Source organism: Methylobacter sp. (assembly GCF_030680395.1).
Classification (GTDB): Bacteria; Pseudomonadota; Gammaproteobacteria; order Methylococcales; family Methylomonadaceae; genus Methylobacter_A.
The window spans coordinates 1-87,677 of record NZ_JAUXVR010000036.1; the positions used below are offsets into that span (position 1 = coordinate 1).

Below are 87,677 nucleotides of genomic sequence, written 5' to 3' on the forward strand. Positions count from 1 at the left end.
TTGCGGTGACCCTGAACCAGGAAATCAGCGCCGCCGACATCGCCGCCAATAAACTGCGCTTCGTGCCGGATGCCAACGAGAACGGCAGCCCTTACGCAACCATCGGCTTCAAAGTCAGCGACGGCACCGACTACAGCGCCAGCGATTATACCTTGACCGTCAACGTGACGGCGGTCAACGATGCACCGACCAGCAGCGACGACAGCGTCACCACTAACGAAGGCACCGCCAAACTGCTGGCCTTGACCGATTTCGGCAGTTACAGCGATACCGAAAACATCGCTATTGCGTCGGTCAAAATCACCACGCTGGAAAGCGACGGCAGCCTGGAATATTACAACGGCACCGACTGGGTTGCGGTGACCCTGAACCAGGAAATCAGCGCCGCCGACATCGCCGCCAATAAACTGCGCTTCGTGCCGGATGCCAACGAGAACGGCAGCCCTTACGCAACCATCGGCTTCAAAGTCAGCGACGGCACGGAATACAGTTCCGGCGCTTATACGCTGACCGTCAACGTAACAGCGGTCAACGATGTCCCGCTGGTCAAAGCGAACACTTACACGACGACCGAAGATACGCTGCTGACCGGCAGGAACATCATCACCGATACCGATGCAACGGCCGGGACTGACAGCGATGTCGAAGCCGGCTCGCTGAGTATCGCCAAAATCAACGGCACCGCCTGGGCCGTCCTGACCGGCGGCACCGACGCGAGCCATCCGGCGGCCGACGGCTGGAAGCAAGTCAGCCTGACCAACGGCACACTGTTCATCAAGCAGGACGGCAGTATCGAGTATCAGCCTGCGCTCAACAGCAACGCCGGCGATAGCTTCACCTACACGGTAAGCGACGGCATCGACGAGTCCGCCGGCGCCGCCACGGTGACGTTGAATGTGACGGCAGTCAGCGATGCGGCGGTGATCGGCGGTGTCGATACCGGGTCGGTTACCGAGGATATGAACGCGGTCCGCGGCATGCTGAGCAATACCGGCAGATTGACGATCAGCGATCCCGATACCGGCGAAGCCATGTTCCGGACCGGCGGCATTACTGCCGGCGCCGGGGCTTTGGGCAGCTTGAGTATTACCAACGACGGAGTCTGGACTTATACGGTAGCCAATGCCGACGTGCAATACTTGAAAGCCGGCCAGACTAAAACCGAGACCTTTACGGTTAAATCCGCCGACGGCACAAGCCATGAGGTGGTGATAACGATCATCGGCATCAACGACGCGGCGGTAATTGACGGCGACGATACCGGCGCGGTCACCGAAGACCTGAACGTGACCAGCGGCAACCTAAGCAGCACCGGCACCTTGTCGATCAGCGATAGCGACGCCGGAGAAGCGGTGTTTCAGACTAACAGGGTTACCGCCGGCGTCGGCACTTTAGGCAGCTTGAGTATTACCAGCGCCGGGGCATGGATCTATACGGTGTCTAATGATGCGGTGCAATATCTCACCACTGGCGAAACCAAGACCGAGACTTTTACCGTCATGGCCGGCGACGGCGCCCTTCATGAGGTGGTGATAACTATCAACGGGGTCTCCGATGCACCGTCAGGTTCAATCGTTCAGCTGGCTAATCTTCCTCCTTTACTTACACCTACCGATACAACGCAAGTCAGTAATGAGGCTCCATCGGCTTACGTGTCTACCGACAGTTCCGATTCAAATAATTCAGGGGTCATCTCCGCGGCTAACGGGGGAACCACCTCTGATTCATCGGCAAAAATGTTCGGCTCTCAAAGCGATTCCCTGCATTATGAATTGACTTTAACCGGCACTATAAAAAACCAATTAATACTGGAAAATAAGGAATTTTCATTTAGGATTCCAGCCGGAGTGTTCAGGCACACCAATTCATCGGAAGTTTTGGATTTTAAAGCAACTTCCCCATCGGGCGGACCTCTGCCCTCGTGGGTTCATTTCGACCCTAACGCCAAGACGTTTTCCGGCGTACCACCGGTAGGCGCAAAGGCCGTGACCGTTCTAGTGATTGTAAGGGATACCAACGGCAGGGAAGTCCGCACCAGCTTTACTATTGGGGTTAATAAGGAAGACGTTACTCAAGGCGTCTCAGCCGAGAAAACCGTTAATCAACCTAATAAAGCGCAATCGTTAGCCGGAATGGCTAAACGTTTTAATAGCATCCCCGGTAAACCGGGTTTGACCGAGCAGGTACACGCCGCCGGCAAGCTGAGCAGATTACAGGAAAGCCGCGCACTGCTCGACAGCTTAAAGCAATTATAAACCTTCTATTTTAGAACTTTCTTAATCATGCATTATTACCAAACTTTCGGCACTGCCCTGTTGGCAGTCGCCGCACTGACAAGCTGTTCCATCGTTCCTGAACCCATTAATGCTCAAGATCGCTTGGCATCCATGTTGGGCGACCGGGACGAAATGTATAACCATCAGGAACCTATTAACCAACCGCTGACTTTCTACGATGCCTTGGCGCGAGCACTAAAATACAACTACGATCATCGCCTGACCCTGATGGAGGCGGTGTTGCAAGATAGCCAACTTGAAGTCGCTACTGTCAATATGCTGCCGCGTCTGGCTATCAGCGCCGGCTACCAGGGTCGGCAAGAAGAGCTGGCATCTTCCAGCCAATCGATCACGACTCGAAAACAATCGCTGGAAGCATCAACCTCCCAAGATACTTCACGCGGCGTTGCCGATTTGGCTTTTACCTGGAACCTGCTTGATTTCGGCGTGAGTTATTTTCAAGCCAAGCAGCAGGCCGACCGGGTGTTAATTGCACAAGAACGCCGTCGCAAGGTCATCAACAATCTAATTAAAGAAGTTCTGTCCGCCTATTGGAGCGCCAATATTGCCGACCGCGTGCTCCCCAAACTGACGCCAGTGCTAGCCGAAGCCGAAGAAGCCTTAAAACTGAGTAAAGCCATTGGCGAAGACCGGCTGCAACCGGTTGTCGGTGTACTTGAATACCAGCGCAGTCTGTTGCGTACTATTGCCCAATTGAAAAAGCTAAAAGCCGATCTTTCCATGGCCAAGCCTAAACTTGCCGGCCTGATCAATGCGCCGATGCACTCGGACTTTGTGCTGGCGAAACCGGACAAAACCCCGGAGCCGCCGGTGCTTAAAGCGACACCGGCCGAATTGGAAAATCTGGGACTATTTTTTAGGCCGGAATTACGTGAAGAAGTTTATCAGGAACGAATCAGCCGTAATGAAGCCTGGAAAGAAATGTTGAAAGTAATGCCGGGCGTCACCCTGCCATTATCGGCAAACTGGGACAGCAATTCCTTTCTGGTGCATTCGATGTGGCTGGAGGCCGGCGCCCGCACGACATTTAATCTGGTTAACCTGCTTGCGGCGCCGAAGGTATGGAAAACCGCCGAGACGCAGATCGAAGTTTCCCGAACCCGCCGCAAAGCGCTCAGCGTCGCGGCGCTGGTGCAAATCAATATCGGTTATCAGCAATATCTTAAAGCTCTGGACGGTTATCAAAGCGCCAATGACTTGAGCAAGATCGACGAAAGCCTGTTTAAAGCCGTCACCGATAATACCGAGGTTGATGCAGGCTCCGAGCTTGATCGCATCCATGCCGCGACAGCCGCGCTTGCCTCGCAATTGGAGAAAGAGCAAAGCATGTCCGAAGTTTACACGGCGCTGGGTAATATCTATTCATCAATCGGCCTGGATCCGGCCACCGGCATGATCGAGCATGTTACTGTGCGCGCTTTGTCCGTCCAGCTGGAAAAAACCTTAACCAGCTGGTATGCAGGTAATTTGCCTAAATTGCCTGAAGCGCAGGCGGCCCCTCAAGCCGAGCTGAGCCGGCAATGATACGTTTAACCGCGCTATTGGCACTGGCATTGGCTCAGATTCCCGCTCTGGCTGAAGCGCCGGCAAGCCCAACCGACCTGCATCTTCGCGCCCAACTTAAGGCGCGCCAAAGCACGATGATTGCCAGCGAAATCAGCGCCCGGATCAGCCAGCTTAAGCTGCATGACGGTGAACGCTTTAGCGCTGGGCAAGTGCTGGTCGGCTTTCACTGCACGCTTGAAGAAGCGCAATTAAGCAAGGCCCAAGCAACGCTGGGGAAAAAGGTTAAAATCTTCGAGGTGAATCAACAGCTGGAAACGCGGCGCTCGATCGGCGCGTTGGAGCTTGCCGTCTCCAAAGCCGAAGCGGAAGAAGCCAGGGCCGACCTGCGCATTGCCCAAGCGATGGTCGATCGTTGCGTGATACATGCGCCATTCTCCGGTAAAGTGTCGGAAGCTATCGCCCGTCCTTATCAATCGGTGCGCCCAGGCGATCCACTGCTGGAAATCCTCGACGACAAGGACCTGGAAGTCGAGTTCATGGCATCCTCACGGGCAATGCCCAACCTGGCCCCCGGCAAGCATTTCCAGGTTACGCTGGATGAAGTCGCAAAAACTTACCAAGCCGAAATAACCCGCGTCGGCGGCAAAGTCGATCCGGTCAGCCAAACCATTAAAGTTTACGGCCGCATTATCGGCAAGGCCGACGAGCTATTGCCCGGCATGAGCGGCGCCATCGAGTTCCCGGCAAACCCGTGAACGAATATCCCGGCCAACATTTACTCCGGCTATCACTATTACTGCAACTGGAATCCCGTGCCCGGCTGGCACCGACGGAAGAGCTGCCTTATGTGATAACCAACGAGACCAGCGAGCTGTTCCCTTTCCGGCAAGCGTTGCTTTGGCGCAAGGATTCGTCTCGGCTGGTTGCGGCATCCGGTATCGTGAGCCTGGAAAAAAACAGTCCTTACGCACTCTGGTCAACAGCGATATTGCAGCATTTCTCCATGGATGCTCGCGCTGGGTTGATCGCTGCTTTTGGCGCTGAAGACCTGTCGCCGGAGCTTGCTCATGATTGGCCCGATTGGGCTCCTGAATTCGGGCTATGGGTGCCTTTACCTGCACCTTCGGGCGGCACTCATGTGTTGGCGCTTTTCAGAGAAACGCCGTGGAACGATGGGGAGATGCATTTACTCACTTACCTGAGTGAAACCTACGGTTACGCGCTGGCTTTATCCGAAACCGCCAAACCGGCCAAACCTTGGCAGGAACGCGTTCAGGGACACAAACGGCAATTTATTATCGGCGGCCTGATACTGGCTGCGGCTTTTTTCCCTATTCGCCAATCGGTGCTGGCCGAGGCGGAAGTCATTCCGCATCACCCCAATATGGTACGTGCGCCGCTCGAAGGCGTAGTCGAAACCTTTTATGTCCAACCGAATGAAGAAGTCAATGCCGGACAAAAGCTGTTCTCGCTGGATACGACTCAATTGCAAAGCCGTCTTAAAGTGGCCGAGGAAACCCGCAACATCGCTCAAACCGAATACCTGCAAATGACTCAGCAAGCGTTACTGGACCCTACCGTAAAAGCCAAGCTGGCCGGCCTGAAAAGCAAATGGGACCAGCAGGCGGCGGAAGTCGATTATGTGCGTACTCTGCTGGAGCGTTGTGTGGTCACGGCCAGTCAGGCCGGGGTAACGGTGTTCGACGATCCGAACGATTGGCTGGGCCGTCCGGTTACGCAGGGCGAAAAAATTCTTGCGGTCGCTAATCCGCAATCCGTCGAGCTGGAGATTCGCCTGCCGATGGATGATTTAATCGCTTTGGAAGCGGGCGATGAAGTGTTGTTTTTTTCCAATGTCACACCGCACCGGCCGTTGCAGGCCAGCCTCACTTATTTCAGCTACCGCGCCAGCCCAACTCCGACTGAGGTCATGGCCTACCGGCTTAAGGCCGATTTTACGGACACCGCTAATTTGCCGCGCCTGGGATATCACGGCACCGCGAAGCTCTACGGCGCACGGCGGCCTTTCCTGTTATGGTTGCTGCGTAAACCGCTACGTACCGCGCGCTTATGGTTACCGTGGTAGAGGAAAAAAAAATCTGGCCGGAGTTGCGTGAAGATTTGGGGATTTATCCCGGCCCCAGATCGTCAGACGGTGCACCGACCTGGACCTTGCACGATCCGGCCGCGCATCGCTATTATCGACTCGGCTGGCTGGAATTCGAATGCCTGCAATATTGGTCGCTGGCCGATGCCCAACAAATTGCCGAGACGATTGAACAGAATACGCCGATCAACGCTGAAGCCGCTGAGGTCGAGGAGTTTGTTCGCTTCCTGGGCAGCCATCAGTTAGCCAAGCCGCGCGGTGCGAATGCAAGCCGCCGCCTGGCGGAAATTAAGAATGCTTCGCATACCGGCTTCTGGCGCTGGCTGCTGCACAATTACCTGTTTATGCGCGTTCCGTTGCTGCGCCCCGACGCTTATTTAAAGAAAGCTCTGCCTTCGGTAAACGGTTTGTTCCAGCGGAAAGCCATGCTGTTGCTATCGGCCATCGCCTGCCTTGCCGGTTACTTGGTTGCCCAGCAGTGGAGTTCGTTCAGCCATAGCTTTCTCTATGTTTTAACGCCGGAAGGCATGCTCGCGACGGCAGCCATGCTATCTCTATCCAAACTGGTTCACGAGCTGGGACACGCCTTCGCCGCCAGCCATTTCGGCTGCCGGGTGCCGAGCATGGGCATTGCGCTGATGATGGGGTTTCCGGTGCTATGGACTGATGTTACCGATGCATGGCGTTTGCCGCGCCGACAAGACCGGTTGATTATTGACGCCGCCGGCATGCTTGCAGAACTGGCGCTGGCGGCACTGGCCACGCTGCTGTGGACAATGCTGCCGGATGGGGCATTGCGTAGCGGCGTTTATGTGCTGGCCAGCACGACTTGGTTGGTGACGCTGGCGATCAATCTGAATCCGTTTATGCGCTTTGACGGCTATTATTTATTTGCCGATTATCTTGATGTCGCCAACCTGCAAGACCGCTCCTTCGCTTTAGCGCGCTGGCATCTGCGTGAAAGCCTGTTTCGCTTCGGCTTTCTGCCGCCGGAAGTTTGGCCGAGAAACCGTCATCGTTTGCTGATTGCTTACGCCTACGCTACCTGGATCTATCGCTTGCTGCTGTTTACCGGTATCGCCTGGGCGGTTTACCATTTTTTCTTCAAAGCGCTGGGCTTGGGGCTATTCGCGGTAGAAATCGCCTGGTTTGTTTTAAAACCAATAATCAAGGAAGTGGCTGTCTGGCGCGAGCTATTCGCCATCCACCCTACAGCCTTGCGTCCGTGCCTTGCTTTGCTGTTACCCGTCATCATGTTGGCTTTTCTGTTTATTCCCTGGCAAGCACATTTGCTGGTTCCAGGACTTCTGCGTACCGAAGCCGAGTTCACGTTGTACAGCCCGCAACCGGCGCAGGTTAAACATGTGCTGATACACGAGGGCCAGTCCGTCGAGGCAGGGCAAACCCTGGTGGAACTGACTTCCCCGGATATTGATTTTCGCATCGCCAGCGCCGAGCGGCATTGGGCCGAATTAAGCCACCAACTGGCATCGCAAAGCCTGGACCCGGCTTTGGCCCGGCACAACCCGATGGATCTGGAAGCCTTGCAATCGACACTGGCTGAACTGCAAGGCCTGCGCGCCGCGTACGAGCAATTGACTTTACGCGCCACGTTCAACGGTCGTGTCCGGGACTTGTCGGACGCATTGCGGCCCGGCGAATGGCTGGCCAAGGACGAACCGCTAGGTGCTGTTGTAAGTAGAAACAGCGTGGTCGTGGCTTATGCGGAAGAAGCCGATCTGGGACGCTTGCAGCCCGGTGCAAAAGGCTATTTTTATCCGGATGGCGGCGATGTTCCGGTACTTTCGGTGCAGGTACAGAGCATTGATAGAACCGGTGCCCGCCAATTAACTCTGGCCGAACTTGCTTCGCGTTACGGCGGAGCCCTTGCGGTGCGCGAAGACGAACAGCACCGCCTGATCCCTGAACAAGGCGTCTACCGCATTCAGCTACAAGCCGAAAATACCTCATACCCCTTGCCCATTACCGTGCGCGGCAGACTGGCGCTAGACACGCCACCGGAAAGCCTGGCTGGACGCTTAGTGCGTTCGGCGGTAGCGATATTGATCAGGGAAAGCAGCTGGTAGGGTCTGACTGACCGCCTACAAAGTTGGCGTAAAGAAGTTCTGCTGTTCTTTCGGAATTTCACAGGCGGCTTAGAACTTATCCATACATAACTTTCTTCATAAAAAGTAGTTCATTGCGTAACAATTAGTGCAGCTCCGCCTTGGCTTTGCCGTGTACCGATTTTGGCAATTCATTGCGCGCATCCGGCGTTTTGTGCAGCCGCCAGCAGCGTTGGCAAGCCTCAGCTAAAGCGGCCAAAACGCCCAAAGTATCATCGTCTATAGCTCACATAAGGGGTATTTTTAAACTCCGAGTTTCTAATTCTTGCAAGGTATTGGCGCCAGGAAGCTTTGGATTCAGGATATCCGTCGACAGGGCTAATAAGCGTTTTTCGCCTTGCTCATTCACGCCGATGTTGCACCATAAACAGAAGCGGTTTATCTCTTTGCGTTGAATAGCCGCGCGCTATGCAAATAAAGCGAATATCTGGAACAGGCTAAACTGAACGGCTCACCTATAAAAATGTTAAGCGCCCAATAGACATAAGTTTTAACTGATAAAAAATCGTTTGTTTACGTAACATGCTTTTTAACAACTAATGGCCTGTAATCAGATAACTGGGGGTTACAACAAGTTTGGTAGAAATTTCCCGCTTTCGATAACTTTAAGGCAGACATTGACAACCTCGCTGTCCAGCTTGCTGCCTCGCATTGTCAGTATTTCCTGCATCGCTACGTCAATTCCCAGCGCTGGACGGTAAGGGCGATCTGAGGACATCGATTCCACAATATCCGCAACAGTAATGATCCGCGCTTCCAAAAGAATCTCGTCACCTTTCAATCCTCTAGGATAACCGGAGCCATCCAGGTATTCATGGTGTTGACGGATAATCTCGGCAATCGGCCAAGGGAAATCGATTTTGCTGAGAATATTATAGCCAACCTCAGGATGCGTCTTAACCAGGCCAAATTCAGCGGCGGTCAGCCGACCCGGTTTGGCAAGAATCTCGGCGGGAATATGAATCTTGCCGAGATCATGGACAGTAGCGGCCAGATGCAGGCCGAGCAAACGATTGTCATCAAAGCCCATTTCCCTGCCGATGTTCGTAGCAAGATCGGCGACATGCGTTTGATGGCCGGCGGTGTATGGGTCACGCTGCTCCAGGGTAGCAGCGACAGTTGTTAACGTGTCTTCCAGTAACTTTTCCAGTCTGATAGCTTGGGCCGCTCTTTCCTGCAACGATTTTTCATAGGCTGCACGAGTCCTGCGCGATTGAATACCGAAACCGAGGTTAGAAGCAAGTTCCTCAAACAGGGAGATTTCGCTGTCGCCGAATGCGCTGAGTTCTTTGGAATATACCGTAAGGACACCGGCTACTCTCTCATCGACCATGACCGGTAACGAGACCGAGGACTGTATACCGAAATCCTTAGCTTTTTGCTGCCAAGGAGAAAAATCCGGATTTTCCGATAGGTTGTTATTGACCATCGTCCGCCCAGAGCGTATCGCTCGTCCGGTCGGACCATTGCCCAATTTGTCATGGCCCCAGTTAACACTGAATTCGTCTAAATAGCCATGCGCTGTGCCGGATGTAGCGGTAATTTTGACGCTGTGCAGTTCATTTTGCTCAGCCCAGCCGAACCATGCCAGTACGTATATGTCCTGTAGAGTAATCGCATCGCAAACAGCTTGGAGTAACTCGGCTTCCGTTTCGGAAAAAACCAGCGCTCTACCGCTACGGCGCAACGCTTCGAGTGCCCAGCTGCGGCGTTTGAGTTTCTCAGCGTTACGTTTTTCCTCAGTAACGTCATGAAAAATCACCACCACACCGTTCACATTGGATTGGCTGTCCAGCATTGGGATCTTGGTGGTATGAATCCAGTGCTGTTTTCCATCCTTAATATAGGGTTCCTCAATTGAGATGATGGTCTGTTCCGACATCACTGTACGGTCATCGGCACGGTAGCGCTCCGCAAGTTCCCGTGGAAAAAAGTCGAAATCGGTCTTACCCTCAATGTCTTCCGGCTGTATGTCGAGATCATGGGCGTAGCTGTCGTTACAGGACACATAGACGGAGTTGGTGTTTTTGACCATGATCTTATGTGGTAAATGGTTTACCACCGCACGGAATTTGTCATCATTGAGTTTTTGCGCCTGCTTAATGACCAGTTGCTGCAGCATATCGATATATTCATCCTCCAAATGGCGGACAATGTCATGTTCGTTGAGGATGCCAATCATGTCTCCGCTTTCATCTACCACTACGAACCGACGGATTTTCAATGTCTGCATTTTAGCCACTGCATCAATCAAAAGCATATCCGGCATCACGCTATGCACAGGCGCAGTCATCACTTCAGCCAGCCGCAAATCCAGTTTTTGCAAGCGGAATAATCTGACCATGTCGCGCTCGGTGACGATACCGATAGGCTTTCGTTGTTCCAACACGACTACACAGCTGATATTGCGGGTCTGCATCTCGGTAGAGGCTTCCATGGCCAAGCTATCGCCTCGCATGCCGAAATATCCCTGACTCATCATTCTTGCGACATTGAGTATGCCAATGAAGTTTTCGATGCCATAGTTTTTACGGAAATCGGTTTCAGTGATAACGCCGGTTGGCTTACCCTCGTCATCGACTACCAGCAGATGCCGGAAGCCATGCAGTGCCATAGTGTGATAGGCCGCATGCCGCTCTTCGGTTTCCTTAATGCAAATGACTTCACGCGTCATCACGGTATCAACGGTTTGGGTGATTGGAATCTTCTGATTCAGCGAGCGAAGTACGTCGCGTTCGGTTAGTATGCCTATGATTTTGCCTGCTTCCTCGATCAACAAGCAGCTGATACGCAAGGTTTCCATACGCTCTGCGGCCAGTGCAAGCGTCAACCCGACCGATACCGTAACCGGATTGCGCGTCATAATGTCGCGAACGATTTTTTGCCCTCCCTGCATTGGAGGGATGTTAGCCGGATACTGATCTTTCATGCTTATTTGCCTGGATGAGGGAAGGTATAGCCTTTATCACGAAACAGCCGGACACAGGCATTGACCACTTCAGGATCGTAATGGCTGCTGCTGTAAGCCTGCATCTGCTGTATAGCGTAGCCAATGTCATACGCTCGTCGGAAAGGCCGGTGCGACAGCATCGCTTCCAGGCTGTCGCAGACATGAATGATTTTCGCCTCAGGCAGAATCTGCTCATCTTTGAGACCCCGAGGATAGCCTGAGCCATCTACATTTTCATGATGTTGGTAGACGATTTCTGCAATCGGCCAAGGAAATTTGACGTCCCGCAGAATATCATAACCGGATTCGCAATGAGTTTTGACTAGTTCGAACTCTTCAACGCTGAGTTTTCTAGGCCTGGTTAATATTTCCGTTGGAATCTGAATTTGTCCGACATCATGCACCAATGTGGCGAGATACAGTCCCTCTAATCGATCAGATTCAAATCCTAGCTCTTTGCCTACCGCCACAGCCAAATCGGCGACACGTTTTTCATGGCCTGCCGTGGTCGGATCGCGGTGCACCATAGCCGAGGAAAGAGCGCCAATCGATTGCTTAAGAACTTCATTTAATACCTGATTTTTTTGATCGGATTCGGCCAAGGCCTGCGAACGCTCATCCTGTAGTTTGAGCAGGCCGCCGAACAGCGCAGTAGAGATAAGGTGGGCAAGAAACAATGTCATCCCGACTTTTTCGAATGCCAGTAATCCGTGTGAAAAAGGAATAATCAACAGCAAGCAGGTTGCTTCTGAAACACCAACGGCAATTCCGGCCAGCAGGATGGTTCTGAGCCTGACTTCATTGGGAGCGCTTTTTGTTTGGGAAAAATGTACAAGGATTCCCGAAATCAGAAAGTCGCCAGCGATTCCGATTAAATCGGCGAATGCTGATGGTCCCCCGATACTCCACCGATAAATAGCTTCAACCACCGCTGTTACAAATCCTACTGAATAGCCGCCGAAAATGTTTGCTATGGCAATGGCTGTACCTCGAAGATCAATGATGACATCGTCCCCGACATTCATGTGAAACTTGAGCGTAGCAATACCGAAAAGAACAAATGCGACATTTCTGATTTGCTTTTTACTGGTTTCGGAAAAACCGAAAGGGAGCAGTAATTCCAGAATAATAAAAAAACCCAAAAAAGCCAGAGTGACTCCAGTGGTAGATAAAATGTATAGCAATTCTGACATGTGGTTTCTGGTTTTTTTGAGCTAATGGAAGAGCTTTAAACTGATACAATGAAATGATCGCCTTAGATAAAACTGAGGCGGACTTTTACCATTTTTTAATCTTTGTTTTTACCAGAATAAATTGCTTTTAAATATTGGTATATTAATTATTTGGTTATAGTTTATGCAGCGTCTTTCGCCCAGTTTGCGCTGAGAATATTAAATATCGCCAATGATGAATTGATCGACATCTTCAGTATTTTTATGATGACGATGGTTTATCTGTAATTAATGAGTAGCTATTTTCCAGCAGTTTCATTTTAAGTGTTTGTGTTGAAATAAAGCTTCAATCCGGCTTGAATTCATCATCCTTAACATTCTTCAACCTCTTTTTTAAACGCTTTTATTTCCCTTGCCGGTCCCATGACCACCAGAATATCCCCCGCATCCAGGCAGTGCTCTTTCTCGCCGATTGCAAAATGCAATTGATCGCCTAATTCCCTGTCGACAACGCCGATCAAAATCAGATTATGTTTTTCACTCAGTTTTAAGTCGCTGGTTTTGGTGTTTTCCAGACAGGAGCCTTCAGGGATTTCTATTTGCGCCATATTCAAATCATGCCGACCGAAAACCGTATTATCCAGAATATTGGTAATATCCGGTTTGGTTAACATCTCGTGGGTTTTTCTGCCGCAAATTTCATAGGGGTCGATGATTTTATTAGCGCCTGCTGCCAGTAATTTTTCGGCTGATTCCGGGTCGTCAACGATGGCGACAATGGTAATATCTTTATCAATCGCCCGCGCCGAGATCGTTAAAAATACATTATCGAAATCCCTGGGATAAAAACAGAACAAGGTATCGACATCAGTGCCTACACCTATCGATCTGAGGGCATCATCATTGCGAAAGTCAATGACTTCGGTGTCAAAGCCTTTTTCTGCAACCAGAGCAGCTTCGGCCTCGTCTTTGCCGATAAAAACAAGGCTGTATTGTTCCTGATTCAATCGGCTCATCGCTTCCAGGGACATGACACTGTAACCGAATACGGCAATGCGCTTCATCGTTTTCTCCCGCTTTTTAACCGACTCTTTTCAATCTGATCGCGAAAATAGTCGATCGCGTACTCCCGGCCTATAACGACCAGCAAGTCGCCCTCCCGTAATACAAAGTATGACTCCGGATTAAAATAAAAATGCTGATTTTTTATCGGATAACTGTTCTTATGTTTTTGATGCACCGGATTCGCACTGATAATACCCAGCAACATCAGTTTCCGTTGTTCAAGGTCAATCTCGACAATGCTCATTCCTTCGATGAATGAACCGGAATGTACGCAGAGTGTTTCCATGATGATGTGGCTTTCCTCACGGATGATGCCCAAAATCGCCTCAAAAGCCACCGGCTGACCGATGTATTCGGCGACCACCATGCCGGCTATTTCAAACGGCTGGATAACATTGCTGGCACCGGCCTGATAGAGTTTTTTTACGTTATCCTGATTGTTGGCGCGGGAAATAATCTTGATACCCGGGTTTAAATGCCGACTGGTCAGCGTGATATAAACATTGATCACATCGTCGCCGGTGGTACAAATGACCGCCGTTGCGCCGTTATTGATACCCGCGTTCTGTATCACGCCGTTTTTGCTGGCATCCTCATGGATAACCAGATAGCCCAGCCGCTTTGCTTTCAAGACGTTAGCTTCTTTGCTATCGATAATAACAAAATGCAGTCGGTCTTTTTCAAGTTGTCTGGCGATATGCTGTCCTACCCGGCCAAATCCGCAAATAATAATAAAGTCATCAAAGCGGTTCAGTGCGGCATAAGTACTATTTTCGCGCAACTCGTCCATCTCCTCATTAAATGCCGTAACGATGATGGAGACCAGAAAAGACAAGACGCCCAGACCCACCAGAATCAATACCATCGCAATGATGCGTCCGCCGGTCGTCTGCGGCGATATATCGCCATAGCCGACGGTTGCTACAGTCACTATCGCCCAGTAAAAACCCTCGAACAGGTTTTTAACCTGTCCGCCATTAGCGGGGTTTTCAAACAAGTAAATGGCGGTGCTGCCGATAAACACCAGAAAACCCAGAAAAACCCCCAAGGTAATCAGTTCAAAACGCCTGCTGACCAAGATCCTGGCAAAGACTTTGATGCTATTAAAGTAGCGAAACAACTTAAACAAGCGAAACAGAAGAAATATCCGCATGATCCGCAACGGCCTGTAGCTAGGCAAAATAGCGAGCAAATCGATCAAGGCCAACGGGGTGAAAACGTACTGTATTTTTTTGGCAAGAATGATTTTGGCAACCTTGCTCATGCGAAAAGGGATATTTAAATATTCAGCCTTTTCATAATGCTCAAGAATGATTTTATGACTGTCGCTGTACAACCACCCCCGCAACAGGTACTCGGCAATAAACAGGCCGATTACGCAATGCTCGAACAGCATCTCGCTTTCGCCCAATTGATGATCCACTTCGTAAATCAGCAGAAAAACGCTGAGCATCACCAGGCAAATCATAAAAATATCGAAATACGATTTAAGCGGACTGTTGGGATTCTCCAACAGGTTATAGAAAAACTGCTTGGTGCTTTGGTAGCGCGTCGATGTTTTCAGGAAGTAAGCAAAATAAACGATCAGTCGTGTGAACATACTTCCACCTCAAAATCATCCATTTTTTTAATCATAGTTTTTTAAACTTCACAACCTTGTTTAAAGGACTCAGATTGATTTCATCGATCACTATCTGCGCCCGTGAATTAAGCACGTAGGACACCGCTTCGGCGACATCTTCCGGCTCGATAAAATTGCTTTGCTGATCGCCCGGCTCAAAAGACAGTTGCTCGAAAAACGCGGTTTTGACCATGCCGGGATTGATCAGGCACACCCGCACATTGCTTTTGCCGCACTCTTCGCGCAAGGCTTGGGTAAATCCTCGCACCGCAAACTTGGCGGCGCAGTACATCGCGCCTTTGCGGCTGCCTTTTAATGCGGCTTCCGAGCCGATAAAAATCAAATCGCCGTGGTCTTTGCGTTTTAACGCAGGCAGCAGCGCCTTAACCAAAAAGGCCTGACTGGTAAAGTTCAGGGTCATCAGATCTTCAATTTGGGCATAGGAAAACTCTTCCACCGAGCCGAACTGGCCCCGCCCGGCGCAAAAAACCACCGCATCGATTTCGGGGAAGGCTTGTTCCAGTTCGCGAACTTTTTGCGGTATGTCGTTTAACCGGCTTAAATCCAGTTGCACTGGAGTGAAGTTATCCATCTGCCGAATGAACTTGCCGCTATCGCGGGATACACCGATCACGTGATGCCCTTGTTGCAATAAATTCCTGGCAATAGCGCGGCCTATGCCGGAACTGGCTCCGGTCGCCAAAATTGTGCGTTTTATAGTGTGCATGGGAAAAACTTGTCGGCAGGAATGTAGTTTAAGAGTTGCTCGGTGCAATAGTGCATCATCTCCTGCTCCAGTTCCTGTTTGTAGGAAACCATGCCTTGCTGACTGACTAATGGCCCGGCAAAGAGCTTTTCTTCAGGATACAGTTTATGCACTTTTTTAAAGAAGTTCTCCGGCAGCCTAAACACGCCGAGACTAACCGAATGCAGCAGGTTTAAATCGATTCTGGAAAAAACCTGCTCGAATAGTCGCAGGTACTGCGCTTTGTAGCCGGATTGATAAATCAACGGATCAAAGCGCAGCCCGATTTGCCAGCCCTGTTCCTGCAATTTGCACAATGCATCCAGACGACGCTCAAGTGACGGCGCTTTAGCTTCGACTTTTTCGGCTATTTCTTCGGGAGACAGGCTGAATGCCACGATGCAGCGGGGCAACGGCTCACGACTTAGCAGACTTCTGACCTGAGTGCTTTTGGTTCTTAATTCCAGCCAGGCATTGGGCAAGGTTGCAAAAAACGGCAAAAACTGTTCGGCAAAGCCGGTGACCGGCTCCAAAGCCAGACTGTCGCAATCGTAGCCGGAAAAAAAATGCAGGTTTTCATCAGGCGACTCAAAGCACAGTTGGCGGATGTCATGCTGAAAATCCTCGTAATTGACAAATAGCACGTAGTTGGCCGATTGGTACATGCCCTGCAAAAAACAGTAGCGGCAATCGTACAGACAGTTGAGCATGTGCGAAAAGTAATAGTTTCTTGTCGCCCCGATGCCGTAACCCACAGGCGCAGGCAACGCAAAGTTCTTATATTTTTCGGCCAGTATCAAGGCGGGCTGTTGCTTTTGCAGGCGAAAATTTTGCGCTTTGGGATTAAACACTTCACCGTAACGGCCGCAGGTTACTTTCCTGGCTTGCGGAAATCGCGCCACAATGTCTAAAACACGCGGGTGTTGCAAGACCGCTTCTTCTATATAAATAGTTTCAATCATAGGTTCTGTTTATCGTTTGGTGCGCGTAATGTAGCACAGCTTGTCAGATCAAAAGCCTTGTGATTTATTATGCAGACCTCATATAGGGTAAAATACTTTTAACTCAACAAACCCATTAAGCAAGCATGAAAACAAACAAGATAGGTTTTATCGGCGGCGGCAATATGGCGTCCAGCCTGATCAGCGGACTGATTGCCAGCGGCCATGCTCCGGAACAGATTTGGGTGTCGGATATTAATCCGGACACGCTGACAAACCTTAAAAAACAGCTAAACATAAACACGTCGGCAAACAATGATGACGTCATCAATGCGGTTGATGTCGTGGTCCTGGCAGTCAAGCCGCAGACGCTGGCCGCTGTTGCACAAAGCATCGCTGCACTGATTCAGCAAAAAAAATCACTGGTGGTGTCGATCGCCGCCGGCATTAACCAGAACAGCTTGAGCCGCTGGCTAGGCGCCGATACCGCCATTGTGCGCTGCATGCCCAACACACCGGCGCTGGTATTGACCGGCGCTACCGCATTGCATGCCAATGGCAAGGTAACAGACGAGCAACGCGACCTGGCGGAAAATATTTTACGTTCGGTCGGCATTGCGCTCTGGGTTGACGATGAAGCCGAGCTGGATGCGGTGACTGCGGTTTCCGGCAGCGGCCCCGCCTATTATTTCCTGCTGATGGAAGCCATGGAAAGAGCCGCTTTGGAACTGGGCTTGAGCCAAGAAACCGCGCGTTTGCTGGTGCAGCAAACGGCATTAGGCGCAGCCAAAATAGCGCTGGAATCAGCTGAATCGCCGGAACAGTTGCGTAAGCGCGTCACCTCGCCCGGCGGCACTACGCAACAGGCTATAGAAACTTTTGAGCAAGGCGGTTTTACCGAACTGGTTTCAAAAGCATTACACGCGGCACGAGACCGCTCAATTGAAATGTCTAAACAAATGGAGAATTCATAATGGATTCGAGCTACATGACCGACCCGGCTATTTTCATAATCGATTCGCTGTTTTCACTGTATATCCTGGCGGTACTGCTGCGCTTTTTATTGCAATGGTGCGGCGCCGATTTTTATAATCCTATCTCACAATTTCTGGTCAAGGCGACGCATCCGCCGTTAAAACTGCTGCGCCGCTTTGTGCCGTCCATCGGAAAGATTGATACGTCCTCGCTGGTGCTGGTATTCGGGCTACAAATGCTGGCTGATTTTTCAATATTATTACTGAAAGGCGTCGCTATCAGTATCGGCGCATTGACCATTTTGTCGCTGACTCAACTGGTATCGTTGCTGATCAATATCTTCATCTATGCCGTATTTGCCAGAGCCATACTCAGCTGGATCAATCCCGGCACGTTTAATGCGGCATCGTCTATCCTGCACAGTCTGACCGAACCTGTGCTTAACCTGTGCCGCAAATTCATTCCCGATTTGGGCGGCATCGACTTATCGCCTTTGGCGGCATTAATGCTTTTGCAACTGGCAAAAATGGTCCTCCTGCCGCCGTTGCATCAATTAGCCAATCTGATCGGTTGAACTGGCACCATTGGGAACATGGCGTTTTAACACTGAATCTCCATGTTCAGCCCAAGGCCAGCAAGGATGAATGGGCGGGATTGCACGGCGAACGGCTGAAGCTGAGAATCAAGGCTGCACCGATCGACGGCAAAGCCAATCAGCATCTGATTGCATTTATAGCCAATGAGTTTGCGGTCAGCAAGTCGGCCTGCAAGCTCATTTCGGGCGAATCCGGCCGGGAAAAGCGTATCGCCATCAGCTCGCCGAAAAAACTCCCTTCCCTGCCCGACTCTCTGCACTTCGATATTTCTTTGTAACGGTTGCGTTTTGCATGAATACGAGAGGGCTCAAGACTAAAGAACAGTTTGTTTTTTCGCCTTGCGCCTTTTGCCCTTCGCCTACTCTTCAGTATCTGCTATCTTTGCAATATAATTTATTTTTCTTGGAAAAATCACACATCAGCCATGCAAACACGTACTTTCTCAGTCAGTTTTTTTCTAGTTTGTTTCCTATGTCTAAGCAGCCAGTCCGTGTTTGCCAAAAAGATGTACCGGTGGGTCAATGAGAATGGCGAAACCATTTTCTCCGACCAGGTCCCGCCGGAACAGTCTCAATTGCGCCGGGAATCGCTAAACGAAAAAGGCCGGGTTGTTGAAGTCACCGAAAAAGAAAAAACCAAAGAGCAGCAGGCTGTCGATAACCGGTTGAACGCCCTGAAAAAAGCCCAGGAAAAAATCATCGCCCAGCAAGCGGCTAACGACAAGGTGCTGCTCAGTACTTTCCGTAATGTGGATGACATGCAAGCGAGCCTTTACGCAACCTTGCAGTCTTTGGATGCACAGCGCAATGTGGCTCAGGGCAATTTAAAACGCGTAGAAGACCAACTGGAATCGCAACAAAAGAAAGCTGCGGAACTCGAACGTAACGGCAAAAAAGTTCCAAAAATTTTGCTGGACGAAATCAAGCAAACAGAAGAACAGATACAAGTCGCTTATGCCGAAATAAACAAACAAATCGAAAAAAAGAATCGGGCCAAGGCCGAATTTGAGGCTAACATTGAGCGCTTTAAATTCTTAACGCAGGACAATACAGATCCATCGAAAGCGACCGATAAGGCTGCACAAACGAATATCGCCGATGAGATCGGCCTGTATGCCTGCGAAACCGATGCGCTTTGCGCCAAGGCTTGGGCAAGCGCACATGAGTTTATCAAAGCCAACGCGACTACACCGATTGATACCGATACCGACAAACTGATTATGGGCCGCACGCCTGGAACCGATAGCGACCTGAGCTTGTCGGTCTCAAAACTGGAGGATGAAAACAAAAAGCAGCAACTTTTTCTCGATATCCATTGTCGTGAATCATCGCTGGGCACCGAGCTCTGCGCCAGCCAGAAAGCGCGCGATATAAGGTCGGCGTTCAAGCCGTTTATTGAGGCTGGAATTGCTAAATAACGGCTATTCGCAACAGTCATATCCACTACCGATGGTTGCATACAGCTGCCGAGACACGAGTTTTTAGCCCTATAGACTATAGGGCGGGTAGTTTTTTGCCCACCATTACAAGACCCAAAACAGGTTCATCAATACTGCAGAAAAGCGTCGCGCCCCCTTTTCTTACAGCCTTCTATAATTGATTTTAAAAAACTTAGTGCTATTATTTCATTACTTCTTTGAGGGCTTTTCTTGACAAAAATAAATAGCTCTTCAAAGGAGTCTTTTACTGCTCAAGAAATTAATTTTAGATCACCCATACCACAGGAAGGCATTATGGAAAACACTTCAGGCCAAGGCAAAAAAGCAATCGTTCCAGCAGAAATTGACAACTGGAACTGGGGGGCCTTTTTATTAAACTGGATTTGGGGCATTGGTAATAACACTTTTATTGCCTTGCTGATGTTTGTTCCCTTTGTAAACTTCGTAATACCCTTTGTGCTCGGCGTAAAAGGCAGTGCATGGGCATGGAGAAACAAAGAATGGGAAAGCATTGATCACTTCAAGGCCGTCCAGAAAAAGTGGGCTCGCTGGACAGTCATTGTTTATTTGGGTTTTATCGTACTTTTTGCCGGTTTGTTTTTTATTACAATGTCATCAATTAAAGATTCGGACGTGTTCAAATTAGCCGAATCCCAATTTGAGAGCAGCCGGCAAGCATCAGACCTAATCGGCTTACCTTTTTTTACAGGCTTGCCGTCCGGGAGCATAGAAATTTCAGAACCTAGCGGTAAAGCAACCGTTTCCTTTAGCGTAGAAGGCTCCAAAGGTAAGGGAACTGTGTATTTTGATGCCGTAAAAGAATTGGGACAATGGCAAATAAACAGCCTTGTCCTTGAAGAAGAAATTTCGGGCAAACGGATAGATATTGATCAGCACACTACATCGGCACCTACGGAGGAAGCCGTTGCGCCTACATCTCCGGTATCTGTTGAGAAAACCGACACGCCTTCTGAAACAGTCGTTATAGCCGCTGTGGCAAAAGTCGGTACTGTCCAAGCCAAAGCAGGTGTGCGCAAGCCTACGGGGGATGTTAATGAATTTTGGGATAATTTTAGCTGGGATGAGCTGTCCGCTGATGAGAAAAAACTTTGGGCTGTTTTAGGCTGGAATGGCAGAGTCTGGGGGTCTGAAACTGAATCCCCTGCTTCTGACGGTACTTCGTGGGATAAATTAAGCAAAGAAGAGCAAGCGGCTTTAACTTCTTTAGGCTATGTTAAAAAATCGTGGAATAAGGAATAGCGTTTGTACTAAACACTTAACAAAGCAAGAAAAGCCGGGAATCAATATTTTTTATCATAAAGCTTGTTTTGGGCATCCGAACCCAAAACAAGCGTACAAATCAAACAATTAAGGCCTGTGCTTTACGACTTAAAACACTCGATGAAAACACAAGCCTTATCGCTTCCGGGGACATTCGACGTCGACCTCTCGCCGCCCCCGCTTTCGGCAATATCTGGATGGGCAATTAACGATCAGTCGAAAGTGGCTGACGACTCGCCGCTTTTCTTGTTCCAGCGGATGGTGATTTTTTCTTCCTCACAAAGGTCAATATCGGTCCATTCCACTTCTTCTTTATCGTCATAAATAACTTTTAAGTCATATTTGCAGATTTCATTGGCACTGTGAAATTTTATCTTAGCGTTTTCACCATCACCTAAAACATCCTGACCCAATACATCGTCTAACCAGTCATTCGTAGAGTGAGGGGAAACATAGACTTCATCAATGGTGTAACCCGTCTTGTTGACCAAGGTGAAATCTTGTTTTGCCTCGGCCAAGACGACACTGCTTGCTGCCGAAATTGCCATGGCTGTTATACCGACTAAAAACCATTTTTTCATATTAATCTCTCTGTAATATTAATTAAAATTTCCGTGCTGTGCGTAAAACCGCTAAGCGTTATGATTCTTTTATTATTGTCCATTTTGCCGGCTTGCCGTTTGGACGAAAGTAGTTTCAATTAAACACAACATTTTGTAAAGATTTAACGCTGTAGACTCAAAAATCGCCTGGCTTTAAAGACTGGAACATAGTCTCAAGACACGCTGAGGCAGGAAGCGCGTCGCTATTTGTATTAATGAGCTTTACTGCCCGAAGCTCATGCTCCTGCATCCATGCAGTCATTCGTGGTGAAAATCCCGTGACAAATCAACCATTAAGCAATAAAGTCCCAACCCCTTGATCGGTAAACAATTCCAGCAACACCGCATGATCGACGCGACCATCAATAATATGCACGCTGGTGACGCCGCCTTTTATCGCATCGGTAGCGCAGCGGGTTTTGGGGATCATGCCGCCGGAAATGGTGCCGTCGGCGATAAGTTCCTCGGTCTTTTTGATCGACAAACCGGTCAGCAGCGTGCCCTGCTTGTCCAGTATGCCCGGTATATTGGTCAGTAAAATCAGTTTCTCGGCTTTCAACTGTTCGGCGATTTTTCCGGCCACCAAGTCGGCATTAATGTTATAGGAATGTCCATCTTCACCGACTCCGATCGGCGCGATAACCGGGATAAAATCGCTGCTTCCGAGCATATCGAGAACCGCCGGATCTATGCTGCTCACTTCACCGACATGACCCAGATCAATGATCTCCGGGGCAAGCTCGTCACGGGGAGTAAGATGCAGTTTTTTGGCCCGGATAAAATTACCGTCCTTGCCGGTCAAACCGACTGCTTTGCCGCCGTGCATGTTGATTAAATTGACAATCTCCTTGTTCACCAGTCCGCCCAGCACCATCTCAACCACGTCCATGGTTTCGCTGTCGGTGATGCGCATGCCGTCGACAAAGCCTGTGGTTTTGCCCAGTTTTTCCAGTAGTTGGCCGATTTGCGGCCCGCCGCCGTGAACCACTATCGGGTTTAAGCCGACCAGTTTCATCAACACGATGTCCCGTGCGAAGCTGTGTTTCAGTTCTTCGTCAACCATGGCGTTGCCGCCGAATTTAACCACGATGGTTTTGCCTTTAAAGCGCTTAATATAGGGCAGAGCCTCAATCAGCACATCGGCGATCTGGTGGGCTGTTCTTTTTTGCATCATATTTGTGGTTTTCCGTTACTTAAAAATCAAAAGATTACCACCACGAAGACACGAAGATTTATCTCTTCGTGTCTTCGTGTCTTCGTGGTGGATAAAAGGATTCTATAGCCGGTGAATAATCTTGCCTGCCTGCAAGGTATGGGTTACCCGCCCTTTCAGGGTTTGCCCCCAAAACGGCGTGTTAACGCCCTGGCTTTTCCAGTTTTCCGAATTAACCTGCCAGTCGAGCTCGGGGTCGAAAATACACACATCGGCTGCAAAACCCGGCGTTAACGCACCGCTTTCTATACGCAGAACCCGCGCCGGATTTGCGCTTAAGCAGGCGATACCCTGTTCCAGCGTGATGGCATGTTGCGTGACCAGCTTGAGCATTAACGGCAACAGGGTTTCCAACGATGACATCCCCGGCTCCGTCTCCGGGAACGCGCCCAGCTTGGCGTCCAGGTCATGCGGCTGATGGTCGGAACAGATGCTGTTAAGGGTGCTGCCGGCCAGGCCTTTTCTTAAATACTGTTTATCCGCTTCGGTACGTAATGGCGGTAATACATGATAGGCACTGTCAAAAGGCGTCATGTCATTTTCAGTCAGATGCAGCTGATGAATGGCGACATCGGCGCTGACCTTCAAGCCGTATTTTTTGGCTTGGTGGATTTTAATCACCGAACGCTTGCAGCTTAACTGGCCAAAATGCACGCGGCAGCCGGTCAGTTCAGCCAGCTCCAGACATTGCGCCAGGGCGATGGTTTCGGCCGCTTCCGGCGTGCTGGGCAAGCCGTAGCGGGTGGCGACTGCACCTTCATGAGCGCAACCGTTATTGCTGAGCCAAAAATCATTGGGCCGGAACATCATTAATAAATCATGGCTGGCCGCATATTCCATGGCCCGTCTTAATATCAGCAGATTCTTCACCGGCTGATTGGCATTACCGACGGCAATGCAGCCCGCCTGTTTAAGCGACAACATGGAACTCAGTTCCGTGCCTTCCAGTTTCTGGGTGAGTCCGCCGACTGCATAGATTTGAGGGTAGTCGGCTTTTTCCGCCAGCTCCTTGATCAGCTCGACAACGGCAGTCGTATCGATGACCGGTGCGGTATCCGGTTGCAGGCACAGAGTGGTGACTCCGGCTGCGGCTGCGGCAATCACTTCGCTTTTAAATGTCGCTTTGCGGCTGTGCCCCATATCCCGCAAGCGGGTGCTTAAATCGATAAAACCGGGGCAGACGATTTGACGGCTGGCATCAATGACGGTATCCGGCTTGAAACCGGCCGGTTCGTCAGTCACCGAAACAATCTTGCCGTCTGCGATATAAACGGAACCGACGCGGTCGATGTCGTTAGCCGGATCAATGATTCTTCCGTGGTCTATGCGTAACATCATGCTACCCCCTTATCGCCAAGGATGGTGTGTATGCCACTAGCCGGTAGGGAATCGGCGTGGCGATCGGCATGGACAGCCGCAAACCTGCCGGGAGCAGGTGCGGTCGCTTGCATGGCCATCGCCATGACCGCCATGCGCACGGCGATGCCGTTGCTGACTTGCTTGAGTATCACTGACTGCGGACCGTCCGCGACTTTGGAATCGATTTCCACGCCCCGGTTGATAGGGCCGGGATGCATGACGATGGCGTCGGGTTTGGCGATTTTCAATTTTTCTTCGGTCAGTCCGAAACATTTGAAATACTCGCTCTCGCTGGGCAGTAACGCCGAACTCATGCGTTCTTTCTGCAAGCGCAGCATCATGACCACATCAATATCTTTAAGCCCTTCGGTCAAATTATGCGACACGCTTACGCCTAAGCTTTCCACATGCGCGGGCAGCAAGGTTTTGGGGGCAATCACCCTGACTTCAGCCGCACCCAAGGTGTTTAAGGCCTGGATCTCAGAGCGCGCCACCCTGGAATGCAGTATGTCGCCGATAATGGCCACTCTCAGGCTGGAAAAATCCGGCTTGAGCTGGCGTATGGTGAACATGTCCAGCATGGCTTGGGTCGGATGGGCGTGCTGTCCGTCGCCGGCATTGATAACGCTGATATGCGGCGCGGTCTGTTGGGCGATAAAGTGCGCCGCGCCGCTGATTGCATGGCGCACCACAAACATATCGACAAACATGGCTTCCAGGTTGCGTATGGTGTCGAGCAGGCTTTCGCCTTTTGAGGTGGCCGAGGTGGCGATATTCATATTGATCACATCGGCGGACAGGCGCGTTGCCGCCAATTCGAAGGTCGTCCGGGTACGGGTGCTGTTTTCGAAAAACAAATTGACAATGGTTTTGCCGCGCAGCAGCGGAACTTTTTTAACCTGATGCTCGGACATACCGGCGAACGACTCGGCGGTATCGAGAATTTCCGTCAATAAGCTCTTGCTTAGGCCTTCGATGGTCAGAAAGTGTTTAAGCTTGCCTTCCGCATTTAATTGCAGGTTATCAGTCATTGCTTATGCCACCGCGTCAATGGTTTCCAGATGAACGGCCAAGGGTTCCGGCCCGGTCAGTTTGATCCGCTGATTGGCATTTAAGGTGATCCTCGTGCCAACGCAATCAGGGTTAAGCGGGATTTGTCTACCGTCGCGCTCTATCAACACTGCCAAAACGATCTGGTTCGGCCTGCCGTAATCGAAAATTTCATTCATTGCCGCGCGTATCGTTCTGCCGGTATAAAAAACGTCATCGATCAGAATAATGTCGCGACCTTCAATGTGAGTCGGCAACTGGCTGGGCTTTACATTGGGATTGACGCCGATTTGCGAAAAGTCGTCCCGGTAAAATGAAATATCCAGCAGCCCCAAAGGTTCGCTGATATTTAATCGCCGGTGCATTTGCTCGGCAATCCACACGCCGCCGGTACGAATGCCTATCATCAACGGATTAACCAGCTGCCGCTCGTCGATAATGCGTTTTAGCTCGGCTTCCAGGTTATTTAATAATTCGGGAATCTTTAACACTTAATAGTCCTTTCTGGTACGGTCGTTTAGCCAGGTTTGCAAGATAAGCTGTGCGGCGAGTTGGTCTTGCACTTCCCAGAGTTTATTTGCACTGACACTGACTTCATCAAATAGCATTTGCTTGGCTTCAAATGTCGACAGGGTCTCATCCTGCTGAAAAACCGGCAGTTGATAACGCCCTTCCAGCTGCCTGCAAAATTTTAACATGCGTGGTGTTACAGGGTTATCCGAGCCGTCGGCCTGCTTTGATATGCCGACCACCAAACCGGCCGGACGCCATTCCTGTATCAGCTTGCCGATTATGTCCCAATTGGGGTTTTGATTGATCGAACGAATGGTTTGTAGCGGACTTGCGGTAGCGGTGGTTGTTTGACCGACGGCCGTACCTATCTTTTTAGTGCCAAAATCAAAACCCAGATAGGTATCGGCATTGACTTTGGCTAGTAATGGGTCTTGCATAGTTTATATCGCCAAGGATGGTGTGTATGCCGCAGACTTGTCTGGAACAAGTGCGGCGATCGTCAGGGACGGTGTGTATGCTGAAAACCTGCCGGGAGCAGGTGCGGCGTCTGGTTTGTGTTCAATCGAATACGGCCTGGAATCAGCCATGTCCTGCCGGAGCGGTCAACTGGTTAATATCAATGCCGATCTGGTCGGCTGCCGCGCTCCAGCGTAAATTGACCGGTGTATCAAACAAAACCCGTTTGCCGCAAGGCGTATTAAGCCATGAATTATCCATGATTTCTTTTTCCAATTGCCCGGCGCCCCAACCGGCATACCCTAAAGCCACCAGATACTGCTCCGGACCTTCGCCTGCGGCAATGGCTTCAAGCACGTCTCGGGACGTGGTCAGGGAAATGGTCTCTGAAACAGCCATGGTCGCATGCCAGTCTCCACCTGAAGTATGCACCACGAAGCCGCGCTCCTGTTGCACCGGGCCGCCTGCGAAAACGGGTGTTTCAGCTGCATCGGGCGAGGTGACTTTTATGTCCATCTGCTTGAAAATCTCGCCCAGCTTCATGTCCGTCGATCTGTTAATGACAATGCCTAATGCACCGTCTTCATTGTGTTGACACAAATAGGCAACCGTATGAAAAAAGTTGAGATCCGCCAGATTGGGCATGGCGATAATAAACTGGTTGGTTAAGTAGGTAGCTTGGTTCATGGATATTAGTATCAAAGTTTATGATGACTTAAGCAAATGTTTATCGCGAGATGATATCTGATTCATCAGGAAATTCTCAGCTCGGGTAATCGCCGGTTGTTTGCCGGAAACGCCTGTTTTCACTGTCGCTAAAACCGGTTTATTCTGGCCTACGTTACTGTCTATCGTGTGGTCATGCCTGACTCATCGGAAAACTTCCAAACCCGGGTGATCACCAGAACATCAAGCTCTTTTCGCAACTCTGCGGGTAATGGTGCAAATGGCGCACTCATACGGACAATTCTTTTAGCCGCCTCATCCAATGCAGGATTTCCCGAAGACTGGTTGATGCGTATGCTGTAAATACTGCCATCCGCTTTAATGCCGACATCCATGGTTAAGGTGCCGGAAAAGTTTTTCCTGGTCGCTACTTCAGGGTAATTAAGATTACCGGTACGTTCCACTTTATCCTCCCAATCTTTCATATATTGGGCTGCAACGTATTTATGGGCACTTACCGAGTCAACAAATTTTATCTTGGTTTGCTCGGCAGTCTGCTGGTTGAGCCTGATTTCGGTACCCATTTGTGCAATTTGTTGCTGTAGCATCTCCGCCGTCAATTGTGGGCGCTTTTCAGTGTGCTGACCGGTAGCCGGCTTGCTTGCGGTAACGATCTTTTTTTCCGCTTTTTTCTGGGTGATCAGTTTTTTCGCCGCTGTGGGCTCACTCCGTTCGGGCGCGCTCTTTTTTATCTGCTTGGTCTGGGTATTGCCTTGGCTGGGCAATTGTTGCGGAGGCGGCTCCGGCTTCCTGCTTTGCTCACCCGCGCCAATCTGATTTTCCTGGGCCAACAATTGCGCCTTTTCAGGCACTTTTTTGGCCGGCATATTGACCAAAGTAATATCAATAGATCGGCTGACTTGCTCCGGCTGCGGCGCGGTGAAATTAACCCCCAGCCCAATCACAACATGAATTACAGCCGCTAAAAATAAGGCAATCAATAACGAGTCGTTATTAGACAGCGGCGCAGGTGGTTCAAACATGACCTGATGTGTTCTCATTTATCGCCATGGATGGTGTGTAGGCCGCAAACCTGCCGGGAGCAGGTGCGGCAAGAGTCGTTTCAATATGATCCATTAATTGACCGCAAATATTCAATCCAAACTGGCGATCTAATTCCTGAACGCAAGTCGGACTGGTCACATTAATTTCGGTGAGCGTATCGCCAATCACGTCAATGCCGACAAAAATCAGGCCTTTTTCCCGTAATGTAGGCCCAACCTGGCTGGCAATCCAGCGATCCCGTTCGGTTAATGGTCGGCCTTCGGCCCGTCCGCCCGCCGCCAAATTGCCGCGGGTTTCGCCCTGGGCGGGAATGCGTGCCAGAGCATAGGGTATGACTTCGCCATTAACCAGCAAGATACGTTTATCGCCGTCTATAATTTGCGGCAGATACTTTTGCGCCATCACATAGCGGCTGTTGTACTGGGTCATGGTTTCCAGAATCACGCTGAGATTGGGATCGCCCTGACGCAAATGAAAAATAGAAGTCCCGCCCATGCCATCGAGCGGTTTTAAAATAATTTCGCCCTGCTCCAGCAAAAAGGCCCTGATTCTGGCCGGCTCCCTCGCGACCAGCGTTTCCGCGCAGCACTGGGGAAACCAGGCGGTAAAAAGCTTTTCATTGGCATCCCGCAACGACTGCGGTTTGTTGATCACATAAACGCCCATGCTTTCCGCACGTTCCAGCAAATAGGTTGCGTAAATATATTCCTGATCGAAAGGCGGATCCTTGCGCATCATAATCACATCCAACTGATCCAGAGGAATATCCTGCTCCGCCGTAAACTCGTGCCATTTTTTTTCATCGCGCTGAACCTTAATCGTCCGCGTTCTGGCATACGCTCTGCCGTTTCGGAGGAACAAATCATTGAGTTCCATATAATGCAGCTCCCAGCCTCTGGCCTGGGCTTCAAGTAACATTGCAAAACTGGTATCTTTTTTTATGTTGATATGGTCGATGGAATCCATGACCATGCCGAGCTTAATGGGCATTATTTTTTCCTGATGATTATGTTAGACGAAAGGCGAAAGACAAAGGGCGAAAGGGTAAGAACCCATTGCGCCTTTTGCCTTTTGCCCTTCACCTTTCGTCTTATTTTATAGATTGTTATTTACCTTGAAAAGATTTTTTGGTATAAAGCTCGGCTAACTTTTGAATTTAGGCACGCATTAGGGGTTAATCATGTCCAGAGTATGTCAAGTAACAGGCAAACGCCCAGTTACAGGTAATAACGTTTCACACGCTAATAACAGAACTAAAAGACGCTTTTGTCCAAATCTGCAACACCACAGATTCTGGGTAGAGAGCGAAAACCGCTGGGTTCGCCTCAGAATTTCCACCAAAGGTATGCGTATCATTGACAAGAAAGGTATTGATGCCGTTCTTGCCGATTTGCGTAAATCCGGCGATAACTCTTAAGAGGATAAAAAAATGCGCGATAAAATTAAACTGATTTCGACCGAAGGAACCGGACACTTTTATACAACAACCAAAAACAAACGGACAATGCCCGAAAAAATGGAGATCAAAAAATTTGATCCTGTTGTTCGTAAACACGTTATTTACAAAGAAGCAAAAATCAAATAATTATTTGATTTTAAAAACTTCTTTTCGGTTTGTGTTCTTAAAGCGCCTACTTTTGGCGCTCTCGGAAATTGCTCCACAGGCACAAACCCAGCATATCGTAACCCGGCATCTACAAATCTGACTGCCGGGCTACACTGCCGCCCTTATGCCCTGCGGGTAACCCGACCTACCCTCCTTTTAGCTTATCCAGTACTTGGGTTAGCTTCTCCATCTGCTTGTGCAGTATTCGACATTGCTTTTCAGCATGTTCCTTGTCAAATTCCAGTTTCATGCACTTATCATTGAGCTGTTGGTTGGTATTTTTGAGGGTTTCATTGTCAAATTTAAGAGCTCTTACCTGATCTTCCAAGATGCTGGTAGTGGCAGCCATCAAATTATCGGCGGACTGCTTCCTGTTATTATTTTCGGGGAAACCTTCACTGAAAATAGGAGCCTCATTTTCCGGTTCAAGCCTGATATTCGACTTTATTTCCGGGGATGGCGCGTATTCCTCAAGCTTGACGGAAGCAGGCGCAGCAGACGTAAAGCTTTCCATCCCACCTTTCAAAATCATTGCATCAATTTTATGCCTGAGCAATAAAAATGCGGCGGCTTCACTGGTCTTACCATCCTGGCAAACAACAACGACAGGCTTTTCATGGCTGATTGTCTTAAGTTGCATTCTCAAGGAGAAAAAAGGTGCGTTGATACTGCTCTCAAGATGATGATTTTCATACTCGTCCTGCGAGCGGACATCCAGCAAAATCGCCCCCTTTTTTATCGCTTCCTGCACGCCTTCATAATCGACAAACTTTAAAGCAGGCTCTTTTATTAAAGATACAAATTGTTTTTTATCCAACCGCAATAACACAATGTCCGTCAGAGCCGTAATCGTTACGTTTCTAGTCGCGCCGGAAAGCAATGCATCTTCGCCAAAAGTATCGCCGTTTGCCAGCTGAGCCAACTTAATTTCTTTTGCATTGGGGGACGGCTTACGTGTTAACAAGCATTGCCCATTTTTAATCAGATAATAATAATCTCCTGTGCCACCCTGTTCGAGTATGGTTTCACCTTCCTTGAAATGAACGGCTTCCAGGCTCATTAATATTTTTTGTAAATTAGCGGGGGGAAGACGTTGAAAAATAGGCGACCTCAATAATGCTGTCATCCAGTCATCTGGATCGCCTTCAGTCTCGTCAATGACCATGCAACTGTTGTCCTCTTTGTAAGCAAGGGAGAGTGGATTGTTAACAATATCAGCATTCAGCCGCAAAAAACGCACCCTTCCGTTCGCGACTGCATCAATTTTTCTTGGGATCTGGTGCGCCAGCGCAAACTTGGCAGAATCACTGCTTGCAGCAATGACTTCAACAACCAGTCCAGACGCCTGAAGAGTAACCTCACCACTTATCAGATAAACAAGTTGGGGCGATACGTCACCTTTTTTAAACAAAAAACCGTCTTGCACTTCTTCGACCGTCATTTCAGCGCATAACGCATTAAACCGAGCGCCCGGCAATGTTGCGAGCGGGATTAGCTTGCGAATAATCAGCCCATCTTCAGAATTGACGTCTATAGTCATTCAAATATTTTAAGCAAGATGACAGTTAAATGACAGTGTTGATTTTTAAAAAAACTACTTTAACACACCTTGTATTAAACATTTTTACACATATATTATAGATTACGTATGTTTCACAAATACCGGGAAAACATGATGAATACTAAATCTGTAAAGCAGCTGTTGTTTATAACTTTTTTATCCATTTACTTTTGTATAACCACTGCTGCAGAGGCTGCTTTGCCGCCTTATGTAGAAGGACAGGCACTACCGTCTTTAGCTCCCATGCTTGAGCGCAGCATGCCGGCGGTGGTTAATATATCAACCTCGACCAATATTACGGTAAGTGAAAATCCACTGATGCAGGACCCGGTTTTTCGCCAATTTTTTAATATACCCGACCAGCAACTGCGACGGCAGCAAAGAAACAGCTTGGGCTCCGGCGTTATTATCGACAGCAAGCAAGGCTTGGTTTTAACCAACAACCATGTTATCGATAAAGCGGATACCATCACAGTGACCTTGAATGACGGTCGACAGCTTGCCGCTAAATTAATCGGCACCGATCCTGAAGCTGATGTTGCTGTCATTCAGATTCCTGTCGATAACTTGACCATGCTGCCGATTGCCGATTCCAACCAGCTGAAAGTCGGCGATTTTGTTGTCGCCATAGGCAATCCTTTCGGCTTGGGGCAGACCGTAACATCAGGCATAGTCAGTGCCTTGGGTCGTTCCGGTCTGGGCATAGAAGGCTACGAAGATTTCATCCAGACCGACGCCTCGATCAACCCCGGTAATTCAGGCGGCGCGCTGGTTAACCTGCGCGGTGAACTTGTCGGCATGAATACGGCAATCATTGCTCCCACCGGCGGTAACGTCGGCATCGGTTTTGCGATACCTTCCAATATGGCCATGACCATCAAGGAGTCGCTGGTCAAGCACGGCGAGGTTCGGCGCGGATTGTTAGGCGTAACCACGCAAGATCTGACACCTGAACTGGTCAAGGCGTTTAATTTAAAAAATATACAAGGCGCCGCTATCAGCCGAATTGAAAGCAACTCACCCGCAGCAAAAGCCGGATTGGAACCGGGCGACATCATTGTTTCAGCCAATGGCCGCCCCATTAAAAACAGCCATGACATACGCAATATCATCGGCATGATGCAAATTGGCGACAAAGTTGAGCTGGAATATTTCCGCGGCAACGAGAAAAAACAGGTTACCGCGATAATCGGTAAACATGAATTGCCTCGACTGGCAGGAAATCAGCTACATCGCTCGTTACAGGGCGCACTGTTAAGCACGTCGCTAAAAAACCAGATTGAAGGTGTCTTGATTGAAAAAGTCGACACTGCTTCAGGTGCATGGCGCGCAGGCTTGCGTCCTGGCGACGTTATCATATCGGCAAATCGCTATCGCGTTCGTAGTATTGAGGAGTTAAAGCAGATAGTTGATCCGAATGGTCCTTTGTTAATTAACATTCAGCGAGGACAGGAAGGCTTCTTTGTTGTGTTAAAGTGATTAAATGAAAGGCGAAGGGCAAAAGGCGAAAGATGCATATTTTCGAACCTTTAGCCTTTAGCCTTTAGCCTTTAGCCCTTCGCCTTTAAAAAACATGACTCCAGATAGAAACTTCATCCCCCTTAACATTGCGATACTGGTCGTTTCCGACAGCCGCACCGATGCCGACGACGTATCCGGCAAAACCCTGGCCGAACGCGTAACCGATGCAGGACATCAGGTTATTGAAAAAAAAATAGTGCCTGATGATATTTATCAAATCAGGGCGACTATCTCAAACTGGATTGCCGCAGACAATATTAATGTCGTGATCAGCACCGGCGGCACCGGCGTCACCGGCAGGGACGGCACGCCTGAAGCAGTTGCGCCGTTGCTGGACAAGCTGCTGGACGGTTTCGGCGAAATCTTCAGGATGCTGTCCTATCAGGACATTAAAACCTCAACTATCCAGTCCCGAGCGATTGCCGGAGTTGCTAATGCGACCTATATATTTTGCTTGCCCGGCTCATCGGGAGCCTGTCGCACCGCATGGGATGCGTTGATCAAAGAGCAGCTCGATCATCGCACTCGCCCCTGCAATCTGGTGCAGCTAATGCCCAGACTGATGGAAAAATAATGAAACCGGTTTTTTTATTGATCGGCGCATTAAGCGCATTAATCGGTGTCGGCATGGGCGCATTTGGCGCTCATGGCTTAAAAGCCGTTATCAGTCCGGAGATGTTGACCGTCTACCAAACCGGCGTGACTTACCAAATGTGGCATGCGTTGGGACTGATCGGCGTTGCCCTGATCCACCAGCAAATGCCTGGCTCCAAATTATTGCACTGGGCAGGATGGTTGATGTTCGCGGGCATATTGCTGTTTTCCGGCAGCCTGTACGCTCTGGCACTACTCAATCATACCTGGCTAGGCATGATCACTCCCTTCGGCGGCGTTTGTTTTTTAACAGCCTGGTTATTAATCGCGCTGTTCGCCAACCAAAACATCAGATCTTCAGATCACAACAGCAGGTATAAATAATGCGCGACCCTAACCCCCAAACCATCTATCTAAAAGACTATACCGTCCCCGAATACCTGATTCACAGCGTTGCCTTAAATTTTACCCTGGATGATGAAAACACCGTGGTTAGCTCGCGACTCACCCTGAGCCGCAATCCTGCCAGCCAGTCTCGCGACACATCGCTGACTTTATCGGGTGAAAATCTGAAACTCATCCGCGTGAATCTGGATGACGGCAATGAATTATCCAAAGATCAATACCTGCAAACCCAGGATGCGCTAATCATTAACAATGTTCCGCAGCAGCAACGTTTTGTGCTGAGCATCGAAAATACAATCAACCCGAAAGCCAACACTGCTTTGGAAGGGCTATACCTTTCCAACGGTATGCTGTGTACTCAATGCGAGGCGGAAGGCTTCAGGAAAATCACCTATTTTCTGGATCGCCCCGACGTAATGACGCTGTTCACCACAACCTTGGTCGGCAACAAAGATCGCTATCCGGTTTTATTATCCAACGGCAACAAAATCGCTCAGGGCGAATTATCGGATAATCGCCACTGGGTAACCTGGGAAGACCCGTTCAACAAGCCGTGCTATTTGTTTGCGCTGGTTGCAGGACAACTCGAATGCATAGCAGACCGCTTTACCACGCAATCCGGCCGCGACATCGACCTGCAAATCTTTGTCGAAAAACACGACATCGATAAATGCGACCATGCTATGCAATCGCTGAAAAACGCGATGCTTTGGGATGAACATGTGTACGGCCGCGAATACGACCTGAATTTATACATGATCGTCGCAGTCAGCCATTTCAACATGGGCGCGATGGAAAACAAGGGGCTTAACGTATTTAATACCAAATTTGTGCTGGCACGGCCCGACACCGCGACAGACTATGATTATGAGCATATCGAAGCCGTCATCGGCCATGAATATTTCCATAACTGGACCGGCAATCGCATCACTTGTCGGGACTGGTTCCAGCTCAGTTTGAAAGAAGGCTTTACAGTGTTCCGCGACCAGGAATTTACCGGCGACCGCACCTCTAAGGCCGTTAAACGCATCGAAGACGTCAACATGCTGCGTACCCGCCAGTTTGCTGAAGACGCAGGGCCGTTGGCGCATCCGATACGCCCCGATGCCTACATAGAAATCAACAATTTTTACACCTTGACTGTGTATGAAAAAGGCGCGGAAGTGGTGCGCATGATCCATACGCTGGTTGGCCCCGAAGGCTTTCGCAAAGGCAGTGATTTATATTTTGAGCGTCATGACGGACAAGCGGTGACTTGCGACGACTTCGTCAGCGCCATGGAAGTCGCCAATAATATTGATTTGACCCAATTCCGCCGTTGGTATGCCCAAGCTGGAACGCCGGTATTAACCGTTCAGCAGCACTATGACCCCTCCGCACAAACCCTGACTTTAACCTTAAGCCAAAGCTGTCCGCCGACTCCGGGACAAACGATTAAAGAACCGCTGCATATTCCGGTAACGGTGGGCTTACTTAATAAAGACGGTTCAGTCGCACCTTGTAATCTGCAAGGCAGCATTCCTTCCGGGCCTGGCAATGAGCGCAATGAAATCATTTTGCAACTCACCCAGTCCGAACAGGCATTTACCTTTGAAGGTTTAACCGAACAGCCGGTGATTTCTATCCTAAGAGGATTTTCAGCGCCGGTCAAACTGGTGATGGAGCGCAGTCTGGAAGAGTCGGCATTCTTGTTAAGTTACGACAGCGACACCTTTAATCGCTGGGAAGCCGGGCAGCAATTGGCCGGACAGATTATTATGGGGCTGATTGCCGATTTACAAAACGGCAGGGTCATGCACGTCAACCCCATTATGATTAATGCCTTTAAGCAGGTACTGGAACAACCGTGGGATGACTTGTCGTATTTTTCTTTGCTATTAAACCTGCCTTCAGAAACCTATCTGGCCGAACAAATGCAGGTTGTCGATGTAGAAGCCATCCATACCGCCCGCGAATGTGTCACGGTGGCTTTGGCCAAGCAGTTGCAATCGCAGCTCCAGGCTTTATACCTGAATAATCATCGGGATGAATCCGGCGAATTCGACTCCGGCGCGATAGGCCGCAGACGCATCAAAAATACCTGTTTAAGTTATTTAAGTAAGCTGGAAAACAGAGACATCCATGAATTGTCTCAACAGCAATTTAATACCGCCAAAAACATGACCGACCAAATGGCGGCGTTATCGGTTATCGCCAATAGCCCGCATCCTGCCAAACAACAGTGCCTGGACAGTTTTTACCGCCAATGGCAAGCGGAAGCGCTGGTTATAGACAAATGGTTTACGCTGCAAGCTTCCAGCAGCATGCCCGACACTTTTGCGACCGTGCAGGCGTTAATGCAGCACCCTGCGTTTGATTTAAAAAACCCAAACCGGGTCAGATCATTGATTGGCGCATTCAGCCAATCTAACCCGCTGCATTTTCACGCGTCGAACGGACAAGGCTATCAATTTCTCGCCGACCAGATTATCGCGCTTAACACATTGAATCCGCAGATTGCCTCGCGCATGGTTGGCGCATTAACGGCATGGCGAAGATATGACGAAAGCAGGCAAGCACTGATGAAAGCGCAACTGGAACGGATTATAACGACCGAAGCGATTTCCAAAGATGTTTACGAAGTGGCGAGTAAAAGCCTGGCTCACCAAGCGTAATGAAGGGAGGCGCCAAAAATGTATTGATTACCGGCGCTGCCAAGCGCATAGGTGCGGCTTGTGCGCGGCTACTGCATAGCGAGGGCTGTAATGTTTTTCTGCATTACCGGTCTTCGGCAGCAGAAGCGCAGCAGCTTTGCGATGAGCTGAATCAACAGCGTCCCGGTTCGGCAAAAATCATGCAGGCCGATTTGCTGAACATGGCCGAGCTGGAGAATGTTGCCAAGGAAGCTTGTCTGGCCTGGGGCGGCATCGATGTGCTGGTGAATAATGCTTCATCCTTTTATCCAACGGCTATGACCGATGTGACCGAACGGCAATGGGATGAGTTATTGGGCAGTAACTTAAAAGCGCCGTTTTTTCTGGCGAAAGCCTTGGCAAAGACCTTAGCCGATAATCAGGGCTGTATCGTTAATATTATTGACATCCATGCCGAACGAGGGCTAAGCGGTTATCCCGTCTACAGTATCGCAAAGGCCGGGCTAGCCGCCATGACCAAATTTTTAGCCAAGGAACTGGGACCGGCTGTCAGAGTCAACGGCGTGGCTCCGGGGGCTATACTCTGGCCCGATAACGATCTATCCGAATCGGTCAAACTGGAGATACTGCAACGGGTAATGTTAAAACGCAGCGGCGAGCCGCTTGATATTGCCGAAGCCGTGCTTTTTTTGATTAAGGATGCCGGTTACATTACAGGTCAAATACTGAACGTCGATGGCGGACGCACCCTATTTTGTTGAAGCCCAGGACGGCGTGACACGCTTTTGCCTGAGATCGGTCTTGTCGAATTGATCCCAAAGCTCGGCGTAGCTGATGTGACTGACAGGATGTTGCAAACTCGAGGCAATTTCGGCCAAAGGTTCAAGCACAAAGGCGTAATGTTCGATTTCATCCCTTGGTATTTGCAAGCGGCCATCATTGACGATCAGGTCGCCGTATAAAATCAGGTCCAGATCGAGGGTGCGCGCAGCAAATTTCCGGCTGTCGCGCGTGCGGCCATTATCCAGCTCAATTTGCCTGAGTTGCTTGGCAACCGCCTTCACTTCCAAATCGGAATCGAAACCGACCACAAGATTGTAGAAAACATCGCCTGTAAAGCCGACCGATTCGGATTCATAAGTACTTGAAACCGTCAGCTCGCCAAAAGCTTGCTCAAGCGCCCGCAGGCTGGCTGGGATGTGTTCATCCTTGTTTATGTTGCTACCGATGCTGATGTAGCCTCTGGTCACGATGTTCTTTCTCCACGCTCAATGATAATGCCGACATCACTGGCGCCGCGGATCGCGCCTTTTTTATTCAGAGTTATTTTCACCCAAGGCACATTAAATTCGTTACGGATAATGTCGGCTATTTCTGAAATTAATTTTTCAACCAGCAAAAACTGGCTGGCCTCAACAAAAGAAATAATGCGGTGAGAAACTGTTTTGTAATCAAGCGTGTATTGAATATCATCGGTTTCAGCGGCTTTTTGAATATCAAAAGCCATCTCAATATCAAGAATGACGGTTTGTTTGGTCACTCTTTCCCAGTCATAAATACCGATGATAGTTTCAATTTCCAACCCGCCTAAAAATATGATGTCCATTGTGTTTTCCGGTTATGATGCGTGTTTTTTTAAAAGCGGTAAGTATCAGGGAAACGCCCTTTGCTTACAAGTTCTGATGATGAAAAGGTTACTCAATGGTTGAATGGTTGTTTGTTCCGGCTGCCTATCTGATAGGCTCAATTTCCAGTGCAATTATTATTTGTCGCCTGATGGGCTTGCCCGATCCCCGCGAACAGGGTTCTGGTAATCCCGGTGCGACCAATGTGATGCGCATCGGCGGAAAAAAAGCGGCGGCGATCACTCTGCTGGGCGATTCGCTGAAAGGATTACTTCCGGTCTATGCCGCGAATGTGTTGGGGCTGCCCGCCGAGTTGGTTGCTGCGACCGGTTTGGCGGCGTTTATAGGCCATCTTTATCCGGTGTTTTTCGGTTTTAAAGGCGGCAAGGGCGTTGCAACATCGGTCGGTGTTTTGCTTGGTTTTTTCTGGGCGCTCGGTTTGGCGTTCATGGCAACCTGGTACCTGGTTTACAAGCTGGGCAAGATTTCATCCTTGTCCGCATTAGTCGCCTCGATCTTGTCACCCGTTTTTGCCTGGTTTATAGTTGGAAACGAGGCTATTGTTGCCGCCTCCTTGGTTATGATGGTTTTCTTGTTGTGGCGGCATAAGAGCAATATTCAGCGGCTGCTGGCTGGGGAAGAGTCGAGCAAGGCTAAAGGCTAAAAATCAGCCTACAACTAATGCTTGGTCAATATTCCATCTCGTAGGGTTCGCTGTGCGTACCATTAATGGCCTAAAGGTACGCACAGCGTACCCTACATGGCTGTTTTTCATGCAAAATTAGAATGTTATCCGGTTTAAAACTATAAGGATTAAGGTATACTTTGGTAACTTATGTTTGAAAAAATATGAAGATATCCAGCCCCCATAGAATCACTTGTTAGACAACAGGCGCATACCATGAAATCACCAAATCTATTTAAATTCGCTACAAGTGAGCTTTCTCAAGATGCATTCATTTGTTGGTTATTGTCATGGGCATCTCCAGAATATACTGGCTCTAGTTTGCATAGATGCGGTATAGATTTAATAGGGCGCCTTTTTGAAAAGCATGGAAAGGAATTGCCAAAGGAAATTGATAAAGTTGAGGTTATAAAGCAAGACTCGAATATTGACGTTTTGTGTATTGTGAATGAAAAATATGCGATTTTGATTGAGGATAAAACTGGAACGAAGAATCATTCAGGGCAATTATCCAGCTATCTTAATGAGATCAGAAGTCGCGACTTCGGCGATTGTAATATCCTCCCAATTTACTTTAAGACACGTGACCAAGCTTGCTATGCTGGAGTTGAGGAAAATGGATATCAGGTTTTTTCTCGCAATGAATTTTTGAGTGTTCTTAATCTTGGTGTGGAACTCGGAATAAATAGCGACATCTTTAACGACTTTAGAAATCACTTGAAAGACATATCAGATAAGGTTAATAGCTACCGAACTCTTCCTATTGATCAATGGCACTGGCATTCCTGGGAAGGATTTTATATGGAGCTAAAGGATAAGCTTTGTGAAGGTCATTGGGATTATGTTTCTAATCCGGCAGGTGGATTTCTCGGATTCTGGTGGCATTTTCAAGGAGACAGCACATGTAAGCAATATTTGCAGCTTGAGGAGTCTAAATTTTGTATAAAAATCAAAGTAAATAATTCTGAGAAAAGAAAGTATTTTAGGAGCAAGTGGCACAAAAAAATAGTTGATAACAACGAAAAATATGGGTTAAACCTACGTAAGCCTGATAAATTTGGCAATGGTAATTACATGACAGTTTTGGTGGCTAGTGATGAATATAGGCAAGTAGGAAGTGATGGTTGCATTGATATGCAATCTACAGTGGAGCACTTAAAAAAGGCAGAGAACCTACTTAAATATGTGTGTGAAACTACCTAACAAGAAGTTGCTTTTCAAAAAATATTTCACGCTCTCACCGTCCGTTTGGGGTCGAAAACAGCCATTACACCCGTTAAGCCAAGTAGCCTGTTCAATAAGCCGACTACTTTGCTTTCGCCTTGTATCTTTCGCCTGATTTAATTCAATTCACTAATCGGCCAGCGAGGCCGTGCATAAATCTCCAGCCCTTGCTGCTGACCCGCCACTAAACGCTGACAACCGGCATAAGCAATCATCGCGCCGTTATCGGTACAAAATTCGAGCCTGGGGAAATAAAGCTGAGCATTTTCCTTGGTAACCATTTCCGCAAGACACGCCCGAATTTGTTTATTGGCACTGACGCCGCCTGCAACAACCAATCTTTTCAATCCGGTTTGTTGCAAAGCCCGTTTGCATTTAATACTCAGCGTCTCCGCAACCGCCTGCTGAAATGCGGCGGCGACATCAGCCTTGTCCTGATCGGTTTTTTCAGAGGCATTGACGGTATTCATCGTGAATGTTTTTAAGCCGCTAAAACTAAAATCCAATCCGGGACGATCGGTCATCGGACGAGGAAATTTAATCTGCGGTTTACCATGTTCTGCCAATGCGGACAGTTTCGGCCCACCGGGATAACCCAAGCCCAGCATTTTCGCGGTTTTATCAAAAGCTTCACCGGCGGCATCATCAAGGGATTCACCTAATAATTGATAGTGACCGATACCCTCAACCTGCACCAGCAGGGTATGCCCTCCGGAAATCAATAACGCGACAAAAGGAAATGCCGGCGGATTGTCTTCCAGCATAGGCGCAAGCAAATGCCCTTCCATATGATGAACGGCAAGCGCGGGAACTTGCCAGGCCCAAGCCAGGCTTCTGGCCGTTGCCGCGCCAACCAATAACGCCCCCATCAGGCCGGGCCCTGCGGTGTAAGCAATGCCGTTAATATCGCTGCCGATCAATTGACTTTCCTGCAAGCATTGCTTGATCAATGGCACTAATTTCCGAATGTGGTCGCGCGATGCCAGCTCGGGAACAACGCCGCCATATTCGCTATGCATTGCAACCTGACTGTATAAAATATGGCTACACAGGCCTTGTTCGGAGTGATAAATCGCGACGCCGGTTTCGTCGCAAGAGGTTTCTATGCCTAAAACGTACATTGAGTTTTTGAAATTTATAAAAGTAAAGGTATAATTAAGGGTTCTGTTTGTTCAGTGGATTTAAAAATCCTAACTTTTAAATATTAACATATTCGGGTCATTATAATGCCGTCAGTAAAAATCAAAGAAAACGAACCTTTTGATATTGCGATTCGCCGTTTTAAACGCGCTTGTGAAAAAGCGGGTGTATTGGCAGAAGTGCGTCGTCGCGAATTTTATGAAAAACCAACCGCAGAGCGTAAACGTAAAGGCGCTGCTGCTGTTAAACGTCACTTGAAAAAATTAGCGCGCGAACGTTATGCATTGAAAAACTTACGTCGCGGACGCCCTGCACTGTAAAGCCAAGGTTACTACGATGGATTTGTTAACAGATCGTATCAAGGAAGATATGAAAGCCTCCATGAAAGGCGGCAATAAAGCACGACTAGGTGTCATTCGTTTGATTTTGGCTGCCATTAAGCAGGTTGAGGTCGATGAACGCATTGTTTTAGATAATGAGCGGGTTATTTTGGTTCTCGATAAGATGCTCAAACAGCGCCGCGAATCTATCAGACAGTTTGCGGACGCCGGTCGACATGACTTGGTCGCCATTGAAGAGGCTGAAATTCCGGTGATTCAGGATTTCTTGCCTCAGGCTTTGACCGAAACCGAAATTGATTCAATGGTTAAAGACGCTGTTGCGGAATCCGGCGCAGAATCCGTTAAGGATATGGGCAAGGTCATGGCTTTACTGAAAGCAAAAATGCAAGGGCGCGCCGATATGTCGATTGTAAGCATCAAAATTAAGGCCGCGCTAGCTGGATAGTTTTTTTACTGACCTTCCTTGGCAATTGCTCCTGCGTTGCCCTACCTCCTGCATTCGTGCAGTCGTCGGAGCATTGCGTGTCCGGTAGAATCCCTCGCGAATTTATTGATGAGCTTTTGGTGCGGGTTGATATTGTCGATTTAATCGATTCGCACGTCCCTCTAAAAAAAACGGGTAACAACTTCGTCGCCCGCTGTCCTTTTCATGTCGAAAAAACCCCCAGCTTTTCCGTAAATCGGAAAAAACAATTCTTTCATTGCTTTGGCTGCGGTGCCAGCGGTAACGCCATTAGCTTTCTAATGGATTTTAGCCATCTTGATTTTGTTGAGGCGGTTGAAGACCTGGCAGGGTTTGTCGGAGTCGACGTTCCCAGAGAGTCAATCGAATATCAGCCCAAACAAAAGAAGGCCGATCTAAGCAGCCTGTATGCGCTAATGGAACAGGTAACTGCCTTTTATGCCGAACAATTACGGACTAGCGACGAAGGGAAAAAAGCGGCTGAATACTTAAAAAACAGAGGCGTCAGCGGCGATTGTGCCGCAGACTTCATGCTGGGCTACGCGCCTGACGAATGGAAAGCCTTGGCAACCCGCTTTGACCAGAAATTATTACTCGAAGCCGGGTTATTAGTCAGCAAAGAGAGCGGCCAGCCCTACGACCGTTTTCGCGGCCGAATTATGTTCCCGATCAGGGACAAGCGCGCCCGCATTATAGGCTTTGGCGGAAGAGTTCTTGATGATTCTTTACCCAAATACTTGAATTCTCCGGAAACGTCCCTATTTCACAAAGGCAAGGAAGTTTACGGTTTATATGAACTTCTGGAAAAGAATGCCAAACCTCAAAGAATTTTGATTGTTGAAGGCTATATGGATGTTATCGCCTTGGCCCAGTTTGGCATTCATTATGCGGTTGCAGCCTTAGGAACAGCAGCATCGCAAGCGCATCTTGATTTATTATTCCGGTTCTCCTCGGAACTTGTATTTTGTTTTGATGGCGACAAGGCGGGGCGGGAAGCGGCATGGAGAGCGATGGAGTCGGCTTTTTCCAGCTTAAAAGATGGACGACAGATTCGCATCATGCTGTTGCCGCAAAATCATGATCCTGATTCGCTGGTGCGAGAGGAAGGGATTGATGGATTTATTGGTCGCGTGCAAACGGCTGAAACCTTGTCGGAGTATTTTTTCGGACATTTCTCGAACGAGCTGAATCTATCCGAAATGGAAGGGCGGGCACAATTAGTAAATAAAGCCAAACCGTATCTGGAGAAATTACCGGAAAGTATTTTTAAAGAGATGATGTTTGCACGATTAAAAGAACTGTCCGGATGGGCCGGTCTGGATATTTTGGAGAATGCAGCTACACTTGCCTCTAAGCAAAGCTCGAAGCAAGATCGGAAAATAGGCAGAAATCGACCTCAGGATAGTGGTAGATTATCGTCGGCGCGAGTTGCGATCGCTTTGCTGGTTCAGAATCCCAGGTTGGTAGAACTGATCGAGCAGCGGGAAATTGACTGGAATGGGCTGGATTTTTCAGGCGCCGCCCTGTTTAAAAACATACTGCAAATGATTGCAGATAAGAATCCGGCAAATGCAGCCGTTTTAATGGAATGTTATCGAGACACTACCGAAGAAAAATCTATAAAAGCATTAGCTTTATTGGATTCACAGGTTTCAGATGACAAGATAGAAGCGGTATTTTGCGATTCTCTGGACAGGTTATTAACTCAAGCCAGGGAGTCCGCTTTAACCGGATTACTAAATAAAGGCAAGACAGAAGGACTGGATGCACAGGAGAAAGAGCTGTTGCGAAAAATGCTGACAGCCAAAATTTTGGTGCCAAATAATAGGAATTCGTAGTATAATTCTCGGTTCGGCGAAGTCAGGTCGAGCAGAGTCTTCCGTGAGTAAATGATGAATCAAGAACAACAGCAGTCCCAACTTAAACAATTGATAGCCAAAGGCAAAGTACAGGGCTACCTGACTTATGCCGAGGTTAACGATCACTTGCCGAGTGATATTGTTGATCCTGAGCAAATTGAAGATATTATTGGCATGATCAATGATATGGGGATTCAGGTTTACGAAGTTGCACCGGATGAAGACTCCCTTATTACTGATTCAGCGGCTGTTACTACAGACGATGAAGATGCTGAAGAAGTCGCGGCCTTAGCTTCTGTTGATAGCGAGTTTGGCAGAACCACGGATCCAGTGCGCATGTACATGCGGGAAATGGGTTCGGTGGAATTGCTGACTCGCGCAGATGAATTAAAAATTGCCAAGCGCATCGAAGAAGGTCAGCAGCAACTGGTTAAAGCCATTGCGCGTTCCTGCATCGTTGTTGAAGATTTTTTACAATCATTTGATAATATTTCCGGCGAAGAAGGCAGCACTCGCCTTACCGATTTAATTTCCGGCTTTGTGGATTTAAGCGAGCCAGAGGATTTTGTTACCGCCCTGCCCGTGAGCGAGGATGTCGAAGAGACTCCGGCAGAAGAAGAACCTAAGGGGCTAAATTACGAAGAAGTCAAAGAGAAAGTTGAGGCACTAAGAAAGCAGTTAAAAACCGCCGCAGCAGCAATCAAAAAGCATGGCTATTCGAGTGACAAAACAGAAAAAGAATTTGAGGCGTTAGCTGATTTGTTCATGGAATTTAAATGGACGCCACAATATTTAAAGAAATTGACAGCCATTATCCCTAATGGCGTTACTGCTGTGCGTGAACAGGAAAAGCTTATTATGGATATTTGCGTCAATCACGCAAAGATGCCACGCAAAGAGTTTATTGCCTCCTTTCCTGAGCATGAGACCAGTTCAGAATGGTTTGACCAGTACTTGAATACAGAAAGCAAATACTCGGAAGCGTTGAAAGGACGTGAAAAAGAAGTAAGAAAAGCCCAAAAAATATTGACTGATATAGAGGCAGACTATGGCTTGACCATAAGCGGGTTAAAAGACATTAACCGGCGCATGTCTATCGGCGAAGCCAAGGCAAGACGCGCGAAAAAAGAAATGATCGAAGCCAACTTAAGACTGGTCATTTCAATCGCTAAAAAATATACCAATCGTGGATTACAGTTTCTGGATTTGATCCAGGAAGGCAATATCGGTTTAATGAAAGCAGTCGATAAATTTGAATATCGCCGCGGCTACAAGTTTTCGACCTATGCAACATGGTGGATCAGACAAGCCATCACCCGCTCAATTGCGGACCAGGCCAGAACCATTCGTATTCCGGTGCATATGATCGAAACGATCAATAAATTGAATCGAATTTCCAGGCAGATACTTCAGGAATTGGGACGGGAAGCAACACCGGAAGAATTGGCTGAACGCATGGAAATGCCGGAAGATAAAGTTCGCAAGGTATTGAAAATCGCCAAAGAACCCATTTCAATGGAAACGCCTATCGGTGACGATGAAGATTCTCACTTGGGAGATTTCATAGAAGATGCTAAAGTATTGTCCCCGGTTGAGGCTGCAACGATTGCCGGCTTGCGTGAGTCAACACAAAACGTATTGGCGGGACTAACCGCAAGAGAAGCAAAAGTTCTGCGTATGCGCTTTGGTATTAACATGAATACCGACCACACGCTGGAAGAAGTGGGCAAGCAGTTCGATGTGACGCGTGAAAGAATCCGTCAGATTGAAGCCAAAGCATTGAGAAAGCTTAGACATCCATCAAGATCAGAGCAATTAAGGTGCTTTTTGGATGGCGAGTAAATAATAGTTAAGGGCCCTTAGCTCAGTTGGTTAGAGCGTCCGACTCATAATCGGCAGGTCGTAGGTTCAAGTCCTACAGGGCCCACCATACACAAGAAGGCTGCCTCGGCAGCCTTTTGTACATCTGGGTTTTACATTTTAACAAGGTGGTATCGTGAGCAATAATTATACTTTCACATCAGAATCAGTTTCAGAAGGGCATCCTGATAAGGTTGCAGATCAAATTTCGGATGCGGTACTTGATGCCTTATTGGCACAAGATCCTCGTTCACGCGTTGCTTGCGAGACCCTGGTAAAGACCGGCATGGTCGTTTTGGCGGGCGAAGTAACCACCGATGCCTGGGTCGATCTTGAAGCCCTGGTGCGAAAAGTCGTTTGTGAAATCGGCTATGATCATGGCGACATAGGTTTCGACGGTCAAAGTTGCGCGGTTTTAAATGCTATCGGCAAGCAGTCCGCAGATATTGCGATGGGTGTCGATGAAGCCGAAGACCACGAACAAGGCGCCGGCGATCAAGGCTTAATGTTTGGCTATGCCAGCAATGAAACCGATGTACTGATGCCTGCCCCCATTACCTATTCTCACCTGCTGGTTAAACGTCAGGCTGAAGTACGTAAAAATAAAACCTTGCCTTGGCTGCGTCCCGATGCCAAAAGCCAGATTACTTTCCGCTATGAAAATAACAAACCCGTAGCGATTGACGCAGTTGTTTTGTCTACCCAGCATTCGCCTGAAATTGCCACCAAAGCATTGCATGAAGCGGTCATGGACGAAATTATCCTGCCGGTTCTGCCTAAAGAATGGCTGCATAAAGATACCAAATACTTCATTAACCCAACCGGTCAATTCGTTATCGGCGGCCCCGTCGGCGACTGCGGCCTAACCGGACGTAAAATTATTGTTGATACTTACGGCGGCATGGCAAGACATGGCGGCGGTGCGTTTTCAGGTAAGGATCCTTCAAAAGTCGATCGTTCTGCAGCCTACATGGCGCGTTATGTAGCAAAAAACATTGTTGCAGCCGGATTAGCCGAGCGTTGTGAAATTCAGGTTTCTTACGCGATCGGTGTTGCAGAACCTACCTCTATCACGGTTGAAACCTTTGGTACCGGAAAAATCAGTGAAGACAGACTGGTACAAATTATCAGAGACACTTTCGACTTAAGACCCAAAGGCTTGATTGCAATGCTGGGCTTATTAAAGCCTATCTACCAAACAACAGCGGCGTATGGTCATTTCGGTCGTACCGAAGACTCCTTTAGCTGGGAAAAAACAGATAAAGTTGACGCATTAAAAGATGCAGCCGGCCTTTAAATAAATATTAAACACGGGAAACGTAATGAGCCAACAAGATTATAAAATTGCCGATATTGCCCTGGCAGAATGGGGTCGTAAGGAAATCAATATCGCCGAAACAGAAATGCCGGGCTTAATGGCTCTGCGTGAAGAATTCGGTGCGGAACAACCCTTAAAAGGCGCGCGTATCGCCGGTTGTTTGCACATGACTATTCAGACAGCGGTATTGATTGAAACCCTGACTGCATTAGGCGCAACCGTGCGTTGGTCTTCTTGCAATATTTTTTCTACGCAAGATCATGCCGCAGCGGCAATAGCGGCGGCCGGTATTCCTGTTTTTGCCTGGAAAGGCGAAACCGAAGAAGAAGCCGAATGGTGTATCGCGCAAACAATCGACGGTCTTGACGGCTGGCGTCCGAACATGATTCTGGATGACGGCGGCGACTTAACCGTCATGATGCATGAAAAATATCCTGAATTAATGACCGATATTAAAGGCTTGTCCGAAGAAACCACTACCGGCGTACTGCGTCTGTATGAAATGGTCGCCAAAGGCACGTTAAAAGTTCCTGCCTTTAACGTTAACGATTCAGTCACAAAATCAAAATTCGACAACCTGTACGGTTGCCGCGAATCGCTGGTTGACGGCATCAAACGCGCCACCGACGTGATGATTGCCGGTAAAATCGCCGTCGTCTGCGGTTACGGTGACGTCGGCAAAGGTTGTGCGCAATCGTTACGCGGTCTGGGTGCAACAGTATTAATCACTGAAATCGACCCGATTTGCGCATTGCAAGCGGCTATGGAAGGTTATCGCGTAGTAACCATGGAAGAAGCTGCGCCGCTGGCTAATATTTTTGTTACCGCAACCGGCAACTTTAATATCATTACCCATCAGCACATGGTTGCCATGAGAGATCAGGCGATTGTTTGCAATATCGGCCATTTTGATGCGGAAATTGAAATTTCCTCATTGCGTCAATACACATGGGAAAATATCAAGCCTCAAGTTGACCATGTGATTTTCCCTGACGGAAAACGCCTGATCATTCTGGCAGAAGGTCGTTTGGTAAATTTAGGTTGCGGCACCGGACATCCAAGCTTTGTGATGTCTAACTCATTCTGTAACCAGGTTCTTGCGCAAATGGAACTTTGGAAAAATGCAGCACAGTATGAAAACAAGGTTTACATACTGCCTAAAAAACTGGACGAAAAAGTCGCAAGATCTCACCTTAAACAATTGGGCGTAAATTTGACAGTGCTAACCGATGCGCAAGCCAAATACATCAATGTTCCGGTTGAAGGACCGTTTAAAGCTGATCATTATCGTTATTGATTAATCATCGTTCCAACGGCCTCAGGGGGAATGCAGTCCGTGTCGCTCTTGCGGCACGGGACGCAACGCGTCCATAGCGGTATCCCTACATACCGCTATACTGCTCCTGTATTGCTTACCTCCTACGGCCATGCAGTCGTCAGATTCCCGCCAGTGAGACCATAAAATGCAATCACAAGAAAAACATCCCCAATTATTCAGTTTCGAATTTTACCCGCCAAAAACAGATGAAGGCGCGGCAAATTTGCAAGTTGTTCATAGCAAACTGGCAAAACTCAATCCGGACTTTTTTTCCGTTACCTTTGGCGCCGGAGGTTCGACCCGCGATCTTACCTTCACTACGGTCGTTGATATTCAATCCAAAGGTATCTCCGCCGCCCCGCATTTATCCTGCGTTGCCTCGACCAAAGCCAATATTCGCGCGATTCTGAAAGACTATCAAGACAATGGCATCACTAAAATTGTCGCTTTAAGAGGCGACTTGCCTTCCGGCATGATGTCGGCGGGAGAATTCCGCTACGCCAATGAACTGGTCGAGTTTATTCGCCAAGAAACCGGCGACCATTTTCAGATTCATGTTGCCGCCTACCCCGAAGTACATCCGCAAGCCGCCAGTGGCGTGGAAGATTTTAAAAACTTCAAACGTAAAGTGGCTGCGGGCGCCAATGCGGTCATTACCCAGTATTTTTACAATGCCGAAGCGTATTTTCATTTTGTCGATGCTTGTGAGAAAAATGGTATAACAATCCCCATCGTGCCCGGCATTATGCCGATCACCCAATATACGCAATTATTCCGTTTTTCAGAAATGTGCGGCGCGGATATTCCTCGTTGGCTCAGAAAACGCCTGGAAAGTTTTGGCGATGACAGAGAATCCGTACAAGCATTCGGCCTGGATGTGGTCAGCAACCTTTGTCAACGTTTGCTGGAAGGCGGTGCGCCGGGACTGCATTTTTACACCATGAATCAGGCCGCGCCTACCTTGGCGATTTTGGATAATTTGCAAATCAGGCCTCAAGACTAAAGGTATCAATCAGACAGGGCCGCGTTCCAAATCCACATTTTCAGTACGTATTACACTCGTTCCCAAGCCCTATTGGGAACGACTATCAACCTGAGCCTTTAGCTTATGTCGTCCAACCAATCCCTTTCCAATCGAGATCTTTCCGTTTTGTGGCATCCCTGCACACAAATGAAAGATCACGAGACTTTCCCGGTTATCCCAATCAAAAAAGGCCAAGGTATCTGGCTGGAAGACTTTGACGGCAACCGCTATCTCGATGCGATCAGCTCATGGTGGGTCAACTTATTCGGGCATGCCAATCCTGCCATCAATGCGGCATTAAAAGACCAACTCGATACCCTGGAGCATGTGATTTTTGCCGGATTCACCCATGAGTCCGCCGTCAAACTGGCGGAACAACTGGTTGAAGTAACGCCGACAGGATTGAACCGTTGCTTTTATGCCGACAATGGCTCCTCAGCGGTGGAAGTCGCGCTCAAAATGAGTTTTCATTATTGGCGCAACCACGGACAAACTCAAAAAACCAAATTCATCACCCTGGAAAACAGTTATCACGGCGAAACCCTAGGCGCATTGGCCGTCGGCAATGTGCCGCTCTATAAAGAAACCTACGCGCCGTTATTAATGGACGTCATCACCGTGCCCGGCCCGGACTGTTACCAACGAGAACCCGGCGAAACATGGGCGGATTATTCCACTCGCCGCTTCACGCTGATGGAAGAATCGCTGCAACAACACAGTGACACGGTTTGCGCGGTCATCATCGAGCCTTTGGTGCAATGCGCCGGCAATATGCGCATGTATGATCCGGTCTATTTAAAATTGCTGCGCGCAGCCTGCGATAAATACCATGTGCATTTAATCGCCGATGAAATCGCGGTCGGTTTCGGGCGCACTGGCACGTTATTCGCCTGCGAGCAGGCAACAATCAGCCCCGACTTCATGTGCCTGTCCAAAGGCTTAACCGGCGGCTATTTGCCGTTGTCGGCGGTATTAACCACCGATCAGGTATATCAAGCGTTCTATGCCGAGTATCAATCGCTGAACGCATTTTTGCATTCGCACAGCTATACCGGCAATGCGCTGGCGTGCAGAGCTGCACTTGCCACGCTGGAGATTTTCCAGCAACACAACATCATCGAAAAAAACCAATCTTTGGCTGCTATTATGACGAAAGCGGCGATGCGTTTTCATGACCATCCGCATGTCGCTGAAGTCCGACAAACGGGCATGATTCTGGCCATTGAAATGGTCAAAAACAAACATACCCGAGAACCTTATCCCTGGCAGGAACGTCGCGGGCTTAAAGTCTATCAATACGCGCTGTCCAAAGGTGTATTATTGCGCCCCTTGGGCAATGTCATTTATTTTATGCCGCCCTACATTGTGACCGAAGATGAACTTTTGTTAATCGCCGACGTCGCTTGGCAAGGCATACAACTGGCAGTTAAGGACTGATTATGCGAGTCTCCAGATTATATACACCCACTTCGCTGGCAACAGGCAACCTTACCGAACTGGATGATGACAACGGCCATTATGTCAGAACGGTGTTACGATTAAAAAAAGACGACCAGATCATTTTATTTAACGGTCACGGCGGAGAATATTTGTGCGCGATTACAGAAGTCAGCCGAAAAGCCGTGCTGATTACCGTCGGGCAATGGGATGACCGCAGTGTCGAATCGCCGTTACAGGTAACCTTGGGTCTGGGTATCTCGCGGGGCGACCGGATGGATTTGACGGTACAAAAAGCCGTGGAGCTGGGTGTTAACAGAATTACGCCGTTACTGACCGAGCGTTGCGTAGTGCAATTCAAAGGCGACAAGAAGCCGCAACGCTTAATGCATTGGCAAAAAATAGTTCAACATGCCGCCGAACAAAGCGGCAGAACCACCTTGCCTTCCTTGCTGGAAATTGAGCTACTACAAAACTGGGTAGGCAACCAACAAGGTCTAAAAGTGTTTCTCGATCCTTATGCAGAAACGACATTAACGGAGTTAAAGCCTGAAGCCATGAAAGTGACCTTACTCACCGGTCCCGAAGGCGGCTTTTCCAATCAGGAAAGGGACATAGCGAAAGCCTCCGGCTTTATTCCGGTCCGCTTAGGCAGCCGCATATTAAGAACTGAAACCGCATCACTTGCCGCTTTGGCTGCGGTACAAATGTTGTGGGGAGATTTTGGTAAGGGAAGCAACGGATGATCAAAAAAATTATTTATTCCATAGTGCCGCTTTTAGTATTGCTGTCGGCTGCTTCGATAGCCTGCATCGTAGGTTATTTTATTTTTCAGGGAATAGACGGCCGACTTCCATTGTCAAAAATAATCACCAAATCGACACAGTTATTTTTGGTACTGAGTATTTTTCCGGCTATGGCCTATCTGAAATTTAACAAAGGAGACTTAGGCTTTGTCACAAAAGCCGTATTTTTGAAGCAAGTATTGCTCGGCTTTGGCTTGGGATTTGTTACCTTGATGCCGGTGTTTATTGCCCAATATGCACTCGGCATCAATATCATTGACGAAGCACAGCAATGGTCTGTCGGTTTAGTCGTTGAAAAAATGGTTATTTCATTATTGGTGGCGCTGTTGGTTTCGATGATTGAAGAGCCTATTTTTCGAGGCGTTCTATTTGCCGGTTTAAAAAAGAACTTGCCGGTCGTAGCGGTAATTCTGCTCAGCTCAACTTATTATGCTGCCTTGCATTTCCTGGACAGCCATTCCGAGATACCTTTTCAACAAGCTGGGATATTAAGCGGCTTTACCTTACTCGGTGAAGCCTTTGCTAATTTATTAAATCCGGAAATTCTATCGGCATTTTTAGCGCTGTTGATGGTGGGCATTTTTCTGGGAGTGCTCAGGGCAGAGGTAAAACAGAGCCTGGGGTTATGTATCGGCTGCCATACCAGTTGGGTGTGGCAAATCAAGATGAGCAAGAGTTTATTTAATACCGATTCCAGCTCAGAATATTTTTATCTGGTCAGCACTTATGACGGTGTCGTCGGCCCTTTAGTTGCCGGATGGCTCAGTCTCGCGATCATTGGTTATTTTATTTATAAAAAAGTTCAGGGATAAACTTTAATCCCTGAAATTCTCAAACTGCAACGGCATTTCCAACTTTTCCTCCCTGAGCATTTTAATCACCTCTTGCAGATCGTCCCGATTTTTTCCGGTTACCCTGACCTGATCGCCCTGAATGGCCGCCTGGACTTTTAATTTTTTGTCCTTAATCAACTTAACGATTTTTTTGGCCAGCGCCGAATCCAGGCCCTGCTTCATGATAATTTCCTGACGTACCGATTTACCGCCGGGCTTGGGGTCGCCAACCTCCATACAGGCTATATCCACGCCGCGACGACTGAGTTTCGAACAGACGACACTGAACATTTGTTGCAGCTGAAACGTCGATTGAGACGTCATAATCAATTTATCGTCAGTCAGTTCAAAGCTTGAGTCGGTGCCTTTAAAATCAAAGCGCGTGGTGACCTCTTTATTGGCTTGGTCAACGGCGTTTTTAATTTCGTGTTTGTCGAATTCGGAAATGATGTCGAAAGAAGGCATGGCTTATGATTTCAGGTAACAAAAAAATTTAACTATAATGGTCTTTGCTGCATTATTCAACACCGTTCAACCGGTGCCGGTCGCTTTTATTCCGGCTTTATAAACTCGGTAACAGCCTTAATACGCAAACGGCGAATCGCCTCGCCGATATGCGCACCTTTAAGTTCGCCATTCAAAACAGACGAGGTGTCAATAGATGCGGCCGCCCTGGCTGCACCGCTCAACAGCGCGGATTGAGGGTAGGCAATGTTTTCAAGTCCGGTTCTGCCTTTAGCATCCGCCTCGCAAGCCAGCAAAAACTCAGGCAACTTATTAGCTGGCTTAAAGGCCCCCAGAGCGGCCAACATATCCGTTAACGTTGAAGCGCGTAATTCAAAAGCCCGGTGACAATGGGTATGGTATTGCATGACCTGAGAAGCCAACGCTTTAAACGAGTTAGGCACACGCAAACGGACACACATTTGTTCCAAAATGGGCAACCCTTTAGTTTCATGTCCGTGATGATGCGGCCAGTGTGCTTGGGGTGACACGCCTTTGCCCAGATCGTGGACTAATGCCGCAAATCGGACTTCGGGACTCGGCGACAAAAGCACGGCCTGCTCCAGGCTGAGCATAGCATGAATGCCTGTATCGATCTCCGGGTGATATTTTTCCGGCTGCGGCACGCCGAATAAGCCACTTATTTCCGGGAAGATTTTATCCAGCGCGGCACACTCTTTTAAAGTGTAGAAAAAAGCACTCGGCGATTTTTCGTTGAGCGCCTTAAACAGTTCAGCCCAGACCCGCTCGGGAACCAGATGATCCACTTCACCAGCCGTCACCATGGACTGCATCAAAATCCGGGTTTCCTCAGCCAGCGTAAAACCGAGATGCCCGTAGCGGGCGGCAAAACGGGCGATGCGCAGGATCCGCACAGGGTCTTCCGCAAAGGCCGGCGAGATATGCCGAAAAATGCGTTGTTCAAGGTCACCTTGCCCGCCGTATGGATCAACAAGCTGTCCCTGCGGCGTCATTGCCATTGCATTGATAGTCAGGTCGCGGCGAATCAGATCCTGTTCCAAACTGACATCCGGCGATGCGTGTACCGTAAAACCTTTATAACCGGGCGCTGTTTTTCGTTCGGTTCTGGCCAACGCATATTCTTCGCGGCTTTGCGGATGCAAAAACACCGGAAAATCCTTACCTACCGGCCGGAAGCCCTGTTTTACCATGGATTCCGGGGTCTCGCCGATTACTACCCAGTCCCGTTCCTTGACCGGAAGTTCAAGTAATTTATCGCGTACCGCACCACCAACAAGGTATATTTCCACTCAGTTACTCAAGCCGTTTAATAATGTGCCTAGAATAGCACAGCTGTACTCGAAAAAAGGCATAATGGCCGTACCACCGGTACCGACACATAATCAGGAGAATAAAGTGATAGCAATTTTTTTAGCCAGTCTTCTATTAGGCACAGTTTCAGGATTAATGGCAGGGCTTTTTGGGATAGGCGGCGGCCTGATTATTGTGCCGGTTTTAGCGGTATTGTTTGCCGGGCAAGGATTTCCCTCCGAACTAGTCATGATCATGTCGGTGGCGACCTCACTGGCGACCATTATTTTCACCTCGATCTCTTCGGTGCTGGCACATCATCGTTTGAATTCCGTGTTGTGGGATAAAGTGCTGGCCCTGGGACCGGGGATTATGATCGGCGCGGCTGTCGGAGCCGTGGTCGCGGACCATATAGCCGGTGACGTATTACGCTTTATTTTTATCATCTATTTATTATCCGTAGGTGTGCAAATGGCGTTGCAATTCAAGCCGAAACCCGGACAAAAGCAACCCTCCAAAGCGTTGGATTTTGGTGTGGCAAGCATCATGGGACTGCTGTCGTCACTACTCGGAATAGGCGGAGGCACACTCACCGTGCCTTTTTTAGTATATTTCCAAACGCCGATGCGCAATGCCGTAGCCATAGCCAGTGCCTGCGGTTTGCCGATAGCCTTAGTGGGAACGGTGGGCTATGCCCTGCTGGGCAAGGATGTGTCGCAGTTGCCTGAATGGAGTTTAGGTTATATTTACGGGCCTTCTTTTCTGGGTATAGTGCTGACCAGTATCTATACCGCTCCGATAGGCGCAAAACTGGCCCATAAACTGCCAGCGGAAAAATTAAAACGCTATTTTTCGCTGCTGTTGTTTGTGATGGCGGGCAAGTTGATTTGGTTTTGAAAATATATCACCACGAAGATCACGAAAGTTTAAAGAAAAACCTAAAAAATCGGTTAGCGTCGATATTCTTTTGCTACCGTGTATTTTCCAGGCAGCCGACATGCTACGATCAGGAATACTTAGGCATATATATTATTTCGCAATGACTAATAACTTCGTGTCTTCGTAGTGATTTATCAATACAGCCCCCGCCATAAAATTTACTTTATTTTTGTGCTGCCAAATTTGCGATAATGCACAGTCATTTTATTTACAAAGGTTCCGTTGCACATGTGGTTTAAAAATCTGAGCATTTTTCGTCTTACTGAAGATTTCACTTTGGCTCCAGCAGACCTGGAACTAAAACTTGAACAAATGGCTTTTCGCCCCTGCGGCAGTCATGAAGAATTTACTTTCGGCTGGACTTCACCGCTGGGAAAATCGTCCGAACAACTGGTGCATAGCGCGAACGGCTTTTTAATGTTGTGCGGAAAAAAAGAAGAAAGAGTGCTGCCTGCGTCTGTGGTCAATGAAATGATGCAGGAAAAGATTCTTGAAACCGAAGAACAACAAGGACGTAAGTTATCCAAAAAAGAACGCACGGCTATTAAAGACGAGCTTATTTTTGAGCTATTGCCAAGAGCTTTCACCTTCTCAAACAAGACTTACGCTTATATCGACCCTAAAGGCGGCTGGCTGATTGTCGATGCGGCTTCAGCCAAAAAAGCCGAAGATTTGCTGAGCAGTTTGCGTAAATGCTTAGGTTCGTTACCAGCCGTTCCGCTTAATACCATCGAAAAACCGGTCAAAGTCATGACCGAGTGGCTGGTCAATAATCAAGCGCCGGACGACATCACCATTGAAGACGAATGCGAATTGCGCTCACCTGAAGAAGAAGGCGGCATTATCCGCTGCAAACGCCATGACCTGAGTCTGCCGGAAATCAAGAACCATCTGGATACCGGCAAAGAAGTCATCAAACTGGCGGTGAATTGGGCTGATCGTATTGCTTTCATTATCGATGAAAATCTGGCCGTTAAACGCCTTAAGTTTCTTGACCTGATTCAGGACCAAGTGTCCGACATTAATACCGACTCTGAAGCAGAACAGTTTGATGTGGATTTCTCGATTATGTCGCTGGAACTGGCCAATTTTCTGCCGCGTTTGCTGGAGCTATTCGGCGGCGAGAATAAGGCGTAATCGTAATTTCTGATTGATAATCAGATAACTAATTAAAAGATTATCACCACGAAGGCACGAAGAACACGAAGTTTTATTTCTTCGTGCCTTCGTGGTGAATAAAAGAGGCTTTTTTCACGTCCCAGACTAATTAACGCACATACCTCCGGGTTTTATGGGGCTTGCAGTGAAACTTTGATTGCGCTTACACTACGGCTTCAGGTTTTAACTATCCGTGAACTCGCAAGGAGATTCCCATGTTAGAAAAACACCAAAAAGCCCCCCTGTTCAGCTCAAAAAATCAATTTAATGAAACGATTAATTTGTCCGACTACTTAGGGAAAAAGAATGTCGTGTTGTATTTTTATCCCAAGGATGACACGCCGGGCTGCACCATAGAAGCGAACCAGTTTACCCAGCTTGCCGGGGAATTTGCCAAGGCAGATACCGTGGTTATCGGTGTGAGCAAGGATACTTGCGCCAGTCATACCGACTTTATTAAGAAATTCGACCTGAAAGTGGATTTATTGGCCGACGTTGATGGCGAACTCTGCGAAAGCTATGGCGTATGGCAGGAACGGGAAAAAAATGGCGTAAAAAGTATGGCTATTCTTCGTTCCACCTTCATTATTAATAAAGAAGGCGTATTGGTCGATGCCGCTTATGGCGTCACGCCAGAAGGGCATGCTCAGGACGTATTAGAGAAAGTAAAAAGCTTGTAATTCAGATAGATATTCCAGACAGCCTAATGCCGAACTTTAATTTTACCATACACCATGCCAGCCTCATTGTTGCCGATACCGCCGTTTCGCTGACATTTTATTGCGATGTGCTCGGCATGCAACAAGCCGACCGGCCCGATCTGGGTTTTCCCGGCGCATGGCTGCAATTGGGCGCTCAGCAAATTCATTTACTGGAACTGGAAAATCCCGATCCGACAACTGGCCGCCCTGAGCATGGCGGTCGCGACCGCCATATCGCCTTAAGTGTGCAGGAATTGGCGCCGGTTCGGGAGGTACTGGATAAAAACGGTATCGCCTACACTTTGAGTAAATCAGGACGACAAGCGCTGTTTTGTCGTGATCCGGACGGAAATGCGCTGGAGGTTCTTCAGCAGGCGTAAATTGATTACGTCTTTTTCTTGTGTACTAAATTGTAAATCTTAAAGCAAAGTATCGATGCGGCCAGCAGTAGTGTTATTGCGTTTGCAATAATGATGGCCTTATCATCGAGGTGGATTCCGTAAATAAGCCAACATAACACGCCCAAGGTAAAGGTGCTGTACATGCCCAAAGAAAGGGATTCGGTATCTTTGGTTTTTATGGTCAATATTGCCTGGGGCACAAATGAGGCGGTAGTGAGTGTCGCGGCTAAATAGCCGATAATGTCAGGGGCGATTGTCATAGGTATTTTGGCATAACGCCATTATTTTTTTGCGGCGGATTTTTTTAGTTTTTTAAGTATGCTTTGACCGATAGCGCTTGCAAAATCCTCAATATTTTCATAGCCCTGCGTTTGGGCAAAATCCACTGCCGCCATGACCAGCTTTTTAGTTTCAGCTATCTCTTCGTGCGTTCGACCGCAGCCTTCGCAGCGAGTTCCTTCGTAAGTGCAGTTATCAGTGCATGGATTAAATTTCATAATGTTTCCCAGTATTTATTAAAATTTTCAAATCTTGTTCATTTTTAAAGTTATGAACGTTGCCGTATCGACAGATATTTGTTCCTGCATTGCTTTATTACACGCCATTCATGGCGTTAGCAGGAGCGGAAGCGGAATCTTGTGTAGCCGACGTAGATTTAGTGGTCGAATACTAAAATAGGGTACCGTCCGCTTATGTTCTTCCAAAAGGAATTTTACCACATCGAAAATAAGCAACGGCTATCCTTATCAAAAATCAAACCAAAAGATAAAGCTTTTTTGTTTTAATGCGATTCATTGACGCTCAACATGATGTTTGCAAAAGTAACTTCGCCATCAACGAGTTGAAAAACACCTTTGCCCCGTTCTTCATTATTCTTCCAAATAGAGTTTCCAATCTGGACTTCGACGCCGCAATGAACGGCTTCTTCCGCAATAACCTGGACGTTCTCGGCAAGGGTCATTTCCGACAGCAGGTGGAGTCGATCAGCGTGAAGCTGAGTACAATCAATTTCAAATTTTTCTTTGGTATGGATGGCCTTGTTTAACAAACCGTTTTTGTCTTTTTCGGGATGCGCTAACACGAAGGCAATAATTTTTTTAAGGTCGTCCTGCTCCTTTTCATTCGCATCAATCTCAAGCTTAAGCTTGCCCTGCTCCGCCTGAAGATAAGGATTGAAGCCTGTCTTGATCTTGGTTATAAAGCCGGTGCTTGAACCCATTATCGCTGTCTTCACCAAAACTGATGCATTGGTAATGCCGCCGATGATACGGCCTTTTTTTCCGCCGGATTTTCCCACCAATACCCGGTTAAGCGCGGTCAAATGATTATGCATAGAGAATTCTTCAATAATAATATCTACGCCCGCTTCCATGCAGACATTTTCGGCAAAGTGTACGTTGATTGAACCTTTGCTGATAATTATCGCGTTAAAGGTGGGAACCTCGTTTGGATCGCCGCTATGTTCGCTATGACCGATCACGCCGCCTTTTATAACAATGTTTCCACCCGCTTCAATTTCTGCTGCTTCAACGGTCCCTCCCACGAATACATCTCCAGTCGCGTGAATTTTCATCCCATCCTTGACGTCGCCTTTGATATTAATGGTGCCATCGAAACTCATGTTTCCGGTTGAGATATCCACCAGCGACAGGTCGATGGTAGGTTCCACCACAACGCCATTAGGAACCAACTTGGGTTGGCCGGTGATCGCAGCCAACAGTAGACTGTTATTATCGGGATCAAGCTCGGCATCGGAGTCCAACTCTACCCCCTGCAGCCCTGAAGCAAACTGCACATCCTGCCCTGCTTGCGGCATAAGTGCTTGCCCGGTAATGTCCCATCCTTTTTTACCTTCGGTGGGCGGAGTGCGGCACATCAGCGGATCGCCGGGCCTTACGACAATAAGCTGTCCAAGATCGCGATAGTTAGCGATACCGCGCGCGTCTACCTGGGGTTTCCGCTCTCTTATTTGCGGTATCAGACTTTGAAAACGCGCATCAATACCCCGCACAGGATGCACGCCTTGGGCGATAATATGTTCTGTCGCATACCCTTGCTTTAAGGCGGACTTGATTTCATCCATCATAATGCCTCTGACTACCCCCTTTTCCTGCAAAGCCAGCTGGATTTGAAATAAAGCGACTGGAGCGCCACCGTATGCGGGGATTAAAGTAAGTCTGGCGGTCATTTTGTCGTTGTCAATTTTGAGCGCATATCGACCATCCCGGCGCTCACCGATTTCCAGCACAAAGCTTTCACTACGACTGTTGTACTGTTTTACCAGATGTGAGAGGGCGTTTTCATGCACAAACAGATTGGACAGGCCTTGCTTAGCCAGCGCCTCTTTGATCATTGCTTCATCCAGCGGGGGCTTGCATTCGCACTCTTCAAATATTGCAAGCAGTTTGCCGTCATCGCTCAGCTTAAATGTCAGTATATCTGTAGGTGACGCGTCATTCACAGCTTGCTCCTTGGAAAATCATTGCGACTTATCAAGAATAAAAATATTAAGAAATCAGCCATTTTATAGCCATCCTATCATCACCCACAGTAAGCACTTAGCCTCGATAACTGCTCCATGCAGTCATAAAGCGCCTACTGTCGATTGGCGAAGCACTATTTAAATTAACAAGATAATCTAATTTGAAAGGTAGCAGATTATAAGAAAACCACACTTAAGGGCAGAAGAATCAAGGTGGCAAAAATGTGAATGGCCGATTATACCGTGAGTATACTTTGCCGATTTCAAAAAAAAGTCCCAGAACACTAAGGTGTGCTGAGACTAAAAATCGCCTGTTTGGTTGGCATTTCGTTCCATCCGTGGCAACATCCTATTTGATCTTTCTTAAAATCCGTCTTCTCTTTTGGCGACGTGGCTATTCTCTCAAAAAATAACCATAAAAAAAGCCAGTTAAAGATTAAAATAATGTGCGCTTAAAATTACATCATCGTGAGGCCAAATAGGCTCGACATTGCACGGGTATATTTAATGACTTATTCTTTTCCCGGCAATTGCTCCCTGCATTGCTCTATCTCTCCACCTCGGAAACCGCAAGGCCTACTTTGGGTATCCCGGACAGTCGTGCTCACACTCCTTAGCTGCATGCCTTTAGACAAAGTCTATATTTTCTAAACTGCACATTTTCAAGATTTACAATAAATAACAAACACTGCAAAATCTTGCTTGTCATAGTAAAATGCCGTCAGCCCTCAAATATAAATAATACAAACATGGATCAACGTACTGCAGAAGTAGAGCGAAATACGCTTGAAACTCAAATCAAAATTAAAATCAACCTGGATGGATCGGGTAAAACCTCATTTTCGACCGGCGTACCTTTTCTTGAACACATGCTCGATCAGATTGCCAGGCACGGCTTGATTGACATGGACATTGTAGCTAAAGGCGATTTGGATATTGATGATCACCACACGGTTGAAGATATCGGCATTACCTTAGGTCAGGCGTTTGCCAAAGCCATGCAAGACAAAAAAGGCATTTACCGTTACGGACATGCCTACGTGCCGTTGGATGAAGCATTGTCACGCGTCGTGATTGATTTTTCCGGACGTCCCGGCTTGTTTTATGAGGTTAAGTACCCGAAAGCCATGATCGGCCGTTTTGACGTTGACTTGTTCCGCGAGTTTTTTCAGGGCTTTGTCAACCATGCCGGAGTGACTTTGCATATCGACAACTTGAAGGGCGCAAATGCGCATCATGTTGCGGAAACCATCTTTAAAGCCATGGGTCGAGCCATACGCATGGCGATTACCGCCGACCCGCGTATGGCAGGCATGATGCCATCCACCAAAGGCAGCCTTTAACCTTGCCTCTTAACCTTTAGCCTGTATTTTTTATGTCTTCTGTCGCTGTAATTGATTATGGAATGGGTAATCTGCATTCAATCGTAAAGGCCCTGCAGCATGCAGACCCTGAAGTGGATGTTGTTTGTGTGTCCGATGCCGATGCAATTCTCCGTGCTGACCGGGTGGTTTTCCCCGGTGTCGGCGCGATACGGGATTGTATGCAGGCGCTCAATCAATCGGGCTTATCTGATGTTATCCAGCAGGTTGCCAAAAGCAAGCCTTTGCTGGGAATTTGCCTGGGCATGCAGGCCTTATTGACCGACAGCGAAGAAAACGGTGGCACACTTTGCCTGGACGTTTTTTCCGGGCACGTTATACATTTCCCCGAGTCGTTAAAAGACAGCGACGGTAATTCACTCAAAATCCCGCACATGGGCTGGAATCAGGTCCATCAACTGCAACAACACCCGTTATGGGAAAATATTCCCCAAGACAGTCGCTTTTATTTTGTGCATAGTTATTATGCGCAGCCGGATGATGCAGCGATAATGGCGGCGACTACGCAATACCCGGAGGCATTTACCTGCGCTTTGGCACAAGATAATGTTTTTGCCGTACAATTTCACCCCGAAAAAAGTCAGGCAGTTGGTTTGCAGTTGCTGAACAATTTTTTGCATTGGGATGGGCAAGCGTAGAAATGGATTCATTTGTACCTTCTGGGTATTTCGTCTTTGGGTGGATAAATCCGCCCCTATAATAATTACATGCCGTTGAGGATTTTATAAGTTATGTTGTTAATACCTGCAATCGATTTAAAAGAAGGAAAATGTGTTCGTTTGCGTCAGGGACGAATGGATGATAATACGATTTTTTCGGATGACCCGGTCGCTGTAGCAGGCAAGTGGGTTGCTGCCGGCGCGAAAAGACTTCATTTGGTTGATCTGGATGGCGCATTTGCCGGAAAACCAAGAAATGCCGACGTTATTCATGCCATTGTCGAAGCCTACCCCAATGTACCGATACAAATAGGCGGCGGCATTCGCGATGAAGAAACTATCCAGGCTTATCTTAACGCTGGTGTGGAATACGTTATTATCGGCACCAAGGCAGTTAATGAGCCGCATTTTGTCAGGGATATGGCGCTGGAATACCCGCGCCGTATTATCGTCGGGCTGGATGCAAAAGACGGCAAAGTAGCTATTGACGGCTGGTCCAAACTGTCCAAACATGACGTGATCGATCTGGCCCAGCATTTTGAAGAAGACGGCGTCGAAGCCATTATTTACACCGATATTTCCAGAGACGGCATGATGTCCGGCGTCAATGTCGAAGCTACCGCAAAATTGGCGCGCGCCATTCGGATTCCGGTTATTGCCTCAGGCGGCATTACCAATATGGATGATATCAGGGCCTTGGGCGCAGTCGCTCATGAAGGTATTATGGGCGCCATCACCGGACGGGCGATTTACGAAGGCACGCTGGATTTTGAAGCTGCCGAAAAATTAGCGGAATCATTTCAATAGCCATGAGTTTAGCCAAACGCATTATCCCCTGCCTGGATGTCGATAATGGCCGCGTCGTTAAAGGCGTGAAATTTGTCGATATTCGCGATGCCGGCGATCCTGTAGAAATCGCCAGACGTTATGACCGTGAAGGCGCTGATGAAATCACTTTTCTGGATATTACCGCCACGCATGATAATCGGGACACCATTGTTCATGTCGTTGAGCAAGTGGCCAGTGAAGTTTTTATCCCGCTGACGGTCGGCGGAGGCATCAGAACGCTGGAAGATATTCGCCGCATGCTGAATGCGGGCGCAGACAAGGTCGGCATTAACAGCGCTGCGGTATTTAATCCGGATTTTGTTCGTGAAGCGGCGGAGCGTTTTGGCTCGCAATGTATCGTGGTAGCCATAGACGCTAAAAAAGTCAGCTCACCTGATGAACCGGGGCGGTGGGAGATTTTTACCCACGGCGGCCGCAAGCCGACAGGCATTGAGGCGATTGCATGGGCAAAAAAAATGGTCGACTACGGCGCCGGGGAAATCCTGTTAACCAGTATGGACAGGGATGGAACCCGCGAAGGTTTTGATTTGCCGTTGACCCGCGCCATCAGCGAGGCGGTGACGGTGCCGGTAATTGCATCCGGCGGCGTCGGCAATTTGGATCATCTGGCCGATGGTATTCTTGAAGGCAAGGCGGATGCGGTATTGGCCGCCAGCATTTTTCATTTTGCCGAATATACTATTGAACAGGCCAAACAACACATGGCCTCACGCGGCATAGAGGTGCGTCTGTGAGCGTATCCTGGCCGGACGAGATACGCTGGACCGAAGACGGCCTGGTGCCGGTTATCGCGCAACAGGCGGAAACCGGAAAAATATTGATGTTCGCCTGGATGAATCGTGAATCATTAGCTTTAACAGTCGCCGAAGGTTATGCAGTTTATTGGTCAAGGTCACGCGGAAGGTTATGGCGCAAAGGTGAAGAATCCGGGCACAGGCAAAAAGTTATAGGTATATTTCTGGATTGCGATGAAGATGTTATTCTGCTAAAAGTTGAACAAGAAGGCGGTATTGCCTGCCACACTGGTCGAGAAAGCTGTTTTTATCGCAGCCTGATTGACGGACAATGGCAAAGCGTAGAGCCGGTTTTAAAAGATCCTGAAGCTATTTATAGAAAATCATGAGCGATGTATTACAACAACTGGCGCAAATTCTGGAACAGCGCAAACAGGAACCTGCCGATAAATCTTATGTCGCCAGTCTGTATGCCAAAGGTCTGGACAGCATACTGAAAAAAATCGGCGAAGAAGCGACAGAAACCGTTATCGCCGCTAAAGACGGCGATAAAAAACAGATTATTTATGAAACTGCCGATTTGTGGTTTCATTGCATGGTGTTGCTGGCCGATCAGGGACTCGGACCTGATGATGTACTGCAGGAATTGCAACGTCGTTTTGGCTTGTCCGGTCTGGAAGAAAAGGCGCAACGTAACAAGTAAAGATCTTGCCGCGCAAGGTCTCCATCAAATAAGGCGTTGCCATGCAACGTCTCCATTGGAGTTAGAAATGGGTCTCAGCGTTACTCACTTATTAGTTGTATTAGCCATCGTCATTATTGTTTTTGGCACCAAGCGCTTGCGCAATATCGGTGCTGATCTGGGTGGAGCCATCAAAGGCTTTCGTTCGGCCCTTAAAGAAGGCGAAGAAGATAAGCCCGCCGAAGATAAGAGTGAAGCTATCGACGGCGAAGTCACTTCCAAAAAAACCGATAAAGATTAACACCTATGTTTGATGTAGGATTCTCGGAACTTTGTCTGATCGGCTTGGTCAGCTTATTGGTGATCGGTCCTGAAAGATTGCCCAAGGTGGCCAGGCTTGCAGGATTCTGGCTCGGTAAAACACGCAGCATGGTGGCTTCCGTCAAGGAAGAAATCAAGCTGGAACTGCAAGCCGAAGAAATGCGGCAGATATTCAAGGAGCAGTCCGGCATGGAAGATATTCAGCAAATACTCGATGAAACCTCTGACACGCTCAAATCTACGATTGACCCGTTGCAGACGACTTCAAAAGTTCAGAGCGACGTGGATGCAGGAGCGCTCGCCGAACCAGAGCAACAGAAGAAACAGGTATCGATAGATAAAGCCGAACAGCATGAGCCAAAATAATTTTAACGAGGCTGGAGAGCACTCCTTTATCAGTCATCTGATTGAATTGCGTAACCGCCTGTTGAAAGCGGTTTTATGCGTATTAGTTGTATTTTTGGGGCTGGCTTCATACGCCAATGAAATTTACAGCCTGTTGGCCGGTCCCCTGATGCAGCACATGCCGAAAAATAGCACCATGATCGCTATTGATGTGGCCTCTCCCTTTTTCACGCCGTTTAAACTGGCGCTGATAGTTTCGGTATTTATCTCCGTTCCCTTTATTCTTTATCAGTTCTGGGCCTTTGTAGCGCCGGGCTTGTATAAACGGGAGCGACGCATGATCTTACCGTTGCTGGTTGCCAGCACCCTGCTGTTTTATATGGGCGTAGCCTTTGCCTACTTCGTGGTTTTCCCGCTGGTTTTCGGCTTTTTGACCGCCGCCGCGCCCGATGGCGTAGCGGTAATGACCGATATTGCCAAGTATCTCGATTTCGTTTTATCCCTGTTTTTTGCGTTTGGCGTTTGTTTTGAAGTGCCGATATTCACCATCGTATTGGTCTGGACCGGACTGGTAACACCCGCCGACCTTGCCGATAAACGTCCTTATGTCATCGTCGGTGCGTTTATCATAGGAGCGGTTTTAACCCCCCCTGATGCCATCTCGCAAACATTATTAGCGGTACCGATGTGGATGCTGTTTGAGCTGGGCTTGTTATGTTCCCGGCTTTTTGTACCCAAGCCTGATAGCGATTATCAAACACCCGATGATGCCGAAATGGATGCCCGATTGGATAAAATTGAACGGCAAGAAGATGAATAATCAAGCACATGCGTTTTAGCTGCAACAATAAGCAGATTACTTGATAAACCACGATTTTTTTACCTTGGCTGTTCTATATTCTTCGTAGAGTTATGTTAGGTTGAGCGCATAAATATCACACTTTCTCCTCGCCCGTGAATAACAATTGTCCAGCCTCAATTTTTTACCGGTGAACAGCTTTTTATAAAATCTGCTAATGACAATATCATAAAAAAAACAGTACAATACACCAAGTCAGAAAACAGATGTTGAGTTAAGGGATTCCTAAATTGTTAGGTTGTCCGGTTATCAATGTTGTAGTTCTGTGTTAACCGTAAGTTTTTATTTTAGGAGTTTCAAAATGGCAACAGGCACTGTAAAGTGGTTTAACAACACGAAGGGTTTTGGTTTTATTGCACCTGCTGATGGCGGCGAAGACGTTTTTGTCCATCATTCAGTTATTCAGGGCGAAGGGTTTAAAACTCTGACTGAAGGCGACACAGTCACTTTTGACATCGAATCAGGTCCAAAAGGCTTAACTGCTGCTAATGTTTATTCCAAATAAGGAATAAACAACTTTAAAAAAAGCCCTTGTGATAACTCACAAGGGCTTTTTTTTGTCTTCCTGTTTTTTAAAATTATTTTAACGGACGACCTTTAGCATCTTTGTTGATCTGTCCGCCAAAAAGCAGAATGCTTTCTACAAACCCCCAGAGCGCCGCAAATCCGGGCAATCCGGTTACGTAAAGTATCACCGTCAGTGTTAACTGCATAAAACCCAGCCTGTAAAAGCCCAGATAAAACCTATGAGCTCCTGTCCAGCCCAAAAATAACGCCAGCACAGCGGCCAGGTATTTATATTTAACGGCTTTAGGCGGTTCTAAATACGCGCCCACCAGATTAATATTGCTCGCAATGGTTCCTTCGGCATCAAAGTTAACGTCATCGCCTTCATCCGGCGGCACGTCCGCGACCCAACCCTCTAAATGAAACGTAAACAACGCTCCTTCAGTTTTTATGACTCCGCTTTGCGAATCGGGGTCATAACTTTCAATCTGTCCAATCATTTACCATCTACCTTTAAAATTAGGACGTCCTATTGGTCGCCATTTATAACCGCCAGGGTCACAAGTACCCAGTGAACACTACAATACCAGCCAAGATCACTCATCATGCAAACGTACGGCTAAAACATCACACAGCGCGTGATGCAACACTCCGTTTGCGGTTGAACCCAGCAACAGGGCGAAACCATGCCGACCGTGCGAGCCGACTACGATTAAATCCACCTTGTTTTCTTCAGCAACCCTGATTATTTCCAATTTAGGGCTGCCCGTTTCCATCCACCGACAATCTTCAGCAATATTAAGTTTGTCAGCCAGATTGGCCAGTCTCTTTTTTGCAGCTGCCATTAACTCGGCAGTTAAATCGAGATCAAAAGGAATAGTTGATCCATAAGCTGCATCGGTAATCAACAAATTATCCATCACATGCACAATACTCAGTTTTGCCTGATATTTCCCGGATAAATCTTTCGCTCTATTGGCAACGGCCTCGCCATGCTCGGAAAAGTCAGCCGCCAGTAATATGTGTTTATAGCTTTCCATGATGTCTCCTATTGAACACCGGCAACTTCAGGAAACAATAAGGCCATTACCTGATAAGATCCCAGTATGTATAAAAACGCCAAGCCTAAACTAAAAGTCCAGGTTTGTCCCAGCGCATTGCGAAAAATATGTCCGGTAACTGCCCAATGCCAAATCATTAAAACTATTGTTATAGTAAATACCAGTAAAGTGCCTCTTCCGATCATCATTGAGGCCATTCCCGGCAGGGCAAAAAAACTAATCAATGCATCAGTACCCAGTAAGGCGCTGCTCGTTTGATATAATCGCTCCGACTTTCGCCCTACATACAACATCAGCCAACTAAATCCGACCACCAACAAAGCTCCGACAATAGCCTGTAACAGTGAGTTAAGCCAGTTCGTATGGATACTTATCATCAAAAAACTGACGATAACATCAACAACAACCAACAGCCGCAACAACCATACAGAAGGCGGTAAATTCTGCGGGCCTTTTTTAAACAGGCAAATATCAAATAACAGCTTTATGACTTCAAACATGATTTTCCTGTTCAGGGAGCTGTCGGTAACGTCTCATTAACAACAGTTAATCGATAAAAATTATCGCCCTAAGACGCGCAGCTTTATTTCTTCGTGTCCAGGCAATTGCTCTTGCAATATATGCCCATGCAGTCGTTCGGGGTGAATAAAAAGGCTTTAAATCGCTGTAAGCCATCAGAATTATTTGACCGCTTCGATCTTTTCCTCTGCTTCCATCCAAGCGGCTTCTGCATCATCCAAAGCCTTATCGACTTTTACTTTCCGCTCCATCAACTTTTTTAATTGCTCTTTTTCCGATTCCGCATAAATTGCAGGATCAGCCAGTTGATGTTCCAGTTGGCGCTGTTCATTATGATGTTTTTCAACGGCAATTTCAGCTTTTTTCAGGGCGTCAAATAAAGGCTTATGTTTTTGCCTGCGTTCTGCATCCAATTTTCTTTGATCTTTCCTCGACACTGTCTGCGCACTGTCAACAACGGTTTTTTCCTCGCCTTTTTTCTGCTCCGTCAGCCACACGCGATAATCGTCAAGATCGCCATCGAAAGGCTGCACCTTCCCGCCTGACACCAATAATAACTGATCGGTCACCGAGCGCAATAAATGCCGGTCATGCGAGACCACCACTATGGCGCCTTCATAGTCCTGCAAGGCCACGCTCAGGGCATGACGCATTTCCAGATCCAGATGGTTGGTCGGTTCATCCAGCAGCAACAGATTGGGGTTTTGATAAACCAGCAGCGCCAATACCAAACGCGCTTTTTCTCCGCCGGAAAAGGGCTTAACGGCTTCCATAACCTTGTCCCCGCGAAAATCGAAACCGCCCAGGAAATTGCGCAAATCCTTTTCTGTCGCCTGCTTGTCCAGTTGTTGCAAGTGCCACAAGGGGCTTTCATCGATGCGTAATTGCTCAAGCTGATGCTGGGCAAAATAACCGATTTTTAACGCTTCAGCTTCATTCCTTTTACCGGATAACGGTTGCATATCGCCTGCCAGTACCTTGATCAGGCTGGATTTACCCGCGCCATTCGGCCCGAGCAAGCCGATACGGTCGCCCGGCGATATCGACAACCCAGCCTGTTTAATCACGCAGGTTTGATCGTAGCCGATATCAACCTTATCCAGCGTTAACAGCGGATTAGGCATTTTTCCCGGCTTGGCGAAGCTGAAATCGAACGGCGAATCGACATGCGCCTGTGCGATCAGTTCCATGCGCTCCAATGCTTTAATCCGGCTTTGCGCCTGCCTGGCTTTAGTGGCTTGCGCCTTAAAGCGGTCGACAAAGCTCTGCATATGGGCGATTTCGCGTTGCTGCTTTAGATAGGATGACTGTTGTTGCGCCAGTTTTTCGGCACGCATGCGTTCAAAAGCCGAATAATTGCCGGTATAAATTTCGGCCTTATCCTGCTCAATATGCACGATATGATCGGTGATGGTATCCAGAAAATCCCGGTCATGAGAAATCAGCAACAAGGTGCCTGGATATTTGCAAAGCCAGTCTTGCAGCCAGATTACCGCATCCAGATCCAGATGGTTGGTGGGCTCATCAAGCAATAATACGTCCGAGCGGCACATCAAGGCCTGAGCCAGATTAAGCCGCATGCGCCAGCCGCCGGAAAACGAATTGACCGCATTGATTTCCTGATCGGAGATAAAGCCCAAACCGTTCATTAACCGCGAGGCTCTGGCCTGTGCGGTATAACCGCCGATGTTTTCCAAAGCCGCGTGCAGTTCAGCCTGTTTCAAGCCGTCATCAGCCTGTTCGGCAGCAAGCAATTGCTCTTGCAAGCGCCTTAATGGCTGATCGCCGTCAATGACATAATCGATGGCGGAACGGATGACGGCCGGCGTTTCCTGCGCAACATGAGCGATTTCAAGCCCCGGCGGCATCGAAAAGTCGCCCTCATCCAAATGCAGCTCGCCTCTGACCAGCGCAAAAAAACTGGACTTGCCCGCACCATTTGCGCCGGTAAAACCTACTTTTTGGCCTTTATGGATAGTGAAAGAAGAATTGGCAAACAATACCCGCGCGCCGCGGCGTAGGGTTATATTTCTAAAATTTAACATTAAACAGTTTTAGTTCTTAGGTTGCGGTTGAGCGAATAATTTAAAGCACCGAGGCTGACGTTAATTGCTAAAATTTAAACGACCCGGTAAACACCAGAAAGGATATATTCAATATCGCCAAGCCGATTAACAGATAGATTGTTATCTGCATTCCCAATACTCTTTTTTTGAAGTCCTTTGCGGGAAGCCCCATAGCATGCAATATTCGCCCGATTAACAGCGCGGCTCCCAATATATGGATAAGTATCCTCGGCGCTCCGTTTAATTCCAATGTTAATAACAGCATTAGTGTTACAGGAATGTATTCCACTGCATTTGAATGAGCGCGGATTGCCAATTGCAGCTCTTCATTTCCGCCGTCACCCACACTTACCCGGTTTTTTCTACGCAGTTTTATTACCGCCAGAGTAAGTTTTACTATTAATAAGGCCGATAGCGATGCGTATATTGACGTAATCATGGCTTTTTACCGGTAAGGAGAATTCGAAAAGAGCCCGCAATGCTTTACCCTGCGGCACGCCTCATATTTTTAGGCAGCACGCTCAATCATTTTATCCGCCTGCTCGGCAAATTGTTCAAGATTACCTTTTTTTACAGTCTCTACCGGAATAACCAGCGCAGTACTCAGATTGATATAGATATAAACATAGCGTTTGCCGTATTCCACTCTTACCAAATCGCCCCAGGCCATTTTATGCTTGCCGCTGGGTGATTTCTCCAGCAGATAAGCGGGATTGGCAGGATCGATGGTCAGCGTATAGGTACCGAACATATTGATTTTTTCTTTAGGGGTATAGTTTTTAAGTATCTGCCTGCGCAGATCCAGCATCATTATTTTGGGCGACAGCAACGCCCAAAGTATCGCAATAACCACGACATACCCCGACGACTTCATATCGCCATAATAAAAGTAATAAAACGACCCGATGAGCCCCATGATGCCCGGCACTATCCAGCGGTTTTTCCTGATATTGTTTTGTATCTCTTCATTTCTCATGAATTGCATTTCATTAAAATGGATTAAATCTTCTTCGCGGAATTCGTATTCAATTTCAAACATGTTTTTGGTCTTTGTAAATGGTTATAAAAAGTAACTACGCGGGTGATTAAAAGTTCAATAAAAAAAAAGTTCAATAAAAAACCCGCAGATACATAAAATTTTAATGCATTTTTATTTTTGCATGAGCGCTACGCCTGAATAAATTAGAAAGCGTCAACATTGACGTTCTAAAATAACCGTGTACAGCCACCTGATGCATTTTATACAAGGACAGATAAACCACTCTGGCAATAAATCCCCCAATGCTTACCGATCCCATCAAATTGCCCATCAGATTGCCGACCGTAGTGTATTTTCCCAATGCAACCAGCGACCCGTAATCGAGATAGACATACTTCACCAACTTGCCGCCCTGTAACCGGTTGACTATCGATTTGCTTAAGGTCGATGCCTGCTGATGCGCCGCCTGAGCCCGCGGCGGCACATTGCCGTCATGCCCCGGCCAGGGACAGGCCGCGCAATCGCCTATGGCAAAAATAGCATCATCACCGGTTTTTAAAGTTTCATCGACCACCAACTGATTGATCCTGTTAATTTCCAGGCCGTCCAGGTCTTGCATCCAATCCGGCGCTTTAATGCCCGCCGACCAGACTTTAAGATCCGCCGGAATTATTTCGCCATCGTGGGTATGAACGCCCTCCCTGGTTACCTCGATCACCCGGCGACCCAGTTTAAGGTCGATGCCCAGCTTAACCAGCTGTTGTTGTGTCGCATTGGCTAATTTGACAGGCAATGCGGGCAACAATTGATTAGCCGCTTCAATAATGGTCAACTTCACATCACTGGACTCATCCAGACCGTAAACCGCCAGCAGATTGGTCACCTCGTGCAATTGCGCCGACAACTCGACGCCGGTGGCTCCTGCACCAATGATAACGATGGACAGAGTCTTATCGGCGGCTTTACCGGCATGGCTTTTAATATACGACTCAACCAGCTGCTTTTGAAACTTGAACGCCTGCGTGGTGGTATCCAGAAACAGGCAGTGTTCCGCCACACCCTTGATATTAAAGGTGTTACTGATGCTTCCGACCGACATCACCAGCGTATCGTAACTGAACGTGCGCCTCGGGATTAGCTCTTCGCCGCTGTCGCTCAGTGTGGGGCTGACATGAATTTCCTTTTTCTGCCGGTTCAAGCCTTCCATTTTACCCAGCCTGAAGCGAAAATGATTCCGATGCGCCTGGGCGAGATATTCGATCTGTTCGGATTCATCCAGCGTACCGGCTGCAACCTCATGCAATAACGGCTTCCAGATATGCGTCGGTGAGGCATCCAGCAACATGACCTCGGCCAAGCCTTTTTTGCCTAATTTTTTACCCAGACTGGTGGCAAGTTCCAAACCCGCCGCCCCGCCGCCAACAATCACTATCTTGTGTTTTTCATTATTATTATCAGTCATTGCCATCCCCCTCAAAAAGCATTATTTTTCTGTACTATAGCATTATATCGAATCAACTCGATTGTGACCGATTTTGCTAAGCGTGGATTTGCAATGGACTGAGTTTCGAATTAGTGGTGGGTTGATGGAGACATGCCAAAGACGACTTTTACAAGCACGGAAATAATGCTGGTTCGGGATCGGGTAAAAATGGAGGCGCAATACGACTACGCTAAAGATTGCTGTTGACTGATAGAGCTGGCGGTATAAACCGATTAAGAGCGCAGATGACCCGAATCAACGCTCTTAGAAGCGGCTATTTACTAGCCCCAGCCTGGAATGAAGCGTTTTTATTTTAGGCTATAAGGGAAATGCAAAACTCGGGGATGTCAAAGCGCGTTTCACTGATCGGTTTGTTATGTTGGAGCATAATCGCCTTATGGCCGCCTTTAGGCTGGTATAAAGTAATTTCTCCGTACTCCGCATGGCTACCTGAAAAGAACATTTCTCCCTCCAAGTCTTTGCGCACCAGATTGGTCATTTCTTCGTAGATTTTAGAGAAATCATCCAGGCTTATTTCCGAGAACTTTAACTCTTTCATTTTTCTTCCTTTTGTTTTAAGTGGAGCGAGACTTTAAATTAAAGTTCCTGATATTTTTCCACAAAAAAATATATATTGAAACAATAAGTTAATAATCATAAGCGATGTAATTTCTTAGCATTTACAGGTGTATTATTTTTCAAGGAGTTACAACTTGAAAAAACCTTATTAAAAAACAGCATCCCAACTGCCGCTTTAGCAAATACCGCCTAAACTATCAGTAGATGAACACCGGCTTCATATGCTCATCGAATGCAAACATCATCAAAACGACCTCAACCAGCGGCAGTTCCCATTGCCCCACCTTGCACCGCGACTGGTAGTTTTTCTCGCTGTCATCCCGATAACGCCCGATCATGGCTAATACCGTGACCGACTCAACGGCATTGATTTTAGCCGACCAATGCTGAGCGGCCTGTTTCGATAAAGCTGAACTTTTTGCGAGCTTGGACCTAAAAAGCTGTTTGGAAATTATCCGGAAAGACCGCGAGCAACAAGGCTTGTCACTTCAAAGCTCATCTCAATGCCTTGGCTTCTTTGACCTGCATTCTGAGCTTCCAAACAGCTTCTAAGAAATTAAATTGATTTCCGTGCTGTCTTACGGCTCGCTCTCTGCATTGTGCTGGACGAGTATTGCAATCTGTTTATATAAGGAGTGGAGAAACTATAGCGATTGCGCTCAGGTTTCGACAATAGCTCCTGCATGTGCTGTTATCCCGTAAGCATCCGTCAATATAGAACAAAGACGCCGAGCTTTGATATGCAGTGAGCATACACATTGACAATTTTTGTCATGAATAATCCCGCTCACCAAACAACGCGGTGCCGATTCGGACGATAGTCGAACCTTCGACTATCGCGGCTTTTAAATCGCCAGTCATGCCGAACGAGAAAGTATCCAGCTCGGGTCGATGCAGTTTTGCAACCGCCTGATAAAGTGTTTTATAGGGCTGGCATTGTTGTTCAAAATCGTCTTGCGGAGCAGGAATAGCCATTACGCCGCGCAGTTTCAGCTTAGGCAGTTTGGCGACCTGCTCGCACAGTTGTGGCAGTTCGGCCAGAGTAATGCCGGATTTGCTCGGTTCGTCGCTGATATTGACTTGCAGACAAATATTGAGCGGCGGCAAATGGGCCGGACGCTGAGCACTCAAGCGCCCGGCTATTTTTAAGCTATCGACGCTGTGCACCCAATCGAAATGTGTCGCCAACGGCTTGGTTTTATTGGACTGTATGGGGCCGATAAAGTGCCAGGTAATATCGTAAGCACCCAGCTCCTGTTGCTTTCTCAATGCTTCCTGCAAATAATTTTCGCCGAAATGACGCTGACCGGCTTGGTAGGCGGCGGCAATATCTTCGGCCGGCTTGGTTTTGCTGACGGCTAATAACAGTACCGAACCGGGCTGGCGGTTACAGGCAAGTTCTGCATCGCTGATTTGCGAACGTATTTGTTTGAATCTTTGCGCTATGGTTGTTGTCATGGGTTGTCGATTATTAGGTAACACAATCAGTAAAAACTAACACATCACCATACATTCAAAAAACAAAAAGATGAACTATGCTATAAAGATAATTTTATTTTCTGTCTTCAAGAGGATGTTATGGATATTGCCGAATTACTGGCTTTCTCAGCTAAAAACAAAGCGTCGGATTTACATTTGTCGGCGGGGCTCCCGCCTATGATCAGGGTTGATGGTGATATTCGGCGCATCAATATTCCCGCATTGGATCATAAGGAAGTGCATGCGCTGATTTATGACATCATGAATGACAAGCAACGCAAGGATTATGAGGAATTTTTAGAAACCGATTTTTCGTTTGAACTGCCCGGCGTCGCCCGGTTTCGTGTTAACGCGTTTAATCAGGAGCGTGGCGCCGCCGCAGTATTCAGAACGATTCCCTCGGTAATATTGAGCCTGGAAGACTTAAAAGCTCCCAAGTTTTTTGAAGAATTATGCCAAAAACCGCGCGGTATGGTTCTGGTGACCGGTCCTACCGGTTCCGGCAAGTCAACTACGCTGGCGGCGATGGTTAATCACATTAACTGCAATGATTACGCGCACATACTTACCGTAGAAGACCCTATCGAGTTTGTTCATGAAAGCCAAAAATCATTGGTTAACCAACGTGAAATCAAACGCGATACCCACGGTTTTAACGAAGCGTTGCGTTCAGCGCTACGGGAAGATCCCGATGTTATCCTGGTCGGTGAAATGCGCGATCTTGAAACCATTCGACTGGCCATGACTGCCGCTGAAACCGGTCACCTTGTTTTCGGCACATTGCACACCACGTCGGCCGCCAAAACCATCGACCGTATTATCGACGTATTTCCTGCCGCCGAAAAAGACATGATCCGGGCCATGCTTTCCGAATCGTTGCAGGCGGTTATTTCGCAAACCCTGCTCAAAAAAATCGGCGGCGGACGTGTTGCCGCGCATGAAATCATGGTCGGTACTGCCGCTATCAGGAACCTGATTCGTGAAGCCAAAGTGGCGCAAATGTATTCGGCGATTCAAACCGGACGCAAAGACGGTATGCAGACGCTGGATCAGAATATGAAAGAACTGGTGGATAAAGGGCTGATTACAGCAAAATCAGCTATGGAGAAAGCGGTTAATAAGGATATGTTCCGCTAGGAACATTCATCCTGAAAACCGCAGTGGAGCGGCTTCCACACCATCCAACTGCGGTTTATGGGATGATGCGGACTCCAGGATTAATAACTGGTAAAATTCCCCTATTTGACACCCAGCGAGAACTTATGACTGCTCCAGAAGCGCTATACCAATCAACACTGTCGTCTTTAAAGCTCCGCGCCCGCGGCAAAGTGCGGGATATTTACGACATCGACGACAAACACATGCTAATTGTGACCACCGACCGGCTGTCTGCATTCGATGTGATTTTGCCCGATCCGATTCCCGGTAAAGGCCGTGTTTTAACCAACGTGTCCAATTTCTGGTTTGAAAAAATGAAGCACGTCATGCCCAATCACCTGTCCGATATTCCGCTGGAACAAGTCGTGCCCGATGCCGCCGAGCGTGCGCAGATTGAAGGCCGTGCCATCGTCGTTAAATTATTGAAGCCGCTGCCGGTCGAAGCGATTGTGCGCGGTTATTTGATCGGTTCAGGCTGGAAAGATTACCAAAAATCCGGCGCGGTTTGCGGCATTAAATTGCCCGAAGGTTTGCAACAGGCGCAGCAATTGCCGGAGCCTATTTATACGCCGTCCACCAAAGCCGAAGTGGATCAGCATGACGAAAACGTCTCTTTTGAAAAGACCGTTGAATTGATGGGACAGGATTTGGCGGAAAAAGTGCGTGATGCCAGCCTTAAACTGTACAAGGAAGCCGCCGCCTACGCCAAAGAGCGGGGCATTATTATTGCCGATACCAAATTTGAATTCGGCGTCGACGATGACGGCGTTTTATACCTGATCGATGAGGCGTTAACTCCCGATTCATCGCGCTTCTGGCCTGCCGATCAATATCAGGTAGGCATCAGCCCACCCAGCTTCGACAAACAATACATCCGCGATTACCTGGAAACATTGGATTGGGATAAAACTGCGCCGGGGCCGCATTTACCCACTGAAGTAGCTGAGTATTGCGCGGCGAAATACCGCGAAGCGGAAGTCAGGTTGACGCAAGGTTAATTGTTAAACTCGAGTGATATTCAATTCGCCCACGAAAACATTCAAAGCTCGTAAGGCGTAGGCCAGAATAAGACCATCCAAGCGCGTAGCGCGTAGCGCGAGGTGGCGTTTCCGGCGGATACGAGGGATGCTTGCCGGAAACGCCGATTCTCGCTGCCGCTCGAACCGGCTTATTCCGGCTACTGGGCTAAAAACTGGAATACGGCCAATCGCTAACATTGCTATTGCACTTTACCTATGCCGCTGACCGCTCAGATGCTTTAATCTTAACCCCGTTAACAGCAATGTTACGGTGTACATTAGCAAACCTAACCCTATCCATTTCACTAGATTAATCACGCGCGCCGTCGAACTCCAGTCATTCCACCAGGCTGCATCGACAAAATAATAGAGCCCGGCAGACATTGCCCCGGCAGCCAGCGATACCCTGGCAAAAAACAGCCACCAGCCGCTGGCCGGTTGATAGATCTTGTCCTTGTGTAATTTTCTCAGCAACAAGACTGCATTAAAAAAAGCTCCCAGGGATGTCGCTAAAGCCAGCCCCGCATGCGCCAGCGGAAAAACCAGCACCACATTCAGGCCTAGGCTGACTATCATCGCGTAAACCCCGTAGCGAACCGGCGTTTTCATGTCGCCACGCGAGGTAAAGCCCGGCACCAGCACTTTAATCAGGATAAAGCCCAGTAGGCCCACCGAATATGCCTTCAAGCTCAATCCGGCAAAATGCACGTCGCTGACGCCGAACTCATTATATTGAAACAACGTCGACAGCATCGGTTCTGCTAGCAATACCAAACCGATAGTCGCGGGCAGCCCTATCAAAACCACCAGCCGCAAGCCCCAATCCAAAGCATTTGAAAAAGCGGCGGTGTCTTCCGCAGCATGGCTTTTGGATAAATTCGGCAAGATGACCGTCCCCAGCGCAAGACCTAAAATACCCAGCGGAAACTCCACCAGCCGGTCGGAATAATACAGCCAGGACACGCTACCCACGGTTAAAAACGAGGCAATCAAGGTGTCCAGCAACAAATTAATCTGCGTCACTGAAACGCTAAAAATGGCCGGCAGCATCAGGCTTATAATCCGTTTAACGCCCGAGTCATCAAAACCCAATCTTGGTCTTGGCATCAGCCCCAAGCGCATCAACGAGGGCAGCTGAAACAACAGCTGCACGATGCCCGCCGCAAAAACGCCCCAGGCTAAGGCCGTTACCGGCTCGTCCATCAATGGCGCAAGCCAGACGGCGGCGGCAATCATGCAGAGGTTCAAAAAAACCGGCGTTAATGCGGGAACAGCAAAGCGTCCATGTGCATTCAAAATGCCTCCGGCAAACGCCACCAACGCAATAAAAAACAGGTACGGAAAAGTAATCCGCAACAGTTGCACGGACAGCTCATACTGGGTTCCCTGCCACATAAAGCCGGGAGCCAGCAACATGATCAGCACTGGGGCGGCCACTATGCCGACCACCGTAATCAACAGTAAAAATACGGACAGCGTTCCTGCAGTTTTATCGATAAACTGTTTTAACGCGACCTTGCTGCCCCGCTCTTTATAATCGGACAGCACCGGAACAAAGGCATGTGCAAAAGCGCCCTCGGCAAATAGACGACGCAAAAAATTGGGAATTTTAAATGCTACAAAAAACGCATCGGTTGCCGAATTCACACCGAAAATATGCGCAATCAACATGTCCCGGATGAACCCGAGAACACGAGAGATCAAAGTCATGCCGCCGACAACCATGGTTGATTTAAAAAGCTGCCTGCTCAACGCCGCCCCTGTTATAACAAGTCAAAAAGTTTGACAATAATATCATTTATAATGATAATACACGGTTTAATTCACTTACATTTCAAGAATCGAGACACTATGGCTAATACAGCACAAGCTAAAAAGCGTGCGCGACAAGCGGAAAAAAGCCGTATTCGCAACGCAGGACAACGTAGCAACTTACGCACCTTCATCAAAAAAATCATTGCCGCAGTTAAGCTTGGCGACAAAGAAAAAGCGCAAGCCGCCTACAACACTGCTGTTCCGATTATCGATTCAGCAGTTACCAAAGGCATTATTCACAAGAATAAGGCCGCACGCGGTAAAAGCAGACTGAATGCAAAAGTAAAAGCTATCGCTTAATCGCTTTAGCATCGCTCAATAAAAAAGGCCGGACTCATTGAGTTACGGCCTTTTTTATTGTATGGCTAATCGCGTTAAATAATCACCAGATTATCCCGATGTATCAGCTCTGAATCATCGAAATAACCTAGAATGCTTTCAAATTCCAAACTGCTCTTGCCCACTATTAATTGAGCATCGGCATTGCCGTAATTAATCAGCCCACGCGCGATTTCCAAGCCGCTTTCATCGACGCAGGAAACCAACTCACCACGATCAAACCTGCCCGATGCCGACTTAACGCCGACTGCCAACAGGCTTTTACCCTCATTCTGCAACATCCTGACCGCGCCCGCATCCAAAACCAACCGTCCTTTAACCTGCAACTGCCCGGCGAGCCAGCGTTTTCTGGCCACCAGCGGCTCTATGTCCGGCAATAGATAGGTACCCAAATCAGCCCCGGCGATTACGGAGGTAATAACATTGTCGACAGCGCCCGCAGCAATCACTGTCGCAGCGCCGGACCTGGAGGCCAACCGCGCCGCCCGTACTTTGGTACACATGCCGCCCCGCCCTAATCCACTACGACTATCGCCAGCCATTACATCCAGCCGATCATCGTTAACACTGATCTCGGAAATTAATTTCGCGTCGGGATGCAAACCGGGATCTCCCGTAAACAGGCCCTGCTGATCGGTCAGAATAATCAGCAAATCGGCCTCGACCAGATTAGCAACCAATGCCGCCAGCGTATCATTATCGCCAAAGCGGATTTCTTCGGTTGCCACCGCATCGTTTTCATTAATAACCGGCACTACGCCAAACTTGAGCAAGGTCAGTAACGTGCTTCTGGCGTTTAAATAGCGCTGCCTGTCCGATAAATCGTCATGAGTTAATAACACCTGCGCCGCGTGCAACCGATGCCGCTGAAAATTATCGTCAAATACACGCACCAAGCCCATTTGACCGACAGATGCGGCCGCCTGTAGCTCATGCAATGTCTTGGGGCGCACCTTCATACCCAAACGACACATACCTTCTGCCACGGAGCCCGAAGAAACCAGTATCACGTCGATAGATTGCTGCCTTAAGCCTGCCATCTGCTCAACCCAGGCAGCGATGGCAACCTTATCAAGGCCCTGTCCACCCTTGGTCAATAAAGAACTGCCTATCTTGACGACAACCCGCTTAACTTTGGCGAAATCAGTCCTGTTCACTTTTTTCTCGCCGCTGCTGTTCCAAAAAGCTCATGATGGCAAACATCAACTCTCTCGTACCATCACCATTAATCGCCGCAATTTTAAAGACCGGCCCCGTCCATTCCAGCTCATCGACAATAGCCTGGCATCGCTCGTCGACTTCATCAGCGGGCAGACGGTCTATCTTGTTCAATACCAGCCAGCGCGGCTTGGCGGCCAGTTCATCACTCCATTTTTCGACTTCGTGAATGATTTTTTTAGCTGCTTGCACCGGCGATTCCATGCTTTCGTAGGGCTCAACGTCAATCAGATGCAACAATAACCCGGTGCGCAACAAATGCTTAAGGAACTGCAAACCAAGACCCGCGCCTTCAGCTGCACCCTCAATAACACCGGGAATATCGGCAATAACGAAACTGCGTAAATCATCAACGCTAACCACGCCCAGATTGGGATGCAAGGTCGTAAACGGATAGTCGGCAACCTTCGGTGTTGCCGCCGATACCGAGCGAATCAAGCTGGATTTTCCGGCATTGGGCATGCCCAGCAAGCCGACATCGGCAATCAGCGTTAGCTCCAGATTAAGCCTGCGATGCTCGCCCTCGCTGCCTTTGCTGGCTTTTTGAGGCGCCCTGTTAACACTGCTTTTAAAACGCGTATTACCCAGACCATGAAAACCGCCCTGGGCAACCAATAATGTCTCGCCGACTTTGGTTAAATCACCTATGACCTCACCCGTTTCCGCATCCGAAACCTGCGTTCCAAGCGGCACAGGCACATAGCAATCATCGCCTTTCCTGCCGGTACAGTTACGGCTCATGCCATTTTGGCCGCGCTGCGCTCTGTGTACGGCATGATACCGGAAATCCACCAGGGTATTTACATTCTCCGCTGCAATCAGATAAACGCTGCCGCCATCGCCGCCATCGCCACCGTCCGGCCCACCCATCGGAATATATTTCTCGCGCCGAAACCCGATAGTACCATTGCCGCCATCGCCCGCCTCTACGCGAACTTCTGCTTCGTCAACAAATCTCATAAATCACATGCCGTCAAACTTCAAACTCAACCGATAAAAACAAAAAAAGCCCCGCCATAAACGGCGGAGCTTTTTAAAGTTGCCGGATTACACAAACCCGACCTAACTGTCCCGCCATATTATGGCGCGATACAGCCGTATGTCTTACGCAGCAACAATACTGATAAATTTGCGGCTATTAGGTCCTTTAACCTGAAAAACCACTTTGCCATCAGCTGTTGCAAACAAAGTATGATCTTTTCCGCAACCTACGTTATCACCAGCGTGAAACTTGGTTCCACGTTGACGAACGATGATATTGCCCGCTGTCACACTCTCTCCACCGTAACGCTTAACACCTAATCTTTTCGCATTAGAGTCACGTCCGTTACGAGTACTACCACCAGCTTTTTTATGAGCCATCTGTAACTCCTAATATCTTAAGCAGAAATGCCAGTAATCTGGATTTCTGTATAGTACTGACGATGCCCCATTTGTTTCATATGGTGCTTACGTCTTCTGAATTTAATAATTTTGACTTTTGCATGTCTACCTTGAGACAGGACAGTCGCTGTAACTTTGCCGCCTTCGATAAAAGGCATGCCGACCTTAACAGCATCGTCTGACTGAATCATCAGTACTTTATCGAATTCAATGCTGTCGCCTTCGCCTAGCTCCAGTTTTTCTATTTTTAAGTAAGTACCTTCTTCTACGCGGTACTGTTTACCACCTGTTTGAATTACCGCATACATCGGCGCAAGCTCCATCAAGCATTAATCTGTTTAAAGTGAACAAAAAATTATATTTTTAAAACAAGGGTAAGTCAATCTAAATTAAACTGACACCCTAAAATATCTTATTAAAATAGCACAAAAAAGCTATTGCCCTCAACCAACCTACTCAATAGCATGGGCGATTAATGTTCTATTAAGTTATAATAGCTTAGCAGAATTTGATTTTCATAGCTATCACTATGAAAAATAACCCAAACTTATACGCAGCACTACATAATGGCATCGCACTCACAATCACCCGCTAACACTACTGCACCCATTAATTTTGATTCAATCAAAAAATTAACTACATCTGAGGCAAAAGCTGTCGATCAACTCATTATTAACGAGTTAAGTTCCGATGTTGTCCTCATTAACCAGATGGGCCACTATATAGTTGGCAGCGGCGGCAAAAGATTACGACCAATGTTGCTGTTACTGGCGGCCAAGGCGCTGGGAGGAGCCAGCGATAATCACCTGCTTCTGGCTGCGGTCATCGAATTTATCCACACCGCCACACTGCTGCATGACGACGTTGTTGACGACTCCGACCTCAGACGCGGCAAAGAATCCGCCAATGCCGTCTGGGGCAACGCGGCCAGCATTCTGGTAGGCGATTACCTTTATTCCAGTGCGTTTGAAATGATGGTGCGTACCGGCAATATGCGGGTAATGGAAATCCTGTCAAAAACCACCACAGCCATTGCCGAAGGCGAGGTGCTACAACTTTTAAACTGTAATAATCCCGAGACGACAGAACAAAAATACCTCGAAGTTATTGCCAGAAAAACTGCTATCTTGTTCAGCGCCGCGACCAAATTGGCCGCCGTTATCGCAGGAGCGTCAACCGAAACAGAACAAGGGCTTGCGTTATACGGCCAACATTTAGGCATTGCTTTTCAACTGATTGATGACGCACTCGATTACAAAGCCAGCAAAGACGAACTGGGCAAAAATCTCGGCGACGACCTTGCCGAAGGCAAGCCGACCTTACCGCTGATTTACGCCATTCAAAACGGCAGCGAAAGCGAGGCCAAAATCATTATTGATGCGATCAAAAATGGTGACCGTGATGCCTTTAACGAAGTTTACGCCATCGTGCAAAGCACTAAAGCCATTGATTACACAGAACAGCGCGCCGACGAAGAGGCTCAAAAAGCGATATCCGCATTAAGCGTCCTGCCTGATTCCGAATACAAACAAGCGTTGACGTTATTGGCGATGTTTTCTGTCCAACGCAATTACTAAAACTGCGCTTGTTTAGCCTTTAAGTAGCGCATTATAAGCATGCGCTTTTTCAAGCAGCAGATTATATTTACGCTCAACCTTGTCCATTACCTCGGTTAAAAACTGCGTTACCTCGGCATCTTCAATACCTTCTGCCGCCGACAACATATAAGCTTCCAACTCGCCAACCGCATCGACATCGACAATCTCATCAAGCAGAGTCGCTGCCTCAGAAGCATTAATAGCCTTAACCAGCTTATTTGCAGCCGAGCCCTGCTGTAACAACTGTTGCAGCATGTCAACCGCCTGGGCCATCTCCTGAGCTTTTTCATTAACTGCCTGAAGCAGCGTTAAATTCTCGGTGAACTCAAGAAAATCGTTCACCGCTTTTTTAAGCTCGTACAAGCGAAGCTCGTGTTTTGCCTTTATTGTTTGCCGCATAGTTATATCCAGTTCACCAAAAAATTGCGTCAATTATAATTCAGATTTTGATTTATCCACCGATTCGGTGATGCTTTCAGGTTTTTCGGCCAATGCCGTTTGAGCAATCAGCTAACCCGATGCAAACCATTACCTCTTGAATTAACATAGTTCAGGCTGGGCCGGAATATGCGCATGGCCTGGCAAGATTACCCTGCGACATACGCTAAAAACGCCTCGACCGGCATCGGTTTTGCATACAGATAACCCTGCACGTACTCGCAGCCGACCGCCATCAGCAACGCCCGCTGACCTTCGGTTTCCACGCCTTCCGCGATCGCCCGGTCGCCGGGATCGGTTTCCAGATCTCGGACGAAGGAGCGGTCGATTTTCAGGTAATCGATGTTGAATTTTTTCAAATAGGCCATCGCCGAATAACCGGTGCCGAAGTCATCCAGAGAAAGTTGAATCCCCGCCGCGCGCAACAGCTCCAACTTCTCGGTAACAGCCGAACAATCATCCAGTAACAGACCTTCGGTAATTTCGACAACAAGAGAGGAAGGAGCGATACCGACTGCCTGCAAATAATCAATGAAAGCTTGAACGCCGCTATCTTTGGTGAACTGGCGCGGCGACATGTTGACGCTAATCTGCCCTACACCCTCCTCTTCGTTCAGGACATGCCAGCGTTTAACGGTGTCCGCAGCCTCGCGAAACACCCAGGCGCCGATTTCCTGAATCAGGTCGGTTTCTTCGGCGATAGGGATAAACCGGTCGGGCGGCACCATGCCCAGTTCGGGATGATGCCAACGCAACAGCGCTTCGGCCTTGACCGCCCGGCCGCTGGCAACTTCGATTATCGGCTGATAATACACCTCAAGCTGGCCTGCACCGAGCGCGCCGCGCAAGTCGTTGACCAGTTCCAGACGTTGCCGAGCCTGCTCCAGCATGCCGTGAGTAAAGAAACTGAAACAGTTGCGTCCCATGTTTTTGGCGACATACATCGCCTGGTCGGCACAGCCGATCAAGACTTCGGCGTTATCTGCATCCTGCGGATAACCGGCAATGCCTATGCTGGCGGAGACATAAGCATTATGCTCGCCAAGCCGGAACGGCCGTACCATGGCATCAAGGATGCATTGCGCCACCCGATCCTGCGGAACAACGTCGTCGACTTTAGACAAAATCACCACAAATTCGTCGCCGCCCAAGCGCGCCACGGCATCCGATTCCCGCACACATGAACGAATGCGTTGCGCCGCTTCCACCAGTAAATCGTCGCCGGCCTCATGGCCCAAGGTGTCGTTGACTTCCTTGAAACGATCCAGGTCGATAAACAGTACCGCCAGACTATAGTCGCCGCGTTCGGCCTTGGCGATTTCCTCGCGCAGGCGATTGCCGAACAAGCGCCGGTTGGGCAATCCGGTCAACTGGTCATAACTGGCTTGGCGGTACATTTGCTGTTCGATGCGCTTGCGCTCAATGGCGATGGAACTTAAATGCCCGGCTTGCAGCAACAGGCTAACATCGGCCTCATCGGGCGCTCCGACTTGATTGATATAGAGGGTTACGACCCCCAGCAATTGGTTGGATGCGGAAAAAATCGGCTCCGACCAGCAGGCCGCCGCTCCGGTTTCGCGGATAAACGACTGGCAAAGCGACCAGCACCGATGCTTTGCCATATCCTCCACGATTATCCTTTCGCCACACAACGCCGAGGCCACCCAGCCGCGGCAACCACCGTTCTCCTCGCCCGGCATCTGCGGATTAAGCTTCGCTCTATACGACTCAGGAAACGAAGGTGCGGCTAAGGTTTGCAAGTGTTTTTTCTCATCATCCAGCAACAAAATAGCGCATTGCCGCCCGGACTTTGAGGATTCGACATACAAAGCCACCTGCTCCAGAATGCTGTTAAGGTTGTCGCCATGCGCCATTTTTTCGAACACGCACTGGCGGTTGGCTTCAACAATTTGTTGCTGACGGCGATCGCTTAAATCGAAACCCAACGCCAACACGCTATCGACTTTGCCATCGACACCGTATTCCGGCACTATTTTCATTGCGTGGCTGACCAAACGGCCGTCGTCGTCAGTCCATTCCAGCGATACCTCGGCTTTTTTACCACTACGCATCACCTCGGCCAGTATAGCTGCGTACGAATCCGCGGAAATATTGGTGGCCCGCCATGATTCACTCAGCGGGTTGCCTAGTGCTTCCGATTCGGTTCGGCCGGTAATTTGCCAATAAACCGGGTTGACATAAATGCGGCGAAAGTCGCGGTCGTAGCGCACCACCATGGTCGGCAGGTTGTCCACCAGCGTCCGCAATTCCCGCTCACGCTGAGACAGTAAATTCTCAGCCAGCTTGCGTTCGGTAATGTCGCGGGCAATTGAAATCACAGCCGTCACCTCGCCATGCGCCCCGAATTCCGGCGCATAGCGGTTATGAAAATAATGCAATTGGCCATCGGGGGCGATAAACTCCACCTCGCTCTCGTCAGCCCGGCCTGTTTCCAGCACTTGCCGGATAATCTGCACCAGTTTTTCCCCTTCGCGCGCACTGACTACCGACGCATCCGACGGCATCCTACCCATAAGCTGAGCAACCGGTTTTCCGCTTAACCGCTCCACAACAGGATTGACATAGATACGGCGGCAATCCTTATCGTAACGAAAGATAGGATCGGGCGAGTTTTCCACCAACACTCGAAACTCCTGCTCCCGCTGCAACGCCCTCGCTTCCATCTGCTTCCGCTCGGCAATGTCGATCATCAGCCCATGCCACTCGGTACTGCCATCCGGCTGCCGTTGCGGTGTGGAGCGGATTTCGATCCAGCGCAATCCCTTGCCGGGGTGAAAGCTACGGATTTCGATACGGTACGGCGACAGCTTCCGTCCCGACTCTTCCAGCTGAGCAATCACGCACGGCAAGTCGTCGGGGTGGTAGCGCGCCCGCAGCACAGTTGCGTCGTCGCGAATATCTTCGGGGCTCAACCCGAACAGCGCTTCGATGCCTGCGCTGGCAAACGGGAAGCTGGCATAGCCATCGGGGTTCAGGCGAATAGTGTAGATAAAGCCCGGCACGCTGGCGGCAAGACAGGAGAGCTGTTCTTCCAATTGCGCGCGTTTGAGCAAGTTCAATTCATACTGCTTGCGCTCGGTAATATCCCTGATGATACCGACCAGAACAGGTTGTCCGTTATTATCCGAAAAACAGGTTTTTGTGGTAGAAATCGTTTTCTTGACGCCCTGTGCATCGGTAATTTCTTCTTCACTGACATTTTCCAAGCCGCTGCCGAATACCGCCTCGTCAGTCTCCCGGAATGCGCGTGTCTCGTGTTCATGGAAGTAGTCTGAATCGAATTTACCCAGCAGTTCGGCGCGGGGATGACCGATAAGGTCGCAACATGCCTGGTTAAGCAGAATCCAGCGATGTTCCCTGTCCTTGACGAACACCGGGTCGGCAATGGCGTCTATTACCCTGATCAGGAACTGCCGCGACTCGAATATCGCCTGCTCCGACTGTCGACGCTCCAGTTCCGCCGCAGCGCTGGTCGCCACCAGTTGCAGCATTGATGTGACGGCAAGCTCATCGCGCATCGGCTTGCCGTCCATCACCGCAATCAGGCCGATGACCTTACCGGTGGAATCCCAGAGCGGAAGACCGATATAGCTTTCGACCTGCATATCCGCCAGCAGAGCATCTTCGGGAAACTGCTGTTGCACATTCCCCGGATAACAGCACAGCCCACCCGCCATAACATTCTCGCAAGGCGTGTGTTCGAGACTGTATCGCATGTTAGGGAGCACTTCGCCCTTGGCGTAGATGGCAACCGTTTCGGCGTGGCTGGGCTCTGCGGACAGTTTGTCGATAATCACATAATCTACTTCCAGCAACCGGCCCAAATAACGCGCCAGCGCAGTCAGGAACGCCTCGCCGCCTTCCATCCAGACACGCTGGGCGATGAACTTCAGCGTATTCTCGACTCGCTTGCGCTCCTCGATTTCCTCGCGCAGCAAACGGTTTCCGATGCTCAGCTCAGCGGTGCGCTGGGCAACCTTCTGCTCCAGTTCCTCCTGATGCCTTTGCAATTGCACATTTTGTAACTGCAGTTGCCGCTGCATAGCTCTCAAGTTCAAATGCGCACCGACCCGTGCGATGACTTCATCAATCTGCATGGGCTTGCTAAGGTAATCGACTCCACCCGCATTGAAGCCGTTGATTTTATGCTCGCTCTCCCCCAGAGCGGTCATAAAAATCACCGGTATATCGGCTGTCTCTGTATCGCGCTTTAGCCCGTCGGCAAACTTCGAAACCGTCCAACTCCGGCATCATCACATCCAGCAGAATCAGGTCCGGTTTTACGAAAGCGGCGCGTTTCAAACCCTCCGCACCGTCCTGGGCTATCAGTAGCCGGTAGCCACGGTTTTCCAGGCTATCCATCACCACGCCCAGATTGGCCGGAGTGTCGTCGATAATCAAAATAGTGGGTTTATCACACATGACTGTTTCGCTGCTCATGACTCGCTCCCTATTCAGCGTTTGTAATTCAGATCGATTCCGGCATGGGCCGGAATAAGAACATCCAAGCACATAGCGCGAGGTGGCGTTTCCGGCGAATTCGGGCGATTATTGCCTGAAATGCCAGTTCTCGCTATCGCTAGAACCGACTTATTCCGGCCTTGTATATTAAATACATCTCTAAAACACAGGATTATGTGACACAAAAAAGTTTATAGTGATAAGTGATTTTCTGGGGAAGCCGATCCGGCCTTAAGCTCTGAGCTTGTTCGTAGATAGGCTCCCCACCC

88 protein-coding genes, 1 tRNA gene and 1 pseudogene are annotated in these 87,677 nt (G+C 48.5%); 48 read left to right on the plus strand and 42 right to left on the minus strand.

Features of this window, described 5'->3' with window-relative positions; all coding sequences use genetic code 11:
• From Q8L79_RS14600 to Q8L79_RS14620, 5 genes are all read left to right on the plus strand, one after another.
• A partial coding sequence (locus Q8L79_RS14600) for a VCBS domain-containing protein (protein WP_305272520.1) occupies positions 1-2,255 on the plus strand: 2,255 nt, incomplete at its 5' end.
• A 27-nt stretch (positions 2,256-2,282) separates the two neighbouring features.
• The gene (locus Q8L79_RS14605) at positions 2,283-3,821 is read left to right on the plus strand and encodes a TolC family protein (RefSeq protein WP_305272522.1); all 1,539 of its coding nucleotides are present in this window, start codon (positions 2,283-2,285) and stop codon (positions 3,819-3,821) included.
• Positions 3,818-4,558, plus strand: coding sequence for an efflux RND transporter periplasmic adaptor subunit (locus tag Q8L79_RS14610; protein WP_305272524.1), 741 nt, complete (start codon positions 3,818-3,820; stop codon positions 4,556-4,558). Before Q8L79_RS14605 ends, Q8L79_RS14610 begins: the two co-directional genes overlap by 4 nt.
• Complete coding sequence (locus tag Q8L79_RS14615; RefSeq protein WP_305272526.1) at positions 4,555-5,889, plus strand: efflux RND transporter periplasmic adaptor subunit; 1,335 nt, start codon at positions 4,555-4,557, stop codon at positions 5,887-5,889. Before Q8L79_RS14610 ends, Q8L79_RS14615 begins: the two co-directional genes overlap by 4 nt.
• A complete protein-coding gene (locus Q8L79_RS14620; protein WP_305272528.1) occupies positions 5,874-7,997 on the plus strand; it encodes an HlyD family efflux transporter periplasmic adaptor subunit in 2,124 nt (707 codons plus the stop codon). The genes Q8L79_RS14615 and Q8L79_RS14620 overlap by 16 nt, the downstream gene beginning before the upstream one ends.
• A 604-nt stretch (positions 7,998-8,601) precedes the next feature.
• Here the strand turns inward: Q8L79_RS14620 and Q8L79_RS14625 are convergent.
• The 6 genes from Q8L79_RS14625 to Q8L79_RS14650 form a co-directional block, all read right to left on the minus strand.
• Positions 8,602-10,965, minus strand: a complete 2,364-nt coding sequence (locus Q8L79_RS14625) for an HD domain-containing phosphohydrolase (RefSeq protein ID WP_305272529.1) — start codon at positions 10,963-10,965, stop codon at positions 8,602-8,604.
• Between the two features lie 2 nt (positions 10,966-10,967).
• Complete coding sequence (locus tag Q8L79_RS14630) at positions 10,968-12,179, minus strand: HD-GYP domain-containing protein (protein WP_305272531.1); 1,212 nt, start codon at positions 12,177-12,179, stop codon at positions 10,968-10,970.
• A gap of 350 nt (positions 12,180-12,529) precedes the next feature.
• Entirely contained in the window at positions 12,530-13,222 is a 693-nt protein-coding gene (locus Q8L79_RS14635) for a TrkA family potassium uptake protein (protein WP_305272533.1), read from the minus strand.
• Entirely contained in the window at positions 13,219-14,823 is a 1,605-nt protein-coding gene (locus Q8L79_RS14640; protein ID WP_305272535.1) for an NAD-binding protein, read from the minus strand. Before Q8L79_RS14640 ends, Q8L79_RS14635 begins: the two co-directional genes overlap by 4 nt.
• Positions 14,824-14,854: 31 nt before the next feature.
• Entirely contained in the window at positions 14,855-15,571 is a 717-nt protein-coding gene (locus Q8L79_RS14645; protein ID WP_305272537.1) for an SDR family oxidoreductase, read from the minus strand.
• Positions 15,559-16,551, minus strand: coding sequence for a spore photoproduct lyase family protein (locus tag Q8L79_RS14650; RefSeq protein WP_305272539.1), 993 nt, complete (start codon positions 16,549-16,551; stop codon positions 15,559-15,561). Before Q8L79_RS14650 ends, Q8L79_RS14645 begins: the two co-directional genes overlap by 13 nt.
• 125 nt (positions 16,552-16,676) lie before the next feature.
• Here Q8L79_RS14650 and proC point away from each other — a divergent pair, with 125 nt between their 5' ends.
• From proC to Q8L79_RS14675, 5 genes are all read left to right on the plus strand, one after another.
• Entirely contained in the window at positions 16,677-17,504 is an 828-nt protein-coding gene (gene proC, locus Q8L79_RS14655; RefSeq protein ID WP_305272541.1) for a pyrroline-5-carboxylate reductase, read from the plus strand.
• Positions 17,504-18,079 carry a YggT family protein gene (locus tag Q8L79_RS14660; protein WP_305272543.1) on the plus strand — a complete coding sequence of 192 codons (576 nt, stop codon included), beginning with the start codon at positions 17,504-17,506 and terminating at the stop codon, positions 18,077-18,079. The genes proC and Q8L79_RS14660 overlap by 1 nt, the downstream gene beginning before the upstream one ends.
• Positions 18,076-18,378: a DUF167 family protein gene (locus tag Q8L79_RS14665; protein WP_305272545.1), complete on the plus strand. Its 303-nt coding sequence runs from the start codon at positions 18,076-18,078 to the stop codon at positions 18,376-18,378. The genes Q8L79_RS14660 and Q8L79_RS14665 overlap by 4 nt, the downstream gene beginning before the upstream one ends.
• 147 nt (positions 18,379-18,525) lie before the next feature.
• Positions 18,526-19,518, plus strand: coding sequence for a DUF4124 domain-containing protein (locus Q8L79_RS14670; RefSeq protein WP_305272547.1), 993 nt, complete (start codon positions 18,526-18,528; stop codon positions 19,516-19,518).
• A gap of 315 nt (positions 19,519-19,833) precedes the next feature.
• Positions 19,834-20,799 carry a cytochrome c oxidase assembly factor Coa1 family protein gene (locus tag Q8L79_RS14675; RefSeq protein ID WP_305272549.1) on the plus strand — a complete coding sequence of 322 codons (966 nt, stop codon included), beginning with the start codon at positions 19,834-19,836 and terminating at the stop codon, positions 20,797-20,799.
• A gap of 233 nt (positions 20,800-21,032) precedes the next feature.
• Here Q8L79_RS14675 and Q8L79_RS14680 read toward each other — a convergent pair whose 3' ends face one another.
• From Q8L79_RS14680 to gshB, 9 genes and pseudogenes are all read right to left on the minus strand, one after another.
• Complete coding sequence (locus Q8L79_RS14680) at positions 21,033-21,401, minus strand: hypothetical protein (protein ID WP_305272551.1); 369 nt, start codon at positions 21,399-21,401, stop codon at positions 21,033-21,035.
• A gap of 307 nt (positions 21,402-21,708) precedes the next feature.
• Positions 21,709-22,596, minus strand: a complete 888-nt coding sequence (argB, locus tag Q8L79_RS14685) for an acetylglutamate kinase (RefSeq protein WP_305272553.1) — start codon at positions 22,594-22,596, stop codon at positions 21,709-21,711.
• 102 nt (positions 22,597-22,698) lie between these two features.
• Positions 22,699-23,973 carry a dihydroorotase gene (locus Q8L79_RS14690; protein WP_305272555.1) on the minus strand — a complete coding sequence of 425 codons (1,275 nt, stop codon included), beginning with the start codon at positions 23,971-23,973 and terminating at the stop codon, positions 22,699-22,701.
• A 104-nt stretch (positions 23,974-24,077) separates the two neighbouring features.
• Positions 24,078-25,025: pseudogene (locus tag Q8L79_RS14695) on the minus strand (aspartate carbamoyltransferase catalytic subunit); the annotation flags it as partial.
• Between the two features lie 3 nt (positions 25,026-25,028).
• Entirely contained in the window at positions 25,029-25,535 is a 507-nt protein-coding gene (gene pyrR / locus Q8L79_RS14700; RefSeq protein ID WP_305272556.1) for a bifunctional pyr operon transcriptional regulator/uracil phosphoribosyltransferase PyrR, read from the minus strand.
• A complete protein-coding gene (gene ruvX, locus Q8L79_RS14705) occupies positions 25,536-25,994 on the minus strand; it encodes a Holliday junction resolvase RuvX (protein ID WP_305272558.1) in 459 nt (152 codons plus the stop codon). It abuts the gene before it with no gap.
• Between the two features lie 142 nt (positions 25,995-26,136).
• Positions 26,137-26,700 carry a YqgE/AlgH family protein gene (locus tag Q8L79_RS14710; protein WP_305272560.1) on the minus strand — a complete coding sequence of 188 codons (564 nt, stop codon included), beginning with the start codon at positions 26,698-26,700 and terminating at the stop codon, positions 26,137-26,139.
• 161 nt (positions 26,701-26,861) lie between these two features.
• Positions 26,862-27,740 carry an energy transducer TonB gene (locus Q8L79_RS14715; RefSeq protein ID WP_305272561.1) on the minus strand — a complete coding sequence of 293 codons (879 nt, stop codon included), beginning with the start codon at positions 27,738-27,740 and terminating at the stop codon, positions 26,862-26,864.
• On the minus strand, positions 27,715-28,734 hold the full coding sequence (gene gshB, locus Q8L79_RS14720) for a glutathione synthase (RefSeq protein WP_305272563.1): 1,020 nt from the start codon (positions 28,732-28,734) through the stop codon (positions 27,715-27,717). The genes Q8L79_RS14715 and gshB overlap by 26 nt, the downstream gene beginning before the upstream one ends.
• Before the next feature lie 190 nt (positions 28,735-28,924).
• On the opposite strand from gshB, the gene rpmB reads away from it, so the two are divergent.
• On the plus strand, positions 28,925-29,161 hold the full coding sequence (gene rpmB / locus Q8L79_RS14725; protein ID WP_305272565.1) for a 50S ribosomal protein L28: 237 nt from the start codon (positions 28,925-28,927) through the stop codon (positions 29,159-29,161).
• 12 nt (positions 29,162-29,173) lie between these two features.
• Complete coding sequence (gene rpmG / locus Q8L79_RS14730; protein WP_006890747.1) at positions 29,174-29,329, plus strand: 50S ribosomal protein L33; 156 nt, start codon at positions 29,174-29,176, stop codon at positions 29,327-29,329.
• A 166-nt stretch (positions 29,330-29,495) separates the two neighbouring features.
• Here the strand turns inward: rpmG and Q8L79_RS14735 are convergent, their stop codons facing one another.
• A complete protein-coding gene (locus tag Q8L79_RS14735) occupies positions 29,496-30,890 on the minus strand; it encodes a cyclic nucleotide-binding domain-containing protein (RefSeq protein ID WP_305272585.1) in 1,395 nt (464 codons plus the stop codon).
• A 135-nt stretch (positions 30,891-31,025) separates the two neighbouring features.
• Here Q8L79_RS14735 and Q8L79_RS14740 point away from each other — a divergent pair, with 135 nt between their 5' ends.
• The 5 genes from Q8L79_RS14740 to Q8L79_RS14760 all read left to right on the plus strand — a co-directional run bounded on the left by Q8L79_RS14740 (position 31,026) and on the right by Q8L79_RS14760 (position 36,825).
• Positions 31,026-32,390, plus strand: coding sequence for a DegQ family serine endoprotease (locus Q8L79_RS14740; RefSeq protein ID WP_305272587.1), 1,365 nt, complete (start codon positions 31,026-31,028; stop codon positions 32,388-32,390).
• A 94-nt stretch (positions 32,391-32,484) separates the two neighbouring features.
• Entirely contained in the window at positions 32,485-33,006 is a 522-nt protein-coding gene (gene moaB / locus Q8L79_RS14745; RefSeq protein WP_305272588.1) for a molybdenum cofactor biosynthesis protein B, read from the plus strand.
• Positions 33,006-33,410 (plus strand): DUF423 domain-containing protein, encoded by a 405-nt coding sequence (locus Q8L79_RS14750; RefSeq protein WP_305272591.1) that lies wholly within the window; start codon positions 33,006-33,008, stop codon positions 33,408-33,410. The genes moaB and Q8L79_RS14750 overlap by 1 nt, the downstream gene beginning before the upstream one ends.
• Positions 33,410-36,085: an aminopeptidase N gene (pepN, locus tag Q8L79_RS14755; protein WP_305272593.1), complete on the plus strand. Its 2,676-nt coding sequence runs from the start codon at positions 33,410-33,412 to the stop codon at positions 36,083-36,085. The genes Q8L79_RS14750 and pepN overlap by 1 nt, the downstream gene beginning before the upstream one ends.
• Positions 36,085-36,825, plus strand: coding sequence for a pteridine reductase (locus Q8L79_RS14760; RefSeq protein ID WP_305272596.1), 741 nt, complete (start codon positions 36,085-36,087; stop codon positions 36,823-36,825). Before pepN ends, Q8L79_RS14760 begins: the two co-directional genes overlap by 1 nt.
• Here Q8L79_RS14760 and folK read toward each other — a convergent pair.
• Together folK and folB are read right to left on the minus strand one after the other, a co-directional pair.
• Positions 36,814-37,314 (minus strand): 2-amino-4-hydroxy-6-hydroxymethyldihydropteridine diphosphokinase, encoded by a 501-nt coding sequence (gene folK, locus Q8L79_RS14765; protein WP_305272597.1) that lies wholly within the window; start codon positions 37,312-37,314, stop codon positions 36,814-36,816. The genes Q8L79_RS14760 and folK overlap by 12 nt on opposite strands.
• Complete coding sequence (folB, locus tag Q8L79_RS14770; RefSeq protein ID WP_006890755.1) at positions 37,311-37,670, minus strand: dihydroneopterin aldolase; 360 nt, start codon at positions 37,668-37,670, stop codon at positions 37,311-37,313. Before folB ends, folK begins: the two co-directional genes overlap by 4 nt.
• A 95-nt stretch (positions 37,671-37,765) precedes the next feature.
• Here folB and plsY point away from each other — a divergent pair, with 95 nt between their 5' ends.
• Positions 37,766-38,353, plus strand: coding sequence for a glycerol-3-phosphate 1-O-acyltransferase PlsY (gene plsY / locus Q8L79_RS14775; RefSeq protein ID WP_305272603.1), 588 nt, complete (start codon positions 37,766-37,768; stop codon positions 38,351-38,353).
• Positions 38,354-38,590: 237 nt separating this feature from the next.
• Positions 38,591-39,577 (plus strand): PD-(D/E)XK nuclease family protein, encoded by a 987-nt coding sequence (locus Q8L79_RS14780; RefSeq protein ID WP_305272606.1) that lies wholly within the window; start codon positions 38,591-38,593, stop codon positions 39,575-39,577.
• 137 nt (positions 39,578-39,714) lie between these two features.
• Here the strand turns inward: Q8L79_RS14780 and tsaD are convergent, their stop codons facing one another.
• On the minus strand, positions 39,715-40,719 hold the full coding sequence (gene tsaD / locus Q8L79_RS14785) for a tRNA (adenosine(37)-N6)-threonylcarbamoyltransferase complex transferase subunit TsaD (RefSeq protein ID WP_305272608.1): 1,005 nt from the start codon (positions 40,717-40,719) through the stop codon (positions 39,715-39,717).
• 105 nt (positions 40,720-40,824) lie between these two features.
• Between tsaD and rpsU the strand changes: the two genes are divergently transcribed.
• The 11 genes from rpsU to Q8L79_RS14840 all read left to right on the plus strand — a co-directional run bounded on the left by rpsU (position 40,825) and on the right by Q8L79_RS14840 (position 51,976).
• Positions 40,825-41,058 (plus strand): 30S ribosomal protein S21, encoded by a 234-nt coding sequence (rpsU, locus tag Q8L79_RS14790; RefSeq protein WP_006890759.1) that lies wholly within the window; start codon positions 40,825-40,827, stop codon positions 41,056-41,058.
• A 16-nt stretch (positions 41,059-41,074) separates the two neighbouring features.
• Positions 41,075-41,524, plus strand: a complete 450-nt coding sequence (locus tag Q8L79_RS14795; RefSeq protein ID WP_305272611.1) for a GatB/YqeY domain-containing protein — start codon at positions 41,075-41,077, stop codon at positions 41,522-41,524.
• Positions 41,525-41,601: 77 nt separating this feature from the next.
• Positions 41,602-43,380, plus strand: coding sequence for a DNA primase (gene dnaG, locus Q8L79_RS14800; protein ID WP_305272616.1), 1,779 nt, complete (start codon positions 41,602-41,604; stop codon positions 43,378-43,380).
• A gap of 54 nt (positions 43,381-43,434) precedes the next feature.
• Positions 43,435-45,243, plus strand: coding sequence for an RNA polymerase sigma factor RpoD (gene rpoD, locus Q8L79_RS14805; protein WP_305272734.1), 1,809 nt, complete (start codon positions 43,435-43,437; stop codon positions 45,241-45,243).
• 11 nt (positions 45,244-45,254) lie between these two features.
• Positions 45,255-45,331: transfer RNA gene (locus tag Q8L79_RS14810), tRNA-Ile, on the plus strand.
• A gap of 66 nt (positions 45,332-45,397) precedes the next feature.
• A complete protein-coding gene (gene metK / locus Q8L79_RS14815) occupies positions 45,398-46,558 on the plus strand; it encodes a methionine adenosyltransferase (RefSeq protein ID WP_305272618.1) in 1,161 nt (386 codons plus the stop codon).
• 25 nt (positions 46,559-46,583) lie between these two features.
• Complete coding sequence (ahcY, locus tag Q8L79_RS14820; RefSeq protein WP_305272621.1) at positions 46,584-47,876, plus strand: adenosylhomocysteinase; 1,293 nt, start codon at positions 46,584-46,586, stop codon at positions 47,874-47,876.
• 166 nt (positions 47,877-48,042) lie between these two features.
• Positions 48,043-48,900, plus strand: a complete 858-nt coding sequence (metF, locus tag Q8L79_RS14825) for a methylenetetrahydrofolate reductase [NAD(P)H] (RefSeq protein WP_305272623.1) — start codon at positions 48,043-48,045, stop codon at positions 48,898-48,900.
• Positions 48,901-49,005: 105 nt separating this feature from the next.
• On the plus strand, positions 49,006-50,358 hold the full coding sequence (locus tag Q8L79_RS14830; protein WP_305272626.1) for an adenosylmethionine--8-amino-7-oxononanoate transaminase: 1,353 nt from the start codon (positions 49,006-49,008) through the stop codon (positions 50,356-50,358).
• Positions 50,359-50,360: 2 nt separating this feature from the next.
• Positions 50,361-51,104 (plus strand): 16S rRNA (uracil(1498)-N(3))-methyltransferase, encoded by a 744-nt coding sequence (locus tag Q8L79_RS14835; RefSeq protein ID WP_305272628.1) that lies wholly within the window; start codon positions 50,361-50,363, stop codon positions 51,102-51,104.
• Positions 51,101-51,976 (plus strand): CPBP family intramembrane glutamic endopeptidase, encoded by an 876-nt coding sequence (locus Q8L79_RS14840; protein ID WP_305272630.1) that lies wholly within the window; start codon positions 51,101-51,103, stop codon positions 51,974-51,976. Before Q8L79_RS14835 ends, Q8L79_RS14840 begins: the two co-directional genes overlap by 4 nt.
• A 3-nt stretch (positions 51,977-51,979) precedes the next feature.
• Here Q8L79_RS14840 and Q8L79_RS14845 read toward each other — a convergent pair whose 3' ends face one another.
• Together Q8L79_RS14845 and Q8L79_RS14850 are read right to left on the minus strand one after the other, a co-directional pair.
• The gene (locus tag Q8L79_RS14845) at positions 51,980-52,462 is read right to left on the minus strand and encodes a YajQ family cyclic di-GMP-binding protein (protein ID WP_305272633.1); all 483 of its coding nucleotides are present in this window, start codon (positions 52,460-52,462) and stop codon (positions 51,980-51,982) included.
• Positions 52,463-52,548: 86 nt separating this feature from the next.
• Positions 52,549-53,772, minus strand: a complete 1,224-nt coding sequence (locus Q8L79_RS14850; protein ID WP_305272635.1) for a multifunctional CCA addition/repair protein — start codon at positions 53,770-53,772, stop codon at positions 52,549-52,551.
• 106 nt (positions 53,773-53,878) lie between these two features.
• Between Q8L79_RS14850 and Q8L79_RS14855 the strand changes: the two genes are divergently transcribed.
• The 4 genes from Q8L79_RS14855 (at position 53,879) to Q8L79_RS14870 (ending at position 56,951) form a co-directional block, all read left to right on the plus strand.
• Positions 53,879-54,670 (plus strand): sulfite exporter TauE/SafE family protein, encoded by a 792-nt coding sequence (locus Q8L79_RS14855; RefSeq protein ID WP_305272638.1) that lies wholly within the window; start codon positions 53,879-53,881, stop codon positions 54,668-54,670.
• Between the two features lie 270 nt (positions 54,671-54,940).
• Entirely contained in the window at positions 54,941-55,849 is a 909-nt protein-coding gene (gene rdgC, locus Q8L79_RS14860; protein WP_305272640.1) for a recombination-associated protein RdgC, read from the plus strand.
• 236 nt (positions 55,850-56,085) lie between these two features.
• Entirely contained in the window at positions 56,086-56,550 is a 465-nt protein-coding gene (locus tag Q8L79_RS14865) for a peroxiredoxin (protein ID WP_305272643.1), read from the plus strand.
• Between the two features lie 26 nt (positions 56,551-56,576).
• Complete coding sequence (locus Q8L79_RS14870; protein ID WP_305272646.1) at positions 56,577-56,951, plus strand: VOC family protein; 375 nt, start codon at positions 56,577-56,579, stop codon at positions 56,949-56,951.
• A gap of 5 nt (positions 56,952-56,956) precedes the next feature.
• Here Q8L79_RS14870 and Q8L79_RS14875 read toward each other — a convergent pair whose 3' ends face one another.
• From Q8L79_RS14875 to Q8L79_RS14885, 3 genes are all read right to left on the minus strand, one after another.
• A complete protein-coding gene (locus tag Q8L79_RS14875) occupies positions 56,957-57,232 on the minus strand; it encodes a SemiSWEET transporter (protein WP_305272649.1) in 276 nt (91 codons plus the stop codon).
• 21 nt (positions 57,233-57,253) lie between these two features.
• A complete protein-coding gene (locus Q8L79_RS14880) occupies positions 57,254-57,469 on the minus strand; it encodes a DUF1289 domain-containing protein (protein ID WP_305272652.1) in 216 nt (71 codons plus the stop codon).
• Between the two features lie 284 nt (positions 57,470-57,753).
• Positions 57,754-59,433: a DUF342 domain-containing protein gene (locus Q8L79_RS14885; protein WP_305272655.1), complete on the minus strand. Its 1,680-nt coding sequence runs from the start codon at positions 59,431-59,433 to the stop codon at positions 57,754-57,756.
• A 770-nt stretch (positions 59,434-60,203) separates the two neighbouring features.
• On the opposite strand from Q8L79_RS14885, the gene hisB reads away from it, so the two are divergent.
• The 10 genes from hisB (at position 60,204) to Q8L79_RS14935 (ending at position 65,790) form a co-directional block, all read left to right on the plus strand.
• Entirely contained in the window at positions 60,204-60,797 is a 594-nt protein-coding gene (gene hisB / locus Q8L79_RS14890) for an imidazoleglycerol-phosphate dehydratase HisB (protein ID WP_305272658.1), read from the plus strand.
• Between the two features lie 32 nt (positions 60,798-60,829).
• Positions 60,830-61,474: an imidazole glycerol phosphate synthase subunit HisH gene (gene hisH, locus Q8L79_RS14895; RefSeq protein ID WP_305272661.1), complete on the plus strand. Its 645-nt coding sequence runs from the start codon at positions 60,830-60,832 to the stop codon at positions 61,472-61,474.
• Between the two features lie 93 nt (positions 61,475-61,567).
• Entirely contained in the window at positions 61,568-62,302 is a 735-nt protein-coding gene (hisA, locus tag Q8L79_RS14900; protein ID WP_305272662.1) for a 1-(5-phosphoribosyl)-5-[(5-phosphoribosylamino)methylideneamino]imidazole-4-carboxamide isomerase, read from the plus strand.
• Between the two features lie 2 nt (positions 62,303-62,304).
• Complete coding sequence (hisF, locus tag Q8L79_RS14905) at positions 62,305-63,078, plus strand: imidazole glycerol phosphate synthase subunit HisF (RefSeq protein WP_305272665.1); 774 nt, start codon at positions 62,305-62,307, stop codon at positions 63,076-63,078.
• The gene (gene hisI, locus Q8L79_RS14910) at positions 63,075-63,467 is read left to right on the plus strand and encodes a phosphoribosyl-AMP cyclohydrolase (protein WP_305272667.1); all 393 of its coding nucleotides are present in this window, start codon (positions 63,075-63,077) and stop codon (positions 63,465-63,467) included. Before hisF ends, hisI begins: the two co-directional genes overlap by 4 nt.
• A complete protein-coding gene (locus tag Q8L79_RS14915; protein WP_305272670.1) occupies positions 63,464-63,781 on the plus strand; it encodes a phosphoribosyl-ATP diphosphatase in 318 nt (105 codons plus the stop codon). The genes hisI and Q8L79_RS14915 overlap by 4 nt, the downstream gene beginning before the upstream one ends.
• Before the next feature lie 67 nt (positions 63,782-63,848).
• The gene (gene tatA, locus Q8L79_RS14920) at positions 63,849-64,061 is read left to right on the plus strand and encodes a Sec-independent protein translocase subunit TatA (RefSeq protein WP_305272672.1); all 213 of its coding nucleotides are present in this window, start codon (positions 63,849-63,851) and stop codon (positions 64,059-64,061) included.
• A 5-nt stretch (positions 64,062-64,066) separates the two neighbouring features.
• Positions 64,067-64,447 carry a Sec-independent protein translocase protein TatB gene (gene tatB / locus Q8L79_RS14925; RefSeq protein WP_305272674.1) on the plus strand — a complete coding sequence of 127 codons (381 nt, stop codon included), beginning with the start codon at positions 64,067-64,069 and terminating at the stop codon, positions 64,445-64,447.
• Positions 64,434-65,246: a twin-arginine translocase subunit TatC gene (tatC, locus tag Q8L79_RS14930; RefSeq protein WP_305272676.1), complete on the plus strand. Its 813-nt coding sequence runs from the start codon at positions 64,434-64,436 to the stop codon at positions 65,244-65,246. Before tatB ends, tatC begins: the two co-directional genes overlap by 14 nt.
• Positions 65,247-65,586: 340 nt before the next feature.
• Positions 65,587-65,790 carry a cold-shock protein gene (locus Q8L79_RS14935; protein ID WP_006890819.1) on the plus strand — a complete coding sequence of 68 codons (204 nt, stop codon included), beginning with the start codon at positions 65,587-65,589 and terminating at the stop codon, positions 65,788-65,790.
• Between the two features lie 73 nt (positions 65,791-65,863).
• Here the strand turns inward: Q8L79_RS14935 and Q8L79_RS14940 are convergent, their stop codons facing one another.
• From Q8L79_RS14940 to Q8L79_RS14985, 10 genes are all read right to left on the minus strand, one after another.
• A complete protein-coding gene (locus Q8L79_RS14940) occupies positions 65,864-66,292 on the minus strand; it encodes a TM2 domain-containing protein (RefSeq protein ID WP_305272679.1) in 429 nt (142 codons plus the stop codon).
• A 96-nt stretch (positions 66,293-66,388) separates the two neighbouring features.
• The gene (locus tag Q8L79_RS14945) at positions 66,389-66,832 is read right to left on the minus strand and encodes a universal stress protein (protein WP_305272681.1); all 444 of its coding nucleotides are present in this window, start codon (positions 66,830-66,832) and stop codon (positions 66,389-66,391) included.
• Between the two features lie 8 nt (positions 66,833-66,840).
• On the minus strand, positions 66,841-67,353 hold the full coding sequence (locus tag Q8L79_RS14950; protein WP_305272684.1) for a hypothetical protein: 513 nt from the start codon (positions 67,351-67,353) through the stop codon (positions 66,841-66,843).
• 180 nt (positions 67,354-67,533) lie between these two features.
• Positions 67,534-69,417 (minus strand): ATP-binding cassette domain-containing protein, encoded by a 1,884-nt coding sequence (locus tag Q8L79_RS14955; protein WP_305272687.1) that lies wholly within the window; start codon positions 69,415-69,417, stop codon positions 67,534-67,536.
• Between the two features lie 67 nt (positions 69,418-69,484).
• Positions 69,485-69,877 (minus strand): MAPEG family protein, encoded by a 393-nt coding sequence (locus Q8L79_RS14960; RefSeq protein WP_305272690.1) that lies wholly within the window; start codon positions 69,875-69,877, stop codon positions 69,485-69,487.
• A 69-nt stretch (positions 69,878-69,946) separates the two neighbouring features.
• On the minus strand, positions 69,947-70,477 hold the full coding sequence (locus tag Q8L79_RS14965) for a YcxB family protein (protein ID WP_305272692.1): 531 nt from the start codon (positions 70,475-70,477) through the stop codon (positions 69,947-69,949).
• 100 nt (positions 70,478-70,577) lie between these two features.
• Positions 70,578-71,879, minus strand: a complete 1,302-nt coding sequence (locus tag Q8L79_RS14970; RefSeq protein ID WP_305272695.1) for an NAD(P)/FAD-dependent oxidoreductase — start codon at positions 71,877-71,879, stop codon at positions 70,578-70,580.
• Positions 71,880-72,213: 334 nt separating this feature from the next.
• On the minus strand, positions 72,214-72,459 hold the full coding sequence (locus Q8L79_RS14975) for a hypothetical protein (protein ID WP_305272698.1): 246 nt from the start codon (positions 72,457-72,459) through the stop codon (positions 72,214-72,216).
• Positions 72,460-72,676: 217 nt separating this feature from the next.
• Positions 72,677-72,817 (minus strand): hypothetical protein, encoded by a 141-nt coding sequence (locus Q8L79_RS14980; RefSeq protein ID WP_305272700.1) that lies wholly within the window; start codon positions 72,815-72,817, stop codon positions 72,677-72,679.
• 433 nt (positions 72,818-73,250) lie between these two features.
• Entirely contained in the window at positions 73,251-73,937 is a 687-nt protein-coding gene (locus Q8L79_RS14985; protein WP_305272702.1) for a YggS family pyridoxal phosphate-dependent enzyme, read from the minus strand.
• A 120-nt stretch (positions 73,938-74,057) separates the two neighbouring features.
• On the opposite strand from Q8L79_RS14985, the gene Q8L79_RS14990 reads away from it, so the two are divergent.
• Entirely contained in the window at positions 74,058-75,095 is a 1,038-nt protein-coding gene (locus Q8L79_RS14990) for a type IV pilus twitching motility protein PilT (protein WP_305272705.1), read from the plus strand.
• Positions 75,096-75,220: 125 nt separating this feature from the next.
• A complete protein-coding gene (locus Q8L79_RS14995; RefSeq protein ID WP_305272708.1) occupies positions 75,221-76,114 on the plus strand; it encodes a phosphoribosylaminoimidazolesuccinocarboxamide synthase in 894 nt (297 codons plus the stop codon).
• 231 nt (positions 76,115-76,345) lie between these two features.
• Here the strand turns inward: Q8L79_RS14995 and murJ are convergent, their stop codons facing one another.
• Positions 76,346-77,887 (minus strand): murein biosynthesis integral membrane protein MurJ, encoded by a 1,542-nt coding sequence (murJ, locus tag Q8L79_RS15000; RefSeq protein ID WP_305272710.1) that lies wholly within the window; start codon positions 77,885-77,887, stop codon positions 76,346-76,348.
• A gap of 99 nt (positions 77,888-77,986) precedes the next feature.
• On the opposite strand from murJ, the gene rpsT reads away from it, so the two are divergent.
• Complete coding sequence (rpsT, locus tag Q8L79_RS15005) at positions 77,987-78,250, plus strand: 30S ribosomal protein S20 (protein ID WP_006890844.1); 264 nt, start codon at positions 77,987-77,989, stop codon at positions 78,248-78,250.
• Between the two features lie 74 nt (positions 78,251-78,324).
• On the opposite strand, the gene proB is transcribed toward rpsT, so the two are convergent.
• From proB to rplU, 4 genes are all read right to left on the minus strand, one after another.
• Positions 78,325-79,446: a glutamate 5-kinase gene (gene proB, locus Q8L79_RS15010; RefSeq protein ID WP_305272713.1), complete on the minus strand. Its 1,122-nt coding sequence runs from the start codon at positions 79,444-79,446 to the stop codon at positions 78,325-78,327.
• Complete coding sequence (gene cgtA, locus Q8L79_RS15015; protein ID WP_305272716.1) at positions 79,433-80,467, minus strand: Obg family GTPase CgtA; 1,035 nt, start codon at positions 80,465-80,467, stop codon at positions 79,433-79,435. Before cgtA ends, proB begins: the two co-directional genes overlap by 14 nt.
• 144 nt (positions 80,468-80,611) lie before the next feature.
• The gene (gene rpmA, locus Q8L79_RS15020; RefSeq protein ID WP_305272718.1) at positions 80,612-80,869 is read right to left on the minus strand and encodes a 50S ribosomal protein L27; all 258 of its coding nucleotides are present in this window, start codon (positions 80,867-80,869) and stop codon (positions 80,612-80,614) included.
• Between the two features lie 17 nt (positions 80,870-80,886).
• A complete protein-coding gene (rplU, locus tag Q8L79_RS15025) occupies positions 80,887-81,198 on the minus strand; it encodes a 50S ribosomal protein L21 (protein ID WP_006890855.1) in 312 nt (103 codons plus the stop codon).
• Positions 81,199-81,456: 258 nt separating this feature from the next.
• Between rplU and ispB the strand changes: the two genes are divergently transcribed.
• A complete protein-coding gene (ispB, locus tag Q8L79_RS15030) occupies positions 81,457-82,467 on the plus strand; it encodes an octaprenyl diphosphate synthase (RefSeq protein WP_305272721.1) in 1,011 nt (336 codons plus the stop codon).
• Positions 82,468-82,479: 12 nt separating this feature from the next.
• Here ispB and Q8L79_RS15035 read toward each other — a convergent pair whose 3' ends face one another.
• The 3 genes from Q8L79_RS15035 to Q8L79_RS15045 form a co-directional block, all read right to left on the minus strand.
• Positions 82,480-82,887, minus strand: coding sequence for a hypothetical protein (locus Q8L79_RS15035; RefSeq protein ID WP_006890862.1), 408 nt, complete (start codon positions 82,885-82,887; stop codon positions 82,480-82,482).
• 188 nt (positions 82,888-83,075) lie between these two features.
• Positions 83,076-87,119 (minus strand): EAL domain-containing protein, encoded by a 4,044-nt coding sequence (locus Q8L79_RS15040; RefSeq protein ID WP_305272730.1) that lies wholly within the window; start codon positions 87,117-87,119, stop codon positions 83,076-83,078.
• Positions 87,091-87,387, minus strand: coding sequence for a response regulator (locus tag Q8L79_RS15045; RefSeq protein WP_305272732.1), 297 nt, complete (start codon positions 87,385-87,387; stop codon positions 87,091-87,093). Before Q8L79_RS15045 ends, Q8L79_RS15040 begins: the two co-directional genes overlap by 29 nt.
• Between the last annotated feature and the right edge of the window lie 290 nt (positions 87,388-87,677).

Excerpts from the sequence above, each read along its gene's own strand:
- Q8L79_RS14605 (WP_305272522.1), top strand. The coding sequence starts at position 2,283 with ATGCATTATTACCAAACTTTCGGCACTGCCCTGTTGGCAGTCGCCGCA.
- Q8L79_RS14610 (WP_305272524.1), top strand. The coding sequence starts at position 3,818 with ATGATACGTTTAACCGCGCTATTGGCACTGGCATTGGCTCAGATTCCC.
- Q8L79_RS14620 (WP_305272528.1), top strand. The coding sequence starts at position 5,874 with ATGGTTACCGTGGTAGAGGAAAAAAAAATCTGGCCGGAGTTGCGTGAA.
- Q8L79_RS14625 (WP_305272529.1), bottom strand. The coding sequence starts at position 10,965 with ATGAAAGATCAGTATCCGGCTAACATCCCTCCAATGCAGGGAGGGCAA.
- Q8L79_RS14630 (WP_305272531.1), bottom strand. The coding sequence starts at position 12,179 with ATGTCAGAATTGCTATACATTTTATCTACCACTGGAGTCACTCTGGCT.
- Q8L79_RS14635 (WP_305272533.1), bottom strand. The coding sequence starts at position 13,222 with ATGAAGCGCATTGCCGTATTCGGTTACAGTGTCATGTCCCTGGAAGCG.
- Q8L79_RS14640 (WP_305272535.1), bottom strand. The coding sequence starts at position 14,823 with ATGTTCACACGACTGATCGTTTATTTTGCTTACTTCCTGAAAACATCG.
- Q8L79_RS14645 (WP_305272537.1), bottom strand. The coding sequence starts at position 15,571 with ATGCACACTATAAAACGCACAATTTTGGCGACCGGAGCCAGTTCCGGC.
- Q8L79_RS14650 (WP_305272539.1), bottom strand. The coding sequence starts at position 16,551 with ATGATTGAAACTATTTATATAGAAGAAGCGGTCTTGCAACACCCGCGT.
- proC (WP_305272541.1), top strand. The coding sequence starts at position 16,677 with ATGAAAACAAACAAGATAGGTTTTATCGGCGGCGGCAATATGGCGTCC.
- Q8L79_RS14660 (WP_305272543.1), top strand. The coding sequence starts at position 17,504 with ATGGATTCGAGCTACATGACCGACCCGGCTATTTTCATAATCGATTCG.
- Q8L79_RS14670 (WP_305272547.1), top strand. The coding sequence starts at position 18,526 with ATGCAAACACGTACTTTCTCAGTCAGTTTTTTTCTAGTTTGTTTCCTA.
- Q8L79_RS14675 (WP_305272549.1), top strand. The coding sequence starts at position 19,834 with ATGGAAAACACTTCAGGCCAAGGCAAAAAAGCAATCGTTCCAGCAGAA.
- Q8L79_RS14680 (WP_305272551.1), bottom strand. The coding sequence starts at position 21,401 with ATGAAAAAATGGTTTTTAGTCGGTATAACAGCCATGGCAATTTCGGCA.
- argB (WP_305272553.1), bottom strand. The coding sequence starts at position 22,596 with ATGATGCAAAAAAGAACAGCCCACCAGATCGCCGATGTGCTGATTGAG.
- Q8L79_RS14690 (WP_305272555.1), bottom strand. The coding sequence starts at position 23,973 with ATGATGTTACGCATAGACCACGGAAGAATCATTGATCCGGCTAACGAC.
- ruvX (WP_305272558.1), bottom strand. The coding sequence starts at position 25,994 with ATGCAAGACCCATTACTAGCCAAAGTCAATGCCGATACCTATCTGGGT.
- Q8L79_RS14710 (WP_305272560.1), bottom strand. The coding sequence starts at position 26,700 with ATGAACCAAGCTACCTACTTAACCAACCAGTTTATTATCGCCATGCCC.
- Q8L79_RS14715 (WP_305272561.1), bottom strand. The coding sequence starts at position 27,740 with ATGAGAACACATCAGGTCATGTTTGAACCACCTGCGCCGCTGTCTAAT.
- gshB (WP_305272563.1), bottom strand. The coding sequence starts at position 28,734 with ATGCCCATTAAGCTCGGCATGGTCATGGATTCCATCGACCATATCAAC.
- rpmB (WP_305272565.1), top strand. The coding sequence starts at position 28,925 with ATGTCCAGAGTATGTCAAGTAACAGGCAAACGCCCAGTTACAGGTAAT.
- rpmG (WP_006890747.1), top strand. The coding sequence starts at position 29,174 with ATGCGCGATAAAATTAAACTGATTTCGACCGAAGGAACCGGACACTTT.
- Q8L79_RS14735 (WP_305272585.1), bottom strand. The coding sequence starts at position 30,890 with ATGACTATAGACGTCAATTCTGAAGATGGGCTGATTATTCGCAAGCTA.
- Q8L79_RS14740 (WP_305272587.1), top strand. The coding sequence starts at position 31,026 with ATGAATACTAAATCTGTAAAGCAGCTGTTGTTTATAACTTTTTTATCC.
- moaB (WP_305272588.1), top strand. The coding sequence starts at position 32,485 with ATGACTCCAGATAGAAACTTCATCCCCCTTAACATTGCGATACTGGTC.
- Q8L79_RS14750 (WP_305272591.1), top strand. The coding sequence starts at position 33,006 with ATGAAACCGGTTTTTTTATTGATCGGCGCATTAAGCGCATTAATCGGT.
- pepN (WP_305272593.1), top strand. The coding sequence starts at position 33,410 with ATGCGCGACCCTAACCCCCAAACCATCTATCTAAAAGACTATACCGTC.
- Q8L79_RS14760 (WP_305272596.1), top strand. The coding sequence starts at position 36,085 with ATGAAGGGAGGCGCCAAAAATGTATTGATTACCGGCGCTGCCAAGCGC.
- folB (WP_006890755.1), bottom strand. The coding sequence starts at position 37,670 with ATGGACATCATATTTTTAGGCGGGTTGGAAATTGAAACTATCATCGGT.
- plsY (WP_305272603.1), top strand. The coding sequence starts at position 37,766 with ATGGTTGAATGGTTGTTTGTTCCGGCTGCCTATCTGATAGGCTCAATT.
- Q8L79_RS14780 (WP_305272606.1), top strand. The coding sequence starts at position 38,591 with ATGAAATCACCAAATCTATTTAAATTCGCTACAAGTGAGCTTTCTCAA.
- tsaD (WP_305272608.1), bottom strand. The coding sequence starts at position 40,719 with ATGTACGTTTTAGGCATAGAAACCTCTTGCGACGAAACCGGCGTCGCG.
- rpsU (WP_006890759.1), top strand. The coding sequence starts at position 40,825 with ATGCCGTCAGTAAAAATCAAAGAAAACGAACCTTTTGATATTGCGATT.
- Q8L79_RS14795 (WP_305272611.1), top strand. The coding sequence starts at position 41,075 with ATGGATTTGTTAACAGATCGTATCAAGGAAGATATGAAAGCCTCCATG.
- rpoD (WP_305272734.1), top strand. The coding sequence starts at position 43,435 with ATGAATCAAGAACAACAGCAGTCCCAACTTAAACAATTGATAGCCAAA.
- ahcY (WP_305272621.1), top strand. The coding sequence starts at position 46,584 with ATGAGCCAACAAGATTATAAAATTGCCGATATTGCCCTGGCAGAATGG.
- metF (WP_305272623.1), top strand. The coding sequence starts at position 48,043 with ATGCAATCACAAGAAAAACATCCCCAATTATTCAGTTTCGAATTTTAC.
- Q8L79_RS14830 (WP_305272626.1), top strand. The coding sequence starts at position 49,006 with ATGTCGTCCAACCAATCCCTTTCCAATCGAGATCTTTCCGTTTTGTGG.
- Q8L79_RS14835 (WP_305272628.1), top strand. The coding sequence starts at position 50,361 with ATGCGAGTCTCCAGATTATATACACCCACTTCGCTGGCAACAGGCAAC.
- Q8L79_RS14840 (WP_305272630.1), top strand. The coding sequence starts at position 51,101 with ATGATCAAAAAAATTATTTATTCCATAGTGCCGCTTTTAGTATTGCTG.
- Q8L79_RS14845 (WP_305272633.1), bottom strand. The coding sequence starts at position 52,462 with ATGCCTTCTTTCGACATCATTTCCGAATTCGACAAACACGAAATTAAA.
- rdgC (WP_305272640.1), top strand. The coding sequence starts at position 54,941 with ATGTGGTTTAAAAATCTGAGCATTTTTCGTCTTACTGAAGATTTCACT.
- Q8L79_RS14865 (WP_305272643.1), top strand. The coding sequence starts at position 56,086 with ATGTTAGAAAAACACCAAAAAGCCCCCCTGTTCAGCTCAAAAAATCAA.
- Q8L79_RS14870 (WP_305272646.1), top strand. The coding sequence starts at position 56,577 with ATGCCGAACTTTAATTTTACCATACACCATGCCAGCCTCATTGTTGCC.
- Q8L79_RS14875 (WP_305272649.1), bottom strand. The coding sequence starts at position 57,232 with ATGACAATCGCCCCTGACATTATCGGCTATTTAGCCGCGACACTCACT.
- Q8L79_RS14880 (WP_305272652.1), bottom strand. The coding sequence starts at position 57,469 with ATGAAATTTAATCCATGCACTGATAACTGCACTTACGAAGGAACTCGC.
- hisB (WP_305272658.1), top strand. The coding sequence starts at position 60,204 with ATGGATCAACGTACTGCAGAAGTAGAGCGAAATACGCTTGAAACTCAA.
- hisH (WP_305272661.1), top strand. The coding sequence starts at position 60,830 with ATGTCTTCTGTCGCTGTAATTGATTATGGAATGGGTAATCTGCATTCA.
- hisA (WP_305272662.1), top strand. The coding sequence starts at position 61,568 with ATGTTGTTAATACCTGCAATCGATTTAAAAGAAGGAAAATGTGTTCGT.
- hisF (WP_305272665.1), top strand. The coding sequence starts at position 62,305 with ATGAGTTTAGCCAAACGCATTATCCCCTGCCTGGATGTCGATAATGGC.
- Q8L79_RS14915 (WP_305272670.1), top strand. The coding sequence starts at position 63,464 with ATGAGCGATGTATTACAACAACTGGCGCAAATTCTGGAACAGCGCAAA.
- tatA (WP_305272672.1), top strand. The coding sequence starts at position 63,849 with ATGGGTCTCAGCGTTACTCACTTATTAGTTGTATTAGCCATCGTCATT.
- tatB (WP_305272674.1), top strand. The coding sequence starts at position 64,067 with ATGTTTGATGTAGGATTCTCGGAACTTTGTCTGATCGGCTTGGTCAGC.
- tatC (WP_305272676.1), top strand. The coding sequence starts at position 64,434 with ATGAGCCAAAATAATTTTAACGAGGCTGGAGAGCACTCCTTTATCAGT.
- Q8L79_RS14935 (WP_006890819.1), top strand. The coding sequence starts at position 65,587 with ATGGCAACAGGCACTGTAAAGTGGTTTAACAACACGAAGGGTTTTGGT.
- Q8L79_RS14940 (WP_305272679.1), bottom strand. The coding sequence starts at position 66,292 with ATGATTGGACAGATTGAAAGTTATGACCCCGATTCGCAAAGCGGAGTC.
- Q8L79_RS14945 (WP_305272681.1), bottom strand. The coding sequence starts at position 66,832 with ATGGAAAGCTATAAACACATATTACTGGCGGCTGACTTTTCCGAGCAT.
- Q8L79_RS14950 (WP_305272684.1), bottom strand. The coding sequence starts at position 67,353 with ATGTTTGAAGTCATAAAGCTGTTATTTGATATTTGCCTGTTTAAAAAA.
- Q8L79_RS14955 (WP_305272687.1), bottom strand. The coding sequence starts at position 69,417 with ATGTTAAATTTTAGAAATATAACCCTACGCCGCGGCGCGCGGGTATTG.
- Q8L79_RS14960 (WP_305272690.1), bottom strand. The coding sequence starts at position 69,877 with ATGATTACGTCAATATACGCATCGCTATCGGCCTTATTAATAGTAAAA.
- Q8L79_RS14965 (WP_305272692.1), bottom strand. The coding sequence starts at position 70,477 with ATGTTTGAAATTGAATACGAATTCCGCGAAGAAGATTTAATCCATTTT.
- Q8L79_RS14970 (WP_305272695.1), bottom strand. The coding sequence starts at position 71,879 with ATGACTGATAATAATAATGAAAAACACAAGATAGTGATTGTTGGCGGC.
- Q8L79_RS14975 (WP_305272698.1), bottom strand. The coding sequence starts at position 72,459 with ATGAAAGAGTTAAAGTTCTCGGAAATAAGCCTGGATGATTTCTCTAAA.
- Q8L79_RS14980 (WP_305272700.1), bottom strand. The coding sequence starts at position 72,817 with ATGATCGGGCGTTATCGGGATGACAGCGAGAAAAACTACCAGTCGCGG.
- Q8L79_RS14985 (WP_305272702.1), bottom strand. The coding sequence starts at position 73,937 with ATGACAACAACCATAGCGCAAAGATTCAAACAAATACGTTCGCAAATC.
- Q8L79_RS14990 (WP_305272705.1), top strand. The coding sequence starts at position 74,058 with ATGGATATTGCCGAATTACTGGCTTTCTCAGCTAAAAACAAAGCGTCG.
- Q8L79_RS14995 (WP_305272708.1), top strand. The coding sequence starts at position 75,221 with ATGACTGCTCCAGAAGCGCTATACCAATCAACACTGTCGTCTTTAAAG.
- rpsT (WP_006890844.1), top strand. The coding sequence starts at position 77,987 with ATGGCTAATACAGCACAAGCTAAAAAGCGTGCGCGACAAGCGGAAAAA.
- cgtA (WP_305272716.1), bottom strand. The coding sequence starts at position 80,467 with ATGAGATTTGTTGACGAAGCAGAAGTTCGCGTAGAGGCGGGCGATGGC.
- rpmA (WP_305272718.1), bottom strand. The coding sequence starts at position 80,869 with ATGGCTCATAAAAAAGCTGGTGGTAGTACTCGTAACGGACGTGACTCT.
- rplU (WP_006890855.1), bottom strand. The coding sequence starts at position 81,198 with ATGTATGCGGTAATTCAAACAGGTGGTAAACAGTACCGCGTAGAAGAA.
- ispB (WP_305272721.1), top strand. The coding sequence starts at position 81,457 with ATGGCATCGCACTCACAATCACCCGCTAACACTACTGCACCCATTAAT.
- Q8L79_RS15035 (WP_006890862.1), bottom strand. The coding sequence starts at position 82,887 with ATGCGGCAAACAATAAAGGCAAAACACGAGCTTCGCTTGTACGAGCTT.
- Q8L79_RS15040 (WP_305272730.1), bottom strand. The coding sequence starts at position 87,119 with ATGACCGCTCTGGGGGAGAGCGAGCATAAAATCAACGGCTTCAATGCG.
- Q8L79_RS15045 (WP_305272732.1), bottom strand. The coding sequence starts at position 87,387 with ATGAGCAGCGAAACAGTCATGTGTGATAAACCCACTATTTTGATTATC.